This window comes from Paenibacillus sp. Root444D2, from assembly GCF_001426375.1.
In the GTDB taxonomy this organism is placed as follows: Bacteria; Bacillota; Bacilli; order Paenibacillales; family NBRC-103111; genus Paenibacillus_E.
Window position 1 is genome coordinate 57,672 of record NZ_LMEO01000004.1, and the last position, 109,070, is coordinate 166,741.

84 protein-coding genes and 1 riboswitch (1 of these 85 only partly in view) are annotated in these 109,070 nt (G+C 45.1%); of the genes, 15 read left to right on the forward strand and 69 right to left on the reverse strand.

Annotation, left to right across the window (positions count from 1 at the left end; genetic code table 11):
* The 8 genes from ASD40_RS03880 to ASD40_RS03915 all read right to left on the reverse strand — a co-directional run.
* Positions 1–235, reverse strand: the beginning of a protein-coding gene (locus tag ASD40_RS03880) for an alpha-glucosidase/alpha-galactosidase (RefSeq protein ID WP_057302020.1). It extends 1,064 nt beyond the left edge of the window; the window shows 235 of its 1,299 coding nt (coding positions 1–235); it begins with the start codon at positions 233–235; its stop codon lies off the left edge, out of view.
* 85 nt (positions 236–320) lie between these two features.
* Positions 321–1,217 carry a carbohydrate ABC transporter permease gene (locus ASD40_RS03885; RefSeq protein ID WP_057302021.1) on the reverse strand — a complete coding sequence of 299 codons (897 nt, stop codon included), beginning with the start codon at positions 1,215–1,217 and terminating at the stop codon, positions 321–323.
* 12 nt (positions 1,218–1,229) lie between these two features.
* Entirely contained in the window at positions 1,230–2,207 is a 978-nt protein-coding gene (locus ASD40_RS03890) for an ABC transporter permease (RefSeq protein WP_235549156.1), read from the reverse strand.
* Between the two features lie 84 nt (positions 2,208–2,291).
* Positions 2,292–3,971: a hypothetical protein gene (locus ASD40_RS03895; RefSeq protein ID WP_057302022.1), complete on the reverse strand. Its 1,680-nt coding sequence runs from the start codon at positions 3,969–3,971 to the stop codon at positions 2,292–2,294.
* A gap of 337 nt (positions 3,972–4,308) precedes the next feature.
* Positions 4,309–5,346: a LacI family DNA-binding transcriptional regulator gene (locus ASD40_RS03900; RefSeq protein ID WP_057302023.1), complete on the reverse strand. Its 1,038-nt coding sequence runs from the start codon at positions 5,344–5,346 to the stop codon at positions 4,309–4,311.
* A 26-nt stretch (positions 5,347–5,372) separates the two neighbouring features.
* Positions 5,373–7,163, reverse strand: coding sequence for a glycoside hydrolase family 36 protein (locus ASD40_RS03905; protein WP_057302024.1), 1,791 nt, complete (start codon positions 7,161–7,163; stop codon positions 5,373–5,375).
* A gap of 170 nt (positions 7,164–7,333) precedes the next feature.
* Positions 7,334–8,359 carry a LacI family DNA-binding transcriptional regulator gene (locus ASD40_RS03910; protein WP_057302025.1) on the reverse strand — a complete coding sequence of 342 codons (1,026 nt, stop codon included), beginning with the start codon at positions 8,357–8,359 and terminating at the stop codon, positions 7,334–7,336.
* Positions 8,360–8,508: 149 nt separating this feature from the next.
* Positions 8,509–8,886, reverse strand: a complete 378-nt coding sequence (locus tag ASD40_RS03915; RefSeq protein WP_057302026.1) for a winged helix-turn-helix transcriptional regulator — start codon at positions 8,884–8,886, stop codon at positions 8,509–8,511.
* A 128-nt stretch (positions 8,887–9,014) separates the two neighbouring features.
* Here ASD40_RS03915 and ASD40_RS03920 point away from each other — a divergent pair, with 128 nt between their 5' ends.
* Positions 9,015–10,064 (forward strand): zinc-binding alcohol dehydrogenase family protein, encoded by a 1,050-nt coding sequence (locus tag ASD40_RS03920; protein ID WP_057302027.1) that lies wholly within the window; start codon positions 9,015–9,017, stop codon positions 10,062–10,064.
* A gap of 167 nt (positions 10,065–10,231) precedes the next feature.
* On the opposite strand, the gene ASD40_RS03925 is transcribed toward ASD40_RS03920, so the two are convergent.
* The 8 genes from ASD40_RS03925 to ASD40_RS03960 all read right to left on the reverse strand — a co-directional run bounded on the left by ASD40_RS03925 (position 10,232) and on the right by ASD40_RS03960 (position 19,582).
* Positions 10,232–11,200: an ROK family protein gene (locus tag ASD40_RS03925; RefSeq protein ID WP_057302028.1), complete on the reverse strand. Its 969-nt coding sequence runs from the start codon at positions 11,198–11,200 to the stop codon at positions 10,232–10,234.
* A gap of 48 nt (positions 11,201–11,248) precedes the next feature.
* On the reverse strand, positions 11,249–12,019 hold the full coding sequence (locus ASD40_RS03930; RefSeq protein ID WP_235549157.1) for a GNAT family N-acetyltransferase: 771 nt from the start codon (positions 12,017–12,019) through the stop codon (positions 11,249–11,251).
* Between the two features lie 192 nt (positions 12,020–12,211).
* Positions 12,212–14,593: a glycoside hydrolase family 95 protein gene (locus tag ASD40_RS03935; protein ID WP_057302030.1), complete on the reverse strand. Its 2,382-nt coding sequence runs from the start codon at positions 14,591–14,593 to the stop codon at positions 12,212–12,214.
* Positions 14,586–15,275 (reverse strand): SGNH/GDSL hydrolase family protein, encoded by a 690-nt coding sequence (locus ASD40_RS03940; RefSeq protein ID WP_063870714.1) that lies wholly within the window; start codon positions 15,273–15,275, stop codon positions 14,586–14,588. Before ASD40_RS03940 ends, ASD40_RS03935 begins: the two co-directional genes overlap by 8 nt.
* Positions 15,268–16,437: an SGNH/GDSL hydrolase family protein gene (locus ASD40_RS03945; protein WP_057302031.1), complete on the reverse strand. Its 1,170-nt coding sequence runs from the start codon at positions 16,435–16,437 to the stop codon at positions 15,268–15,270. Before ASD40_RS03945 ends, ASD40_RS03940 begins: the two co-directional genes overlap by 8 nt.
* 21 nt (positions 16,438–16,458) lie before the next feature.
* Positions 16,459–17,289 carry a carbohydrate ABC transporter permease gene (locus ASD40_RS03950; RefSeq protein ID WP_057302032.1) on the reverse strand — a complete coding sequence of 277 codons (831 nt, stop codon included), beginning with the start codon at positions 17,287–17,289 and terminating at the stop codon, positions 16,459–16,461.
* Positions 17,289–18,161, reverse strand: a complete 873-nt coding sequence (locus ASD40_RS03955; protein ID WP_057302100.1) for a carbohydrate ABC transporter permease — start codon at positions 18,159–18,161, stop codon at positions 17,289–17,291. The genes ASD40_RS03950 and ASD40_RS03955 overlap by 1 nt, the downstream gene beginning before the upstream one ends.
* 86 nt (positions 18,162–18,247) lie before the next feature.
* A complete protein-coding gene (locus tag ASD40_RS03960; RefSeq protein WP_235549158.1) occupies positions 18,248–19,582 on the reverse strand; it encodes an ABC transporter substrate-binding protein in 1,335 nt (444 codons plus the stop codon).
* A gap of 174 nt (positions 19,583–19,756) precedes the next feature.
* Between ASD40_RS03960 and ASD40_RS03965 the strand changes: the two genes are divergently transcribed.
* Together ASD40_RS03965 and ASD40_RS03970 are read left to right on the forward strand one after the other, a co-directional pair.
* Complete coding sequence (locus ASD40_RS03965) at positions 19,757–21,562, forward strand: sensor histidine kinase (protein ID WP_156389888.1); 1,806 nt, start codon at positions 19,757–19,759, stop codon at positions 21,560–21,562.
* A 21-nt stretch (positions 21,563–21,583) separates the two neighbouring features.
* Positions 21,584–23,104 (forward strand): response regulator, encoded by a 1,521-nt coding sequence (locus ASD40_RS03970; protein ID WP_057302034.1) that lies wholly within the window; start codon positions 21,584–21,586, stop codon positions 23,102–23,104.
* A gap of 79 nt (positions 23,105–23,183) precedes the next feature.
* Here the strand turns inward: ASD40_RS03970 and ASD40_RS03975 are convergent, their stop codons facing one another.
* The 8 genes from ASD40_RS03975 to ASD40_RS04010 all read right to left on the reverse strand — a co-directional run bounded on the left by ASD40_RS03975 (position 23,184) and on the right by ASD40_RS04010 (position 34,776).
* On the reverse strand, positions 23,184–23,789 hold the full coding sequence (locus ASD40_RS03975) for a pentapeptide repeat-containing protein (protein ID WP_057302035.1): 606 nt from the start codon (positions 23,787–23,789) through the stop codon (positions 23,184–23,186).
* A gap of 232 nt (positions 23,790–24,021) precedes the next feature.
* Positions 24,022–27,054 (reverse strand): glycoside hydrolase family 2 TIM barrel-domain containing protein, encoded by a 3,033-nt coding sequence (locus ASD40_RS03980; RefSeq protein ID WP_057302036.1) that lies wholly within the window; start codon positions 27,052–27,054, stop codon positions 24,022–24,024.
* A gap of 76 nt (positions 27,055–27,130) precedes the next feature.
* A complete protein-coding gene (locus tag ASD40_RS03985) occupies positions 27,131–27,955 on the reverse strand; it encodes a carbohydrate ABC transporter permease (RefSeq protein ID WP_057302037.1) in 825 nt (274 codons plus the stop codon).
* A complete protein-coding gene (locus tag ASD40_RS03990) occupies positions 27,948–28,787 on the reverse strand; it encodes a carbohydrate ABC transporter permease (RefSeq protein WP_082562056.1) in 840 nt (279 codons plus the stop codon). The genes ASD40_RS03985 and ASD40_RS03990 overlap by 8 nt, the downstream gene beginning before the upstream one ends.
* 186 nt (positions 28,788–28,973) lie before the next feature.
* Positions 28,974–30,287 (reverse strand): ABC transporter substrate-binding protein, encoded by a 1,314-nt coding sequence (locus tag ASD40_RS03995; RefSeq protein ID WP_057302039.1) that lies wholly within the window; start codon positions 30,285–30,287, stop codon positions 28,974–28,976.
* Positions 30,288–30,475: 188 nt separating this feature from the next.
* Positions 30,476–32,251 carry a cache domain-containing sensor histidine kinase gene (locus tag ASD40_RS04000; protein ID WP_057302040.1) on the reverse strand — a complete coding sequence of 592 codons (1,776 nt, stop codon included), beginning with the start codon at positions 32,249–32,251 and terminating at the stop codon, positions 30,476–30,478.
* Positions 32,252–32,254: 3 nt separating this feature from the next.
* The gene (locus tag ASD40_RS04005; protein WP_057302041.1) at positions 32,255–33,832 is read right to left on the reverse strand and encodes a response regulator transcription factor; all 1,578 of its coding nucleotides are present in this window, start codon (positions 33,830–33,832) and stop codon (positions 32,255–32,257) included.
* A gap of 41 nt (positions 33,833–33,873) precedes the next feature.
* Entirely contained in the window at positions 33,874–34,776 is a 903-nt protein-coding gene (locus tag ASD40_RS04010) for an ArsR/SmtB family transcription factor (protein ID WP_057302042.1), read from the reverse strand.
* Between the two features lie 157 nt (positions 34,777–34,933).
* Between ASD40_RS04010 and arfA the strand changes: the two genes are divergently transcribed.
* Positions 34,934–36,445, forward strand: a complete 1,512-nt coding sequence (gene arfA, locus ASD40_RS04015; RefSeq protein ID WP_057302043.1) for an arabinosylfuranosidase ArfA — start codon at positions 34,934–34,936, stop codon at positions 36,443–36,445.
* A 162-nt stretch (positions 36,446–36,607) separates the two neighbouring features.
* Here arfA and ASD40_RS04020 read toward each other — a convergent pair whose 3' ends face one another.
* The 7 genes from ASD40_RS04020 to ASD40_RS04050 all read right to left on the reverse strand — a co-directional run bounded on the left by ASD40_RS04020 (position 36,608) and on the right by ASD40_RS04050 (position 46,971).
* Positions 36,608–38,236 (reverse strand): cellulase family glycosylhydrolase, encoded by a 1,629-nt coding sequence (locus tag ASD40_RS04020; RefSeq protein WP_057302044.1) that lies wholly within the window; start codon positions 38,234–38,236, stop codon positions 36,608–36,610.
* A gap of 15 nt (positions 38,237–38,251) precedes the next feature.
* Complete coding sequence (locus ASD40_RS04025; RefSeq protein WP_057302045.1) at positions 38,252–39,076, reverse strand: carbohydrate ABC transporter permease; 825 nt, start codon at positions 39,074–39,076, stop codon at positions 38,252–38,254.
* Positions 39,073–39,954 (reverse strand): carbohydrate ABC transporter permease, encoded by an 882-nt coding sequence (locus ASD40_RS04030; RefSeq protein ID WP_057302046.1) that lies wholly within the window; start codon positions 39,952–39,954, stop codon positions 39,073–39,075. Before ASD40_RS04030 ends, ASD40_RS04025 begins: the two co-directional genes overlap by 4 nt.
* Positions 39,955–39,992: 38 nt before the next feature.
* On the reverse strand, positions 39,993–41,312 hold the full coding sequence (locus tag ASD40_RS04035) for an ABC transporter substrate-binding protein (RefSeq protein WP_057302047.1): 1,320 nt from the start codon (positions 41,310–41,312) through the stop codon (positions 39,993–39,995).
* 114 nt (positions 41,313–41,426) lie between these two features.
* Positions 41,427–42,512, reverse strand: a complete 1,086-nt coding sequence (locus ASD40_RS04040) for a response regulator (RefSeq protein WP_057302048.1) — start codon at positions 42,510–42,512, stop codon at positions 41,427–41,429.
* Positions 42,487–44,277, reverse strand: a complete 1,791-nt coding sequence (locus ASD40_RS04045) for a sensor histidine kinase (protein WP_057302049.1) — start codon at positions 44,275–44,277, stop codon at positions 42,487–42,489. The genes ASD40_RS04040 and ASD40_RS04045 overlap by 26 nt, the downstream gene beginning before the upstream one ends.
* A 720-nt stretch (positions 44,278–44,997) precedes the next feature.
* Positions 44,998–46,971, reverse strand: coding sequence for a glycoside hydrolase family 127 protein (locus ASD40_RS04050; RefSeq protein ID WP_057302050.1), 1,974 nt, complete (start codon positions 46,969–46,971; stop codon positions 44,998–45,000).
* Positions 46,972–47,118: 147 nt separating this feature from the next.
* On the opposite strand from ASD40_RS04050, the gene ASD40_RS04055 reads away from it, so the two are divergent.
* On the forward strand, positions 47,119–47,982 hold the full coding sequence (locus ASD40_RS04055; protein WP_057302051.1) for a helix-turn-helix transcriptional regulator: 864 nt from the start codon (positions 47,119–47,121) through the stop codon (positions 47,980–47,982).
* A gap of 33 nt (positions 47,983–48,015) precedes the next feature.
* On the opposite strand, the gene ASD40_RS04060 is transcribed toward ASD40_RS04055, so the two are convergent.
* The gene (locus ASD40_RS04060; RefSeq protein WP_057302052.1) at positions 48,016–48,714 is read right to left on the reverse strand and encodes a Gfo/Idh/MocA family protein; all 699 of its coding nucleotides are present in this window, start codon (positions 48,712–48,714) and stop codon (positions 48,016–48,018) included.
* A gap of 63 nt (positions 48,715–48,777) precedes the next feature.
* Here ASD40_RS04060 and ASD40_RS36995 point away from each other — a divergent pair, with 63 nt between their 5' ends.
* Positions 48,778–48,960, forward strand: a complete 183-nt coding sequence (locus ASD40_RS36995; protein ID WP_156389889.1) for a hypothetical protein — start codon at positions 48,778–48,780, stop codon at positions 48,958–48,960.
* A gap of 15 nt (positions 48,961–48,975) precedes the next feature.
* On the opposite strand, the gene ASD40_RS04065 is transcribed toward ASD40_RS36995, so the two are convergent.
* The 9 genes from ASD40_RS04065 to ASD40_RS37000 all read right to left on the reverse strand — a co-directional run bounded on the left by ASD40_RS04065 (position 48,976) and on the right by ASD40_RS37000 (position 61,355).
* Positions 48,976–50,481: a glycoside hydrolase family 32 protein gene (locus ASD40_RS04065; protein WP_057302053.1), complete on the reverse strand. Its 1,506-nt coding sequence runs from the start codon at positions 50,479–50,481 to the stop codon at positions 48,976–48,978.
* 29 nt (positions 50,482–50,510) lie between these two features.
* Positions 50,511–51,479, reverse strand: a complete 969-nt coding sequence (locus ASD40_RS04070) for a carbohydrate kinase family protein (protein WP_057302054.1) — start codon at positions 51,477–51,479, stop codon at positions 50,511–50,513.
* A 39-nt stretch (positions 51,480–51,518) separates the two neighbouring features.
* A complete protein-coding gene (locus ASD40_RS04075; RefSeq protein WP_057302055.1) occupies positions 51,519–52,355 on the reverse strand; it encodes a carbohydrate ABC transporter permease in 837 nt (278 codons plus the stop codon).
* A 120-nt stretch (positions 52,356–52,475) separates the two neighbouring features.
* Complete coding sequence (locus ASD40_RS04080; protein ID WP_057302056.1) at positions 52,476–53,393, reverse strand: carbohydrate ABC transporter permease; 918 nt, start codon at positions 53,391–53,393, stop codon at positions 52,476–52,478.
* A 25-nt stretch (positions 53,394–53,418) separates the two neighbouring features.
* A complete protein-coding gene (locus ASD40_RS04085; RefSeq protein ID WP_057302057.1) occupies positions 53,419–55,266 on the reverse strand; it encodes a GH32 C-terminal domain-containing protein in 1,848 nt (615 codons plus the stop codon).
* A gap of 673 nt (positions 55,267–55,939) precedes the next feature.
* Positions 55,940–57,559: a response regulator transcription factor gene (locus tag ASD40_RS04095; RefSeq protein WP_057302059.1), complete on the reverse strand. Its 1,620-nt coding sequence runs from the start codon at positions 57,557–57,559 to the stop codon at positions 55,940–55,942.
* A gap of 8 nt (positions 57,560–57,567) precedes the next feature.
* A complete protein-coding gene (locus ASD40_RS04100; RefSeq protein WP_235549159.1) occupies positions 57,568–59,322 on the reverse strand; it encodes a sensor histidine kinase in 1,755 nt (584 codons plus the stop codon).
* A 146-nt stretch (positions 59,323–59,468) separates the two neighbouring features.
* Positions 59,469–60,821 carry an ABC transporter substrate-binding protein gene (locus ASD40_RS04105; protein WP_057302061.1) on the reverse strand — a complete coding sequence of 451 codons (1,353 nt, stop codon included), beginning with the start codon at positions 60,819–60,821 and terminating at the stop codon, positions 59,469–59,471.
* A gap of 360 nt (positions 60,822–61,181) precedes the next feature.
* Complete coding sequence (locus ASD40_RS37000; RefSeq protein ID WP_156389890.1) at positions 61,182–61,355, reverse strand: hypothetical protein; 174 nt, start codon at positions 61,353–61,355, stop codon at positions 61,182–61,184.
* Between ASD40_RS37000 and ASD40_RS04110 the strand changes: the two genes are divergently transcribed.
* The gene (locus ASD40_RS04110; RefSeq protein ID WP_268795867.1) at positions 61,294–62,223 is read left to right on the forward strand and encodes a DUF5667 domain-containing protein; all 930 of its coding nucleotides are present in this window, start codon (positions 61,294–61,296) and stop codon (positions 62,221–62,223) included. The genes ASD40_RS37000 and ASD40_RS04110 overlap by 62 nt on opposite strands.
* An 86-nt stretch (positions 62,224–62,309) precedes the next feature.
* Here ASD40_RS04110 and ASD40_RS04115 read toward each other — a convergent pair whose 3' ends face one another.
* Complete coding sequence (locus ASD40_RS04115) at positions 62,310–62,894, reverse strand: MepB family protein (protein WP_057302063.1); 585 nt, start codon at positions 62,892–62,894, stop codon at positions 62,310–62,312.
* Positions 62,895–63,158: 264 nt separating this feature from the next.
* Entirely contained in the window at positions 63,159–63,935 is a 777-nt protein-coding gene (locus tag ASD40_RS04120; protein ID WP_057302064.1) for a pirin family protein, read from the reverse strand.
* Between the two features lie 256 nt (positions 63,936–64,191).
* Here ASD40_RS04120 and ASD40_RS04125 point away from each other — a divergent pair, with 256 nt between their 5' ends.
* Both ASD40_RS04125 and ASD40_RS04130 read left to right on the forward strand, forming a co-directional pair.
* Positions 64,192–65,322, forward strand: coding sequence for a sensor histidine kinase (locus tag ASD40_RS04125; RefSeq protein WP_057302065.1), 1,131 nt, complete (start codon positions 64,192–64,194; stop codon positions 65,320–65,322).
* A 132-nt stretch (positions 65,323–65,454) separates the two neighbouring features.
* Complete coding sequence (locus ASD40_RS04130; protein ID WP_057302066.1) at positions 65,455–66,933, forward strand: S8 family serine peptidase; 1,479 nt, start codon at positions 65,455–65,457, stop codon at positions 66,931–66,933.
* A gap of 196 nt (positions 66,934–67,129) precedes the next feature.
* On the opposite strand, the gene ASD40_RS04135 is transcribed toward ASD40_RS04130, so the two are convergent.
* The 3 genes from ASD40_RS04135 to ASD40_RS04145 all read right to left on the reverse strand — a co-directional run bounded on the left by ASD40_RS04135 (position 67,130) and on the right by ASD40_RS04145 (position 70,156).
* A complete protein-coding gene (locus ASD40_RS04135; protein WP_057302067.1) occupies positions 67,130–68,350 on the reverse strand; it encodes an ABC transporter permease in 1,221 nt (406 codons plus the stop codon).
* A gap of 14 nt (positions 68,351–68,364) precedes the next feature.
* A complete protein-coding gene (locus ASD40_RS04140) occupies positions 68,365–69,078 on the reverse strand; it encodes an ABC transporter ATP-binding protein (RefSeq protein ID WP_057302068.1) in 714 nt (237 codons plus the stop codon).
* A gap of 85 nt (positions 69,079–69,163) precedes the next feature.
* Positions 69,164–70,156 carry a helix-turn-helix transcriptional regulator gene (locus ASD40_RS04145; protein ID WP_057302069.1) on the reverse strand — a complete coding sequence of 331 codons (993 nt, stop codon included), beginning with the start codon at positions 70,154–70,156 and terminating at the stop codon, positions 69,164–69,166.
* Between the two features lie 183 nt (positions 70,157–70,339).
* Here ASD40_RS04145 and ASD40_RS37005 point away from each other — a divergent pair, with 183 nt between their 5' ends.
* The gene (locus ASD40_RS37005; RefSeq protein ID WP_156389892.1) at positions 70,340–70,486 is read left to right on the forward strand and encodes a hypothetical protein; all 147 of its coding nucleotides are present in this window, start codon (positions 70,340–70,342) and stop codon (positions 70,484–70,486) included.
* Positions 70,486–70,920, forward strand: a complete 435-nt coding sequence (locus ASD40_RS04150; RefSeq protein ID WP_057302070.1) for an EVE domain-containing protein — start codon at positions 70,486–70,488, stop codon at positions 70,918–70,920. The genes ASD40_RS37005 and ASD40_RS04150 overlap by 1 nt, the downstream gene beginning before the upstream one ends.
* A gap of 193 nt (positions 70,921–71,113) precedes the next feature.
* Here the strand turns inward: ASD40_RS04150 and gcvPB are convergent, their stop codons facing one another.
* From gcvPB to ASD40_RS04225, 14 genes are all read right to left on the reverse strand, one after another.
* Positions 71,114–72,673 carry an aminomethyl-transferring glycine dehydrogenase subunit GcvPB gene (gene gcvPB / locus ASD40_RS04155; protein ID WP_057302071.1) on the reverse strand — a complete coding sequence of 520 codons (1,560 nt, stop codon included), beginning with the start codon at positions 72,671–72,673 and terminating at the stop codon, positions 71,114–71,116.
* A 30-nt stretch (positions 72,674–72,703) separates the two neighbouring features.
* On the reverse strand, positions 72,704–74,104 hold the full coding sequence (gene gcvPA, locus ASD40_RS04160) for an aminomethyl-transferring glycine dehydrogenase subunit GcvPA (RefSeq protein WP_164484206.1): 1,401 nt from the start codon (positions 74,102–74,104) through the stop codon (positions 72,704–72,706).
* 74 nt (positions 74,105–74,178) lie between these two features.
* Complete coding sequence (locus ASD40_RS04165; protein WP_057302073.1) at positions 74,179–74,961, reverse strand: SDR family NAD(P)-dependent oxidoreductase; 783 nt, start codon at positions 74,959–74,961, stop codon at positions 74,179–74,181.
* Positions 74,954–78,127: a glycoside hydrolase family 2 TIM barrel-domain containing protein gene (locus tag ASD40_RS04170; protein WP_057302074.1), complete on the reverse strand. Its 3,174-nt coding sequence runs from the start codon at positions 78,125–78,127 to the stop codon at positions 74,954–74,956. The genes ASD40_RS04165 and ASD40_RS04170 overlap by 8 nt, the downstream gene beginning before the upstream one ends.
* A gap of 735 nt (positions 78,128–78,862) precedes the next feature.
* The gene (locus ASD40_RS04180; protein WP_057302076.1) at positions 78,863–79,675 is read right to left on the reverse strand and encodes a carbohydrate ABC transporter permease; all 813 of its coding nucleotides are present in this window, start codon (positions 79,673–79,675) and stop codon (positions 78,863–78,865) included.
* On the reverse strand, positions 79,672–80,625 hold the full coding sequence (locus ASD40_RS04185; protein ID WP_057302102.1) for a carbohydrate ABC transporter permease: 954 nt from the start codon (positions 80,623–80,625) through the stop codon (positions 79,672–79,674). The genes ASD40_RS04180 and ASD40_RS04185 overlap by 4 nt, the downstream gene beginning before the upstream one ends.
* Positions 80,626–80,694: 69 nt before the next feature.
* Entirely contained in the window at positions 80,695–81,975 is a 1,281-nt protein-coding gene (locus ASD40_RS04190; protein ID WP_057302077.1) for an ABC transporter substrate-binding protein, read from the reverse strand.
* A gap of 118 nt (positions 81,976–82,093) precedes the next feature.
* Entirely contained in the window at positions 82,094–83,317 is a 1,224-nt protein-coding gene (locus tag ASD40_RS04195) for a response regulator transcription factor (RefSeq protein WP_057302078.1), read from the reverse strand.
* Positions 83,295–85,085: a sensor histidine kinase gene (locus tag ASD40_RS04200; protein ID WP_082562058.1), complete on the reverse strand. Its 1,791-nt coding sequence runs from the start codon at positions 85,083–85,085 to the stop codon at positions 83,295–83,297. Before ASD40_RS04200 ends, ASD40_RS04195 begins: the two co-directional genes overlap by 23 nt.
* A gap of 163 nt (positions 85,086–85,248) precedes the next feature.
* Positions 85,249–86,952: an amylo-alpha-1,6-glucosidase gene (locus ASD40_RS04205; protein ID WP_057302079.1), complete on the reverse strand. Its 1,704-nt coding sequence runs from the start codon at positions 86,950–86,952 to the stop codon at positions 85,249–85,251.
* 261 nt (positions 86,953–87,213) lie between these two features.
* A complete protein-coding gene (locus ASD40_RS04210) occupies positions 87,214–87,936 on the reverse strand; it encodes a DUF4386 domain-containing protein (RefSeq protein WP_057302080.1) in 723 nt (240 codons plus the stop codon).
* 12 nt (positions 87,937–87,948) lie between these two features.
* The gene (locus ASD40_RS04215) at positions 87,949–88,164 is read right to left on the reverse strand and encodes a helix-turn-helix transcriptional regulator (RefSeq protein ID WP_057302081.1); all 216 of its coding nucleotides are present in this window, start codon (positions 88,162–88,164) and stop codon (positions 87,949–87,951) included.
* 1 nt (position 88,165) lies between these two features.
* Positions 88,166–88,612 carry a hypothetical protein gene (locus ASD40_RS04220; protein WP_057302082.1) on the reverse strand — a complete coding sequence of 149 codons (447 nt, stop codon included), beginning with the start codon at positions 88,610–88,612 and terminating at the stop codon, positions 88,166–88,168.
* Between the two features lie 219 nt (positions 88,613–88,831).
* On the reverse strand, positions 88,832–90,223 hold the full coding sequence (locus tag ASD40_RS04225; protein ID WP_235549162.1) for an amino acid permease: 1,392 nt from the start codon (positions 90,221–90,223) through the stop codon (positions 88,832–88,834).
* 164 nt (positions 90,224–90,387) lie between these two features.
* A riboswitch (Lysine riboswitch) is annotated at positions 90,388–90,576 on the reverse strand.
* Between the two features lie 197 nt (positions 90,577–90,773).
* On the opposite strand from ASD40_RS04225, the gene ASD40_RS04230 reads away from it, so the two are divergent.
* Positions 90,774–91,457 (forward strand): AlkZ-related protein, encoded by a 684-nt coding sequence (locus tag ASD40_RS04230; RefSeq protein ID WP_057302084.1) that lies wholly within the window; start codon positions 90,774–90,776, stop codon positions 91,455–91,457.
* A gap of 27 nt (positions 91,458–91,484) precedes the next feature.
* Here the strand turns inward: ASD40_RS04230 and ASD40_RS04235 are convergent, their stop codons facing one another.
* From ASD40_RS04235 to ASD40_RS04270, 7 genes are all read right to left on the reverse strand, one after another.
* On the reverse strand, positions 91,485–92,252 hold the full coding sequence (locus ASD40_RS04235) for an isocitrate lyase/PEP mutase family protein (protein WP_057302085.1): 768 nt from the start codon (positions 92,250–92,252) through the stop codon (positions 91,485–91,487).
* A gap of 168 nt (positions 92,253–92,420) precedes the next feature.
* Positions 92,421–96,938 (reverse strand): beta-galactosidase, encoded by a 4,518-nt coding sequence (locus tag ASD40_RS04240; RefSeq protein ID WP_057302086.1) that lies wholly within the window; start codon positions 96,936–96,938, stop codon positions 92,421–92,423.
* Positions 96,939–97,030: 92 nt separating this feature from the next.
* Entirely contained in the window at positions 97,031–98,701 is a 1,671-nt protein-coding gene (locus ASD40_RS04245; RefSeq protein ID WP_057302087.1) for an extracellular solute-binding protein, read from the reverse strand.
* 114 nt (positions 98,702–98,815) lie between these two features.
* A complete protein-coding gene (locus ASD40_RS04250) occupies positions 98,816–99,691 on the reverse strand; it encodes a carbohydrate ABC transporter permease (RefSeq protein WP_057302088.1) in 876 nt (291 codons plus the stop codon).
* Between the two features lie 15 nt (positions 99,692–99,706).
* Positions 99,707–100,597 (reverse strand): ABC transporter permease, encoded by an 891-nt coding sequence (locus tag ASD40_RS04255; protein ID WP_082562059.1) that lies wholly within the window; start codon positions 100,595–100,597, stop codon positions 99,707–99,709.
* 236 nt (positions 100,598–100,833) lie between these two features.
* Positions 100,834–103,086: a helix-turn-helix domain-containing protein gene (locus ASD40_RS04265; protein ID WP_057302091.1), complete on the reverse strand. Its 2,253-nt coding sequence runs from the start codon at positions 103,084–103,086 to the stop codon at positions 100,834–100,836.
* Positions 103,087–103,121: 35 nt separating this feature from the next.
* A complete protein-coding gene (locus ASD40_RS04270; protein WP_057302092.1) occupies positions 103,122–105,305 on the reverse strand; it encodes a family 78 glycoside hydrolase catalytic domain in 2,184 nt (727 codons plus the stop codon).
* A 424-nt stretch (positions 105,306–105,729) separates the two neighbouring features.
* Here ASD40_RS04270 and ASD40_RS37010 point away from each other — a divergent pair, with 424 nt between their 5' ends.
* Both ASD40_RS37010 and ASD40_RS04280 read left to right on the forward strand, forming a co-directional pair.
* Positions 105,730–105,897 (forward strand): hypothetical protein, encoded by a 168-nt coding sequence (locus ASD40_RS37010; protein WP_156389894.1) that lies wholly within the window; start codon positions 105,730–105,732, stop codon positions 105,895–105,897.
* A gap of 111 nt (positions 105,898–106,008) precedes the next feature.
* Positions 106,009–106,413, forward strand: coding sequence for a CBS domain-containing protein (locus ASD40_RS04280; protein ID WP_057302094.1), 405 nt, complete (start codon positions 106,009–106,011; stop codon positions 106,411–106,413).
* A gap of 228 nt (positions 106,414–106,641) precedes the next feature.
* Here the strand turns inward: ASD40_RS04280 and ASD40_RS04285 are convergent, their stop codons facing one another.
* Both ASD40_RS04285 and ASD40_RS04290 read right to left on the reverse strand, forming a co-directional pair.
* Positions 106,642–107,649 carry a DUF3231 family protein gene (locus tag ASD40_RS04285; RefSeq protein ID WP_057302095.1) on the reverse strand — a complete coding sequence of 336 codons (1,008 nt, stop codon included), beginning with the start codon at positions 107,647–107,649 and terminating at the stop codon, positions 106,642–106,644.
* 185 nt (positions 107,650–107,834) lie between these two features.
* Positions 107,835–108,560 carry an AAA family ATPase gene (locus ASD40_RS04290; protein ID WP_057302096.1) on the reverse strand — a complete coding sequence of 242 codons (726 nt, stop codon included), beginning with the start codon at positions 108,558–108,560 and terminating at the stop codon, positions 107,835–107,837.
* Positions 108,561–108,701: 141 nt separating this feature from the next.
* Here ASD40_RS04290 and ASD40_RS04295 point away from each other — a divergent pair, with 141 nt between their 5' ends.
* Positions 108,702–108,911, forward strand: a complete 210-nt coding sequence (locus tag ASD40_RS04295; protein ID WP_057302104.1) for a hypothetical protein — start codon at positions 108,702–108,704, stop codon at positions 108,909–108,911.
* The last annotated feature ends 159 nt before the right edge of the window (positions 108,912–109,070 follow it).

The window sequence follows — 109,070 nt, forward strand, 5'->3', positions numbered from 1 at the left end:
CATATGCGGCTCCGCGTAAGGCTTCCTTACGATCGGAATATGCTTTAACGACACACGTGCTCTCCATTGTCTGTTTCAAGTTATTAAGCATATTTTCGGAATCCTTCAATCGCTCCGCATCGATGTCAAACAGCGCCAGTTCAAATCCTTGAAGCGCTGGTGTAAGCATGCAGTCCCCTAAAACATTTTTTGCGAAAATGGTGCTTCCCGCACCTAAGAAAGTAATTTTTGACATGTATGGTTCCTCCAATATATAGGGATCTTTTATATAGGGACCTTTATTCGGAGAATAAAGTCTCTCATTTTTTTAACAAACACAACTAGCCTTTGACTGCGCCAAGCGTAAGCCCGCCGACAAAATATTTTTGCATGATCGGGTAGACAAAAAAGATCGGTAATGTAACAATCATCGTTAATGCGGCACGCAGTGTCGTTGGCGATAAATTTCTCAACTTTTCGCTAAGTGCTAGCGGATTTCTTAACTCTTCGAACGCTTCTACTTCTAGAAGCAGTCTTTTCAAGTAAATAGGCAGCGTATCCCAATTCCCGTTTGAATTGTAGATTACCGTATCCAGCCAATAATTCCAGTGGCTTACCGAACTGAAAATGGCAATTGATGCAAATACAGGTATCGAAACCGGGACCGCAATACGGACAAATATGCCAAGCTCGCTTGCACCATCAATTCTAGCCGATTCAAATAAGGAGTCAGGTATACTTTCCATATAAGAAGCCATATACAGCATCCAAGTCGCATTAAACATGGCCGGAATCCAGTAAACATTGAACGAATCCGTCAATCCGAGGCCAAGAAAAACCAGATAAGTTGGAATTAAGCCGCCGCTGAAATAGATCGTTATTATGAAGATGACTTTCATCATCTTTCTTCCGGAGAAATGCTTGATCGTAACGATATAAGCCAAGAGTCCAGTTGACAGCACACAGGTAAGCGTACCGATAACTACCCGCATAATGGAAATCGATAAACTGGAAAGTAGTCTCTGATCCTGAAACAGAAACTGATAGGCGCTGAATGATAATTTGCGTGGCCATAAATAGATGCCGCCTTTCAATGCATCGGTTCCATCATTGAAAGAGAGTGCAAGCAAGTTTAAAAAGGGATACACCACAAGCAAGCCAAAGATGAGCAGAACGATTACATTTAAGACATCGAATATTTTGCCGCCTAGCGATTGTTTTGAGAATGTAGTGACCATGTAGGCTTCCTCCTAGTAGAGTGACGTATCCATCACTTTTTTCGTAAAGCGATTGGCCCCGAATACTAAACTAATCGCAATGATTGATTTGATTAATTCAATGGCGGTTGCAAATGAATAGTTCCCGAGTTGAAGTCCATATGTGAACACATACGTATCTATGACTTCCGAATAGTCTCTAGTTTGAGAATTTCCGATCAAGAGAGGGGCTTCCAGACCTGCCGTAAAAATACTACCCAAGCTCAGAATCCACAATACGACAATCGTGGGGCGAATAGCAGGCAGCGTAATGTGCCACATGCTTTTGAATCTGCCGAGGCCATCCACTTTTCCCGCATCGTACTGCTCAGGGTCAACACTAGTAATTGCCGACAAGTAAATGATGGAGTTCCATCCAACATTTTTCCACACGCCGAGTCCCGTGATAATCCCCCAGTAATATTTCCCACCGTCACCCAGGAAGGATATAGGTTGATCACTGAATCCGAAACGCAGCAAAAATTCGTTGAAAATCCCTTCATTACCAAATAGGGTAAAAGTAATACTGGCAATGACTACCCATGAAAGAAAATAGGGCAAGTAAGAAGTAGATTGGATAAATTTACGAAAAGGCTTACTGCGAACTTCATTTAGCAGTAATGCCAAAATAATCGGCGCCGGGAATCCAAACAAAATATTCAGCCCACCGATAGCCAGCGTATTCCGCATAAGCATGGGGAAATCCGGCGAAGCAAAGAACGTTTTGAAATGCAGTAAGCCAACCCACTCACTCTTGAAAACAGAAGTTCCGGGAATGTAATTCATGAAGGCTGTAATTACGCCTAACATAGGTAAATACTGCATGATAGCAATAAAGATGAGAATGGGGATGCAAAGCAACCATATTTGACGCTCTCTAACAAATCTTCTCTTAAACAATTGAAACTTTGTTTTCTTTTTCGCCATAGAACTTGTTCCATAGTCATTAAGCTCATGCACAGTGCTCTCCATAAGTACCTCCATATCCGACTGTTTTGATTCACTGAGACAATTCGGACAAAGGAAAGGAAGGAGTGACCCTTCCTTTCGTTATTGTTATTTCCACTCTTTTAATCTTCTTTGGTATTCATCGGTTTTATATTTCTCGATCTTATCCAAGCCTGCTGCATTCAGCTTTTCTTTCAGGGCTGCGTAATTACTACGGCTCTCTTCTTCCGTCTTGCTCATAACCGCTTTAGCCCACTGCGACTCAAGCAAATCTTTCACTTGCTTATCGGTTATTGCCAGCGGGTCATTGGCAGGAATTTTGATATCCCCAACGGTATTGTCATAAATCGTATCTTTCAAATTGTCGTTCATCATCTTTTTCCATTTCGCATTATCGTTGAAGTTTTGATCAAACCAATATGCGCTTTTACCGTCATCCTTTGTAATGCCTTGGCTAGTAACCAGATTATACATATCCATGCCGAGTAGATCACCAGCATCGTAATCAAATTTGGAATCGATAATCGCTTGTTTCTGTGATTCAACAAAACTGGCTTTCCCGTCTTTGAAGTTCCATACGGATTTGTCAGTATTCGGAACTCCCCAACCGATTAATCTTGTACCGGTATCTGTCACAGAGTAGTTTAACCATTTCACAATTTCTTCCGGGTTTTTGGCTTTATTCGTTATCACCGTCATACCTGTACTTCGCGAATTCTTCCCTGACAAGTAGGCTTTATCAGCAGTCGCAGCTTTTGCGCTCACTTGCATAAAACGCTTCTCTTCATTCCAGTTAGGATCGCTCTTCTGCCACACTTCGTGTCCTGCGTTCCAACCAATCCACCATGCGCCAATGAAGCCCATAACACGATCCGTTGACATTTTAGCTTTCATATTCTCGTACTTGTTAATAAATGTATCTGGATCGAGCAAGCCATCGCGATAAATCTTGTTCATGAAAAGCGTAAGCTCAAGACCTTCAGGCGTGTTAATCCAATGCGTAATCTTTCCGTCAGCGCTGATTTTATTCCCGTCTTTCAGTCCCCACATGCCAGCCAGTGTCGGAACGATCTTCTCCGTAACCGGTGCAAAACCAGAGAGCGCGTACGTCTTTTCACCTTTATCATTCTTCGGATGCTTCTCCTGAATTTTCTTCAGTACATCATAGTATTGATCTGGCGTTTCAAACTTCGGAGTTCCAAGTTCTTTCCAATAGTCATAACGAATATGTGCTGAGAAATCCGGGATTGGCAGTGATCCCCAATAACCTGGAAGGGCATACAATTTGCCGTTCGTTAAGTATGTTTTATACAGATCACCCAATTGCGTCTTGACGTTCGGCGCTAACTTGTCGATAGTTAGACCAAGTTCAAGCACTTTACCTTGTGCGACCCACTTGGCTACCGTCGCCTCGTCCATATTGGCAATCACTTCTGGATAATCGCCTGAAGCAAGCATCAAATTCAACTTATCTTCTTTCTTAGCATCAAAAGTAATTTTATTCATGTTGACGTTAAATTTCTCCAATAAGAATTTATGCATCAAATCGCTATTCTTTTTGGTCTTGTCAGGGTTGATCGCATCTGCATAGTAGTAACTAAACTCAATTGGCTTACTAGGCACTTCCCAGCCAAACTCGTTCGTTGCGGCTTTTGCTGTTTCCGCTTTTGTTTCAGTCGTAGCTTTTGGTGTTTCTGTTGCTTTGTTGTCAACCTTCTGTGTGGAGCATCCAGCAACAACACTCATCGTTAGTGCCGCAGACAACATAACTCGCAATGTCTTTTTCAAATCCGACCCCTTCTTTCATTTAAATTAGTTTAAATGATTGCGCTTTCAAAACCGTCCTTTAAGATTTCCTCCTGCATCTCAGCATTCCAATTCTGTGACCATTGACCATACATTCTGTTATAAGCAAGTTGTCTTTGCAAATTTGATTAGTGAATCACTCCACTTTTTTATTTTACTAATTATTTTCTAAAAACACAATAGTTTTTACTAAAATATTTTAATTAAAACCCTAATTAATGATTATATTTACTAAATATATGTGTTGATCAAAAATTAATGTAATGAAAAATGGTAAAGCGACAGATTCACCTATTCGCTTTACCACACCTTATTCGTTCTATTTTGCGTCCGCGGTATGCGCACCACAGCTCTTTCTCACCATAAGCTTCGTTGGAATGGTTACATGCAGCGGCAGTTCTCGACCTCTCAGGCGGTCGACCATCAACTTAACCGCTGTTTCGCCCATTTCTTCCATAAACACTTTGATACTCGTTATCGGAGGAGTTACAAACGAAGCTAGATGAATGTCGTCAATACTAACAATTGCTATATCGTCAGGCACTTTATAATCAGATTCGCTCACTGCCTTAAGCGCAGCAATCGCCATAGGATCGCTGCCAATCACGAAGGCGGTAGGCACATCTTCCGCTTCCAGCGCTTGTTTCATTAGCTCATACCCAACTTCGGCGCGCCAATCACCGACAAACACATAATTAGGATTGAATAAGTCCATTTCTTTCAAAATGACTTCAAACTCTTTTTGCCGAGCATCCTTATTGAACATTTTCCCTTCTGATGTTCGGATATAGCTGATTCCGCCAATATAACCAATCTTTCGATGACCTAGTTGAAGCAAATGATCCAAAGCTTGCCTGGTCGCTTTGGGCAAATCGAACATCACGGAATCAAATTCATCACTAAGCACATAATCGATAGAAACGATGTTTGGCGTACGTGTCGATTGGTTGATGATATCGATATGCACCTTTCCAATAAGGAATAATCCATCCAACTGATCGACATCGATGTTCGTGCTAGATTCATCCATAAATCGGAACACTCTGCTAATGTTAATCCCGTACTTTACGCACTCCTTCTCGATGCCCTGCCGGATAGACAAGTAGAAGGGATCCGAATATTCCATCTGCTCGGAACACCAGATCAGTAAACCAAACTTTAGTTGCTGCATGTCACTTGGTTCCGTTTTCTGCTTTCGCTCATTTCTGCGATAGTTCAACTTACCTGCCGTCTCCATAATTCGATGCTTTGTCTCGTCGGGCACATTGAACGTCGTATCGTTGTTTAACACCCTCGAAACCGTAGCCGAAGAAACTTGAGCGATTTTGGCAATATCTTTAATCGTGGCTATCATCATCACATACTCTCCATACATTTTCGAAGCTATTCGTATACCGATGCCACGCCGCAAGGGGGAATATCCAATCGATGAATGCCAGCTTTCAGTTCCAAACGTTCCTTAGTAATCAATTGCCCCTTACAATCTCGAACCTCCACCCATTTGGCGCCCCAATCCTCTTCCATCTCCACATAAATCCGCGAATTCAACGTTCCGTTCACGAATAGAACATGCTCGGGATGATTGCGTCCTGGTTTGACAGTTACATCGCCATAGGCGCAAACAATCCTTTTATGCCCGTTATCCGCGATGACTAATGGATAGAGAAAGTCTGGATGCTGCGGTTTCAAATGGCCGTCTAACAATACATCGCGATGCTCCCTCCAAAAAGATAACCAATAACGCACCATTTGAAGATGCTCTTCCGGTAGGCGGTCCAGCAGAACTGAAATTTGCGGAACGGAAAATAGCGTGTTTACGATCTGCAGCGCAGAGCTTTCAACCGGTTCTTGCGGATGCCACATTACCATATCGGAATGAACAACCGTATCTCCGCTAATTAACCGGACATCTAGCGTTCTGATTCTATTTTCGATCGCATCATTCGGACAATCCGTTGCCCTAAACATGTTTCCGTATTTTCTCATTAAAGGGCCGATGTAATTTTGACGGAATTCGATCATGACATCAGGCTTTATGAGTCTTAATCTATCGATGATATTGCTCATTAAGCAGTCTACAGCCTCAGGAATTGAGATGTAATCCATCGAGCTATCTTCCTTATAAATCGTCTCTTCAGTTCCAACGAAGCTATCTACAAAATCAAGCTTAAATCCATCAAGATCCCACTCCACCAACGCTGTTTCATACAAGTTAATAATGAATTCCCGTACATCAGGATACCGCGGATCCAGCACGCCTGTTTGCAAGCTGTCAATCGTCTTTAGCAATTTGTCTTTAAAACGATCCCAATTCTTACTCCTGAATCCAACAAAAGGAACCGAATACCATAACAAATATTTCAAACCCATTTGATGTACACCTTCAACATGAGCTTTCATATCGGGAATTTTCTCTTCACATACTTCCCAGTCTCCGCAATAAGCGTAGCCGCGCGTGTTATCAGACGTTTGCCAGCCATCGTCGACAATGACGGCTTCACAGCCTAATTGTTTGGCTAGCTTACATTCTTGCTCGATCCCTTTCGAAGTAAGTTGCTGATGGAAGCTGTACCACGTTGAATACATGGGAAGTTTAGCTGATTCAGGTACAAGTGCAGGCGTATATCCGGGAAGGGAAACCCACCACTTTTGAACATCATCCAGGCATTCATAATACGCTATCTCTCTCGTGTCCAAGCGCAAAGTCGCTTCGTAAACAGACATGGGTGCACTAGGTTCAAAAAACAACTTGACCCCGCAGCGGAAAGTTGCCGTCTCCTCATTGACACCTGCTGACAAGGCTACGGAATTGAGCGCATCAGAAAAAGCGAACGTGAGTCGGTTGCTTCCCTGTATGTTATATAAACTAAAGACTGGCGCAGAATACGTTGATTTGGAAACGACTCCTTCTTCCCAATCCACACGAAGTCTCTTGGAACGATAGGCGCTAGGGTACCAACTGCCCTGAATATCTAGGCCCGGATGATGCCAAATTAACTCGATCGTAGGCGGTTGTTGCGGGTTCTCACCTTCCAACCTGATGTGAATAAGTTCTACACCCTCCTGAACGTTCGCCCGAGTCATCGAGCCGCGAAACTGCTCGTTGCAGCCCGATAATTGAAAATGGTAAGGACCTACCTGTAACGTGCAATTGTTCAAAGCTTCCTCTTTCATGTTGGTTCCTCCATCACAAAATATATATATTTACTAAATGTTTACTTGATTTTAGCATTTAAATGATACTTTCTCAATCGTTTTTATTCATCATTCAGTAAATTTCACTAAATTAAAAAAAGCCATCCCTCAAATCTATACAGATCTGAGTAGATGGCTTCTTCCTATTTTTACGATTCTATTTTTGTCCCACAACTCTCACGAATGATAAGTTTTGTTGGTATGGTCACATGGAGAGGAACATCACGGCCGTTGAAACGGTCAACCAACAGCTTCACAGCCGTAACCCCCATATCTTCCGTAAGCACTCTTACGGTTGTAAGAGGAGGGGAAACGAACGAAGCTAAGGGAATGTCATCGAAGCTTACGATGGCAATCTCGTCCGGTACTTTAATGTCAGATTCCTGCAATGCTTTGAGCGCGGCTATAGCCATTGGGTCACTGCCGATCAAAAAAGCAGTTGGCCGATCATCCAATTCTAAGGCTTGCTTCATCAAAAGGTAGCCCTGCTCTGTGCGCCAGTCGTCCACAAACAGGTGGGCGGGTTCGAACCATCCTTTTTCCCGCATGATCGCTTCGTATTCTTTTTGACGTACATCAATGTTATACACTTTGCCTTCTAGCGTGCGAATATAACTGATTCCGCCAATGTAGCCGATTCTTTCGTGACCAAGCTGAAAAAGGTGATCCATAGCATGTCTAGTCGCTTTGCGCAGGTCGAACATAACGGAGTCGTATTCGTCATCTAACACATAATCGATCGAAACAATATGCGGTATCTGAGTCGATCGTCTCAGCAAATCGATATGCACTTTGCCGATGACGATTAAGCCATCCAGTTCCTCTGCGATATTCATATCGAAGTCATCCATGAACATCACCTTGTCAACGGTAATACCTTGCTTTGCACACTCTTTTCCGATTCCTTGACGAATAAACATGAAATACGGATCTGAGGACTCCAACTGTTCCGAGCCCCAGATAACTAATCCGATGTTTTGCTTTTTTTCAGCTTCTGCCTCAAGGTTCTTATTTGCACGTGATTTCGTTTTTTTATAGTCCAGTTGCTTAGCAACTTCAATAATTCGCTGCCTAGTTTCCTCTGCAACTTGCAAAGTCATGTCGTTATTTAGAACGCGTGAAACAGTAGCACTTGAAACTTGCGCTTTATTGGCTATATCCTTGATCGTTACCATGCTATCACATTCTTTCGCCATTTAAATAAACAGATATTTACTAAACATTCTACAGACTAATGGCAGCATTGGCAATAATTTGACATTCCAAAAAAAACTGTGGGTTTCAGCATGAAAAGTTATAAGAAAACCTTTCCCCTTTTGAACATTCAAGCATCTTCCCCTTGTTGCGTTCTAATTTCGTTAAGTCTAATTTTATAAATCTCCCCCCATTCTTTCATAGATATTATGATCGGTACTAACGTCTTTCCAAAATCAGTAAGTGAGTATTCCACTTTAGGCGGTACTTCTTTATAAACTTCTCTATGAATGATGCCATCACGTTCAAGCTCCCGTAACTGCAATGTAAGCATAAACTGCGTAATACCCGGATTGAGACGTCGAAATTCATTAAATCTTTTCGTTCCGTCAATGAGATGATAGAGTATGATCCCTTTCCATTTACCCCCAATGACATCCAGAGTTGTCTCCACAGGACATCCTGCCATGTTTGGATTAGAGCCGTATTTGTTTCTTCGATCTCCCATTACGCTGTCTCCCTCCGATGGTATGATTTTTAGTACTATATAATAAAATTATGCCTACTTCCTAAAAGTAAGTATACACCATATAATTCAAACGTACGATATACCAACTTGAAAGGAAGAAGAAAAATATGACTAATCACCAAAAAATGAAAGCAGTCGGCGCTTACCGATATCTCCCTATATCCGCTCCGGAGAGCCTTGTTGATCTGTATATTGAAAAACCGGTTCCTACAGGACGCGATCTACTGGTTGAAGTAAAAGCCATCTCTGTCAACCCTGCCGACTTGGGCGTGCGTGAGAAAAATAACTATGAAGAAGAATCACCTAAAATTCTTGGTTGGGATGTAGCTGGGATTGTGGAACAGGTTGGACCTGAATGTCAGTTATTTAAACCTGGAGATGAGATCTATTATGCGGGGAGCGTGGCTCGCCCAGGGGGTAATAGTGAATTTCACTTGGTAAATGAACAAATTGTGGGAAACAAACCTAAGAGTTTGGATTTTGCACAAGCAGCCGCTTTACCCCTTACCTCGATAACTGCCTGGGAGGGTTTATTTGATCGTTTAGGAATCCATCATAGCGTAGACGAAAACAAAGATAAAAGCATACTCATTATCGGTGCAGCAGGAGGAGTAGGGTCGATTGCTACTCAACTTGCCAAATTAGCAGGTCTAACGGTAATAGGTACTGCATCACGCCCAGAGTCAATCCAGTGGACCAAAAATCAAGGGGCAGATTTTACTATCAACCACAATAGCCATTTTGCACCGCAACTCAAGAATATTGGATTAGAGACTGTCGATTATATACTTTGTTTAAATGACACGGTGCAACATTTTGCGAATATGGCAGAGGTCATAACCCCCCAAGGTAAGATATGTTCAATCGTACCTGCAGATAAGACTACTTGGACGGGAAGCTTGGATATGGACCTGCTTTTTTCTAAAAGTGTCACATTTGTATGGGAGCTTATGTTTACCCGATCCATGTTCCATACCAAAGATATCATCAAACAACACGAGCTGCTGAATGAACTGGCTGACTTAATCGATAAAGGTAAGTTAACAACCACCTTAACTGAGCGCCTAGAACCAATTAATGCAAAAAACCTGCGTGCCGTACATGAAAAAATGGAAACAGGTAGATCGATAGGAAAGATTGTGTTAGAAAACTTCTAACACAGCTTCAACGATAAACGTACATTATTGGAAATTTCAAATATCAAAGCAGGCTATTCCTGTAACTACCCATTAGCTCAACAGGCTGCCGATGATTCCGGCAGCCTGTTGTTTTAGTGCTCTCGTTGTTCGTTTTAGCGTAACCTCTTTACAAATTACAGGTTAAATTATGAAGGCATCTTACTGTTCGCATATGCAGCCGCCCCGATCATACCAGCCTGTCCGCCTAATTTCGCTTGTTCTATCTTACAAGCATGGGAAGAAAGCTTTAAAGCATGATTTCGGGCGGTATCGCGTACTGAATTCAGCAAGCGATCACCAGCTGCCGACATTCCGCCACCAACTATAATTACTTCTGGATTTAATAAGTTGATTACATTCGAAAGACCAAAACCAAGAATCTTTCCTGTTTCATGCATCACCTCAATTGCAAGTGAATCTCCCAAATCGTATGCAACTGAAATCATCTGGGCAGTAATTGCCGTCCGATCGTCTCCCACCCATTGCAATACGGTACTTGACCGACCTTCTTCAAGCTTGTCTGTAAAGGTTTTAACCATTCCTATCGCCGACGCGTATCTCCCAAGACAACCTGAGCTTCCACAACGACAAGGGCGACCTTCTCGGTACATATTCATATGCCCAATTTCGCCCGCGCTAGATGTTGTACCGTAGAAAACCTTTCCATCATTTACAATACCAGATCCTAGACCCGTACCTAACGTGATCAATACTAAGTTTTTGTAACCGATGCCTGCACCAAACAGCCATTCACCATACATATTTACCCGCACATCATTGTCGATAAAAACAGGAAAGTCAAAATTGTTTTTCATTTGATTCACAACATGAATGTTTTCCCAATCTGGAAAGTTTGGTGAAAATATGGATAGACCTTCATCTGGATCAAGTAAACCAGGGATTCCCATACCCATACACTTAATAGAAGTTTGATTGATTCCTACGAACGACATCATCTCTTGAACAATTTCTTTAATCTTGTTTAACACATGGCTAGGTCCTTTTGCGGCTTCCGTGGGGTCACTTCTTTCGTGAATGCTTTGAAACTCCATGTTGAAAATTGCGGACTTAATATTGGTTCCGCCAAGATCAATTCCAATAACATATTTACTCATAACTATCTCCGCTCCCATATATTATCCGATCTTATTAATCAGTCATTCTTAAGTTACTTTGATTTTCAATAGTCTGGTTTTCGTGACCATACCCGCACTCTCCAGAGTCCTCTTAGAAGCTTCGTTATAGTACCAACATCCACTTACAGGCTTAATACCCTGTTTATCACACCATTTCCTTAATTGTAAAATGATGACTTTCCCGATTCCTTGCTTTCTATATGCCTCATTAGTAAACATACCTATGCTTGCTAATCCTTTGAACATCTTAGACTTCTCAACTACTCCGATTCCCAGCAACACAGCACCTCTATAGTAGGTGAAGAGTTCTCCACTTGCAATCCGCCGTTCGTATTGGTCAAGAAAATCTCCACAGATTTGTTGTATCTGCTGCAGATCTTCTAAATTAGCAGGACGAAATGATTCATCACCTGATACATTACTCTCTATTATGTCTGCATGATTGTCTTGGAAAAAGTAAGCTTGTTTGTTGATCGTGAAGTCCTTATCTATCGCTAGGCTTACAAATAGTTCATCGCAGGTCGGAACGAAAAGAGAGTTCACTGTATTACTTTCAAGCACTTGGCTAAACATCTTCTGTGCGTACATTTGGTAGGGGCGACTGATGTAGAATTGGGTAAGAAGTTCGTTATTGTGAATAGCATAGTAACCCACTACGTTTGATCCCTCTTGGATCATGTAAAAAGTCGATGCTAGAATATGCTCCTCCAAGAAGGAATCAAAAGGTGAAGATAGAGAGTGGATGTATTCTTCAATAAGAAATTGAATTTCATTGATAAGGCATTCTTTTGTAATCATCCCAAGCCATCCTTTCATGAGAGACTATTATTAATTCCATAGTAAATGATGCATTTCATAAATTAAAGGGAAAGTATTCGTTAAACGAACCTCCCGTTAGCTCTGCCCGACGAACACACTGCGTCCTCCATAACGCCAAAAATAATAAACGTTCACCCAATAGAGTGAACGCCTAATTACTATCTGCCAACGTTAACGCTTCGCCCCAAATGACCGCAAAACGTAGATACCTCCTACCTCCGTATCGAATTCAATCCGATCAGCATCAATCCTACGACAATCAATGATAACGCCCTCCGACACAACGGTATCAACGGGCTGCTTGCTTCTCACTCTGCATAAACCTCCGTGTTGGGATCGCAGGCTCACTTCTGTCCATTCCCCCTGCTCCCACCGGATCTCCACCTCGAATCCACCTCTGGCCAGCAAGCCTTTCACGAACCCGTCAGCCCACGGTGCGGGTAATGCGGGAAGTAGGCTAAGTTCATCGGCATGACTTTGAAGCAGCATCTCGGCAATTCCTGCCGTACCGCCAAAGTTACCGTCAATTTGAAATGGAGGATGCGCGTCGAATAAATTCGGGTAAACGGATGTCTCCAGCAGCTGTCGTACATAGCGATAAGAAGATTCGCCTTCTTCCAGCCTCGCGAACAAATTAATGATCCAGGCACAACTCCAGCCTGTGTGTCCGCCACCCTGCTCCAGTCTTCTCCGAAGCGAGGTCCGCACTGCTTCCACCAACTGAGGATGCTCATGAAACAAAATTTGATTCCCCGGGTAAAATCCATACAAATGAGACATATGCCGATGCCCCGGTTCATTTTCCATGAAATCTTCTATCCACTCCTGGAGTTGTCCGTACTGCCCAACCTGCAGCGGATAAAGTCGCTCCCTTGCCTGGCTCAGCGCAGATTGGAAGTCCTGATCAACCTCCAAAACTTCGCAGGCCTGCATACAATTATTGAATAAATCCCAGATGAGCATGAGATCCATCGTTGCCGCTTTGCTGACAGACGATACATAGCCATTGGGCGAAATAAATTGATTTTCCGGCGAGGTGGACGGATTCGTAACCAGAAATCCTGATGCGTCCTCCACCAGCCAATCAAGCGCAAACATGGCTGCCCCCTTCATCAGCGGATAGGCCTCATTGCGTAAATAGGAAGTATCTTGGCTAAAAACATAATGCTCCCATAGATGCCTGCAAAGCCAAGCTCCCGACATCGGCCAAAAAGCCCAATGGATGCCTCCATCCTGCTCGCCAACCGGGTTGGATAGCTTCCAAATATCCGTATTATGATTAGCAGCCCAACCGCGGCAGCCAAATGTTTCCGATGCAGTAGCTGCTCCTGTAAGGGCTAATTCTCCGATCATCTTCAGCAGAGGCTCATGGCACTCGCTCAAATTACAAATTTCAGCAAGCCAGTAATTCATTTGAACGTTAATATTGGTCGTAAAATTGGAGGACCATGGCGGTCGGAGCTCCCGATTCCAGATGCCTTGCAGATTCGCCGGCTGGGAGCCCGTTCTTGAGGAAGCGATCAATAAATATCTGCCGAATTGAAAGAATAACTCTACCAAACCACGATCATCTGCGCCTGTGCGAAATCTTTTCAATCGCTTGTCTGTCGGTAATTCAGACTGCTCTGGGTCGCCAAGCTTTAGTTCCACTCTATGAAACAAGCGTTGGTAATCTTCTATATGCCGCTCTAGCAGCTGGGCATATCCTCTAGAGCCTGCCGCTTCAATTCTGCTGAGGCAGGTGCCTCTTAGCTTATGCTGCCGGTTCGGGTCCTCAACTGACGGATACGTTGTCGCAGCAGTGATCAGCAGAACTGCCTTCTGCGCCCCCTGCACCGTGAGCTCCCCTTGATGGGTAACCGAAACCTCACCTTCATCGGCAAACACTGCCAGATGCAGCTCGAACTCAATACTTGGCCGTTCGTCGTAGAGAATAGGAGTCTCCACTCCCACACTCCTATAGTTCGGCTCTACGTGACTGGGACATCGTCCCTTGTAAACCAGATGTCTGTCCGTCAGCCTGATCACTTCTCCCTGCAGCATGCCCTGCAGCGAGGCTGTAAAGATCAGCTCCTGCTGCTCCGCTTCGAGACGTACAACCATCACTTGATCTGGGTTACTGCAAAATGCCGTCTGCAACAAGCTCTGCTCACCGCTAGATGTCATAAGTACTTGTGTAACGGCGTTATCCAGTGACAGCTCCCGCTTATACGCCGAAATCTCTCCTGGAAACTCGCGCTGGATGATCAGGTTGCCCAAGGGCAAGTACGACTGTGCATAAGAGCTCAACGCTTCTTGGTGGATCAACTGCTCTGCTTCTTCATAACTGCCTTGTTCAATGAGATTTCTGACTTTAGACAGGCTCGGAAATGGCCGCGGCCGCTGAGCATTATGCGGAGTCCCTGACCATAGCGTATCTTCGTTTAATTCAATCCGCTCCACAGTCTCTCCGCCGAACACCATGCCGCCCAATCGCCCGTTACCGATCGGAAGCGCCTCTTCCCACTGTACCGCCGGTTGCTCATACCAGAGCTTCAATTCTTTTTCACTCATACGCTTGCCCTCCTACTGATATCCCACTATCAGACATGAATCGTTTGCTATAGAAGTCCATCCAACGATTTTTTATTAAGGCATGGCCAGCCGGTGTCGGGTGAATACCGTCCCAAAGCCAATAAGCCGCGGGCGCCAGCTCGCAGGCATCAATAAAGCTTTGCTGCAAATCGATATAGTCCAGGTCGTATTCATCCGCAATCTTACGAATTTGCTCCTGTTTCCGGCTCATTTCGGAATGCCATGCTTGCCAAGCTTGCCCCACCTGACCTGCTGGAAGCAGAAACGGCTCGCAGATCACAATCGCTGTTGAGGGCAGCAGCTCCTGCGTATCCTCAATCAATCTGCGATACGTTCGCACAAACCTGTCCTGAACCAAATCCTGCTTCCCGTTCACGAATGCATGAACATCGTTGACCCCGATTAAAAGACTGATCAGATCAGGATGCAGCGAAAGCGCATCCTCCTCCCAGCGTCCGTACAAATCGGCGATGCGGTTCCCGCTGCAGCCGCGGTTAACCATATGCGGCGCTTGTCCGGCTGCCTGCAAGCCCAGCTCTGCAGCAAGCAGAAACACATACCCGTGACCCAAGATATGATTCAAGTCATCGTTTCTTCCGCGATTACCGTCGGTAATCGAATCACCCTGAAACAATATGGATGAAACCCCAAATTTATTCATAGCTAACCTCCTTTAGATCAGCAATGTTCCCATACCATGACAGGAAAGCATCGGCTATAGCTAAGCCCGCCTCCCCATTAGGATGCGGGTCCGAGCTTGAGGCCATATAGGCTGGATTAAGCAGATTGTCGTTTGGTGCTGCTTGGGAAAGCACCTCTGCCATATCAAACACGTGATCGGCACCAAGGATGGCATGTTGGCGTATTGAGTCATTGACTTGTCTCCAGGCTAACTCCTGCGAATCGGTGAAATTAAATGTAGGAACTGTGCACAGGGTAACCATCTTTGCAGCATTATCCTGCTTAAGCTTGGCGACGATGGTCTGCAGGTCGTCCAGCACTTGAGCCGCAGTTCGGCCGGCAGTACCGATATCGTTAACCCCCAATGCAATGACGACTTCATCGCTTTGCTTGGCCTTGTACAGCCAGGCTCCATCGCTTGCTGCATCATAGGCTCTTGCCCATCCTGAACCGATATTCCAGACGCTTGTTGAATGCCCGAGCCCCTCCGCAATGTGTGCAGCCCAGTATTCATAAGCATCCAAACGGGTCCGCACGCCTTGGGTAATCGAATCCCCCAGAAAAGTAATGTGTTTCGCACACACACGCTCGTAGCCTATGAAATCCGGCAGCACCAGGCAGTTGGCAGATCTGCGGTATAAATCGGATGACGCTTGATCAGCAGCATGTCCCGGCGCATCATAGGCAGACACCAGCAAGCCTTCCGTATTGAAGGGAATGCTGTTCCCCGCATCCATAGTCGTAATCGTCCATGTAAACGCCAAATAGTTTCCTTCCGGGATAGTTAAAGTTATGGCATCACTCCAGAACGTTTCACCCGGTATGACAAGTTTGGAGAACGAAGAATCGTAAGTTAACGGTACTTGAGTGCCCGAAACGACACTTCCATCGGGAAGTCTCCCACCGTCAGCTATGTAAGCCGCCTCAATTCTCCATGAACCCCCTTGCAGATTTGCCCTGGAAACAGACCCGTCCGCCCATGTGGAGTCCACGTTATTGCTGCACCAGAATTTCATCTTCAGCTTTCCGTATTCCCTCGGCTTGATGTAAGTTCTGTAAGAGTGCGTAAAGGTTGAATTGCTAGTCATGATATAATTTTTAGCCGTTGAAAGAACGGTGACTGACCTATAGGAAGCCCACATCGCTGAAATGACATCCTTTCCTTAGCCTTTGACGGCTCCGGCTGTTAAGCCGCTGACGATATATTTCTGCGCCATTAGATATAAGACAAGTACAGGTAATGAGGTCAGCGTCAAGTCAGCGAATACGAGATTCCAATCCCTGCTGAATTTACCGTAAAAGTTATATACGGATAAAGGCATCGTCCAATTGGAGCTATCCGTCAAGAAATAAATCGGGATTGTAATGTCGTTCCAGACGGACATAAATACCATAATTGCCACAGTGGCATTTACCGGAATAATTAACGGGAAAATCACTTTTATAAATACGTCGAACATATTGGCGCCTTCCAGAAAAGCTACCTCATCCAGCGCCCTTGGTATCGACCTCATGAAACCTGTGTATAGAAAAACGCTAAAAGCGCTGTTCATCGCCGCATAAATAAAAATTGCGCTCGTAATGGTGCCGTAAAGGCCCAACCATTGGACAACACGAATCGTCGTAATAATCGAGACTGGAGCAATTAGCCCCATAAAGAAAAACAGGTAGATCAGATTGGAAAGCTTTGTATCCCGGCGCACAATAATAAAAGCAGCCGCAGAAGTCGTGATAATGTTCAACACGGAAGATACACCTGAAATCAGGATGCCATTCCAGAAAGCACGAAGCAGCCCTCCCTGTTCAATCACTTCCTTGTAATTGGAAAACATCCATTTGCGAGGCAGCTTTAAAGAGAAATCCAATACCTCTGAGCTTGTTTTAAAGGAACCTAACAGCATAATGAGCAACGGAGCTATTATGGCGAGCGCAAGGATCAGCATGAGAGCTTCCACAACGAACGCCTTCCAGTCAGTTTTACGCAATGAAATCATTATTCCTGTACCTCCTTGCGGCGCATATACATGAGCAGCGGAATGGAAATGAGCGTTACAGCTATAAACAGTACGGTATTCACGGCCGTTCCAAGCCCCCAGTTGCCTTCTCCGAATGCTTTTAAAATCATGGTCCCAATGACCTGAGAAGAATTCCCGGGACCTCCTCCTGTCAGAACGAACACCTCGGAGAACACCTTCAAGCCTCCGATCAAGGTCAGCATGACATTGATATTAATAGCGGGCCACAGCAGTGGGAGCGTAATGTGAAGGAAGCTCTTCCAGCCTCCCGCTCCATCGATTCGGGCCGCTTCGTAATAATCTTTCGAGATGGATTGCAGCCCAGCCAAATAAATAGCCATTTGAAATCCAGTAAATTGCCAGATCGCTAGTCCGCTAATCGTCAGCATAATAACGGAGGGATCCGTCAGCCAAGCTTGCTTCAGAACACCCAACCCTACGGTATCAAGGATTTGATTAATTAAGCCCTCCGAACGAAGCATAGGAATGAACAAGAGACTGATGACCAGTACGCTTATAATGGAAGGTGTGTAAAATATGGCTCTTAGCCAATTTCTGGTTTTTAAATTCATATTCAGTGCAACTGCAAGAAGGATTGCCAGCACATTTTTGCCAATGACGGTTATAATAGCGAAGATAATCGTATTCTTGATGGCCAGAAGCAGCGTCTCGTCCGTGAAAATACGTTCAAAGTTATACAGCCCGTTGAAGTGGATCTCTTCCGTGTCCAACCGCCAATCCGTAAAGGAATAAAACAAACCAATCACCGTAGGCAGCACATAAAAAACCAAATAGAGAAGCAGAGCCGGCAAAATTAAATAGTAAGAATAAAGACGTTTCGTAATTCTCATGTTATCACGCTCCATAAAAAACTTCGGCAGAATAAAGCCCTGAAGCTTCATTCTGCCTTTTGGCGAAACCTTTTGAAACCTTATACTTAGAAGCCCGGCATCTTCTTGTCTTTCATCAGCTGAGCGAATTTTTTATCCCAGGAAACATAAACATCTTTCGGAGTCTTACCGCCCGCATACATGTCTTGGTAGCCTTTCCATAGCTCTGAGATATCGACTGATAGGTACGCGTCCATTGTCATCGTCGTTTTATTCGTTTTCATATAAGTATCAACGATCGCCTGCTTATATGGAGGCAGTTCCGGCGTTTGGATATCTTTGAAATTGGAAATATATTTGTTCGCTGTTACAATTTTTTGCCCTACGCTTTGGGAGGCAAGGTAATCCAGGAATTTCTTGGTTTCCGCCAGATGCTTAGCTTTTTTAGGGACGAACAATTGGCCGCCTAGCGGGCTTATTCCCAAATCCGCTCCGTCTGCATACGGGATAGCAAAGAGTCCAAGATGAATGTTTGGATCTTTTTGATAGGCGTCATTAATGAGCCAATCCCCCATAGCCATCATAGCGACTTCCTTCTTCAGGAATTTATTGACCGCCATGTCATAGCTATCGCTTAATACGTCTTTGTTCGTATATCCTTTCTTAAATAGGTCCAGCTGCTGCTGCGTAACGGTTTCAAAAGCGGGAACTTCGGTCCATTTGCGCTTATTCGCGTTCAAATCTTCCCACAATTTAGGATCGTTTTTCTTCGCATAATCGGCCAGTGCGGCTGCTGTCCAAATATTAGTCGCCCAGGAATCTTTAAAAGGCATGAAGATCGGAGTGATACCGCTTGCTTTAATTTTGTCGCTAACCGCCAGCAGTTCAGTATAATTCTTTGGAATAGACAATCCCAGTTCCTTGAATATATCCTGGTTGTAAACCATTCCCTGCTGCCCTGCGTCCTGATTCAGGTGAAACGCGTAAATATGCCCGTTAGAAGAAAGCACATCCTTGTTAAGCAATCTGGAAGCCCACGGCTCATTATCCAGCTGTTCAAAATTTTTATCCAAATTTAGTTCTCTTTCAGCACTGACGAGGTTATATAGAATCAGGTCAGGCACTTCTCCCACAGCCAGCTTCGTCTGCATGATCGTGGAGATTTGCTCGGAAGGAAGCATCTGGATGTTGACGTGAATATTCGTCTGCTTTTCAAACTCCGCTAGCATTTCTTTATTCGCATAAGCTGCGTTCTCAGAGCTTTTCCCCAATGCAAATTCAATCGTTACTTTGGCAGACTGCGAGGGAGACGCTTTATCCGTGCTGCTTGGCGTGCTGCTTCCGCCCGAATCTGGATTGCTTTTGGATCCACAGCCTGTCAGGGAGAGCGCTATCATAAGCGTAAGGGAACTAAATAATATTTTTTTATTTATTTGTTTCAAACTGAACCCCTCCATCATGTTGGTTTGATGAAACCCGTTGCAACTGGTTACAACTACGATTATAGGTATCTATTCCTGCAAAGTACATGTTCGTGGTTGACTCTTCCTGTGTAATATTATGAACCAATTTGGGGGTATTAACGATTTCATTCCGGTGTTATAGTAGGGTTATTCATGACACTACAGGAAGGAAGGTGCGCAGAAGTGAATAACTTGATCGGCAAAAAGCCGCTGCAGATCAACCTCCAGACTAAGCTGTTTGCAACCTTTTTCATTCTGCTTATCTTCATTCTCGGCTGCTTTCTGATCTATGTAAATGTGCTAGTCGTCAAGCCGCTCAAAGAAAGAACCATCCAGGACACTCTCTTGACAGCCACCAAAGTTGCTAGTCAACTGGACAGCTACATCGCTATGCAAAACCAGCTTTCGCAGCGCGTATTATCCAATCGGGATATTTTCTCTTTTTTGTATGAGTCCTTGAGCAAAAAGTCAACTTCTTCGATTGATGATTTGAATCAAAAACGTGTGCTTAGCGATATTATGTTTCGTGCCGTCGGCCCAAGCCTAAATATCCATGATATGATCATTTACAGCCTTCAAGGCGATGAGTTGGCTTCCTATATCGGATATACGGACTTGCCTTCGCTTGAGCCCGTATTAAGTGACGAGACGGCAAGAAGGAAATTGGAAAGCAGCAGCTACATTCTCTATGCGCCCAAGGGCCAGCCAATTTCCTTTATACGTTCCATCGTGGATGTGAATGGCACCGTCTTCGGCTATCTGTCCATTCAGATGGATAATCGTGATTTACAATCCTTGGCTGACGCTGGCAACACCGGAAACGTATTCGTAACAGACGGCAACGGTGAGGCGGTTATTAAGTCCTCAGACACGGAGTACAAGACACCTGACGGAAGCAATGACTACCTTTCAAACACGAACGGCATTTATAAAGATACTTCTGAGAACTATGTCGCCTTCCAGAAATCTTCGTTTACAGGATGGACGGTATATGTGATCACACCAAGCAAATCCGTTCTTGGTTCTGTCAATTCCGTTAAAAATATTGCGATAATCATCATTGTCTCACTAACGTTATTCTCGTTCCTGTACATCTATTTCACGTCCAAAAGTCTAGTACTGCCGATCAGGAAGCTTCGCAGTCAAATTCTTCGCATCAACTATAGCAACCTGAGCATGAACATGGATAGCCGGCTGTATAACAATGAACTGCTGCTGCTGAACGAAGCGTTTCGCGAGCTTTTTGATCGGCTGCAAGAATCGATCGAAAGAGAGAAGATGGCGGTTCACAAAGAGGCAATGGCGCGGAATTCGGCGCTGCAAGCACAGATCGCTCCGCATTTTATTCACAATGTGCTTTATTTGATCAGCATTGCAGCTCAAGAGAACAAGGTACAAGTCGTTAGTGAAATGTGCAAGCATTTATCCGAAAATCTGAGATATGTCGTTTCTTCTCCGTATGAGCATGTCACTTTATTGGATGAAATCGAGCATACCAAGCATTACTTATCGTTGATTGGGCAGCAATACGAAGATGATCTCATGTGGGAAATAGACATCGACCATTCCTCTGAATCCATACTGCTGCCACGCCTAGTCATTCAACCATTTGTGGAAAACTGCATCGAACACGCCTTCGATCGATCTGATCCTCCGTGGAAAATCCAGATTAAGGCCAAGCTGTACAACGGGCTGTGGGCTATTGAAATCACGGATAACGGCGGGGGGTTTGCGGAATCCAAGATCAAAGAAATTCTCAGCCATATCGACGACATGAACCCCGACTCCCAGGAGCAGGAGAGTCTTGCGGCGGGAATCGGCAATATGGGGATTGTGAACACCGTAAATCGCCTCAAGCTTATGTACAGGAACCGGTTATTTTTTAATTTGTACAACAATTCCGGCAGCCAGGGCGCTACCATCCAAATTATAGCTTCGTTAACCAAAGACTTTTACTAGATTCATGCGGGAGGGACAACGATGTTTCAAGCTCTCATTGCAGAGGACAGCAAACCGATTCTGCGGAACCTCAAAGCGCTCATTCAAACTTCCGGTCTTCCTATTCAAGTCGCAGCCGCCGCAACGAACGGCGAGGAAGCGCTGGAGTTTTGTCAACATAACGCAATCGACATTCTCATTACGGATATCAGAATGCCTAAGATGGACGGTCTTACACTGATCGATCAAGCCAAAAAAATAAACACCAAGCTGAAGGTCGTTCTCATCAGCGGGTATAATGATTTCGAATATACACGAAAAGCCATTAATTTGCAGGTATGCGACTACTTGTTAAAGCCTGTAGAACGCAGTCAGATGATGGAGGTTATGGAACGAGTCGTCGCCCAGCTCGAAGAGGAACACCATACAGAAAGCTCCGTATTCGATGGAATTCTGGATCCGTCTTCCAGCCGTCTTATGAAACTGGAACCGGCTTTCTTTGAGCACTCCAAGCTGTTATGGGTGGTTCGCAAGCAAATCTTTACGCCACTTTCGGATCACTGGAATTCGGAGATTATTAAGTTGAGACTCACGGAGGCTTTGGAGGGGCATCCCTTCTGGCTTTTTCCAACTCAAGATCCCCTGCAGCTTCTTATCCTGACGAATGCTTCTTTCATTGAGGGCCACAATTACAACATGAATATTATGGAAATAATACACAATTGCTTTGTTACACTGGGCCTCGATGTCTCTATAGCTTGCAGTTCCAGATCGGTAGTGCCTAAGAAGATCCCCGAGTCTTACAGGGAAATTTCACAGACACTCAAGGAACAATTAAACTTCTCCAAGCCGATCCTGCTGGATGTCAGCCTTCCTCTGCACATACAGCAAGCTTCACAAGAGGAAATAGACCGATTAGGCGACAACTATACAGGCATGATACAGAGACTTCAGAAGGACCGCTTTCTCCTGCAGCTCTCCGAGCAGTTGAGTAAATGGCAGCAGGCTGACCTCCCCGTCGCCCAGTTGGAACGCTTTGTATCCCGGCTTGTAGGAGCATTCGAATCCTCTGCAAACCCGCATACCGAATGGAAAAACTGGGCGGTGCTTGAACAAGCCAGGAAACTATTTGAACAATCAAGCTATGCCGATTTTTGCTCTGAACTTCTTGCATTTTCGGGCGAATGCTTCGACTCTTTGCTGACCTCTAACAAAAAAAGCGGCAATGAGTTGTTTATGAAAATCGATGAGCATCTCAGAACGAACCTGTATGCCCAGGTGTCTATGAGCGATCTTTCCACGAAATTTCATGTAAGCTCTTCCTATATAAGCCGGATTGTAAAAAAATACTCTCAAAACACGTTCGTACATCACTATCTGGATTTGAAAATTCGTGAAGCAAGAAGACTAATGGAAACAAATCCCGATATGAAAATCAAAGAATTATCGGATGCGCTCTGCTTTCACGACCAGCATTACTTTTCAAAAGTGTTCAAGGAATATGTCGGGTGCAGTCCATCGGAATACAAAGCAGCAATTCCCTTTAAGCCTCAAGATGTATAAAGAAGCCAAGGCAAGAATTGGACATTTGAAACGAAAAATCCGACTTGCCTTTTGAAAGGAAAAGTCGGATTTCTCAGTCTCAATCTATCTTTGCACCGTATGAACGCAAAAAACTAACAGCTTGTTCTCTGTCCATCCGTGCACCTTTGACAACAAGCGTTTTAAAATCGATTCCATCCATATTAGCGCCACGCAAGTCCGCACCCTGCAGCTTTGCTTTTCCAAAAATTGCACTTGTCAGGTCGCAATCTCTTAGATCAGCCTTCTCCAGATTAGCATCAGAAAGATCTGCTCCATGAAAACGAACTCCTCGCATAACCTGTTTTGCTAATCTAGCTTGTCTCAAATTTGTATAGGACCAATCCCCTCGAACCAAGGTAACACCATCCATTTGAGCGCCTGCAAAGTCTGAGCCTGTCATTTTACAATGGTTAAATTCAGAAACGAAGAGATTAGCTTCAGCAAAATTGCAGTTTTCATAAGCAGATTCTGTGTGAATCGAACCATTCAACAAAGCTCCGCGAAAATTGCATTCTATGAACCGGCATTGATTGATCGTGATTTCCTCCATCGAACTGCTGGTAAATGTACAACGTTTAAAGGTGCAGCGAATGAGTTCACCGTATCTTAAATCCCGCCCGCTAAAATCAACTGCCTCGTAGTGTTGATCTATATACTGAAACATATTGGCCTCCCTCAAACAAACGACAGTATTAACCCTATAGACCCTACTAGTTATTTTTTAATATATCATATGCGTGTCAAGTACCTGTCTAATCTCAACCAAAAGTCAAGAATTATATTTTTGCATTATTTTAAAAATTAGATAGGAATGAAAAATTGGTTGAGAGGGATATTAGTCCCCACTCAACCAATTTTCTTTGTTTTCACCGATCAAAGTACGTCGTATAGAGCCATCATAGCCGGTGAATATTGAATTCAAACGCTAGGTCTTGGTCAGCTTTGATCAGATACTCATCATGTACCGGCGCCCCCCAGCTGTCATCACCGCCAACGCCCATCTGTCTGCCCGCTACCGTGACGACCGTGTAATGAACGTTCGGCAGCTCATAATGATGGTAGGCATTTTCCAGCTCGAATGCCGTAAACGGCGAAATGTTACATTCCACTGGCTGAACAGCTGGTGCGGTTATCCGAATACCGTGGCCATCGTTATTCGTAATGTTCACACGGCGGACGCCTGTGCGGTTCCCCGACTCTTGCGGCACGACATAGCCAGAAACATTATCAGCAGCGTCATTCTTGAACACTCCGAGCCTTGCTCCGAAGGCGCGATCGATATAGTTCTCCTCAGGTCCCATCGCGTACCAATCCAAATGGAAATAATCAGCTGGAACCTTGAACGACAACGCGAATATCGGCAGTTTCGGAAGACCGGTTGCTCCCTCGTAGCGAGATTTGACGTTCAAACTGCCATCGGCATACACCGTGTATGCAACCGTCACTAAAACGTCCGCGCTGATACTAAGCTTGTACTGAAACGTTACTGTTACGCTTCCCGCTTGCTCCGTCAATTCGACACCGATGCATTTGCGCGTTAAGCTCGCCGCGTACCAAGCACCCGAGTCAAAGCCGAGCGAGAATCCTTTATCGTTATCCGTTGTCGCACGCCAGAATAACGGCGCTGGCGGAATAGCGATCATCTCTCGGCCGGCATAGTTCAGTGAAATCAGGCTTCCCGCCTGCTTCGAGAACATGATACTAAAATCTCGTCCATGAACCCCTATGTTTACATCGCCATCCACGACTCTGAATGATCCTTCAGGTTGTGCAGACGAAGCCGGATCATCAACCAGAAATACGTACTGCCCGAACGAAACCTCATGTCCAGCTTCAGCCCATAGAGTACTCTCCTTCAAATTGAGCGACGCATGTACGACATACTCACCTGGCTCATCCACAGACGGCAGCTCAAGCGTCACATAAGCCTCGCTTTGCGCCGGAACGTCGATATTCCTCTTGCCTCGGAATATCTCCTTACCTTCTTTATGCAGGACAACTAGCAGATCATAAGCCTCAGTACCTTCGAACAGGTTCTCGTTCGTCACCTTCACACCTTGGCGATCCGGCACGAGTTTGATGTTCTGGTAGAGGAACTTCACTTCCTGCATCTTTGGCGACACCTTGCGGTCCGCGTAAACAATACCGTTCGTGCAGAAATTATAGTCAGTGGCGCGGTCGCCGAAATCGCCGCCGAATGCGAGAAACTCTTTACCGTAACGGTCTTTCTTGACGATCACCTGATCGATATAATCCCAGATAAAGCCACCTTGATACATAGCATATTTCTGTTCAAGCTCGGTATATTTATGCATGCCGCCTACCGAATTGCCCATCGCGTGCATATATTCGCAGCTTATATACGGCTTCTGCGGGTTATCGTTTAAATAGGCCTCGATGTCCAACGGCTTCGCATACATACGGCTCTCCATATCGCTCGTATCGTTATACTTACGGTTATGAAAAACCCCTTCATAGTGAACAAGTCGACTAGGATCCTTCTCCCGGAAATAGTTCGACACGTTTAGCAGGACTTCGCCCGCATAGGCTTCGTTACCGACCGACCAGATCAGAATAGAAGGATGGTTCTTGTCGCGCTCGACCATCGAAATTGCCCGGTCCATCACGATATCCTGCCATTCTGGCTTATTCGCCGGAATATTCCAAGATGGCTCTACTGCGCCCATCTTCTGCCATGAACCATGTGTTTCCAAATTCATCTCATCAATGACGTAGATGCCATAGATGTCACACAATTCGTACCATAAAGACTGATTCGGATAATGTGATGTCCGGACGGCATTTAAGTTATTGCGTTTTAGCGTAGCAATATCCCACAACATATCTTCCTTCGTAATGGCCCGTCCCCTGCGGCTGTTGAATTCATGACGGTTGACACCCTTGAAGACGATTCGTTTGCCGTTAAGGTGCATGATTTTATTTATCATTTCAAACTTACGGAAGCCGACCCTCTGCGAAATAACCTCAACAAGCTTGCCTGCTTGATCATAAACGCTGACATATAGAACATACAAATATGGCTTCTCTGCACTCCACGGTGTAACTTGTCCAGCATCCATAGACAACGATATAGCTTCGATGGTTGACACTTCGGAGCGAGCCGTCCCAACAGTATGCCCCGCCGCATCCTTTAATTCCAGGTAAACAGCAGCTTCTTGCCGATCAGCCAGCTTAATATCCGCACGAAGGCTGCCATTCTCATATGCAGCATCAAGATCAGCATGTACAAAAAGATCGCGAACGTGAATGCTCGGAACGGTGTATAAATAAACGTCACGGAAAATGCCTGAGAAACGCCAGAAATCTTGATCTTCCAGCCAGCTGCCTGTACTTCTTTGATACACTTCTACAGCAAGCTTATTCTCACCCTCCTGCAGGAACGGCGTCAGGTCGAATTCCGCCGGAGTAAAGCTGTCTTCGCTATATCCGATAAATTCTCCGTTTAACCACAAGTAAAAGGCTGACTCCACACCTTGAAACGATATGTAGACGGGCCTGCCCTTCATATGATCAGGCAGTGTGAAGTACTTCACATAACTGCCGACCGGATTATCATGTTCCGGAATAGCTGGCGGACGAATATCGTGATGCCCATCCCATGGATACATCGTATTTACATATTGAGGTTTTCCATAACCCTGCAATTGAATGTGTCCTGGCACTTCAATATTGCTCCAACTGCCGCACTCGTAATCGAGCTGATGGAACAGCTCAGGACGATCAGCAGGCTTCCCGGAATAGTTGAATTTCCAACTGCCGTTAAGGTCGTGCCTTAGCGCCATAGGTGCTATTGCTTCTGCTTCCTCTAATGTTTCGTAATAACGGTGATCTGAGTGCGCCGGCAGACGGTTCTCCGCAAATACGCCTACATCTGTAAGCCAGCTTAGGTTAGGCTTCGTCAATTTCATTACATTTTCCCCCATAAAGTTATTTAAAAGCCAGGTGATATGCGCTGTGTGCGTAATCACCTGACTTTCTTTTTTTCTATTTCACCGAGCCTGTCATACCTGCTACAAAATGCTTCTGCATGAGGAAGAAGACAAGTGCAGTCGGAATCGTCGAAATCACGATTGCCATCATAATAATGCCATAATCAGGTGAATAGCTTGATCCCAAATTCGATATCAGCATGGGTATTGTTTTTTTCTCCGGTGATTGCAGAACGATGAGCGGCCATAAATAATTGTTCCAGCTCGACATGAACGTAATAATACCCGCTGCGGCGTATGTCGTCTTCATCGTTGGCATGAAAATACGGAAGAATAGACTTAATTCGTTCAGCCCGTCAATTCGGCCAGCCTCCAAGAGCTCTCTTGGAAACATCTTCGTATTTTGACGGAAGAAGAAAATAAGAAATGCCGTGGTGAATGTCGGCAGCACAACGCCGGATACGGTATCCAGCCCGATAAATGGAATAACGCGTGAGATACCACCGAACATTTGAAACAGCGGTACCATGATAGCCGCGAACGGAATCATCATCGACAGTAACAGAATGTTAAATACGACGTCCTTCGCCTTACTTCTATAAATTTCAAAGCCGTACCCGGCTAAAGAGCCGATTAACATGGCCAATACGGTCGTTGTAATCGATATTTTAGCGGAACTCAGTAAAGCAGGTACAAAGTCTACCTTACTAAATAAATTTGTAATATTATCCACAAGGTGGCTTCCGGGAAGTAATCTTCCCTTCGTCACATCGGCCGACTTATTGGTGGCGCTGATAATCATCCATAGAAACGGAAATATGGAAATAAACGCAGCGACACTCAGAAATATATAAATAAAGATACGTTTCCATTTATCCATTTTTATCACCTGCTGCTTTAAACTGAACAAACGCCAATATAATGATCATGATCACGATGGAATACGACACCGTTGCGGCATATCCGAAATCCGCTGAATATTTAAAGGACAAATTGTAAATATACTGGGAAATAGACATCGATGCGTTCCCCGGTCCGCCCTTCGTAATGTTAACAACTTCATCAAATAACTGCAGCGTACCAATTGTCGATGTAATGGAAGTAAATAAAATAATGGGCTTGAGCAGAGGCATCGTGATTCCAAAAAACTGTCTCGTTGATGAAGCTCCATCAATTTTTGCAGCCTCGTAAATCGATTGATCGATATTTTGAAGCGCGGACAAGTAGAAGATCATATTATAGCCTGTCCAGCGCCATGTGATTGCAATAATAACCGTCACTTTCGCCCAGAACGGATCCGTGATCCATTGAATCGGGCCTGCAATAAGATGAATCTTGATCAGAAGTTTATTAACCAAGCCCTCCGTGGCAAACAAATATTTAAAAATAACGGAATACGCTACAAGCGAGGTAACAGCCGGCAAGAAAATCGCCGTACGGAAAAAGCCTTTCAATTTCAACTTACTGTCGTTCAATAACACAGAGATAAACATAGCTAGAACAATCATTACTGGAACTTGGATAATCAAATAAATAAACGTGTTCTTAACCGCGGTTATAAACGTTTTATCGCTAAACAGACGAGCGTAGTTATCTAAGCCGACGAAGGATAAATTCATTCCCTTACCCGATTTAAATGATAAAATAAGCGCTTGAATCATGGGATAGAAATAGAACACTGCAATCATGATGACCGCCAGGATAATAAACATCCAACCAGTCAAGTTAGCTCTTGTGCGAATATTTACGCCAGGCCTCGCTGCTTTCACGTTAGCCTAACCCCTTTCTTTACGGAAATAAAACCATGGAACTTCCTCCAACACCTGCAGCCGGAAAGTTGACTTAGGAATCAGGAGAAGGCGAAGCCCCAGGTTTTATTAATTACCGTATGATCTAAATTATTTGACTTGTGTTTCTGCTTGAGCTTGAGCGTCGCTTAACACTTTGTCGATATCCGCACCCTTTAAATAATTTTGCATTTGGACGACAAGAATATCTTCAATCGCATACGTATGCATACCATAGTTCACTTTTGGAATTTGCTCTGTCCATTTGGCGAAATCGGCAATTACTTTTTGACCGCCGAAGAATTCGTCAGCTTGTGTGTACGCAGGTCCGGATGCCGCGGCTTTTAACGTACCGATTGCACCAATCTCCGTAACAAGCTTCTGATACAAATCAACGTCAGATCCAAATGTCTGTTTCAAGAACTCAGCCGCAGCTTCTTTTCCATCGACGTTCATGACGTACCACGAGCTTCCGCCAAGGTTCGATGCATGAACAGATTTTGGGTTGTTTGTCAGTTTAGGAAACGGTACAACAGCCCATTTGCCGGACTGCGATGCTTCTTTTTTAACCGAAGCCGTAATCCAGTTACCGGTTGGAATCGTAGCTACATCGCCACTGTTGAATGCGCCAACGAATTGGCTCCAATCCGATGTGGCTTTCACAATGTCCGCTTTCATTATTTCTTTATAGGTTTCAGCCGCTTCCTTCAAGGCCGCGTTGCCTGCCAAGTTAGGCGTCGTTCCATCTTCTTTTAAATACCACGAGCCTGCGGACTGAATCATCATGCGAATAAGCCCAAGATCGTTCGGATCTTGTGTTAGCAGTTGTTTGCCTGTTTTGGCTTTCACTGCTTTACCGATCTCAATCAGCTTCTTCCAGTCGATATCCTGCAGATCCTCAACCTTATAACCCGCTTGCTCTAAGTAATCTCTTCTTACAAACAATCCAGCAACGCCGGAATCGAATGGAACCCCGTATTGTTTGCCATTTACACTTGTAGGTCCGATTTTGTAATCGGCGAAATCAGTCGGTTTAATCACATTTGTTAATTCAAAGAACGAATCTGGATAAGCTTGCAGGAAGCTTTGTGCACGATAATCTTCAATCAATACGATTGTCGGCAAGCTTTTTGTCGTGCCAGCATTCAAGCCTGCGTTCAATTTCTGAATGATATCGGCTTGCGCGTTTTCCACAATGTTGATCTTCAAACCGGAATTGGGATTTTTCGCCTCGTAAGCTGCTTTTGCACGTTCCATAGCACCAATATTAAATACTTTATCCCACGCCCATACTGTAATTTCCTTCGCAGCTGCAGGCGTAGCTTCAGCGGTTTTTCCACCCGTATTCGGCACATTATTCCCTTTGCTTGAGCATGCCGTCAGTAGTACTAAGCTGGCCAATAAGATGGCGAGTACCTTTTTCACAAAAATTCAGCCCCTTTTAAATTACTATAAGTTAGTTTTGAAAGCGTTTGCTCCGCTAACAATTGTCATTATAACAATTCGTTAAAATGACCCGTTAGTAATATATTTGTGTGGATTTGTCATTCTATTGTTAGCTTTCCATTGGATCTTTATGTAAATAGCAATTAATTTGTTTTTTGGTATTTTTTTTAGGTATGAAGGAGTGGAAGCTTTATTTTCACTCTCGTTCCTTCACCGATGTTACTCACAATAGTAACGCCGTATTCCTCTCCGTAAAGCAGTGCTACACGGTCATGCACATTTCGAATTCCAATACCGGAGAAAAATCGACTGCTGCTAAAGGAGCTCTGCGAATTATTCCCATTATCAAAGCCTTTCATTCCAATACCATTATCGATGACCTCGCAGACCAGTGCATTTGCCTCGCGCGACACCAGTACATAAATGTACCCTTCGTTCCTTTCATGAAAGGCATGAAAAAAAGCATTTTCGATAAAAGGCTGGATGATGAGCTTGGGAACATGATAGGACATACAATCTTCGGCTACAAAATAATCGACTTTGATCAGCTCACCGTAACGCACATGATTAATAAATACATAATTTTTCAAATTATCAAGTTCTTGCTCCACGGTTATCGTTTCACTAATGTTGCTGACGGTATTCTGGAGAAGGGAGATAAGGGAGTTGATGGTAGCGGCGGCTTTCTCCTTATTCCCCTGCTGAACCAAAATTTTCACGGATGCCAGCGTATTGTATAGAAAATGCGGGTTAATCTGCATTTGTAGAGCGGATAGCTCCGCGTTGCGCTGGTCCTTCTGTGTCTGAATCAGCTTCTTTATATAATCGTTAAGCTCGTCCAGCATGTAATTGTACGCATGTCCGAGCTCCTTGATTTCGTAGCTGCCAGTAACTGTTATATAATTATCGAAATTATTTTCCGTAATGCCCGACATTTGTCTGGCTAGCAGGGTCAATGACTTTGTCAAGCGTCTTGAAATAAGAAATACTATAAGCAGAGCTGCGAACACGATAGCCATACAAATAAGCGCAACCCTTTTGACATCGACCACCTGGCTAAGCACCATTTGTTTATCAATGAGATTGACTAGATAAAAATCATACGTAGGAAGGTACTCCGAAAGCACTAGACTGTTTTTACCCATTACATTTACATCTTTAACATTTATTTTTTTTTGTTCCATTTCTTTGGCATAGCCAAGTAAATCATGCGCCTCTTCGCCAATTAACTCATGACGGTTACTTGATACGACGTTGCCCGAACGATCCAATATGATAACGTCGTTGCCATCACTTGTGAAATTCGTGAAGAATCGCTTAAAGTCACTTTCTCGTATGGCAAAATAAAGAACACCATATGGATTGCCGCTCGTTCTCTCCATAAGTGCCCTAGAAGCGACAATCACCGGGTCAGCTTCAGACGTATTGGTTATGCTTTCTTTATCCAATTGATAGATAAGCCTCTTTGGCGTGGCTAGGGTATTGACGGTTAACCTGCTGTTTCTCAGCTTTTCCAATGAGCTCGGCCAATAATAGCTATCCGTCGAGTGGCTTTTCTTATTCATTCCACTGATCGTAATTGTAACTGGGTAGGCGGCTACATTAGACTGAATCCGTTTCATCTGTTGGCTAGCCTCATACTGACTTCGCACCGTAGAAAGTGTGTCCATATCCGGACTCGTCAGAAACTCTTTTATCGTGCCGTTCTGCAGCACATTATTTGATGCCGTAACGATAGAATAATTGAACGATTCGAAATTCGCTTGAATCTGGCTAATGATTTTGGAGTTCGTAATACTGAACGTATTCATGAAGAGTCGTTCCGACATTTGAATCGTGACAACTGAAGTGAATAGCGACACGGAAATAATACTAACCACCGTGACGATAAACATTTTAATAAAAAGACCGTGATATTTAAATTTGTCCAGAAGTCTCCTCATAACCTAGTTCCTTTTCTTGTTGAGATGAATTTTTTTGTATTGGCTCGGTGATATGCCCGTTAATTTCTTGAATACTTTTGTAAAATAACTATGGTCTGAATAGCCTACTTTTCCGCTAATTTCGGATATAGATGCGAAATCCTGCTTCAGAAGATCCGCTGCCTTCTCGACTCTGATCTTGTTCAAATATTCGCTGAAGCCTTCTTTATTATGCGATGTGAAATAACTCGACAAATAAGAAGGATTAAAATGAAAATGCTTAGCTATTTCCGTTAGGCTGAGCGGCTCAGCGTAATGCTCGTGGATATAATCAAGAAGCATCGTCATATTCGGATTTCCGCCCGTTGACCGCTTCGTTTTTATAACAGCGTTTGTTTCCTGTATAAATGTCTCAAGAAGCCTGATCGCTTCGCTGACATGTGACGCTTCGCCTATCGATTTGAAATAAGCATATTTCGCTTCTTCCAAATTCTTCATATCCAATTCCAAACGGCCAAGCACAATGGTTATATTAAAAATGATGTTTCCCAAAAAGGACTTGAACTCAAACACATCCGTTTGATAATGGTTTGACGCGGCCTGCACGTACCCCAATAACTCTTGGAATGCCTCTTCGAACTGTTGCCGATTCATTTGTTCGGTAAAGCGCGTCATATTAAATTTCGCAACCTCTTCAGAACGCTTCGGCAGTTCCCCATAGACAATTAAATTGTTGGAGGTAGGTAAATAAAAGCGATAAGCGTTTATTTTCAGGAACCCATCCCTAAAGTTCGTGCCGAGCTGTCTCAAATCGCTAAATGCCTCACCGACCGTCCAACCAATCTCCGGCTGCTGATTCCTTGTCCAAGCGGCAAGCTTCCGAACGATAAATGTGAAACGATCCCACTCGCTCTTGTCCATGTTTACCAGCACAAGAACCATGTTAGGATCAGTGGGAACGGGATAATAAACCGCATGATCTAAGCCGCTATCCAACTCAGCAGCAATTTTCGCCATCCATTGTGAAGCGGTATGTTGATCCTTGCTCTTGCTCGGCAATTGCTTGAGATCAGCCCCCAGCAGGATGTAACTAGGATATGGAAAAGCAGCGGTGGTATCTTTAAAATCGTCATCGACCTCATAACCGGAAATAAGCTTATCGATGACAAGCTTAATGGACAAGCTGCCATCGTCATTGGACTCTTCCAGCTTTAAAGAGGGAATCTTACGCGCGGTGCGCTTTAATATGTCGAGCAGCTGCTCAGCTTCAAGCTTTGGCTTTAATATATAATCAGCAACCCCGCTTTGAAAGGTGGACCTCACATAATCAAACTCACCAAAACTGCTTAAAATGATCACTTCAATTTCCGGGAACTTCGACTTTATCACACGAGTAAGCTCCGCTCCTCCCATAACAGGCATCACGATATCGGTAATAACGATATGCGGCTGTGTGCGCTCTATTTGTTCAAGAGCATCTTTGCCGTTGGAAGCCTCTCCTACGATCTCAAACCCCTCTTGTTCCCAGTGCAACAAGTGCTTGATACCCTGTCTGACTAAAATTTCATCATCTACAATAAGTACACGACAAGAACGAGCCATCCCTTTACCTCCGCAATGAATTTCTATGGCCTTCTTTTAAATCATTCGTAATAACTTCGAATCACGATGTCTTGATCGTAGTTGCCGAATCCCCTTCCGAATAAGGTTAATCCACCTCGACCTCGAGCGGTATCTTCAGCACTTATTCGCAATGTCCACTGTGTGTTATCCCATTGTACATCCTTGATCGTGACATCAGAAATTTGCTGACCATCTATGAATGTACCGTTTGCATTTATTCGAAGTACTTTCATTAATCCGTATTGATTGACGTCAGAATGCCACCAATCCGGTGAGAATCTGCCTCTCATTCGACCGAAATCTCCGGGACTCGTCCACATTCCCAGTAATTTATCATTGATTGTAAATTGGATGTCCGAAGGCCAGTTTTCATTAATATGGGGAGCTTCGGAACCGATTTCCATGGAGATTTCAATTTCTTGTACGATTTGATCTTTGAAGAGATAGTTTGGTAATTTATATTCGACAAACCCTCTAGCAAACCACAAAATGCCTGCATGAACGCGTTCAGGATCCAAAAAATAGGTCGGATTATCGTAATAACCGATCATCTTTTCTGTTGTTGCAATTCCACACGTAGGGGAAACCGCGAAATCCGTGTATTGGCCAACAGGCACAGCAACCTCAACGAATTTTCTTTTCAACTTAGAAGAACGGGATAATTTTATTTGCAGGTACTCCGTTGACAACGAACAATACTTATAGGTCCCGCCGTTAACCCTTTTCATTTTATAGCTTACAAGCCCTGCTCTCTGCAGTTTGGTAACATGCGTACTGACAATAGCACTGCTTAGGTAAAGTTCAGAAGCCAATTCTTTAATATGCATCTCTTTTGTATATAATAAATCAATAATCTGCAGCCGTACCTCGCTCGCCAATGCCTCGTAGACCCGAAGCGATTCCGAATCCGTTGATAAATACATGATTACACACCCACTCTTGAATTAGTAATTTAGTTAATTCTATGTTTTTTCACATCCAACGTATTGAAAGTATTTATCTATTATGATAAATATTATATACAATATCAACATTTATGACTTAATCATTTCATTAATTCATCTAGGGGGATTATCTGCTATGTCCATGAAATCGACTATGCTTATTGATAAGAATTTCACCATTTCTGAAGTAGATCCGCGTCTCTATGGGTCATTTATCGAACACCTAGGACGTGCCGTATATGGCGGAATTTATGAGCCAAACCATCCAACTGCAGATGAGAACGGCTTCCGACGCGACGCTCTGGAGGCAATTCGTTCACTGAATGTTCCTATCATTCGCTATCCAGGGGGAAATTTTGTATCCGGCTATAACTGGGAGGACGGTGTTGGTCCAAAGGCCGAGCGTAAGCGTCTATTGGATCTAGCGTGGTGGACAACAGAAACCAATGAGATGGGAACAAATGAATTCGCAGATTGGGCTAAATTAGTCGGTTCAGAAGTCATGATGGCCGTTAATCTGGGTACCCGCGGCGTTGACGCGGCTAGAAATCTCGTCGAATATTGTAATCATCCTTCAGGTTCTTACTGGAGTGATCTGCGAATATCACATGGTTATAAAGATCCGCATAATTTCAAAACGTGGTGCCTTGGGAATGAAATGGATGGCCCTTGGCAAATCGGAGCAAAAACGGCTGTCGAATATGGCAGATTAGCGAATGAAACGGCCAAAGCTATGCGGTGGGTCGACCCATCCCTAGAGCTTGTGGCATGCGGCAGCTCGTCAAGTGGAATGAGTACATTCGCTGATTGGGAGGCTACCGTGCTCGATCTTACCTACGATCAAGTGGATTATTTATCCTTGCACACCTATTACAATAATAACGAGAATGATTCTTCTAATTTCTTGGCAAAATCGCTTGATATGGATCAATTCATTTACAGTGTAACAGCGATTTGCGATTACATGAAAGCGAAGAAACGGAGCAAGAAAAAGCTCATGCTTTCATTAGATGAATGGAATGTTTGGAATTCCATCGGAACAAGCCGTGCAACTGAACGCTGGCAGGTGGCACCGCCGGAATTCGAAGATGTTTATACGTTGGAAGACGCTCTTGCAGTAGGCTGCTTCCTGATTACACTGCTGAAACATGCGGATCGTGTTAAAATGGCGTGCATAGCCCAATTGATTAATGTGATTGCGCCGATTATGACTGAAAATGGGGGCCCTCTTTGGCTGCAAACCACATATTATCCATACCTTCATGCTTCCATGTACGGTAGAGGAACGGTGCTTCACCCGATTACTTCATCACCTAAATACGATTCAAAGGATTTCACCGATGTCCCTTATCTAGAAGCAATCAGTGTTTTCAATGAAGAGCAAGGTGAAGTTACGATCTTCGCTGTAAATCGTCATTTATCAGAGGGACTCGAACTTAACGTTGACGTCCGCAGCTTCGGCGAAGTCAGCATTATCGAGCATCTAGTGTTGGAGAATGAAGATTTAAAAGCGGCCAATACAAAAACGAAGCCCGACAATGTCGTCCCACATAAAGGCGGTAACGCCAAGGCCGACGGCGGATATGTAAAGGCTGATCTTAGCAAAGCTTCATGGAACGTGCTTCGACTGCAAATAAAAAACACCTAGAATAAATAATAGTAACTGATCCAAGATAATCCGCGTGGGCATACCCAGATTCAATCAAAAAGAGTCTGTCACCATATAAAAAAACGCAGCCGAGTTGACTGCGTTTCTTTGTATAGTGGAGCCTAGGGATTTTCTGCAAGTGATTTAAGCAGTATGACGACCTCAGCTCGCGTCATGGATCTGTCCGGCTGAAACGTGCCCTGACGGAATAATTTCTAACCATTCAAGCCGAACTAGAGCATCTTTAGCTTGAACTACAATACGATGTGTCCCAGGCTCTAGTGTGAACGGATCTCTGATATCTTTGCTTTCGCCATCTATCGAGATTGCCAGACTTCCGTTTTCATCAAGCTCGTTAAGATGTACATTGATCTCATAAAGCGTAAAATCCGTAAACTTAGGCACATAAATTTCATAGGCTAGCCAATCGCCTTCGGCTAAGAGTACTTCTAGGCGCTCGTCCTCCTGCCATGCCTCTCCTTTGCCATGTTCGAAGTTTGCTGTCTCCCTTGCACTTGCGACAAACCGAATGTCCGTGCGGTCATGAATGCGAAAGCCAACATTCTGATTCGACGGCTGCTGGATGCCATAACTGATACCTTTTCCCCGATACCCGTAGAAAATAGCAGGTATGCGAACGGGAGGCCTGCTTAACAAGGCGTTAACAACATCGCTGTAATACACACATTGGTCGAAAGCTAAATTAGTTAGATATTCCCATAAAATCCGTTGTGCTGTTATCTCGTCCGGCTTCATACCGCCCTCTAAGTAATCAACCAGTATCTGCCAATCGTAGGGCACCTTAACGCTGCAAGGTGAATTATCCTTGCCCATCTTCTTCCAAGTCCAGAAATTCCATGAGATATTGTGATCTTCAAAAAGGCGGAAAGCACCCGCGTACCATGCTTTGTTATTCTCGCCACCTTCCCCCATGTAAATGGGCACGTTCCACTCTTCACGCTTATCTAAGTAGACTCTGATGCTCTCCGTATCTGGATTATTCCAATATTTATGAAACTGCAGCATCAGATTATCATCGATTTTCTCCGTAAAAATCGACCAATCGGTTGCCCAATGGGCACCTTCTAGAATAATCAGGTGGCGATCGTCCACTTCCCGGATCGCCTTGACAATGTCCCGGTAAAGAGGCATGACCGCACCGTTATAAGCAGAGAACCAGTTGGGCAGCGGCTCATTAAGCAGATCATAACCAGCAACAATCCACTCATCCTTGTAGTGCTCAGCGAGAAATCGCCATAACTGAACCGTAAGACGCCTATTATGCTCTTCTGTAAACAACTCCGGCAAATCGCGTTCAGAGTCGTCTATATTCGTACCCGTCTGCCCCCCAGGCGCCCCGTGCAGATCTAGAATCACATAAAGGCTGATCTTACGACACCATCCAATCAGGCGATCAATGAGTTCCAGTCGATGTTCTTTTACCCTAAGGGGCTCGCCATCCTCAATTAAAAATCTTGCGTTTATTGGCACCCTAACGGAATTAAATCCTTCAGCGGCAATCTGCTGAATATCAGCTTCCGACGTGTGAACATCATAGTAAATGTCCCAAAATCTTTCGGCCTCCCTTTCTCCGATTAGCTCTTGAATCATCTTTTCAATACGCCGCGGACGATCTCCTTGCTCTGGAAACATCCACATGTAGCCCTCTGGGAGCAGCCAACTTCCAAAGCCGACGCCTCTCAGCAGCACCTCGCGACCTTCTCCGTTAACGAGTCTCTTTCCGTCAGCTCTAAGAAAACCAACAACTTCGTTCTCACGCTCTGAATTCATTCTTATTCGTCACTCCTATCCCTTTATCGCACCGTCTGCAATACCCTTCATAATGTATTTTTGCAGTAATAAGTAGAAGAGAACGACCGGCAGCATGGCCAAAATTAATGAAGACAAGATGGCAGACCAGTCATTATTCCCGTATTGACCGAACAGCATGTTGGTGGATAATAGCAAGGTATACGTCTTATAGTTTGTTAACATTAGTAACGGCAGAAGAAAATCGTTCCATATCCATAGCAGGTTTAAAATCGCAATCGTAGCCGTAATCGGCAGTAATAACGGAAATATGACGACAAAAAATAATCGAAACTCACCACATCCATCGATGACAGCCGCTTCATCCAGATCGCGGGGGATCGATTTCACAAAACCATGGTACAAAAAGATCGCAAAGGCGACACCCGTGCCTATATATATCAACCCTAAACCCGTCGTTGAGCCTTGCACCGATAGCGCTTTAGAAATTTTAGTCAGCGTTATCATAATAGAGTGAAATGGAATCAACGTGGACATGACGAACAGCAGAAATATAAATGCGCTTAACTTCCCGGGTGTCCTAGATAGTTTATACCCAGCCATCGACGCGCAAATGATAATGCCTAACAAGCCAACCGATGCGATATATATCGTATTTCCTAAGCTTCTAACAAAATTAGTCTTATGGAATGCGCCAAGATAATTTCCAACTTCCAAATGGGTAGGCAGCGACAACATATTATTCATCATGGCGCCTTCCGTCTTAAAGGAGTTCAACAGCCCCATGTAAATCGGAAATAACGTAAATATGGCAGCAGCAATAAGGATGAGCAGAATCATAAAGGAACCGATTCGCTTCATGATTCCACCTCTCTTCTCTTCATCAACCACAGCTGAATCAAGGTGATCAAGAATACGACTAGAAACAAGATCATCGCCTTAGCATTGGCGTATCCGTATCGATTGCTTGATTTAAATGCTTCTTCGAAAATGTTCAGCGCGATGACCTGCGTTGATCTGCCTGGACCGCCGCCGGTTAAGGAGTAGACGGCATCGAATGCTTTAAACGAGCCATTAAGCGTAAGAAAGATACCAATCGTCAGGGCCGGATAAATCATCGGAAGCGTCACATAACGAAACGTTTTAAAAGCATTCGCTCCATCCATAGCAGCCGCTTCTTTTAGATGCTGGGGCACACCCTGCAAGGAGGCAATATAGATCACCATCAGGTAACCGACACCTCCCCAAAGGGACACGATGACGATGGCGAAGAACGAATAAGCTGGATCACCGATCCAGGATTTATCCAAAAAGGCGAATACCGAATGTTCGGCTATATACGGGAGTACTTTGGTGAAAATAAATAACCACATAAAGCCGCCTATGATTAAACTGATCATATTGGGCATGAAAAAAATCGTTCGGAACCATACCTTGCTGCGCCGTCTGGATTCCACGAGAACCGCCAAAAGCAGAGCGATCGCGTTCTGAAGCACAACCATGAACACGACATATTTAAGGGTGAAGCCTACCGACTTTAGGAAGAACGGGTCCGCCGTCAAGGCCTCGATGTAATTCGCCAATCCCACCATCCGATACGTGCGATTCAGTCCGTTCCAATTCGTAAGGCTGTACCATGCGCCCCCGAAAGCGGGGGCGAGTACGAATACAGCGTAGAATAATAGAGCGGGAAACACGAAGGCTAATAGGATGACCGTCTTTTTTCGTTTCGTTGTCATTAGCCTATTCTCACTCCCGGTCACCATATATCGCCATGCTATTGCTGAGCCTTAATCGCGTCTGCCCATTTCTTATCCAGCGATTTGATAATCTCGTCTTTCGTTACTTGCTTCGCGTAGTAGCTTTGCAGCAGCTTCGCTTGTTCATCCGTGACGCCATTAGGAAGAGACAGATCCTGATAAGCCTTCCCTTGAGAAACGTAGCTCATCGCTTCATCGATCCAAGGGAACGATTTATACGTGTGTACCTTAGATACGGGATTGAACTTCAATTCTTGGAACAAGGCTGACGAATCCTTCGGATCAAGGATATAGTTTAGAAGATCCATAGCAACCTCTTTGTTCTTGCTTGTTGGAGATACCGCTAGAGACGTGGACGTTGATAGGTTGATCATCGTACCTTTCGGGTTATTGCTCACCGGAAGCGGTGCTACGCCGAATTCAATTTTCGGGTTAACCTTTTGAATCGCTTCTGCTTGCCACGGACCTTGAACCCACATTGCCGCTTTTCCGTTAGCGAAATCGGTAGAGCCCTGGGCGCTGCCTACTTCGAATGGCTTATCTGTCCCATTTTGCATAACAATATCAATAATATTGAATACGTCCTGTATGTCTTTATAGGAGGCTTCACTCTTGTTCATCTTTTGGATCCAATCCGGATGCTCCGAATTCACAATCCCTCCGAGCGACAGCGCCATAATCAGCTGCGGAATCCATGCCTCTTGGAAAGACAACTCGAAGGGTGCCACTTTGTTTGCTTTCAGCTTCTCTACAACCGCTTTCATTTCATCTATTGTTTGAGGAGCTTTCAGACCTAAATCATTGAACACTTTCTTATTGTACAAATAACCCCATTCCAAGCTTTCAAGCGGTAATGCGACTATTTTTCCGTCAAAGGTTACCGTCTTTTTAACGTTATCGAACAAGCCTGCCGTAAATGGCTGATTGGATAGGTCACTCAAGTAACCGGCTTTGTAATAACTGGGTACGTCTGCTACAGCGTGCAGGGTGAATAAATCCGGCGCATCATTGGAAGAAAGGCGAGTCTGCAGGATCTGCTTGGCTTGATCAGGATTCGGCATTTCAAGATTGATGGTGACATCAATATTTTTTTCCGCTTTTTCCTTTGCCTTAAATTGCTCAAAGTATTTATCAAATTGATCCTTAAACCGCGGAAAGCCCATAAAAACTTTCAATTCCACTTTCTTAGCTGGAGCAGGAGCAGACGCAGCCGGTTTCGAATCTGCTGGAGCTGGCGTTGTCTCTTTTCCGCCATTACTAGAGTTGGTGTTCGTGCCACAACCGACCATTGCGCCCAATATGGTAACACTTAGCATGAAGTGAAGCGCTTTCTTCATTTTTCATTTCCCCCTAAAGAAGATTAGTAACTACACTTTCAGTATAGAGGAGAAGGCTTTTATGAATCATTTGATGTTATTAGCATTCGTTATTGTACTTTATTGATCTCCGAGCTAATCCTTACGCATTTCTCCTGGTGTGAGCCCAAAATGTTTCTTAAACACCCGATAAAAGTAAGCAATATCGATATAGCCAGTTAGCTCTGCTACTCGTTTGATGGCAAGTCGTTGATCCATGATTAATTCCTTAGCTTTCTCCATCCTCTTACGAACGATATAGTCGGATATATTTTCCCCGATGGAAGCCTTAAATGATCGACTTAGATGCTCCTTGCTCACAAAAAAGTGATGAGCGACCGTCTCAAGGGAAATCGTTTCTTGGTAGTGGCGGTCAATGTAAGCCTGTACGCCCTCGGGGGCCAATCGATTTTTATTTTTGCGGTACGCCTCTATAGCATCTATGGCATCAATTAACCACTCACGCAGGATGGTATGAATTTCCTCTAAAGAGTACCGACTTAACAAGGCAGCACGTTCACGTCGCTCTTCGATCCAAGCTGGATCCAAACCATAATCCGTACCAGCCGTAAATTCTTCCAGCAAGTGCAGAAAATCATGCGCAATTCTAGCCGGTAATCTCCCGTCCTGTGTCCCTGTATATCCTTCGGATAAGAGGTTCTCTATCTTTTCCAGTGTGTGGAGCACTGCGGGGCGATTAAGTTCCAAGAGATATTCATAAACCTGCTGCCGGTAATTCAAGTAGGTGTCCAGCATCTTTTTATCCGTAAAAACGTGCGTATCCCATGATGCTGGTATTTGTAGGGAAGCTTGCAGCTCCTCCACGCACCGAGAAAGGGCAGCGTTCAATTCAACTGGATTAATTGGCTTCAAAAGGTATTCAATGGCACGGGAACGTATCGCCTGCTTCAAATACACGAAATCGTCAAAGCCGCTCATCACGATAATTTTAACTTCGGGGTATCGTTCATTTAATAACTTCAGGAGCTCCACACCGTCCTGTCCCGGCATTCGCATATCGGTGATCACAATGCTCGGATGCAGCGTCTCAATCAGAAAGATTCCTTCCCGCCCGCCATCTGCTTCCCCAATGATATTCAGTCCAAGTTTGTTCCAAGCTCCCAATGATCTAACGACTTGTCTGGCCCATAACTCATCATCGATGATCAATACGTTCAGCATCCGTTTTGCCCCCTTCCTCTTGCGTAACAGCAGCCATTACTAATACAACCAAAGTCCCTACCCCTGTCTTGCTAAATATTCGAACACCGCAGCCCATGCCGAATTGTAGCTTGAGCCGTGCATGCACATTCCTTAATCCGATTCCCCTTTTCTTCCGTACATCGTTGTTCCTTGCTCGAGGCGCCAGTCGTCCATCTCTCAAATCCGATTGCAAATCGCTTAGACGCTGGTCGTCAACGCCTATCCCATCATCCTTAATGAAGATATAGACTCGTTTACCAATCAGCCTTATCCGAATCTCGATATTCCACTTGCCTTCCTTACGTTGTAGTCCATGTTCAAACGCATTCTCGAGAATCGGTTGGAGTGTAAATTTAGGAAGCCTTGCAGTAAGTGCCCTCTCATCTGTAGATACATGCATAAAGCAACGATCTGCGAAGCGTTGTTCCTGAATATATAGGTAGTTCCGCATATGCTTGATTTCGTCTTCGAGAGGTACCAAATCACCGTCTGCACTGATGGAATAACGTAAAAGCTCTCCCATTACCCGGGTAATTTCATAAATTTCAGGCGCATCCTTCACCAATGCCATCCCCCCCATCAAATTCAGGGTATTATTGAGAAAATGCGGGTTGATTTGGGCCTGCAGAGCCATTAATTGCGCATTCTTCAGATCGATTTCCTGTTGATATTCAACCTCGATCAATTCCTTAATACGCTTCATCATGGAATTATAGCCGTTTTCCAGCAATCCGATTTCGTCCCTGCTTTGGACCGGAGACATTTTAAAATTATGAATATGGGTCATCTTCATCGTTTTGGCAAGCTTGACAATCGGCCTGCTAATCCGAAGCGATACGAAAATGGAAAGCAAAATAGAGGCAATAGCAAATAGAGTTCCTGTTAAAATCCCTGCTTGGATCGTCGGCTGTGCGCTTTGGTTGACCGTACGAAGCGGAATGACCTTCACGACTGTTAATTGACCGTCTCCGACTCGTTTCAAGAAATAGAAATCCGTCTTGGTTCTACGAAACGCCAATTCAAAATCATTCTGGTCGAGGCTTTGAATTTGGGAGTGAAGCTCTGCGGCATCCATTGTCTCCGTTGAACCCGACAAAAGCTCCCCTTGATCATTAATCAGGTACACTGAGCTTTCTGATTCTGATTTTAAAATATCGCTGACTTCCCTCCACACTTGCTTGTTTATACGGACGGAAATACCGCCTAACAACATACGATCCTCAAATCGGTTCATACTGTGATATGCATAGATGGCACTGCCGGATTGTTTAAAATACATATTGATGGGTGTTTGAAGCATACGTCCCCAGTTGCCTTCCTGAATGTTTAAGGAATAAATAGTTCCGCTGTTTGCATAACTGACTGAAAATGCCTTCTGGATCGGATGAATATATAAGTTCAACTCGTCTATCTTTCTGGAGTTTGCATGGAAGGCAGACGTTAGTGTGTTTTTGATATAGTTTTGCGTGTTGAATTGGACTCCGATATCAGGATTATTCATATCATTTAGTCCTGCCATGAGCGTCTGGTTAATTTGTAAGGAATAAAACAGAATATCTATTTGCTGATGGAGCTCCTCCAAATATTGATCGGCCCATAACATCCTCGAGTTGTTCGCATTAATGATTTCCTTCTCTACGGAACTCCGTGTATTATTCGTGGCAATCCATGTGACGGTTACAACCGGCAGCGTGGTTAAGCAAATCATGAGTACCATCAATCGAAGACGTAGGCTTGTTCGCATCGTAGTAGAGTTCCTTTCTGAACGAAGATAGCGCTTACCTTCATGTTACTTTATCTTTTGAGGAATAGCATTCCTAATTTACAACATAAGAAAGTATAAGTTTTCGGTTCCCGAAAACCGCTTTCTTATTGGCGATAAAACCGTAGACCAAAGTCTCTCCTCGCTAAACGCGGTCGCTCAACCTTGAATGGCCTCGATAGAGGTTTTCTCATAATCTTCAGGCAAAATGGAATAAGCGCAAGTATCTCTTGCGCTTAGAATTGAAAGCTCTGAATTAAAGGCCTTTCACAAAAAAAGCTTTCACAATTTAATTTTAGAGTTGCTGCAGGCAGTTGTCATTGTAATTTATTGATTAACACGATTAGAATATATTGATTTCGTGAAAATAATAAGAGCTGTCCCAAAGTAGTTAATCTACTTGAGGACAGCCCTTTTAGGTATTTTGACCATATAGAACATTCGAATCGGTATTCAACTCGAAATTATAATTCCATTGGATTTTTCCAATGGAATCGACTCTTAGACCTCGAAATTCGTGTTTCTATTGGAAATAATCCAATGGAATTGACTTTTATGCCGCCAAATCCCTACTTCCATTGGATTAATCCAATGGAAGTAGCATTCTGGCTTTGAAATTCACAAAGCAGGAGCTCAATATACCAAATATGACTTTTGGGACAGCCCTTAGCCTATAACGAAACGAGACGTTTCGAAGATCATTCAAACACGAATCCAGACCGTCATTTCGCCCGGCTGCCGGTTACCCCACAAATAATACGGTACGGCTTTAAGCTTTACCGGCTCAGACACTTGAAGCTGCGCAAGCGGACGGTACGCCGTATTTTCTGGCCAAGAAGCTCGTTCATCAGCGTGGCCCTTCGCTTCAACAACGACCGCTCCACCGAGCAGTTCGGAATCGTAATACGATTGCAGCTCCGTTTCACGATCTAGAGACAAATTCGGAAGCATGCTGCCATTGTCAGCTTCCTCCAGACAATAAACTAGCGGACCGCGTTCAATAGCAGCTTTGCCTGCATTGGCCCTGATCTCCGGATGCGAGGAAATCAACTGAGCCTTAAGCACGGGCTCCCATTCCACGATGTCTCCCTTTGCCCATTGCCTATTTACGGCTGCATATCCATTCTCAACTTCGTATTCCGAAATCATGCCGTTAATTCTCATAACAGCTTGCCCATAGCACCAAGACGGAATGCGCAGCGCAAGCGTGAACCCGGCATCCGGAACAGCAGTTAATTCAAATCGTACATAACCTTCCCATGGAAGACGCGATTGCTGCTTTAGCGCCACTTGACCGACAGCTAGTTCGAACTGCGCTTCACTGCCTATGAACAGATGTGTATAAACTTTGTTATCCTCTACAGAAGTTGTATAAATATAGTCGTTCAAAGAGGTGAGAAGCCTTGCCACATTCGGTGGGCAGCAGGAGCAACCGAACCATTTCTGCCGCACCGACTTCACGTGCCTACGTTCCGGATTATTTAAAGAAGCCTTCGGCCACACTTCCAGCGGATTAACATAAAAATAATGCTTACCATCCCTCGACATACTGCCTAAAACATTGTTATACAACGCTCGCTCAAGGACATCAGCGTACTCGCTTTTCGCCTCCAATAACAGCATGCGGCGGGCGAAAAAGATTAGACCGATGGAAGCACACGTCTCTGCATATACGGTATCGTTGGGCAAGTCGTGGTCGAAGGTAAACGCCTCACCGTGATGCGTCGAGCCGATGCCTCCTGTAATGTACATCTGTCGCTTCGTCGTATTATCCCACAAACGACGGCACGCCTCGAGCAGCTCCCGGTCATCTGTCAGGCTTGCAAGGTCGGCCATCGCCGAATACATATAGACCGCCCGTACAGAATGGCCTATTGCTACGTCCTGTTCACGAACTGGCACATGCGCCTGATTATAGGCTATTTGTTCAATGGTCGGAATCGGCAGCTCCTTCTTTGCCCAATGACTGTACCCGCCTCTTTGCTTGCATTCCTCAATCAGAAAGTTGGGTGATTGACCGCGCTCATCGATAAAAAATTGCGCCAGCTTCAAATATCGCTCCTCTCCCGTCGCATGGTACAGCTTCACTAGCGCCAGCTCTATCTCCTGGTGGCCGTCATAGCCTCTCATTTTGCCCGGCTCACGACCAAATATGTTGTCGATATAGTCGGCAAATTTGCACACGACATCAAGCAGCCTCCGTTTTCCCGTGGCCTCGTAATACGCAACCGCTGCCTCTATCATATGGCCCGCGCAGTAGAGCTCGTGCGCTTCATGAAGATTCGTCCACTCATTGCCCGGTTCTTTGATCGAGTAATACGTGTTCAGATAACCGTTGCCGTGTTGGGCCTTGGCAATTAGCTCGATCAACTCGTCCGCAGTTCGCTCCAGCTCGGGGTCGGGTTGGCTCGCAAGCGAGTATCCTACTGCTTCAATCCACTTCGCCACATCGCTGTCCTGGAAAACCATCCCTCCGAATTCGCCTTCTTCCATCCCGGCCGCAATCCGGAAATTACGAATCGCATAACTCGGCTCAGCTTCTGGAATACGGTCGTTAAGCGCCTCCCATTGATAAGGAATAACCGTTCCCCGCACCAGCTCTGTAAATTGATTCCAAAACCCGTCCTGTATGCGTACATGCCTGCTGCTCTGCCGCTCGCTCATTGATATCCCCATCTGCATATCCTCCTAGAACTGTACATGATTTATATGACATTTGATTATCACTCTCATCCAGTTTATCCTTGTAAATATGGATGAACTACGAATAAATCAAACCTATTTCTTATAAAATTTCACACAACACTTCGGAGGGTATCGGGAATGAGCAAATCGGGAATCATTTGGATGGAGCTGCCGCCAGTGCCCTATTACATTACGACCGGCTTATCGACCTTAAGTCCGGGAGAGCAGCACCCGAGCCGGCGGAATATCGGCATCTTCGATCTGCTTTGGGTTGTCAAAGGGACGTTATTCATCGGAGAAGAGGATAGTCAGTGGGAGATAACGGAAGGACAGACACTGCTGCTACTGCCCAACCGTTATCACTATGCGGTGAAGCCCTGCGAGACGGAGACCGTTTTCTATTGGAATCACTTCGACTTTAAAGGGAGTTGGCTCCGGGCGGCGGACAATGCTGTAAACCCAGCCTACCCAGTCCAGCATGTATGGGCAAACCCCTATACAATTCGGATTCGGCAATATGCCTCACCGCCGGAGTTTAGCCTTGCCGAGTGCCACCTTCGCAAAATGCTCGCATCGTCAGACCAACATCGCTCGGCGACCTTTTGGAACGAGCAGCAGCTGTTCATGGAGCTGCTGCGTCTACTAGAGGAAGGATATAGTGGAAGCGACTCTTCCCCAGCCTTAAAGCTCGCAGAGAAAGCAGAAGCTTACCTTCGGCAGCACTATCAGGCTGATGTGACGAATGAATCACTTGCGGAGGCTCTTCATTATCACCCGAACTACGTTGTTAGGTGCATGAAAGAGATCTACCACTGTACTCCGATGGAATATCTGTATGAGTATCGGCTGGAACAAGCAAAACTGCTGCTGATCAAAACAGATTGGCCGGTCGGGCAAATCGCCGAACGCGTCGGTTTTGGGTACGCCCCATACTTCTCCAACTGCTTCAAACAGTATGCCGGCATCTCACCTCTGCGTTTTCGCAAGCAGTTTTCACATTAATTTTACTAATTGTGGACCTCATCGCAGTTTAATTCAAAAACGAGCTGTTTTCATTTCTGCTAGAACTGTATCTTCATAGCCATGCTTTTCACCTCGAATGATGTCTTGGACACTTACTGGCTGACCCGTATGTCCGGACTCCAAGGCAGCGAACACGACTCCCAATGCTTCGAGACCACGTTCAGCGCTGGAAATAGGCTGCTTTTGCTCAGCTATCGCTTCCCACAATTCAATGTAAGAGTGGGCAAAAGGGTTTTCTACAACATCAGGCGCGTAACGTTGGATGATTTCGGAATGGGTAACAATTGATTTGTCTTCAAGTGTTACGTGTTGACCAGGACGCAAACATCCTTTGCCCCCATAGATCCATACCCCATCAGTCTTCTCGCCGTGGGCTGCTGTGCTGCACATCCAATGACCCAGACCCCCATTCTCGAAACGGAATACAGTGACAGATGTATCTTCTCCGGTAGGGTGAATGGTTGTTTCACCGTCATTTAATTCCTTTTCAAAAATTCGCGTATAGGAGAACACTTCTTGGATAGGCCCATTCACTTCCGTGAAGAAATGAGTGCGGTGAACCCCGTGATCGATAATCCAGCCTGCGCCCGCGCGGCCTTTCATATGACGCCAAGCAGTTCCAGCAAAAAACGAGCGTCCCAGTGTGACCGTTGCGTAATCCATGATCATATATACATCGCCGATTAAGCCAGCTTTTACTGCGCGCGCCATCGCAACATTACCAGCGCCCAGCACACTCGGCTCGGAAAGCGTCTCTATGCGATAGGCGGCAATGTGACAGTAGTTTCTATGAGTGTGTATCCGTTAGCTAATACATGGCGCGACGAATCGACTAGCGGAACCATTCCGCAAAAAGTTGTAATGGATAAACCCAAGCTGGAGATCTATTTTTATTTCACAAAACATGTAAGCGCTTACTATTCAGGAATGAGAAAAGCGCTTTTCGCGCTAATCTAACAATCGATGACCTACTTACCCTTCCGTTGTTAACTTCCATGTGTCCAAGGTTTCCAGAAATGCTTCTCCATTCCTGGCGAACAACTTGATTCCCAGGCTGTCAGGTTTAGGGTAAATGCGGTTCGTTACGGTTTTCAGCCCGTTATTAGCAAACAGCTCAACAGAAGAGCGATCAATGAATATCTGCAGCTTAATGCGGCCATCCTCCAGTGGATTCAGATCCACTTCACATACACCGGCTTCGCCCGCACCAGAGTGATTACGATCCACTCTAAGCTTCCGGTCAGCAGCCGAATAGCTCACTTCCGTGTACTCGGAACCATCCTCTGAACAGCGAAGAAGCAGACCGAACTCAGCATCGCCAGCTAATTGATTCATGTTAAAAACGGCGATAAGTTCAAGCGCATCCCCATGAATTTCTAGCAAAGGTACTTCCGTACCCGCATAAATGGACAGATTGTTCACACGTTGATGAGTCCCGCGCATGGCTTTCAATTCCTCCACAGGCTCTATCCGCAGCGTTCCGTCCTCTGATAGTGTCAGTTCGCGAGGCAGGGTAAAAGCCCCCATCCAGCCATGATCCTGCTCCGGCATTTGAGCGCCCCAAATATTCATCCAGCCTATGAGAATACGCCTTCCTTGTCCGTCCGTGAACGTTTGCGGAGCATAGAAATCAAAGCCATAGTCCAGCCGTTCCGCGTAACGGTAGTCGAAAATCCCGGTTTCATAGCTAAACTTACCGGTTAGATACATCGTCTTGGTCGTTCCCATATTCATAGGGGAAATCACCAGCACGTGGTCATCTCCGTTCCCTAGCGGAAACAAATCTGGGCACTCCCACATATCCCCCATCGTGCCATCGCTTTCAGCTACGACTTCGATATAGCTCCAATCCCGCAGATCAGAAGACTTATACAGCAGCGCCTTGCCCAAGCCGTCTTTCCCGTATCCAATAACCATGTACCATACACCATCATGCTGCCAAACCTTCGGATCCCGAAATCCGAAGCCACCTTCCTCTGGCGCGCCAGCAATAACTGGGTTATACGCTGCTTTGTTGAAAGTAACCCCATCTGTGCTTGTCGCAATGCACTGAACCTCAGTGGGAGTGCGCCCATCAACATGCCCCGTGTAGATCAAAGTCAGCACACCGTTATCGTCTACAGCGCTGCCCGACCAGCAGCCGTATCCACCGCTTTCTCCCATATCGTAAATTTCTGATGGAGCCAACGCTACGGGCAGATGCACCCAGTTCACCAAGTCTTTACTTTTGGCATGCCCCCAGTGCATCGGTCCATTCTTCGGCTCATAAGGATTGTGCTGATAAAATGCATGATATTCATGATTAAAATAAATCAGGCCATTCGGATCATTCATCCAGCCCGCTGGAGGCATCAAATGATAGTAAAGCCTGTAGTTCCCCTCTGTCGCTGCTGCAGAAACTTGCTCCAATGCCTTATTGGCTAAATCGACTCTTTCCTTATGAACTCTGTTCCGTTCCATATCTACTTGATGACTCATCCTATCTCACCCTCGTTCCTAATCTCTTATTACACATTTCCTACTTTGATTAACGTATCAATTTCTTCTATTGTACCAAGGGAAGGAATGGCACCTTTCCGAGTCGTCGCTAAAGCACCCGCTGCATTCGCAAATCTCAAAGCGTTACATAATTCTGTTTCGCTCCAAGCCTGCAAAGGTTTTCCCAGCTTTAACACTTCATGTAGAAAAGCTCCGAGAAAGCCATCCCCTGCACCCGTTGTATCAACGGTATGAACAGAATAACTGTCCACCTTCCCCCACCAATCGTTCATTCGATAAAATGAGCCTTTGGGTCCCGCTGTTACTAATAGCAGCCCTATGGAATACCGCTCCATTAACTGTTTGGACGCAATTTCTATCTCCTGCTGCCCTGTCAAGAAAATGATCTCTTCTTCGGATACTTTCACGAGGTCAGCCAGTCTCAAGCCCGCATGAATAGCCTCCCTAGCATGATGTTCGTCCTCCCACAAAGAAGGACGCCAATTGGGATCATAAGAAATAAGCGCACCTTTCTCCTTGGCCCTCTGAGCGGACTTAATCGTAGCTGAATAGGAAGGCTCCGCCGTCATCGAGATGGATCCAAAGTGAAAAATCCGCGTTCCCTCCAGCATGGCCAGATTCACTTCATCCTCTCTCAATAGCTGGTCAGCACCAGGCTTTCGTGAGAAATGAAAGGATCTCTCGCCTTGCGAATCCAAATGTATGAAGGCCATTGTCGTATGGGCTTCGTCAGATGCGATAAGCCCGCTATCTGACACACCCTGCTGCAGCAAGGCTTGCCGCAAATACCTACCAAAGGGATCATTGCCCACCTTCCCAATGAACCCGGTCTTCAGGCCGAGCTTAGCCATAGCGGCCACAACGTTCACAGGAGCTCCTCCCGGATTGCGCTCAAACATAGGCTGTCCGGCGTCTGATAGACCTTGAGGTGTAAAATCAATTAAGTACTCCCCTAGTGCAACTGCATCATAATTCATCTTAAGTTTCCCTTCTCCTCATTATGCATGATCCTTGGATCAACCCTTAATACCTGACATCGTGATCCCCTGAATATAGTAGCGCTGCAAGAATAAAAACAGCAGCAGAATCGGCACTGTCGATAACGTGTTCGCCGCTAGTACCTTGGACCAATCCGTCCCTTCGTTAGAGGAAAACGTGGAAATGCCTACTTGGATCATTTGCATCTTCTGATCATTGATCACAATAAGCGGCCAAAGATAGGAATCCCAATTGCCTAGGAATGTCATTAGGCCGAGTGTAATTAATGCGGGAACCGCCGCCGGAAGCACAATAGATACGAATGTGCGCGGTAAGCTAGCTCCATCTATGCGTGCCGCTTCCATCATTTCATCCGGGACCTCTGCGAAAAATTGCCGCAGCATAAAAATGCCAAACACGGACAACATCGAAGGTACGATCAGCGCTTTATAAGAATTAAGCCAGCCCAGATCATGCATGAGCAAGTAGTTCGGTACGAGAGTAACTTCACCTGGTATAATCATCGCGGACATAAATAAGGCAAACGCCACTGTTTTAAAGCGAAACCTGAGTTTCGCAAAAGCAAAAGCTGCCATCGAATTAATGATTAGCACTAGCGCAGTTACGATCGAAGCCACGAACAGAGTATTCCAGATATAACGAAGAAACGGATTTCGCGCATTAAAAATGACATTATGAAAATTACGTCCCGTCCATTCCACGGGGATCAGCAGATGAATATTCAGAGACGTATATTTAAAAAGCTCCTGGTACGGACGAAATGAGCCGGCGACCATCCATAGGATCGGAGCGACAGATATCAGAGCGATCACAATCATGATGATCATTCTTACGATGTTGGTTATCCTCTTCATAGCGATTCACTCCTAATATAGGGATCTTTGAGCGTAGCTCAAAGTCTCTCCGCTTTGGGATCTTTGAGCGTAGCTCAAAGTCTCTCCGCTTTGGGATCTTTGAGCGTAAGTCTCTCCGCTTTAATCAGTATCTTTGTTAAAAAGCTTCATTTGGATAAGTGAAATGGTCAACACAATCGCAAAGAGCACAAAAGCCGCCGCTGTTGCATACCCCATCCTCATTTGCGTAAAAGCTTGCTTATAAATATAGAAAACAACCGTCTCCGTCGAGCTGTTAGGTCCTCCATTCGTCAACACGAATACGAGCCCTGATAGCTTGATTGCATCTATCGTGGTCATAATGACAACGAAGGCCATGGTCCGATTCAACAACGGAAGCGTAATCTTGAAAAATTGTTGAATCCTAGATGCGCCATCCACCCTAGCAGCTTCGTATAGATCAGGGGAAATATTGTTCAGACCTGCCAGGAAGATGATCATAAAAAATCCGGCGCCTTTCCAGATCCCGAGCACAATAATGCCATTCATCGCCGTGTCTGGATCGGATAGAAAGCTCGTAACCGGCAGGTGCAGAGCCTTGAGAATACTGTTCAAGAGCCCAAACTCTTTGTTGTAAATCAGCTTAAATACCGTTGCAGCCACCCCTGTCGAAATAATAACCGGGATAAAATAAAGCGTCCGGAACAGTCCTGCCGCCGCTGTTTTCTTCTGGATCAATAATGCTAACCCCAGAGCGATGCTCGTTTGAATCGGAATCACGATAATTGCAAAATAAAACGAATGCTTCAGACTGTTAAAGAAGGCGCGGTCCTTCATCAGATGAGCATAATTATCCATTCCGACAAATACATCGCCTGCGCCTACTAACGAATAGTTTTTAAAGCTGATGATGAAGGCTTGCAGCATTGGGTAGAACACGAAGACAAGCAATAAGGCTATCGCAGGTAAAATAAACCAGAATGCAGTAGCTTGCTCATGTCTTCGGAAGCTTTGCGATTTTTTTGTGGTTTCTACCACTGTTTGTATCGCAGTATCCATGGTACATCCCTCCATTCCACTTCTATCAATTTGTATCGTAAACAAAAACCTTGAAGCTCGAAACCACACCGCCATCTGGACTTATCGCTTTGATCTCCGCCTGTCCGGCCTGAACGCCCTTTACCATAACTCCTCCGTCAACAGCTGAAACTGTAGCTATCGCATCGCTGCTAGACTGCCATTTCAACAGCTGCGGAGCGCTTAAAGGAATGACCGAGGCTTCGACCAGCTGACTGCCATTCACTGGCATATCGAGTGTACTCTTACTTAGTACAATCCGCTGCGGCTTCACGGCATTCACATCTTCATTGCGCCATACCGTTTGTATCGGATAATACTGCGCACTCTCCAGCGTGACGCTGCCTTCCAAAGCTGTTAGTTCCAGTCGATTACTCGTCGGATCCGGGAATATCAGGCTGGAGACGACAGCCTCGCCATCGTTCGCAAATACCTCAAGACTAGATTCATCTACGAAAAATCGAAGCATGAGCTTGCCGTCCTTCAGCTTCAGCGGTGCCGAAACTTTCTCAGCGAAACCCTTCTCGAACGAGGAGATGCCGGAGTGTGTTCGATCTACCGTCAACTGCTCCGTCTTGGCATCATAGCTGACGCCCGTTTCTTGGTCGCTTCCTTTTCTTAGCTTGAATGCCAATTTCGCATTCGGCTGAACGGATAGCTCCGTAACCAGCTCATAGGACGTTCCTTTGATGGCTTCGAAAGGATTACGTCCTGCAGTCAGTTCCTGCTTGGACAGGACAGCTTCTTTACCACGCAAAGTCTGGAGCTCTTTCACAGGCTCCTGAATTAGCCGCAAACCTTGATCAGGGATATTCCTCAGCCTGAGCTCGCGGGGGATGGACATGTTCCCCTTCCAGCTGCCTGTCGGCATCGCGAACGGATAACGCCAATTGGACATCCAGCCTAGCCAGATGCGGCGTCCATCTTTGGCCGGGATATCTGAGTAGGACACAGCCGCATAGAAATCTTTACCGTAATCTGTCCAAAGCACATCCGATGGCTTATTATCATTCTTGAACGTTAGCCCATCGAACGTACCGACGAAATATTGCGCAGTGGAACCCTTCGTCGTATTGTTACTGCCGATACTTACAGCGAGTACCCACTTCTTTGCTTTGGAGTTCTCCACCGGCAGTTCGAACAAGTCCGGGCATTCCCATACGGCCGCGTGCGAGCCCTGATCGCTTCCGAACTCGCTTGTCATTTTCCACGATTTCAGGTCCTTCGATGCATAGAAACGAACACGGTTATCGACAGACACAACCATCACCCAAGAATGGGTAGGCGCATGCCAGATGACCTTCGGATCTCGAAAATCCTTCAAGCCCAGATTCGGAATCACTGGGTTTCCTTCATATTTGGTCCATGTCCGGCCTTTATCTGCGCTATAGGCAATGCTTTGCGACTGAACGCCGCCTTTGAAATGGGTAAAAATCGCGACCAATCCCGCCTTGCCTCCAAAAAATCCGCTCGTATCCTTGCTATCTACCACAGCGCTCCCAGACCAAATCTCTCCCAAGGCATCCCGAGCCAGAGCTACCGGGAGATGCTCCCAGTGGGTCAGATCCTTACTTACCGCATGTCCCCATTGGCCATTGTTTTGATAAAACTGGTGATACTCACCTTCGAAATAGACCATCCCATTCGGATCACTCATATTCCCGGATTCCGGCGATAAGTGATACTGCGGACGGAACTTTTCTGTATAATAATTCGGATCACTCGCAAACGTAAAAGCTGAGCTTTCTACAGCATCCGACGACCTACCATCCCCTTTAACCAGAACAGCCACCCCCAATCCTAGAAGTACGACCGCGGCAGCACCAACTGCCCATAATCCTAATTTCTTCCGCATACTTCCTCCTTGTGCATGTCGCCATCATTTTCTGTATGGCTATTGTACCGAGTCCGAACGAAGAAAGATTTCAAAATCATCGGGAGTTTCCTTTCAATTTTATTTGCAGTTGTTAAACTCTTTCAAATAGCTAGCTTTTCACCATTTCAACGACAAATAAGAGCCTCTAAAGGCTCTTATTCCGCTCTTTTTGCCACTTTCTTCGCAGATAGAAGCTCCTAATGACTCTTATTTCTCCAAGTAGCTAGCTTTCCCACCATTTCAACGACAAATAAGAGCCTCTAAAGCCTTTTATACCGCTCCTTTTGCCAGTTTCCGCGCAAGTAGAAGCTCCCAAAGACTCTTATTTCTCCAAGTAGCTTGCTTTTCACCCTATTAGCGACAAATAAGAGCCTGTAGAGGCTCTTATTTCGCACCTTTAGCCACTTTCCGCGCAAGTAGAAGCTCCCAAAGACTCTTATTTCTCCAAGTAGCTTGCTTTTCACCCTATCAGCGACAAATAAGAGCCTGTAGAGGCTCTTATTTCGCACCTTAGGCCACTTTCCGCGCAAATAGAAGCTCCCAAAGGCTCTTATTTCTGTAAGTAGCTAGCTTTCCCAGACAAATGGGCTGCCCTCAAGGTCTAATTTTGTCCTTTTGGAACAGTCCTATTTCAAATCTGCATCTGTTGCTACTACACTTTCTTACTTAGTAGCTCTTCCCGATACTCCTTTGGTCCTTTGCCATAATACTTCTTAAAAGCGGTGCTAAAGTAACTCGAGCTAGAATAGCCAACCAGCGTAGCAATATCCGTAAGCTTCAGTTCATTTTCTTCCAGCAGCACCGTGGCCTTACTTAGACGCAATTTCGTGACATAATCACTAAAAGTAATGCCCACGCTCGTCTTAAACAAGCCGGACAAGTAGGTCTCGTTAAGATGAAACATGTCCGCAAGAGAAGCCAACGTGAGCTCATAGGAAAAGTTCTCATCCACATAATTACGAATCGCTTCGATCATCTGCTGACCACTGGAGAACCTCGTTTTCCTCACTTCGTTCATCACCAATTGCGCCATTTCATGAAGCTGCTCCAACACTTGCTCCCTTGATGAATAGTCTCTTACCGTCATCTGACAGTTCCATAGATAGCTTTGCAGCGATGCGTCACCGAGTTCGAACTTCTTCGCTATCGCATTAAACAGCAAAATAATCCGAAGCGTCAAAAAGGTAAATACAAACATCGGCGTGTCTCGTTCAGCGGAGAAAATGGTATGCAGCTGCTTAGTAAATGCAGGCATATCCAGACTTTCAATGGTTTGCATCAGCTTTCTCTCTACTTCCGGTGAAAACGCATGTGTCATGGCCAGCATATTTCGGTTCGGCTCAGCCTTGTCTGATTGGATCGTGCCTTGGCTCCATGCCAGCATGCTCGATGCATAACCATCCTTTAACTGCCTCAGCCCAGTGATGGACTCGCCTATGCCGACTACACTCTCGACTCTCAGGTAGCTTTTGATGTTCCGCTTGAGCATGCGCACGAAGTCATCCATAAAACGACTATGCTGCACAGGATCTTGAATAAGAATCAGAAAATGCATCATGGCTGGATGACTAATGGGATAAAAGGGATGCACCTGCTCCCAATTTTCAGCAGACTCCCGGCAAAGCATCTGGAATGCCAGATAGAGTAAATCTTTCCGCTCACTCCAATCGTCCAAACGTCCGTGTGGAATTCTCATTTCCACTGTCACAAACTGCGCATGTACATCATCTATGGTCAAAGAAGACAGCTGTAACTGCTGCATCCGTTCTTTCACGGTTGATACACTAAACCATTCATCCTTCACCAGCTGCCAAATTAATTGCTCCTGCATCAGCTGAAGCTGTTGATGATTCTTCATTTCCTCTTGGTCCTGTTCGCGTATTCGATTGCGGTCATCTTCCAATTCACCGGACAGCTTGGCAAGGAGTGCCGTTAATTCGCTGCGCACCACAGGCTTTAGCAAATAATCTTTCACACCCAACTGGATGGCCGCCTTCATATATTCAAAATCCGAGTAGCCCGAAAGCACAATGATACGAAGTTGGGGGAACTTCTCCTTACTAGCTTTGATGAACGCTATACCGTCCATTTGCGGCATTCGGACATCCGTAATCACAACATCGGGCAGCGGCTGCTCACTAAGAATCTGCATGGCCTCCAGACCATTAGCTGCTTCGAATTCAATTTGGAATCCGGCGGATTTCCAATCGATTTTGGCTTTAATACTGTTTCGTACGCCGACTTCGTCATCAATCAGCAAGATTCTATACATCTATGTTGTCAGCTCCTTAACAGAGGAAGGTACAAGGTCATTTCCGTCCCCTCGCCCAACCTGGAATGTAAGCCTAAGTGAAATTGCTCCCCATAATTCAATCGACATCGTGATAAAACATTGCGGAGTCCGATACTTTGCCCCTCGCTGTTAAGAATGGCAACGGAATCACCCATCTTAATCTCTGTCAGTAAATCTTGTACCAACTCGGGGGACATGCCAATTCCGTTATCTTTGACGCAGATTAGCAATCTTTCGTCTTGTACCAGAGTCCGCAATGTAACCTGTGCGACGCCGGCCTTCTCCAGACTATACTTCACTGCATTTTCCACCAGGGGCTGAATAATGAACTTGGCAATCATGCCATCATCTGCCGCGGGATCATCCTCGATTACGACTTGCAATCGCTCTTCATGTCTCAAATGGAGAATGAACAGATAATCACGAATATAGTTCATTTCCTCGGCTACTCGGACCAGATCGCTGTTCAGGTTCAGCGAATACCTCATCATTTTGCCTAATGCCTCGGTAGCGTCCATCACTAGATCTTCCCGCTTCATGGCAGCGAGACCGCTAATAATTTCAAGCGTATTATTATAGAAATGCGGATTAATTTGCAGAAGCAGCGCCTTATATTCGGCATTCTTTCTACGTAAATTTGTTTCGAATTCAGTTTCAATCAAAAATTTCAGCCTGTGCGTCATTTGCTCGAAAACGCCCGTCACATAGCCTACTTCACTATGTCCTTCCCTCACTTTCGGCATCACATGCAGAGCCTGATTAAATTCGCCGCGCTGCACATGCTTCATCGCTTTGCCCATCACACTTAGCGGTTTGGTAATACCTGCGGACAACCAGAAGGCTGTCAGCATAGCAAGAATAAGCAAAAGGGCGGTAACCAAAAGCATCGTTTGCCTGATATGAGTGATCTTCTCATACAATTCTCCTTCGGGAACGGTGCCTACAATAGTCCAATTTTGAGCAGGCAATTTGCGGAAAAAGAGTAAATTCGTACTCCCTTTATTCTCTATTGGGAAAATCCCGCTAGTCTCCTCCTCGAATCGTTTATCGATTTGCTCAAGACCGCTCCTTAGAATGTCCCGATGCTCTGAAATATTTTGATCCAACACACTATTGCCTTCACTCGTTAGCAAAATCACTTTCCCAGTCTTTCCAACCCGAATCTTCTCAATCGCATTTCGAAGCAAAGTTGTGGGGTAATTGACTTTAATGAACCCGACATTCTTTAACGATTGCAGCTGCACCAGTGGAAAAAGAAAGCTGTTAATCGATCTTGCTCTCATGAATTCGTCCGATTGATCGATATCTTTATGCGCTGTCGTCCAGCGCTTGCCCTCTGTCATAAATGCCTTAAACCACTCGCTATTTTTATAGGTTGTATCCTGCGTCCACAATCCCCCGGCATCCTCGGCAAAAGCGCTAATCGATATGCCGTTAGAATTGTTAACTGCATATGAAGAGAAATACTCCCGCATTCTCTGCTTCGTAAGAACTCGCTCCTGAATCGTATTATCCGGATTCAAATGAACAGTAAGCCATTCCTGCGTCGTTCGGCTGCTTACAACCTGATTGCCCGTATCTTCAACCTGAGTAAGCAAAGTCACAACATGCGATGCAAATTGTTCGATGGTTTGAGCGGTGGAAGATTCAATCGATGCTTTAATCGTTTTCGTCGCTTCCTCACTAAGAATATAAGCGAGTGCGGCAAAAGGGAGGATTAGCAGAATAGAGAAAACAGCCATCAGACGGCTCCTCAATGAAAAAAACATGAAATCCCCCGTTTCTTATCCTGTCATCACACTCTATTTATCATACACGTCAACCTTCATAGGAAACAACGACAAAGAGACGATCATCGAAATGATTCGTCTCTTTGATCTTCACAACCCTACTTTTTCTGCTGCGCCTGCACATCCGCATAAGCCTTATCGATCGTCGTGATGGCTTCTGCAATGGATGCATCAATATTCCGTTTGCCGATGGTGACATCTTCAAACATTTTATTCACAGCATCAGACATTTGCGGGAAGATCGGCGTAATCGGACGCGGTCTGCCGTACTTTTGATTTTGGATGACGAAGATGTTCTTCGGATACTCATTCAATTCCGGGAAAGTCTTCGCTGAAGAGTAACGGGATGGAATATCTTTGGTCATGCCGGCATACGACTTTTGTCCTTCCTCACCAGTTACCCAGTTGACGAACTTCCAAGCTTCATCCGGATGCTTGCTCTTTGATGATATACCCAGCGCCCAGCTGCCGTTTGCTACCGCTTGTGCAGTCCCCTTAGGCAGAGGAGCAATGTCATAGTCCTCGCCCAGCTTGAAATTCGGGAATTTCTCTTTCAGATTAGCCAGAGACCAGGAGCCATCAATCGTAATGCCCAATTTACCGTTCGGGAATGGATCCGGCGGATACTCCAGAGCAGATACTTTATCTTTGTTATACAGATCCGAGAAGAATTGAACGGCTTTCTTCGTTTGCGGTGAATCCAAGTAACCTTTCGACGTTTTACCGTCAGGACTCATAATTTCCCCGCCAAGCTGCCAGATGATCGGATACTTGAAGTAGGCTGTACCTCCCGCGTTCCCGAAGCCCTGTGCAGGATCTATACCAAAGATGCCACTCGCTGGATCATTGATTTTCTTCGCAGCATCGAGCACCTGATCCCATGTCCACGGCTCATCCGGATTTTTGGAAGGAAGTGGGATACCCTTCGCTTGAAACATCTTTTTGTTATAAAACATGGCAATCGAAGATTCCGTTAATGGCGCCATGTAGATTTCATTTTGATACGTGTAAGTCGCAAGCGTTGACTTAGGAACATCATCAATATTCCCGTCCGTCTTGAAGTATGTGGTCAACGGCTTCAGAGCACCGGCATTTGCATAGGAACCAACGGTAGGCGCATCTAATGCCATAATATCCGGCGGGCTGCCCGAAGCGATGGATACTCGTAATTTCGTGTCATAATCCGAATATGGAATCGGTGTCATTTCGACAGAAATGTTCGGATACTTTTGCATGAAGGAAGCAACAAGCTTGTCATAGGCTGCGTTCTCCGTATCGTTCCCCGAGTTTCTCCAGAACGTAAGCTTTACTTTCTCTTCTTTTTTAACAGCATTATCCGTTTGTTTGGGTACGGCTGACGACGTATTTCCACCATCACTTTGCGTTGAACATCCCGCCAATAAACCACCGACTACGAGAGCGCTTACTACTGTTTGGCTTAGCTTTTTCAAAATGTGAATGCCCCTTTCATTTATCTGTTGTTGTTGTTCTTGTCATCATCATATCAAAGGGGCTGGGATATTAAATTCAATATTCTCTGCTTAGAACTTATAAAATTATCATGATCCTGGTTATTGTACAAGAGCGTAACAAGCCTCATCGCAACATATTATCAACGTCAAAGCTATATTGTACACCAACAAAAAGTGTTCATTGAGCTTCAAAGAAAAACGTTGATCCCACGTTCGTAATCCTACCTGCCCCCAGAAAATACGTTTGGGTCTCGTATAACTTAGTATCAGCTGCAGCTAGAACATTTCAAAGGTGGTCATAACCATGATAGCAAAGTTAACAAAAGAACCCAAACGCTCCTACCTTCTTGCCAAAAGCTTCATGATCAGCATACTCGTTTTTAGCGTGGGTACCGGTAGCGTATTAGCTTCGGAGATTACAACAACAACACCGTCGTCCAGTCCCGCATCCGTGAGCGTCACCCAGAATACGACTTCCTCCTCACAAGTAGCCGCGACTTTGAACGAATCCAAAACGGAGACTCCAGATCTTTTGCCAGGAGACTTCTTCTACTTTGTAAAAACAATGTACGAAAACATTCGATTGGCCCTAACTGTCAATGACGTGAAAGAGGCGCGACTACTTACCGCATTTGCCCAAGATCGACTTCAGGAAGCGAATGCCTTATTGGCTCAAGGAAAAACGAAAGAGGCAAATCTATCTCTCCAGAAGTCGCTGGAAACTCAGCAAAGTGCTGTTCAAAAAACAGATCAAGCTTCTGGAATATCGACAACTGTTAAGACTACACAAGTAGAGACTATTGCACAAGCGGCTGCTAAAGATGAGGATTCAACACAAAAAGAAACTGCAACAACAGCCGCAGAGCAAACGGAAGCCGAAGATGTGATCAATCCTGTAAAAGAAGTGAAAAATCCGGAGCAGGTATTGAAGGTAAAGGCCGATTTACAACATAATATTGTAGCCTTGTCCTCCGCATTGGAAAAGGTGGGAAATCCGAACGCCCAACTGGCTTTAATGAAAAATATAGAAAAGGCGTTTGCTCATCTGGATAAAAAACTGTCCAAAATCGAGAAAAAAGAGAAGCTGGGGCAGATGAATGAGAACGTAACAGCTAAGGAAGAGCAGCCCCCAGTTGCCTCACCGGTTCCATCTCAAGTTCCCACACCAGCTTCAACACCAGCTTCAAACGAGTCTGTCTCGGACCAAGAGAAACAGGAAAGCATAGTAACAAAATCAGATCAAACGAAGAAGGACGAAGACAACCAGCATATGAATAAATCTGATAAAGCAAAAGAGAAAAAAAACGATAGCCCACACAAAGGTGGCGAAAAAGGGAACGGCAACGGACACGATAAAAATAAAGGTAGTAAACAAGAATAAAACCGCTACTCGCTCCCTTTTCGATATATAAATACTTAAGACTCGCAACCTATGTTGTGGGTCTCTTTAATTATTCCGCTGTTGGCTTACATGAATGATTCGAGGCAGTAAAGCATTCGAGCACGATCACAGTTTATTCGTTCATTTATAGGTATCTCTAGGAAATAGTCCAACTGCCATTTCTGTGTTTTTTGAGCCTGTCGGCTTATAGTCTTGTCCCACGGTGGGTACACTCGTATTGCCCGTTTACCGCCTTCACCTTGATTTGATACTATATTTTGATTGAATAGAACCTGCTTTGGAAATACAAATTGGCCAAAGTTATTCCCATTGCGGGTACTAATTACGAAGAAATCGACTGGATCTGATAGGTCATACGGTTGGATCGTTCCATCTCCAATTCTATGCCATAGTGTCACAAACTGCCCCACCTTTGTAGGCGTGATTTTAGCGACACGAAATCTAATGGAGAGAGAATCTAAATGAAATAAATAGGCTCCATATTCAGCATTTTGAGCTTCTAAAAGCGGTTGAGAGCAATCAAACCCGCACACGTTATAGACGAGATTCTTGGTAGCTAGCAGGTCACTATGAATTGTGTCTGAGGAAGAAATCCAGGAATTTTGATCATTAGGGCATGCTTCTGTTAAATTATTATTTTTCTTATCCATCTGTTCTAATCTCCTATGCCCATTATTAGGCTTATTTCATAATCCTTCAACGTAAGCATACCGCTTTGAACACCTTGGGAAATAATCGCTTTGATGTTGTGCAGCGTGCCCTTTCGGCTTCAACATCGAAAGCCTCTGCCTAAAGTAATAGGACAGAGGCTTTTGCCTTGAATTTAGAGCTCATCAACGGGCGGTTAAATCATCTCCTATTAGTTTTTCAATAAGCTTTGATTATAGACATTTGACGTAAACCGAAAGCCACAATTATCTTTTACGATAAAGTGGATAAGGCACCGTTGTAGGAACCTTGATGAGAATCAACCGCATGATCTCTTCATCCAAGTTCGTAATTGTTACCTCTGTCTCTGACTCAGCAGCTGCAAGGACGAAATCTTTATGATGAAACTGTACAGGTTGCTTCGACGCACCTGACTCGCCCCATGTTCCCTGCCCGCGTATGGCTAAAGCCGTTAATGTATAACCAGCATCAATCTTATGTTGATAATGGGCGCCGCTATTTACTTCAACATCCCACATTTCAATATCAGCAACCAACTGTACGGGAGCATCTGTACCAATTACCGTTTTCACTTTATACCCTGCTGCATGGCTTACTTGTGGAAATTCTTCGTGCTCATACTGGCGATAGGTTGGCTTTCTCCGAACCGCTTCCGTCAATTCAGGTTCAAACCAAATTTGAAAAAGCTCCGCATCGGCACTTAGCTTTTCTTGATGACTAACGCCAGAACCTGTTTGCATGACCTGCGCCCCGCCTGCTCCCACTGTGCTGTCATTACCCAAGGTATCCCCGTGAAAGGCACTGCCTTTTACCACATAAGTCATAATCTCAAATCCTTCATGTGGATGCAGACCGATCATGGCTTCGGTACTTGAAGTGGCCCATGCCCAATAAAATAAAGGACCCACTCGCTTAATAACCGATCCTTCACCTGGAAAGCCGATCGGCTTTTGTTCTTTGATTTTCCCACCGTCAAATTCACCAATTCCCTGCATGGCAGGCGTGTACACTCGTGCTTGCATTCTTGAACAACCTCCTAAATTTTGATTATTCTATCTCATTCGGCCAGCCTATCCCTCCAGCACTCCATGAGCATCATCTAGTTGAATGGGAATTAAAATCAAACTTCATATATATCTTTGATTTAAGTATCTTTAATTTAAGATAAATGTACACCTTAAACCAATTCATGTCAACATATTTGTGAAAAAAGAACAGGAACTGTTCTTTTTTCGTCGAACCCCTATTAAAGAATATCCTCTATAGGGAGCAAATGAGATGAATGATGAGAAGCACCTGATGATACTAAAAAAATATAAAAAGCAAATTATTGCGAAGTGGATTCGTGAGTTCATTCATAGTTATCCTGAGTATGACAGAAACGTTCTGGAAAAAGATGCAGATGTCTTCTATACATTTATGTTAGACCTTCATATTCCCGCGGCAGAGCATTCTCTCTTCATAACGATCCCTGAGTCCCAAAAGCTGTTTTTGATGAGAAATGTTTCTATTAGCCATGTTGTGCATAGCAGTCAACTGTGGATTGACGCGATTTTATGGTTCATTCAAGAAAGCCCTAAAGGAAAGGCGATTCCTATGAGTCTGACTAGGGAAATAATTGCTCGGGTCAGCTTATATGAAAGGTATTTTCTCCATCAATATAACACCATTACGAATGAACTGCTGTCTGGTCAAGAAAAGACGATTACGGAGCTGCATGATGCCCGCCTGACGATTATTGGCAAGATGGCGGCCAGCATGGCGCATGAAATCAGAAATCCACTGACAGCCATACTTGGTTTTTTAAAAATCTTACGTAACCAACTATCGATTCAAAATTACCAAAAAATTAACTCCTATCTGGATACGATTGAAAGTGAACTTCTGAGCATTCAAATGCAGATCGCAGGATTCCTCAGTTTTTCAAAAAAGGATACCATCGAGGAAAGTTTTGAAGAGGTATCTTCTAAATCTATCATCGACAACGTCCTAGCCTTGATTACACCTAGATTGGTAAACGATAATATTGAGTTAATTTTTCAAGAAGGGGAAGACATTAAGCTCAAGGTTCAAAAAATAGCCATTCAACAGGTTCTTTCAAATATTCTGAACAACAGCTTGGACGCTTTGTCTGAAAAGGAAGGCGAGAAAAGTTTAATGATCGCATCCAGGCTGGAAGAAGATGAATTCTTAATTATCATTTCCAACAACGGACCTGAAATCCTCCCAGAGATAAAGGACTCACTGTTCATTCCCTTTGTAACAAACAAAAAAGATGGTACTGGTCTTGGACTAGCCATTTGCAAGCAAATTATGACTAAAAATAATGGAGACGTCACGTTTGATTCCAATCCGAATGAAACGTCATTTCGCTTAAGTTTCAAACAAAGGTGGGCTCAAACAAATTAAATTGACCATTCGTCAAAAAAAGAATGGAATCGACATCACATTTGGTTCGTCCAACCCATGTTATTAATGTATTCTGTCCCTTACAATTTATTAGAACAGCAATTTTTCTTATTTTGAAGGAGGAGGGCTACTATGAAGCGTAAGTGGACAACCCTGGTGGTATCCAGTATTTTGGCTGTCTCCACAGTAATGGGCGGCGGTATATCTGCAATGGCAGCATCGAAGAGCAGCTCAGGTGGAACAACAGTTCCAGGCAAAACCTATGTAATTGCATTCTCGAACCAGCTTCCGACGGGTTATGCAGCAATGATTCAAGCGGCAGGCGGGCAAGTTGTTCGGGCTATTCCTGAGATTGGCGGATTGGAGGTACGTTCGTCCAGCACCGAATTTATGACAAAACTGCAGTCATTCAAGGATATTGCAGCTGCCAACGTTCAGATGGTACATAAACTAAGCGATGGTACAGTAGATCCTTCCGCAGCTGACGGTCAGCCAGTTACAGATATTCCCCAACCGGAAGCAACGAGCAGCTACTGGGATTATCAATGGGACATTAAGAAAGTGACGAATAATGGAGCTTCGTTTGCGCTTGAAACCGGCGGCAAAGGCGGCACGCATAAAGCCGTTGTAGGTATTATCGACAGCGGTATTGATGCCAATCATCCCGACTTAAAAGCTAACTTCCTCGGTGGAATGAACTTTGTACCCGCAGGAATAGATACCAGTGAGACCGGTGATCCTAACGATCTACTGGACCGCGAAGGACATGGAACGCATGTGGCAGGATCGATTGCCGGGAACGGCAAAGTCAGAGGGGTCGGCCCGAATCTTGGCATCCGCTCCTACCGCGTATTTCCCGGCGGACAAGGTGCGCCTACGGCCTGGATTGTAGCTGCAATCATTCAGGCGGCGAACGATAAGGTTGATGTCATTAACATGTCGATCGGCGGCTTTGACTCCCAGAAGTATTATGTCGATGGAACCAAATATTCAGATGTTGCTGATATTTTGCTTTGGAAACGTGCCATTCAATACGCTGTGAACCATAATGTAACGGTGGTAACTGCAGCTGGTAATGAAGGTCTCAACCTACGTGATAACAAGGCAATGACCGATTATCTAAACGCTACATACGGTTCCCCAGGCGTTGTATTTAAAGGGAAAACAACAGAAACACCTGGACAAATCAATGGTGTCATCAATGTTTCATCTTCGAACAAGTGGTCGACGAACAGTATCGCATTTTACTCCAATTATGGGTTAAATCAAATCGACGTAGCAGCACCAGGCGGCGATAATGGGCCTGTATATGCTTCAACTCTGGATTTGAACCAGCGAGATTTCCACTATCGCGCGTTAAGCACATGGCCTACTTATTTGCCATCGTATTTCACTTCTAACCTGCATAGCTACGCGCTGCTCCACGGTACATCCATGGCGGCTCCGAAAGTGGCTGGTATTGCAGGTGTCATTAAAGCGGCTCATCCGGAGTTGAACCCTGCACAAGTAGCCGCGTTAATCGAAAAAACGGCGATCGATTACGGCCCAACCGGTAATGATGCTTTATACGGCGCTGGTGAAGCGAATGTGTACAATGCTCTAGTCAAATAAGTTCATGATGAGAAAACCTCTATCGAGGCCATTCAAGGATGAGCGACCGCGTTTAGAGGTAGGTTTTATCGCCAATAAAAAAGCGGTTTTCGGGAACCGAAAACTTATACTTTCTTATGTGGTCAAACAAGCCCAGTGCCGTTTTGGCACTGGGCTTGTTTGATTTCTTACGTACCTTAAAGTAAAATTCGCCTGCTCAATACCAACTTGTAAAAACAGAGGAAGTCCCATAGGCTAACGGAATTGCAGCTCCGATCATCAGTACTGGCCCCCACCAGGTGAAGAAGGAGATCCCCACACATAGACTGATTAAGATCAGCGCCGGCAGTACAAGGATTGGAATTGCAGATTGGAGAGCCTGATGTTTAGTTGTGTCTTGTATAGGAAAAAGAGTCAGAAACGGAGCTGTTAATTCATCTTTACAGAATGATTTCCTCCAAAATGCCAATAGGCATGCAGCAAGGATCCAGATCGTAATTTTAAGGGCACCCGGCAAAATAAACATAGCTCCACTGATCACAACGACGAACTGTATCGTTTGCTTCCACTGTGTGCCATTTCTAAAAAAGGATTTCGTCAATAAATCAGCGATTCCGTTGCTGGCACCTTTCCCTTTGAACAAGCGCTGCGATTTCCCGAATAAAAGGGGATACTTCCGTGTCGGTTTTCTTTTCCGCTCGACAACACGAATTAACATCAGAGAGACAATTCGCATCCGTGCATCTCTTTCTCTGGCGATATCAGCGAAGAAAGCCCCTTTCTCCTGCAGCCGTATTCTGCTTAAGAAAACAACCAGCACTAGAAAAAGAAGAATAGCCGTCCAACTATAATAAGTGTTATGACTAAGCTCCGTAACTAACACTTGATACAAGAAGAACAGACCTACAAAAACCACAATCCGCAACAACCAAAGCACAATTCCATTGAAACGAAGTGTAAGCAGTTGACGAAGCAAGCCTATGTTAATTTTCAACAAATAAGTAAGCAACCATAAGCAAATAACTTGCAACAAGCCATAGGAATACGTTTGAACTAATAAAGGAAGAAATACGAGTATCAATACTAACGTCGTGACTCCCTGCAGCACAAGAGAGTATCTATAGCCGAGTTGCATGAGATGCCGAAACCATTTCTGGTTCTGTCGGAGGAAAAGCTGGTCCCCCTCCTCAACAAAGAATCGAATGGTTCCGAGCCAAATGAATACATAGAAGGCCGCTGTAATCATAAACATCGATATCCAATTAAACCAAGAAGGCTGAGTCGCCCACCAAGAGTAATATTGATATCCTGCTACAATCATCAGTGGAATGACAAAATAAATTGCAATAACCCAATCCACAGCCATTCGCAAAGCCCGATACTGGAAATGCCAATCCGAACGCACTCTTCGAGTGAAAACCTGAAAGCTGCTCTTCAATCCATTGTCCCCCTTCATAGTAACGAATGGAAGCAATCGAACAATGGCGCGTCAGGCATGCCGCATTGCTGCTGAATGTCCTGCAGTGTTCCATTTGCTACCAATCTGCCACCTGAAAGAAGTACAAACGAACTGCAAATCCGTTCCGCTGTATCTAACACATGGGTACTCATCAAAATACCTGCACCGCGCTTGCGTTCCTCATCCAACATCCCTAAGAAATCTTTAATCGCTTTCGGATCCAAGCCAATGAAAGGCTCGTCTACAATATACACATCTGGTTTATTCAAAAAGCCGAGGATGAGCATAATTTTCTGCTGCATACCTTTGGAAAATTTCCCGGGCAGTTGATGTTTTTCATCCATCAATCGGAACCGATGCAAAAGATCATCTGCACGCTCTAGGAATACCGTTCGATCTAAATCGTAGACGGAAGCAGCAAATTCCATATGCTCCCATAACGTCAACTCATCATACAGAATCGGATGCTCCGGAATGTAAGCATAGCTTTTTCGCTCACCCATAAAAGAGATTTTACCCTTGAAATCCTTCAATAAACCAAGGATGCTCTTAATTGTCGTGCTCTTGCCAGCTCCATTTGGACCTAACAGGCCTACCAGTTCACCTTGCCGAACATCAAAATGAATATTTTTGACAATATTTGGAACTTCATCATATCCAGCTTGTTCGATATGTACTTCTAAAACAGCTAATCGTTCTTCTGACATTCTCGGTCACGATCCCTTCTACCCTCATCATATATCAGGCATCTGCAGATTTCCAACATCGCATCATGAAATGATGGCAGATCCCCTAATTGCTTCTAGAAGGTTCCGGTTCCCGATAAGCATCGACAAGAAACGCTGCGTGAACTTTGATGCTCTCGCGCAACGATTGTGGTTGTAACACCCGTGCGTACCGCCCCCAACTGAGTACCCATTGCAGAATATCTTGTTCATTTCGACAATGCAGCGTCGCAAGGACATCGTCCTCTCGTTCTTCCAAATTTGTTAAATAAAAAGAGGGGTTTTCTCGAATCCAAGGAAGTGCCTCCTTCGCAAACGATACGGTCACTTCTTGTTGAAAGTTTTGTTCTGGCTCATATTCGCGCATCCGAAATTCAGAGGGACGCTCAAAAGTGTCTGACAACAGATTAACAGACTCCATACGCTCCAAACGAAATTGACGCAGTTCATTGCGCTTGGTGCAATGACCCACGAAGTACCAAATTCCTCTGAGATGAATGAGTCCGTAGGGATGAACGCTACGAATGCCCGAGGGTTCTTCGGATGCATAAGGGGAAGATTTACGGCTTCTATACGTAAAGGAAAGCACACGTTGTTCCAAAACGGCTCTTCGCACAAGCCCCAATATTTCTTGGGCGGATTCTGTTGCGTTTGGGGCATGAAAAGCATCGTCCAAGTTCAGGAGATGAATACTGTCACGAAGCTGTTGAACCTGTTTCCGCTGCTGCTCAGGCATAATTGCCTCTATTTTCTCCTGTGCGGCATGCGCTGCTTCACAATATGTGCTATCAAAAGTATTAGCTACATAGTCGCTCCCGAGTAACAACATGGACGCCTCTAGAGCTGTAAATTGAATCGGCGGTAGAAAGAACCCTTCCATGAGCTCATACCCAATACCTGGTGTAGATCGCAGTGGTATGCCTGATATTGAGAGGGCCTCCATATCCCGGTACACTGTACGGACGCTCATTTCGAAGCGGCTTGCCAAATCTTCGGCACGCACTACCCCTTTTCTCTGTAGTTCCAGAAGAATTGCAAGCATACGATCAGAACGTTTCATGAAAAAGCCTCCGTCTTACTCCTGACAATACGTTGTCAACAGCAGGTTGTTATAGTGAATATATTCTCACTTCAAGTAGTAGAATCCTACATCAGAATAGGAGAAATTTCTTATAACAATCAAAATGGGTGCCGCCAGCCGAGAATTTACAGCTGACTAACCATAAAAAGAGGAGCAATAAAAATGTGGAAATTTGAACACAGCGTTATAACCGATGCGAAGGCGGAAACCAATTGGGGTCTTTACAGCGACATCGACACATGGAAAGAATGGGATGAATTTGTTCATGTTGAGTATTTGGCTAGAAAAATTGAACTCGAGGCTGTGTGATGGATATGGAAAATAATCATCGTTATTGGATCGGAGTCGTCTCTAAATCGCATGTCATGAGAGGAGTAGAAGGCGGGTTTGCCCAATTATGTCACGGAAAGGCCGCTCCCTTAAAGCGAATGAGACAGGGAGACTGGCTAATCTATTATTCCCCAAAAACGGATTTAAACGGCGGTGATCCTTTACAAGCATTTACAGCAATTGGACAAGTGAGAGATGACGAAGTGTACGAGTATCCTATGAGTGAATCCTTCATTCCCTATCGACGCAACATAGATTATTATAAGTGTACGGAGGCTCCCGTACATTCCCTCTTGGACAGAATGAGTTTCACCAAGGGAAACCGAAATTGGGGTTATCGCTTTCGCATGGGACACTTTGAGATTGATCTATCGGATTTCACAGTTATTTCAGAAGCTATGAGAAAGCAATGAGTTTTCTACAATTGAATTCGCAAATGAATAAAGTGGGATCCCTTATTAAATAAAGGATTCCACTTTTGTGTTTTTTTACGAAATCCTCTGTTACCCATAACAAAAATGACTTGAAAACAGAAAAGACCCCTAGCGGGGCCTTTCTGAAAACAACAATTATTAGATGATAGCAACATAAAAACGATAGATTGATTTATACCGGTTGAGTCTTTTTCAAATACGCCCGCCAAGTAATGCACCACTGCTTCGGATCATCTAAAGACGATTCATCGTTTCGATGAACAGTACTGTTATGCGGAGCTGACTTCACTATATCCGGCTGTGTGTAGGCTTCATTCGAGATATGCTCAAGCGCATGGATGTATTCGTCCAGATCCTCTTTGGAATACGACTCTGTCGGCTCCAAGGTAAACGGCTGCTTCACGATATACGGATGATGGGACGTCCAGTAATGCAGGCCGAAATCACACATGCGGCGAGTAATGTCCTCTGTCTTGACACCTGTCTCATCTGTAAGCTCCTTCCAGCTGTAGCGAACCTGCTCGAGGCGGCGTCCTTTGATATAAGGTGCACTCGCTCCGCGGATTTGCAAGATTTTGTGATAAAGATAATTGTTGTTCAGAACCGCAATTTGGGCGACATCCTTCAGCCCATCTGGACCGAGGCTCATAATCCAAGCGTAGGAACGCAGTACAGTCTGTGCAACCCCGTGGAAACTGCGGACTTTGCCGATGCTGTCTGCTGTCTGATTCTTCAAGACATAACAGCTTCCGTCATAATCCACAAGCGGTCCAGGTAAGAAACGTTTCAGTTCCTCGCTTACACCAAGTGCACCCGTAGCCGGACCGCCGCACATATGAGGAGCCGCAAACGTCTTGTGCAGATTGAAGAAGCACATGTCGAAGCCCGCTTCCTTCGCTCTAGTGATGCCAAGCAAGCCGTTTGCGTTGGCCTGATCGTAGAAGCAGACTCCGCCCGCCTCATGAACAATGTCGGTAAACTCGCGGATTCGATGGTTATAGATGCCAGTGTCCTCCGGATTCGCAACGACAAAACCAGCTGTTCGCTCGGAGATGACACTCTTCAGCTTCTCTATGTCTGGGAAGCCGTCTTCGTCTGGGTGCAGCGTAATAATTTTGTAGCCCTTGACCGCAGCTGTCGCAGCTTGGGAGGGGTGGGAGAAAATCGTCGTAATGATCTCATCCCGCTGATCTCCCTCCCCCCGCGAATCATGATAAGCACGAACGATCGATGCCATCGCAAGCAAGGCCTGCGTACCGCTGCTCGGTTGGAACGAGAAGGCATCCATCCCGCTGATCTCACGCATCGCAAGGTCCAGCTTATAGAAAATCTCCAGCATACCCTGAACGGAATCGGCATCCTGTAAGGGATGCAGCTCCATCATATGGGGCGTACGGATAAGCATTTCGTTGATGCGCGGAATATACTTCATCGTACAGGTGCCTTGTCCGATCTCAACATTCATATCGGAGCCAAGAGTCTCCTGGGACAGGCGCAAATAATGCCGAAGTACTTTGGCTTGACCGATCTCGGGTAAAGCCGGCGCTGACTTTCGTTTCATAGAAGAAGGTATACGCCCAATGCCGTCTCCCACCTCAGCTGCAATGGCAGCCTCCGTTCTTGGCGGAATTACCCCTCGCTCTCCCTGACGGTGAAGCTCAAATATGACCGGCTCATCCCATTTGGCTTGATGAAAATTACGGACTTTATGATCTCTGCGAATTCGTTTCATGGCGTTCCGTCCTTTCTTTATATAAATCGATCACGGTTTGCGAACGATGGTTTGAATGGTGTCTGCTAGACGATCTAGATCAGCCTGCGAATGAATTTCAGTAACGCAGTAGAGGGCACATTGTCCCCATGCCGGGAAAGAAGCGGACAAATCTTTGCCTCCGAATATTCCCGCTTCGGATAGTTGCGCATTTATTTCAGCGACGGTCAAGCCTGTATCGTTGAAATCAACAACAAACTCCTTGAAGAAAGCTGTTTCTGCGAACCGAAGGGAAATGCTTGGAATGGCGGAGATTTTCTTGGCCGCGTATTGCGACTTCTGCATGATGGTCTCGCCGACCTCCTGCATACCGGTTGGCCCAAGCAAGGATAGGTAGACACCTGCGGTTATGCCCCATAATGCGGTCTGGGTACCAACGGACTCCTTCCCTTTCTCACGAAGCGCGAAGGATGTGCGCTCATAGGCTACATCGCCAAAGCCATATTCGCCTTCAACCTCCGTTGGCACGATGCCGAACAACCGGGAAGGATATTCCATGACGTAGGTCTCTTCATCGCGCGTCGCGATAAACCCGGCTTGCCCGCCGCCGTAATTCATATGCATCCCCAGTGGCTGCAAATCTCCACAGACGATATCTGCGCCATATTGGCTCGGAGGCTGAAGAACGCCAAGTGAGATAGGGTCCACGCCAACGATGGAGATGGCATTCACAGAATGGGCAAGCTCCGAAATTTCTTGTCCTTGGTCTTCGATGATACCGAGGTAGCCCGGATTCTCGAAGTATACCGCAGCTATTTCACTGGATAGCTTGCTGCGCAAATCATTCAAGTCCATTTTGCCGGTTGCCTCATTGATTTCAACAAAACGCAGTTCCATCACGGGTGTGCAGTAGTTGTTGATAATCATGACTTTGTCGGGATCGACTGACTTTGGAAGCAGTGCAACACTGCGGCCTGTGATGCGGCCCGCCATCCGAATCGCTGTTGAAGCCGCTTGTGCCCAGTCGAAGGTAGGGACATTAACGACGTCCATATCAACCAACTCAGCCATTAGACTTTGATACTCGAACAAGGTTTGGAATCGTCCGTGATCTTCATAGGGTTCACCGGCATAAGCGGTAACGAACTCGGAACGCTGATTGATTTCGTCACAGACAGCCGGAATAAAATGCTGCCAGCAGCCCGCTCCAAGGAAATTCAAATAAGCGGCACCGTGCTTGTTCTTGGCAAGCAGACCGTCTATATGACGACGCAGCTCGTATTCCGTCATAGCTGGCGGGAGTTTCATCTCCCGGTTCAGCTTCAAGCTGTCTGGAATGGCGTCATGAAGCTGATCCATCGAGGTCAGGCCGATTTCCTTCAGCATCGCATCACGAACCTCAGGCACGGTATTCGGTATATAAGGATGGGCATATGTTCTGTTATTAGGCAAAGGTAACGCCTCCATTCATCGTTGTATAACTCATAGATTCTTAACTACCAAGCGGAGATAGACACGAATTGCCCTTAGGCAATGCCCCCGCCATCTACAACAAGCACGCTTCCCGTTACCCAAGAAGACATGTCACTCGCTAGAAACAGGACCGCATTCGCGATATCTCGCGGTGTTCCGAGCCTCTCTAGCGGGCGGCCACCGGCCGAGGCGACTAGGAATTCAGCCTCGTTTCGCTGAAGCTGCTTCGCTTCATCACGCAGCAGCGGCGTGTCCGTATCGCCTGGCGATACGCAGTTCACGCGAATGTTAGCGACACCATGATCGATAGCCATAGCCCGCGTTAAATTCACAACGCCTGCTTTGGCAGCGCAGTAGGCAGCAGCGCGGTCTCCGCCTTTTAGGCCCCAACCGGAGCCTGAGTTAATGATGCTGCCTCCACCCTCTCGCTCCATGATCGGAATGATAGATTTGGACAGGAGATAAACACCCTTTAAGGAAACATCTATAACCAAATCCCAATCACGTTCTTCCAGCTCAACGACCGTTTTACGACGAATAATCCCAGCATTGTTGAACAAAATATCAATTCGTCCGTGTGCAGCATCAATTTCTGCTGCAACACGCTGGCAATCGGCAGAGGAAGACACATCACAGCGGTAGAAACTCGCTTGGCCTCCCTGCTGTCTAATTCCAGCTACCGCCTGTTCTCCTTGATCTTCGTTAATATCTAGAAGGATGGAATAAGCTCCAAAGCTGGCAAGCAGTTCAGCCGTCGCAAGGCCGATCCCTGAGGCTCCGCCGGTTACAACTGCTATTTTTCCCGTTAAGTTCAATACGTCTTGTGCGTTAAGCATGGTTTGTAGCCTCCTGTAGATGTTTCTCTTTCGCTTCTAGTCTCATTTGATGGCTCAACCGCTCAGGCAGGGTATCTTCGGATAGATAGGGCTTAAGCAGCATCTGGAAATGGAATGCTTCTGATGTGACTGTGTTTTCCGGGGATTGAGCTGGTCCACAGCTGTTGCTGCCTAAACCATTCTGCCTGTAATCCAGGTTGAGTGTAATGAAATCCCGTGGAACAAGATCACTTGTATGTTTGGCTGCTTCTAAGTCAGCATCGGTATAGCGTCGTGCGCTGAATTCAAGTGTTGGTGCTCCTACCGCGAGTAGACCGATTCCGGCACCATCTGTAATGGATACCCACCTTACATCTGTGCGGTTGCCGTTTTCCTGCGGATAAATATATGGCGTGAATAGTTCATCTACAGACTTCCGATACACACCGAACCGTCCTGCTTCCTTACTGTCGGAGTAGTTCTCCCCCGGACCACGTCCGTACCATTTCACAGCGTCCATGTCTCCCGGTATCTCCAGTTGGAGTCCAATCTTAGGAAGCATAGCAGGCGGCTTGCCTTCTGGAACGCCTTGAACGTCAATGACGATAAGACCTGAGCCTGTTATGGTATAAGTCGTTTCACATCGGAAGCCCCAGTCGAATACCGGGGGTGCAATGCGAGACGACCAAGTTATACGAATCGTTCCCTCATCCAGCCGCTCCCAGCGACAACTATCTATTCGTTCGCTTAGCCTATTGAGATGAGCCTTGTACCAGTCAGGCAGGACATACATATCGTTATCAATCGGTGCACGCCAGAAGTTAAGACGCGGCCCCGTGTTCACTAGCTCTTGGCCGTTCATTCGCAGTGAGCTGATTCCTGCCCGCCGGGTGTCGAATGCGATTCGGAATGAATCGTTCGCGAGGATGAGCTGACGCCCTTCCTCTGTGCAGGATAAACTCCGCATTGGCAAACTAACTGCTTCATAAGCAGACGAATTGGCGCTATCCCCGGCATTTCTAGTTTGCTCGCTGTTCCCAACTGCTTCGAGAGCAAGCTGTGCCCAAGCTACCTCATGTCCTTGCTCACCCCAGATGCAATCTGCCGCAAGCGTGAAGCCTACATTCAACCAGCGCTCCGCATTCGGATCTAATAAGGCTAGCTGCAGATCTGCTCTAACGGGAACATAAACCTCTGCACTTTCGCCAGGACCAATTCGCGGCAGAACAAGCACACCGCTTTGGACAGTCCGCCCATCTACCGTCACACTCCAATCTGCATAGAGGTGATCAAGCGTTACAAAATCGTAGCGATTCATGATGCGTATGCGATCATCTTTTATATACTCGACCCTAACAGGTTCAATAATTTTCTTGTATTCAATCAGACCTGGGGAAGGTGTCCGATCCGGACGAACAAGACCATCAATGACGAAATTGCTGTTGTTCGGCACATCACCATAGTCTCCGCCATAAGTGTAGTCGTCTTTACCTTCCGCTGTCTTCCTGCGGATACCATGATCGATCCATTCCCAGACGAAGCCGCCCTGCAGCCTTCTATAAGCATCGAAGGTATCAAAATACGGCTTGAGTCCGCCTGGACCATTCCCCATGGCATGAGCGAATTCGCACAGGATATGCGGTTTAGGATGATCAACCAGCTGACCGAAGCCTGCCATCTTCTCTACGGAGGAGTACATGGTGCTTACAATATCGCACACTTCCGCCTCGCGATCTTCTTCATAGTGAATGAGCCGCGTTGGATCTGCTTGTTTGCACCATGCCGACATCGCTCGGAAGTTGCAGCCGAAGCCGGATTCATTACCAAGTGACCAGAACAAGACGGAAGGATGATTCTTATCACGCTCTACCATGCGGCGTACGCGGTCGACATATGCTTCCTGCCAAGCAGGATCATCGCTTAGCCGTGAAATATTGCCCAGAGGCTCAAAGCCGTGAGTTTCCAAATCCGTTTCTTCCATGACATATAAACCATATTCGTCGCAAATATCGTAGAACCGCGGATCATTCGGATAATGAGCGGTTCTGACCGCATTAATATTATGCTGTTTCATCATCTTCACATCTTGAATCATGGTCGACAGCGTCACTGTGCGTCCTGTATCCGGATGGTGATCGTGACGGTTTACGCCTTTCAGCATGATCGCCCTGCCGTTCACCAGAAACTGGCCGTCAATCACTTCGATCTTGCGGAAGCCAACTCGCTGAGCAACCGTCTCCACTACTTTATCGTTCAGATCCACTACGCCTATCGTCAAATGATATAGTGCTGGAGCTTCAGTGCTCCAAAGCGAAGGTTTTGTGACTGGCATTGAAAACGACAGAATCGTCTGATCAGCACCGCCGACAATGATTTTTTCTACAGCTGAAACAACATGTGCACCTTCATGATCCAGAAGCTGCAGTTGGAGTTTCCCTTGCAATACATTTCCATGCAGTTCAACTTGAACGGATAAAGTCGCATCGCTATAGTCAGCGTCCAGCTCGGTAACGATTCGATAATCCACGATCCGTATGGAGGACGGCTCCGAAACCAGATACACATCCCGGAAAATACCGCTCATATACCACATGTCTTGGTCTTCCAGATAGCTGCCGTCTGACCATTGATAGACGCGCACCGCCATACGATTGATTCCCTGCTTCACAAACGGTGTCAGATCAAATTCTGACGTCAATCGGCTTCCTTGGCTGTAACCAACGAATGTCCCATTGACCCATACATGGAATGCACTATCCACGCCATCGAATTTCACAGCCAGCTTTCTGCCGTCCCAATGCTGTGGAAGCTCAAACTCTCGCACATAGCTGCCTGTCGGATTATCATTAGGCACATGCGGAGGATCAACCGGGAACGGATAATATAAGTCCGTATAATGCGGATGGCCATAACCCTTCAGCTGCCAATGGCTCGGAACTTGGATCTCATCCCAGCCAGACAGGTCATAATTCTCTTTGTAAAAATCATCCGGCGCCCATTCTGGCCCCTTCGCATAATGAAACTTCCAACTGCCATTCAAAGATTTGAACCAAGGCGAACTCCCTCGGTCATAGCTCAATGCTCCGGCCTGATCGGAATGTGGGATGAAATATGCCCGGCCCTTCGCACGATTGCGCTCTAACACCGCTAGATTATCCCAATCACGTGCCACTTTCTCGTTACGCATAGCTGCCTCTCCTCTCGAATCTCTATCTATATGTCTCTATTAACCTTCTGCTCAAAAAAACCTAATCTGGTCCACACGACGCGTATCCATTGGAATAAAGAGACCGTCGATTCATTCATCTAATCTTGCTCTGCAATGGAGGTGTCTTAGATCGGGTTCAATATTCAACTATGCTCAATTGAGGTTGCTAAATGAATGAATCCGTGTGCGCGGTTGAATGATGTTGTAGAAAGTGCAACAATTGCTGCCGTTATCGCGCTTTTTCCGTACATTGTTGCATCATGTACAACAATTTGCTCCTATTGTAGAAAGTGCAACAATTGCTGCCGTTATCGCGCTTTTTCCGTACATTGTTGCATCATGTACAACAATTTGCTCCTATACAGGCCATTTCGCAACAAACGGGCTAAAAATGTTGTACAAACTGCAACTTCAAGTTGCAAAATAGCCTTTTGGCGTGTGAATTGTTGTATGAAATACAACATTAGTAATCACTAAGCCCATTTGCCTTCACGAAAGGTGAATGACTCTAAAATCGGATTTTGGAGTTTTGAATACCAGTTGTGAGAGACATAATGAATCAATCGACAGTCTCATAAGTACAATTGTTTTGCCCAATCTAGCTGAGAATCCATGTAACTCATTGGAAGATTGCAATAGAATGATAATATTCACTGCAGGAAATGGGATATGATTGTATAAATTCCAATGACTTTTATCCTAGAAAGGACCTATCTACCCCTTAATCCCCGTACCCGCAATTCCACCGACAATATAGCGCTGTGCGAAGAAGAACACAGCCAGCGGCGGAATGGAGATCAGACAGGTAATGGCCATAATGGACTGCATGTCGACGCCAAACATCCCTTTGAACTGCGACAATCCAAGCGTCAGTGTATATTTTGACTGATCATTAAGGAAAATTAGCGGTCCCAGATAATCGTTCCAACAACTCATAATCTGAAACACGCCGACTAAAATGAGCGATGGTCCCATGAGCGGGACAATGATCCGCACAAGAATGGCAAATTTGTTAGCCCCATCGATCGTTGCCGCCTCATCTAACTCGCGAGGAAGCGTCAGAATGAACTGTCTCAGCAAGAAGATATAATAAGCCGAACCGAACCACGACGGAACAATAAGCGGTTTGAGCGTATTAATCCAGCCGAGGTAGTTAAACTCCATATACTGCGGGATCATGGTGACTTCCCAAGGGATCATCATCGTAGCAAGCACAATCAGAAACAGCAGATCGCGCCCTTTGAATTGGAATCTCGCAAACCCGTAGGCTACAAGCGTACAGGATATTAATTGGCCGAGCGTTGACATCAACGTCACGATGACGGTATTTTTCAGGAATAAGTTAAAAGGCTGAATCGTCCATGCTTCGGCGAAATTACTGAATTTCCAAACCGAAGGAATCCATTTTGGCGGGAAAAGGTACAGCTCCGCTGGCGATTTCACCGCCGTCGTCACCGCCCAGAACAGCGGAGCGACGAACAGCAGCGAGCAGATAATCAGCATCGTATAGACGATTATCCGTTTCATGCTGACCTCCTCCTTCCGCCGGATTTCACTTTCTTCTGTGACTTTTGCTTCATTTCGCCTTCATAGAACACCCAAGCCTCTGACGACTTGAATACAAGGAATGTCAGACTGAGCACAATAAGGAACATGAACCATGCGTTTGCTGCGGAATAACCCATTTTAAAAAACTTAAAGGCATTCTCGTACATATACATCGCGTAAAAATACGTTGATTTCATCGGACCGCCTCCTGTGAGCAGGAGCGCAAGGGTTAACTGTTGGAACGCCGCGATAATGGACGTAATCAGATTGAATATAATTGTCGGGCTGAGCATCGGTATCGTAACGCTAAAGAATTGTCTGAGCTTACCCGCACCATCTATGGAAGCAGATTCGTATAGATCCTTTGGTATCCCCTTAAGCCCTGCAAGAAAAACGAGCATCATCGAGCCTTGTCCCCATAAGCTGGCAACGACCATCGCTACAAGAGACCATTGTTTACTATTCAACCAGTCAGGACCCTGAACACCGATAATCGACAGAAAATAATTCAGAATACCGTAATCTCCGCTGTACACCCAAGACCAAATCATAGCTAGCGCCACGCCCGAGATCACAGAGGGTAGGTAAAACGCGGTTCGAAAAATCGCGCTGCCGCGAATTTTCTGATTAAGCAGAATCGCTAGTCCAAGCGCAACCGCTATATTGAGTGGAACAAACAGCGCTGCGAACTTGATTGTCACGCCGAACGACTTCCAGAACAGCGGGTCTTTCGTAAACATATCCACATAATTGTCTAATCCGATAAAGCGCACTTTACCTACAATTGGCCAATCGAAAAATGAAATAATAAGCGAGAATAACAACGGCCCTAAAGTGAACACTAGGAATCCGAAGATCCATGGAAAAATGAAGAGGTAGGGAGTTACCCCACCCCAACTGAGTTTCCTTCTAGGCTTGAGGCTGGCCATTGGTTTCCCTGCGTTTGCTTGCTGCGGGTAGGTCTGAGCCATCTCCCTAACCTTCTTTCTGTAGAAATCTTATTTCAAATAACGCTCGCTGTCTTTGACGGCTTGATCCAGCGCATCCTGCGCATTACTGCCAAGCACGGTAGCTTCTACGGCCGAAGATAGCTGACGGTTCACTTCATTCCACTTGGCACTCAGCAGGAATGCCGGCGAATTGTCGGAGCGCTGCAGCATTGTGTAAAACGGCTTATACAGAGGATCCTGATCCTTCTTAAGCTCGTTGACGACACTTACTCTGACAGGCAAATCCGCTACGCGCATCTTGATCGCTTCGCTCCCAACATAATACTTGATAAACTCCCAAGCCAGATCCTTCTGTTTCGAATCCTTCGCAATAGATAGAGCAGATTCAGCAATCACACCTTTGACTGGTTTGCCTGGAAAAGCAGGCATCTCCACTGTCCCTACATCAATCCCTGCTTCCTTGAACGATTCCAGCGGCCAGATACCGCTTTCCCACATGGCGATTTTGCCGCCTTTGAAGATATCTTCACCGCTTTGCTGTCCTTTGCCTCCGGCCAGCATGGCCGAACCGTTCTTGACCATATCCCCGAACATTTGAATAGCTCCGGCTGTTGCTTTACTGTTCATGAAGCCGTTTATCGTTTTGCCGTCATTAGAGATATAAGAGCCGCCGTTACTCCATACAAATCCTTGCAAATCGTACGTATCGTTATCCGCTCGAACACCGAAACCATACTGTTTCTTAGCTTTATCCGTCAGCTTCTTGGAAATATCCTGGAAATCATCCCATGTCCAACCGTCCTTCGGATAAGGAATCTTAGCATCATCAAACATCTTCTTGTTGTAATACACAACACGAGTCGTGAAGCCTGCTGGAATGCCATAGAGCTTGTTCTCGATCGTCGCGTAATTGAACAACCCTTTGTAGAAATCATCCTTGTTCAAGTCCTTATCACCGTCAGCGTAGCTGCCCAGCGGCTCAAGCGATTGATGATACGTTGGAAAATCCCACATGTACATCACATCCGGAGGATTCGTAGCGCCGAAACCCGCAGCTAGCTTCTGGTCGAAACCGTCGGCGTACGCTTCTACCTGGATCTTCGTTCCTGGATGGTTCGCTTCGAACTTCTTCGCGATATCCTGCTCGATCTTCAGAGCATCTCCGGTATCCCATGTAGCGAATCGAAGCGTCTTCTCTTTGGCAGCATTGTTACCGTTCGCCGGTTGTGTCGCCTTGCTAGTCGTACCTTCGTTATTACTGGTGCATGCTGTAAGCGCAGTCATCGCCATTGCAGTCGTAAGAACAATGAGTGAAAGTTTCTTGATCATTCTGTCAGCTCCCCTATCCGTGAATGAGTATATAATAATTGAACCGCTTTCATCATAACTAAAATGAAAGCGGTTCAAAACCGATAACTATTCGAATGTTTGTGCGTTTTTGTTCGATTCACCGAGGCGGGTGTCCATATGTTCGGAGGGTACCGTCTTTATGTTCGGCTCGGTACTGACTTGGCGTTAGGCCAGTACAGCGCTTGAACCATTTGCTGAAATATTTGCTGTCTCCAAGCCCTGTACGCTCAGCAATATCCTGCATCGTGAGCTGCGTATCCTTTAATAAACCGTAGGCCAGCTTGAGCTTACGTTTGTATTGAAAAGCAACGAAGCTGTCTCCCAGCGTTTTCTTGAATATGATAGAGAAGTGGCTTCGGCTGAGCCCAACCTGTCCAGCTACATCGCTGACAGACCATTCAGCCGCCGGGTTGTCATGCAGAAGCTTAACCGCTTTCCAGATCGGCTCAGGCCAATCTGCGGCTGTTACGCCATAGGCTTTCTCCAATTCCGCTGCTTTATGCAGGGCTAACAACGCTTCAAGACGTTCCTCTGTGCTTGTGAGCGGCCCTCTTCTGGCCCACTGCAGCTTCGCATTCTCGCTCTTTCTCTCCACAAGCAAGCTCTCCGCAGCATTCAGAAGCGACTCGGGCACAATATAGTAGCAGCGCTCATCCCCATATGGAATGACTGCCCCTTTACACAGCTGGCGATCCTCCTCAAGCGCTTCCTTCAACAAATCGAGCCAAGACGCCTCACACCCGGAAGTCTTGATCAAAAAGACATAAACCGGTTCACCATGGAAAGACCACACCTCACGGGTACGTTTCTCCATCTCCCCAACAAGCTTGTCATTATGGCCATTCAGCCAAGCATAGAGCAGAGTACCCAGCCGCTCATCTTCGTCTTCGCTGCTAACTGTCGGGGCGACTGTTGGTGCCGAAGGAGTTATCGCAAGCTCATGTTGAAACTTCGCCAGCATGCCTTCAAGCTCCTCATCCTCAAAGGCGGTTTTGAGCAGATATCCAGCTGCTCCCAGCTTCATACCCTGCTGAGCGTACTCGAAATCCCTGTGGCAGCTGAGCAGAATGATTTTCGTATCGGGATCTGTTTCCTTGACTCGGCGTGACAATTCAATGCCATCCATTTCGGGCATAACAATGTCGGTAATGACGACTTGAGGCCGATGCTCAAGGAAAGCTTCCCAGGCTTTGCGGCCATTCGGGGCGTCCGCCACCACTTCCATCCCGTATTTATCCCAAGGAACCGTGGAACGAAGTCCTTTACGGACGATGCTCTCGTCATCTGCGATAATCACCTTAATGCTCTTGATAGTTTCCATGCGGACTCTCCTCCTTCTTAGGCCATTCTATGATGATCGTTGTCCCTTCACCCTGGTTGGATTCCACCGTTAACCCATACTGCAGGCCAAAATGCAATTTGAATTTCTGATCGGCATTTTGCACACCCAGACCTCCCCTGCCCTTACGACTCGTATCGCTTGGCCGAAGCAGCCGCTTCAGTTTATCCGCTGGAATACCCGCTCCATTATCGGAAAGTGTGAGCAGCAAATGATTGCCTTCATCCCGAATGGATAAGCGGATTACGCCCTTGCCGTCCTCGAAGGCGTGGAAGAAAATATTCTCGAACAAAGGCTGCAGTGTCATGCGGGGAATCAGATAACGCTTGAGCAGTTCATCGCATGCCAGTTCATACTTGAAAACGGGGCCATATCGGACCTCTTGGATTTTCAGAAAATGCTCAATCATCCGCAGCTCTCGACCAAGAGGTATCAGCTCCTGCGAGATATCCAGATTGCCTTCGAGTACCATCGTGAGATGGTACAGCATTTGGCGGATATCCTCCGCTCCTTGAAGCCTAGCTTTCCATTGGATGGAGTTAAGTGTATTGAAGAGCAGATGCGGGTTGATCTGATAATGAAAGGCCTTCAGCTCCGCTTCCTTCTTGAGCCGCTCGCTCCGTTCAACCTCGCCAATCAAAGTCTGAATGCCGCCCACCATATTGTTAAAACTTGTATCCAAAATGCCCAGCTCATCCTTGGCTTCGACCTGAGTCCTCGTATGCAGCTTACCGAAGCTGACCTTCTGCATCGCGTCCTTAAGACGGCGAATCCGTGCGGTGAATCGGGAGGAGAAGAGGTACGCAAGCCCAAAAGCTAGGAGACATGAAGCTACAGCAACCATAATCGTATTCGATCTTATAATGCTGGAGGAGCGATAAAACGACTGGGAAGGCAGCCTCGCCTCAATCGTCCAATGATTAGCTGCAAGTGTTTTGTTCCAAACGATATCACTGGTTTGCGAAGTGAAGGCAGCTGCTGTCTCATATATAATTCGTCCCTGCGGATCTGCTATTCTGAGATGAGCCTTGGTATCGTTCTCGAACAACTTGAACATATGAAGCAGATCTTCCGCATTCTCCTCGATAAGAATCTTGCTGCCCCGCAGCGCACCGTATGGATTGTTAATCGGGACAGCTAAGCCCAGCACGGGCATCCCGGAATCTTCGGTTTCTTTCATCCCATGATTCTGAGTATAGAAACCCAGCCAGTACTTCCCTTCATTAGCATCCGACATGGATTGCCAAGCCGGAATACGGCTGAGCTTCGACACATCGAGATTATTTTCTCCATAATAGTAACCGGAACTGGTAATAATGTAGATGCCTGTCGTTCGGTCGGTTTTAAGCGCTTTCAGAAGAACTTCAAAATCATCCTTATCCATAATCTCTTTATAAGTCGTCGGAACCTGGTTCCCTAGATCAACCCTTGCAGGATCAAGTAAATAGGAATAAACCGTCTCCGTCGTCTGGTTCATCCGATTCAAATAAGAACTCATCTGCTGCTCCAACTGTGCCACAGCGTTCTCCCCATATTTGCCAAACTGAGAATTAATGACCTTCGCGGACTGGTAATAAGACAAGGCCCCAAGCGAGAGCAGCGGAATTATCGTTACAATGAGAAAACAGAAGAGCAGCTTCGTGCGAATGCTCCTATAAGAGCCAGACAAAAGGCGGATATTGAGTCGCTTAAGCAAATAATCTTTGATGATCGCACCCTCCCCTTGAGCTTTCTCTATAAAATCATACATTTGAAGTGTAGCATGGAACACTTTCAGCGAACAATGTATCTTCCATCCATGAGAGAGTCCCTGACGGCATTGGCTTCACCATTCCATTATGAGATCCGATCCCCGAAACGGGAAAAGCACCACCCCTCTGCTAATTTATAGCAGGGAGAAGTGCAGATTTTATTTAGGTTGTGTATTCATTACCTAGCATCAAGAACACACTCGATGTCCATGTAAAGGCACGATCACGCAAGCCTTGTCCCGTAATCGCGTCAAAATTCTCGGCCATTCCGCTGTGATCCAACATGGTGCAGAATCGGCGCGCTACCTCTTCTGCCAACTCACGGTCACCAGCCGCGGTTACTCCTTCCACGAGAAGCATGGTCGAAGGAGCCCAGATCGGACCTCGCCAATAGCCGTCCGGATTGTAGAAAGGACTTTTCACGCTCTCTGTCGCCCAACCATTAGTGGTTAAGAAACGCTCTTCATCCCTTAGCCCCTTCAGCAAAGCTGTGCGGATCGGCTCTGGAAGACGTTTGCCCAGAAGGATTGGAACGAACAAAAGGAGACTGTCCCCTTCGGATAACTCATGCGTGCCGGAGCGGCAGGCTGTGAAGCGGCCATCTTTCCAGAAATGACTGATCATCTTCTCAAGTGTGCCCTCAGCAAGCCGCCGCCATTCTTTGGCATCTGCCGAATGCCCGAGCAGTCCCGCAATCTCAGCGAGCAGTTCTGCTTGAAGAATGAGAAAGGCCGCTAAATCTGGGCTTTCTACTGGAATGCCATTATTGAAGGCTGTGCTGTTATCCCAGCCAGAGTCATTGCCGTGATTGTATTGCGGAATCCCGTCTCCATCGCCGTCGCGATATCGGAACCACCATTTCGTCCATTTGGAGAGTGGTCCGTAGACCTCCCGAAGCTGCGCATCCTTAATATAGTCCGTTCTGGCCATCATCCAAGAAAGCGTCCAACCATGTATCGGCGGCTTGTTGCAGTTCCAGAGCTCATACTTATTATTGATGAAATCAGGAATCAAACCGCTCTCATCCTGGCGGTCAAAGAAAATCATAAATTGATCCCACGCCAGTTTCGGATCATGGCGAATAAGCGCCATCGCATTGAAACAGTGATCCCAGCTCCAAATATTCGTCATCCAGTTCTTCGACATATACATCGCCGGTCTGGTCAGGCACCCCTCATCTGGAACGAGGCAGGACCACGTAATATAAGCCGCAAGTTCCCGACTTTCCTGCCAGCGTTCTGGCAGAGGCAGAGTGCGATCAAGCCATAGGTTAAACTCTTCCTTGACTTGTTTCACAGCATCATCGAAGGATTCCCAAGCAGCGCGCGGCTCCCACACAGTGTGGAATTCTTCTACAGCAAACTCGGATATACCCGATTTGCGATCAGGTAAGAAATCTGCGATTACATAGGAGCTTTTGATTTTGTCCCATGGCACTTCCATCTTCAAGTCGCCAACCAGCGCGGTCAGCATGAACCTGCATTCATGGGTAAAGCTGTTTACTTCCCAGCTGCTGGAGGCTGCTTGATAAGCGTAATCGTAAGCAGCCGTGCGGAAGGTTAAGCGGATTCCACAACCTTTCGTGCGAATTCGAAATGTTCGGCGATCGGAGATACAAATTTCAGCCGTTAAGCCTGCCGTCGATTCAAGCCGGATCAGCTCCGGGCAAGCTATTGCCTGGAATGACACGGATTGACCGTTTTCATCCAACATATCCATATGAAACGCCTCGCCAAATTTATCGTCGCCGCCACGAACGGTACGCAGATACAAGCCTTGTTGTCTATCTTGAGCTTCAGGCAGAATCGAGATCGCTAGAAAGGATTCTCTCCGGCTGAAAGGAACAACGTTCAGGTCAAAGTTCATGATTCATTCTCCTTTACGAAAACAGTATGCGCTTTCATTGTACCGAAAGGAGGTCTGGGGAAGAACCGACAGTTGTTTGTGATGGGTAGGTAATTTGTTGCGTGTTGATGGTTGCGATGGGGCGAGGGGGAATTTTGTTCGACGTGATTAGTCTTAATGTTCGACAATTAAAAAACCTCCCATCGTGGGAGGTTGATTTTGTGAATATCGCTTTAAGATTATGACCATAACCAATAGGTATCCTTCTTGTTTGGATGGCTATTACTTCTGTTGAACCTTTACACCTTTAATCAGAAGCCAGAAAGCTAATGACAGCTCTCCAATCACACCAGGTACGGCTACAATCAGTTGGAATATCGTTTTGTAGTCGGCGTAGTTGGGTAGAAGAAAATGTGCAATACTATCTATAACATATCCGGCAGATGCAAGGATCAAGAAGATCCCAATTATTCTTGGTATATAGCCTCCTGACTTGATGATTAAATAACCAATGACCAACAAATGAAATCCAAAGAATACCAATCCAATCAGCCATCCATTTTTAAATGCATCGATCAGCAGCATCACCTGAGCGTATAACTTTAACTGATCTGTTGTGAATACCGTGAAGTAATTAGCACCACTTAGAAGTGGTAAAACATTCAACAAATTAGACAAGGCGACTCCAAAAATGGCGGTATATACCAACCTAAACCATGCCGCGAGCATGGCAAGATTCTTATTAACGGGTTTGAGCAGAGCATACAATGCCCAAGCTACCAGCACATCAAGAATAAGCACGATGACAAAGCTGATAAATCCACTCCGAAATAACATCTCATTGGCTATGATATTATTAGCAGTAGCTGCTGCATCATCCGGTATAATAAGACCCTCAAGAACAGAAAAATTTGAAAACATAGCAAGTATAGCCATAAGTAGAAGCCCGAACCCAGCGACTCTAGCATAAAAAAGCGGTGAAGCTTCGGTGTTACGGTTTGTCATTTCTAACCCCTCCTAATTTTCCTCAAAAGAGAACACTTCTTCCAACGTTAAGCTGAAGACGCGGGCAATACGAAAAGCCAATTCTAGGGAAGGGGAGTAATTCCCTTTCTCAATTGCAACAATCGTCTGTCGTGTCACCCCTGCTTTATCCGCTAATTGTTGTTGGGTCATTTCATCATGATTAAAGCGTAAAGTTCGAATCTTGTTGCTAATATGTGCTTTGCCCATCTTAGACTCCTCTCCGATAGAGATACAACTGTGTGATGATTCCAATCACCTCTGACAATAACCCTGAACTAATCAGTATGATGAACATAAAATAAGGTGGTTGATCCATGACCAACGGTATCATGGATAGAAGAAAACCTATGATAAATACATAATGAGAATTTCTTGTGGATTTCAATTCAATTAATTTGTCCAACTCATCTGTAACTCGAGGTTCTTTCTCATTCGTTGCTATGGTATTGATCATACTGAAAACGATATGAATGATGATTTTTGCTATAATCGACACCGGGATTAAGATTAAGATGAAGGCTCCCCAGAAGCTAAATGCATTCGAGGTATGGAAGCTCCCTTCTTGGTACTTTTGATACACATACATGCTATAAATAGAAAAAATGAGTAAGGTGGTAAACAAAGATACGATGTTTTTCTTTTCTTGAAAGGACATATTCACCTCTCCTATTTTGTTAATATTTATAAAAAAGTAAAGTATTATTTACACATCATATTATCAACCATACATTATGTCAAGTATTCTTTACATTAATGGAAGAGAGGCTGTGCAAAAAGTAGTCGAAGATAACTGAGAGATATACTGTGCGACAATTTGGGACAGTCTCTACGCAAAAAGAGCAAAGGCAGTTTATAGCCCTTGCTCTTTTTGCAATTAATCTACTGTAGAATCCAAATTGCATTCTTCCAGTTTTAACACTTTTGTTTTGTATTTCCACTTGTAGCCCAACCACAACACCAAGAAAAATGGAATTCCAATATAGGAAGCGAGTAAGAACATCCAGTCCACCTGACCGTCTGAAAACGCGCTAATGCTTTGGCCAATGATGACAATCATACACATTACACCTGCCAAAATCGGCCCGAATGGGAACCACATGGAGCGGTATGGAAGATCAGCTACTTTGTGCCCTTGTGCAACGTAAGCTTTACGGAAACGATAATGGCTAATTGCAATACCAAGCCATGCGATGAATCCAGACATACCTGATGCATTCAATAGCCAAATGTACACTTTACCATCACCAAAGAAAGAGGCCAGGAACGCGAGCATTCCGATTGCAGCTGTCGCGAGCAGGGCGTAAACTGGAATCCCGCTTTTATTTAATTTCGTGAACAATTTAGGCGCTTTACCTTCTTTCGCCAATACCCACAGCATGCGTGTGGAAGCGTACATCCCTGAATTACCCGCGGATAAAACCGAGCTTAGAATAACGGCATTCATCACAGAAGCTGCTATGCTTAAGCCTGCTTTTTCGAAAATAATCGTAAACGGACTTGCGGCTACGCTGTCGCTAGAGAGTGTATCTGTGGAATACGGAATCAGCATGCCAACGACGAAAATCGCCAAGATGTAAAACAATAGAATTCTCCAGAACACACTGCGGATCGCGCGAGGTACGCTCTTCCGAGGATTCTCGGACTCTCCTGCTGCAACACCGACGAGTTCTGTTCCTTGAAAGGAGAAGCCGGCAGCCATACAAACCCCAAGTACGGCAAGCAAGCCGCCCGAAATCGGCGCGTCACCCGCTGTAAAATTACTGAATCCAATCGCTTCTCCGCCCCAGATGCCGACGATCATTAGCAAGCCGATACCGATAAACACAGTAATTGTTACAATTTTTATCATTGCGAACCAATATTCCGACTCGCCATAGCTTTTAACAGACAATAAATTAAGACCAACCATCAAGGCAAGGAATAAAGTACTCCATAAGAACGAGGGGCTGTCAGGCAGCCAGAACTTAATAATTAATGTCGCTGCGGACAATTCTGCCGCGATTGTAATTGCCCAGTTGTACCAATAATTCCACCCTAGCGCGAAGCCAAAGGATGGATCTACGAATTTCGTTGCGTAGGTACTGAAGGTTCCAGATACCGGCATATAGGTCGCCATTTCTCCCAAGCTTGTTACCAAAAAGTAAACCATTATTCCAATGATGAAGTATGCTAACAGCGCGCCGCCTGGTCCTGCCGTATGTATCGCCCCGCCGCTGGCTAGGAACAACCCTGTTCCAATCGATCCACCGAGTGAAATCATCGTCATGTGGCGCGACTTTAGACCTCTACGTAACTTGTTCTCTTTCAATTTCTGTACGCTCCCTTTTACATGTTTCCATTAGTTTTCATTAAATAGAAGGCTAACAACGCAAAAAAGCCGCCTCTCTTCATAAATAAAGTTAGGCCGCTTCTACTCCCTCGTTTATCCTGTTTCAAGATAGCACAACACACTGTTTTGGATTCAACAGTATGACAGTTCCGCTCCTTTCGGAAACGGCCCCAGCCGAGCGCGGTCAGTATACCGTGCGGCTTCGGCAATGTTGCCTTTTCATCGGAATCAACAGTCTTTACTGGACTTCCTCCGACGTACTCTTCAACATCGCGACCTCTACCTCATCTAGGTTGATGAGGGTTCATATTTAGTTTTCATAACTTTTACTATTTTAATTAGCTTCAGGTTATTAATCAATAGATATTTATTCCAATTTGAATGGGATAGCTCTTGACATTTATATTGTGTTTTACTGTCACGTGCTTCATATTTATATGGATAAGCCTTTATTTCAAATTAAATCGACTGGTTGAGGTGAACTGCTATGAAAGAGCAAAAAATACATACGTATGAAGAGGCCGTTCAACTAATTCATGAAGTCGGTATTCTACCTTTAGCTCCCTTAATTCCAGATCACCCGTCACTCTATCAGGTCACTCACGGTGAGCCGTGGTTAACTGGCACTGATTTAGTTCCTTGGGTGTGGCGGGCACGGTTTCCGAGCGACGGTACGGCTGCCTATGGCAAATTCCTAAAAAAAAAATCAGTTTTCATTTCACGTGAACTGTTTCCATGGATCAAAGCCATATTAGGAAGCCCTCAACCCATTGAAGATCGATATAAGCACGGCCTTGTCTCAAAAACTTCTGTAGAGCTTCTCCAGCAAATCAAAGAAGACGAAGGGATTGAAACAAGGTCGTTAAGATTTAAATCGGGCATGAACGCCAAAGAAATGAAAAAAACCTTTGGACAAGGTTTATTGGATTTACAAGGCACCTTGGATATCGTCATTTCCGGTGTCAAAGAAAGCAGAATTTCGTTAGATGAGAAAAGCGCATGGCAAAGCACTTCATTCGAAACAGCGGATCATTGGATGGAGAGCGTTGGATTGCACGAATTCGATGTTGACTTGAAAATTGCCAAAGAAGAATTGAACGCTCGGTTAAAAAGCAGTAGTAGTCCCGATGCAATGAAATTTTTCTCTAAACTGTTTCAGTTCGAAGCCTGACCTTACGTTAACCTGTTAAATGATAAATCAATTAAATAATATCGATGTATCCTGAGACTCATAAATTTGAGCCGCGCAATGATCCAATAAGTTATTAACCTTTCGATATAGCGCACCTCCAATACTTAACCGTTTGACTCCAAGCTCCTTGAGCTTATTGCAATTAGTAAGTCCCGGCAAAGACATAATATTTAGTGGGGCACTTATTTGTGATAGGATTGCTCTAATTTCATCATCTTCTTTCAATCCAGGAACAAAAATACCGCTTGCCCCGCTTTCGATATAGGCTTTTGCTCTGTAAATCGTTTCATTTAGAGGATCTTGATTTTGTAAATAAGTATCCGTCCTCGCGTTTATATAAAAACCTTGATACCCATTCTTCTCTAATGCGGTTCTAATTTTCGATAAAAGATTGCATTGTTGGTCCAATGGTTTGAGACCCGCTTGGTTCTTGAGCGAATCCTCTATATTGATTCCTGAAGCACCTAAATCTGCAAGTTTCATCACATTATCGACGATCGTTTGATCATCTTCTCCATAACCTGACTCAATATCTGCAGTAACAGGTATTTTCACATGATCTACGATCATTCTCACAACGTTAAGCTGAATGGCAAATTCAATCATTTCGCCGTCTGAATATCCTAAGCTTTGCGCTACTCCCCAACTCGTAGTACCGATGGCTTTAAATCCGGCTTTCTCAAGTGACAGAGCGGATACCAAGTCCCAGGCGTTCCCCAGCAATAAAACTTCATTGGATACATGCAGCGCGTTAAACTCCTGAATTTTATTCATGTTAGCTCATCCCCCTTACTTATGATTCTCTACTAATAGTGCAGTGAACATTTATAAAATGGAAGCTAGGAATTGATTTTAATTAAAATATCCCGTTCTATTATATGGGAGAGGAGAGGCACCCCAACTCATCTCGTAGATGAGTTGGGGTGCCCCTTCAAAACTTAACTATTTAGTTACTTTTACAATCATCTTATCGCTGGATGTGGCTCCAGCATAGTTAACGAGCTCAGCTCGATACTCATAGTTGCCTTTGGCTCTATTCGCTATAGTCGTTACGGATGATTGGGCATTCGGTGTATGATTGATCAGTGCTTCTGTATAGATTAGAATACCGTTCTCATATAAATTGTACGTCCCGCCATTCGTACCCCACCACATGTTCATGCTGACTTTAAAGTTGCCGTCGCCATCCCAGTTATCGCCCGACAGAGCCGGTTTTTCCGGTGCTGCTTTCGTTACGGTTACCACATGTGCAGCGCTCGTTGTTGTGCCGAACGCATTAATAAGCTCTGCATAGTAACGATAAATCCCATTCTGCTTGTAGGTAATGGATGTTACGGTGGATTGAGCTGTTGGTGAATTGTCAGTGAGAATTTGTGTATCCATTAATACATCATTCTCGTAAAGTTTATAAATTCTACCGTTTTCTCCATACCACATGTTCATCGTAACATTATATGTACCGTCCAGAAATCCGGTATCATACCCATTGTCATCGGATAGTACTACTGTACCCGGTTTAGCTTTACTTTTTGCTGCAATATTGTTCACAGTTGCCGTTGCCGTTCCGTAGTTTCCTGCCGCGTCGACGAATTCGAAGGTAAAGCTGCCGTTAAAGATGAATGTGTAGCTGTTTGAACCCCCATTATTCGTAATCGTTACCGATTCGCTCGGTATGATTGTGGCAATTACACTTTGTGCGTTTAGCACGCTATAGACCACTGTTGCAGTTGGCACCGTATTATCTACCGTTATCTCAATGCTGCCGACGAAGGGACCGTACGATGCTTGAATGATCGCTCTGCCTTCCCCAATTGCCTTCAATACGCCATAAGTATCCACAGTTACGGTTGATGGATCGGATGAATGCCACGCAGCTTTGCCAGATAAATCTACAAACCCGCTTGCCGTCAGTCCGTGGGCACCCAGAGTCTGTGTTTGTCCCTCCGTCATATTCGTTTGAGCCGCTTCAACAACTAGCCCATTCAACATCCACACTTTTCCATATTTCGCCGGATTTTTATCACTGCCAATCCCGCTGCTCCACTCAAGCCATCCAAGTCGACCGCTGCCGTTATTATCGTTGACCAGCACAGACAGTCGGAGCGGATTTTTCGGATCATGTACATAAGGATACAATTCAGAAGAATTCACATGAATATAATAAGTCGTTTCATTTGGGACCGTTTGATCTACCTTTAGGGACGCGTACTGTGCTACGCTGTTACCCGGTGTCCAATTGGTTGGCAAATTGCCGCCAACATAAGGCACCGATTGTTTATAAAGCACTGGGCCTTGCGGTGTCAGTGCCGCCTGGAACTCCACCTGATCTCCCGTAAATCCCTGTCCGAATGTGTCAATCGCGAACTGTACGCTGTCCCCTTTCCAGAAGCTTCCGAGTGGATTATCCTGAACAAATGTCCCATCCTTCACACGAACGATCAGGTCTAGCCCGCTATCCGAATACCCCGCCGCAAAGGAAGCTTCAAAATCCACCGGTTTCGTCGACTGGGCAGCTGCTTTATACGCCCAATTATCGGTAGTCCATACAGCATGGTCAGCGACTTCTAATGTGGCAGGATTGAACAGTTCTCCGCTGGTTCCCTTTGACTCAGGGACAATAATATTACTTGTATTACGGTCGAAATCCGAGATCAAAAACGGCTCTGAGATCGGTAGTAGCGCTATTGCTACGCTATCCGCATTACTTATCCAATATACCTTGCCAGGATGTATGCTAAGTAGGTTATTGGCACTTTGCGTTTTGCCCTCCCAGTCCGTAACGAGGGTCTCTCCCGTGAAAGCAGCCGCTAGACGCGCATCGATCGGAGCTTCGGAGGATGCGTCAGTCCACAAACCTATGAGCCGGGTTCCGTCGTTGTCAATTACAACTGCTTTTTGTCCGTCCTGGAGAACGTACTCCCCTTTATAAACGAGCGATTGGCCAGCAAGATCGAGAAAATGGTGAGCTACTGACGCTGCGAGTCGCGGCTCCACTCGCGGCTTAGAGCGGAATAAACCCGATGCGTGCGTTACAGTTCCTGTGCTCTTGGCATAAGATAAAGTTTCCATCTCCGATAAATTCAACATATGAAATAAGGCAATTTTTTGCGTTCCCCATTTGAGCTGCGACAGGAAGTCAACGATCATCCGCTTAGCGATCTCAGATTCCGTAGGTACTGTGCCTGTTACTGAATTCGAATTGACCAGAATCGCATGACTCTCCGAATCAGCCCACTGCTTGGATGCGATTCCAAAAGCCTGATCTATACGCTGGAATTCGCGCGGATCTGGCAGGTAACCATGCAGCGAGAGCTTATCAAAATAGGACGCTCCGCCCAAGCTGAGCAGTTCTTTATAAAATGATAAATAGTTGCGTCCTGCAAGTCCGCCAATCCATACATCTGAATCCGGCTGCTCCTCTTTAATTGTCTGATACGCCGTTTTCAACAGCTCCACGAAACGTTCCGTCGAATCCAACCAAAACACGCTCAACCCCGGCAAGTTTGGCTCATTCCATACTTCCCACGTCTTAATTCGAGTATTGTACCGGGTAACGACGGCACGAACAAAATCTTCCCAGTCCTTCATATCCACCGGAGCATAAGCGGAATAGGCCGGCACACTAATATTCGCCTGCGTTTGCTCCGGATGCGGTGATGCCCACTGCGGCGTGTATAACAGATTTCCAATCATATCAAAGCCGTAACTTGACAGCTTGTTGATTTGGTCATCGAATCTCGACCACTCATAAACACCGCGTGACGGTTCAATCGCCCAGCTCGTATCGCGGAACTGCGATCCCCATGGCACTGCATGAATCCGAGCAAAGCGAAATCCCACTAGATCAGCCAGTTTCATGGCATTCTCGCCTTCCGAAAGCTGGTAGCTGAAGCCCATGGTCGGCCATCTTTGCGATACTGGTTTAGTTGGACCCTGACTCACTACCAAAGAATACCGCTCACGAGTAAACGTAGTAAGATCCGTCTGTGAATACGTATATTTGACGGGCAGATCCGTTAAATCCGTCGAACCGTTCTGTTGATACACAAAAGCAATTTCGTAGTACCCCGGCTCTAGAGGCGTCCAGCTCCAGCCTTGATCGAGGAATGTCTGTCTCGATACAGGCACTTGTGCGATCAATTCATTATCAGAATTGTAAACGCTACCAATTATGGCATTAACTGAACTCGCTACTGCTCCGGCGTTCAATTGATACACGACAGGGTCTCCCAGATTCCACCAGCTAGCAAATTTACTTCCTTTCAACGTAAAAACAACTGGTCCCAGCGATTGATTCGACGCTTCCGCCTTCACATCATCAAAGTAAAGTTTGCCGCTGGCCGGTGTCGTAGCATTTATGCTGGTGGTCGTCAAATTCAGTACAAGCGTGTTGGTGCCGGCTGGAAATTGGCTTCGATCCACGGTAAACGACACCTCCGTCCAATCCGCAAGCGACAACCCCTCCGTCTTATCAGTCGTGTAGGACCCTAGGAACGTCCCGTTGTTCTGGAAGGAAACCCATAAACGCGGTTTATTGCCCGAATAGTCTGGAGACGCCTTGAGCTTGGCTGTCATTCGAAACGATGTCATATTCGAAGGGAGCGTTATGGGACTCGATACCCACCCCGCGTATCCGCTGCTGACACTGTTGATAAACACCGAGCGCAGACCGCCACTTTTTTCATCCTCTGTATAATTCGCCGCAGAAACAGGCGGATTGTTTGCGGTTCCGTTCCACCACCACGTTTTCCAATCTTTTGGACTGTTAACGCCATTCGTTACGGTCAATATCTCGAAGCCCGGATTCGAAACCGGCAGCTGCTGAACAACCGGAATCGGTTCATCCGACGCCTCCACCATCACATCATCGTAGTAAAGTTTGCCGCTTGCTGGTGTCGCCGTATTTATGCTGGTTGTCGACAGGTTCAGCACAAGTGTGTTGGTGCCAGCCGGAAATTGGCTTCGATCGACGGTAAACGACACTTCTGTCCAATCCGCAAATGACACTCCCTCCGTCTGATCCGTCGTGTAGGACCCTAAAAAAGTCCCGTTGTTCTGGAAGGAAACCCATAAACGCGGCTTGTTTCCCGCATAATCTTGCGATGTCTTCAGTTTGGCAGAAATTCGAAACGACATCATATCCGAAGGAAGCGTTATGGGATTTGATACCCACCCCGCGTATCCCGTGCTAACACTGCCAATAAATACGGAGCGCTGGCCGCCGCTTTTTTCATTCTCCGTATAATTCGCGGCCGAAATTGACGGATTGTTGACGGGTCCGCTCCACCACCACGTCTTCCAATCTTTCGGACTGTAAACACCGTTCGTTACAGTCAGTGTTTCAAATCCTGGGTTCGAGACCGGCAGCTGCTGTATAACCGCCGCAGTAGCAGCACGTGCTCCAATTACCATAAAAAATAATAGCCCCAAAACACAAATAAATTTCTTAAACTTCCTCATAATCCCCCTCCTCGTATTCATGCATGGATAAAATAAAGCTGAGGACCGCAGATTCGGATAACGGCCCCCATCGTGTATTACAAGCGCGTTGCTTATTTCTTCATTTGTGCTTGTTTGGCAACGGTCTCCCATAAATCTTTCATCATGAAACTGCTGTCCTTATTGGTTCTATACCACTCGATTATGAAGTCATCCATTTGTTTGCCGCCCGCTTTATCCCATGAAGTCTGAACGTCCTTGTAGGCTTGTTCCACAGAGTATTTATCCCCGCTCAAGACTGATTTCAACCACGTATCGGTAATTTGCTTTTTGACAGTGTTAAATGACGTTTGCATATCTTTGGGGAAAGACGGTATCAGCTCTTGCAAGGTGACGAAACGGTATTTTTTAGTCGAATCGAGATATAAGGACTCGGCTTTGTTGAACATATCCAGTCCTGCTTTTTGTTCTGGAATGTCAGGATTGAATTGATTTTGGAAGAACGAACACTTCCCTAGCAGCAAACGGGAATAGGATTGAGCGTAGTCGCCCGCCCAGCTAACTTCAGACTTGCTTTTATTGGGGTCGATGTTTTGCGGACATCCGTTTGCATCCTTCTTATAATGCGTACCTTCCACACCGAAAAGCAGGCTGGTACCCGTCGAGACACGATTGATGAAGTCGATGTATTTGATCGCTGCAACCGGGTCTTTCGTCTTTGCATTAATCGCAGTTGTCATTTGCACTGGACTTTGTACATCCGGAATAAATTCGCCTACTGGACTTTTTGGCAGTGCGATAGGGATCACATCGGCATCTGGAACAGCCTTTTTCAAGGTTTGTATATCGGTTACTGTCGAATCGAACCAACTTCCTACAAACGTCGGGAAAATGCCCAGCTTGCCATTCAAATAGTCTTGTTTGGCCTTTGCCCCATTTTTGTCATTCACGAAGTCTTTATCGATTATCCCCTCATCAAACAAGCGTTTTTTGAATTCCGTCGCCAATTTTGCATGTTCAAATGCCCGGCTCGGTTGATCGTTTACAAGACCATACAGCTCAACAGGGTTCCCGAACATCATATCGATCGCAAACTCCGAACGAAAACTCAAAGCCATTCCGTATGTGTCCTTCTTTCCGTTGCCGTCAGGATCTTGCTCCGCAAACGCTTTTGCTACTTTATACAGATCCTCGGTCGTTTTCGGTACGTCCAGATTCAATTTTTTCAACCAATCTGCACGGACAAAGACCGCATAACTTGGAAATGATTCTAGCACCCGTCCAATTTTGTACATCTTCCCGTCGGGATTGGTTGCTACTTTCTTCAATGCGGGATAATCCTGAAGCACCTTCTTATATTCAACACTGTTCTTGTCGATCAGGTCGTTTAGCGGCATAAGCTGCTTCTGATCAATGAGCGGGTTTAGTATATTCGGATCAAACTCGTTAATAATGTCAGGCGCCGATCCCGAAGCAAACAGTACATTGAATTTTTGTGCCGCATCGTTGCGTGGAATTGGCACATATTTGACATTCGCAGGGCCGTTTTCATTAATAAATTTTGTCCAACGATTATCTTCTAATGTTCCTTCTGCAGCAGGAATACTTCCACGGTCATAAACCGATACGGAGATATCCCCTTTCTTGGCTGGAGTTGTTGCTGCTGTTGGAGTTGTTGAATTAGCAGATGGACTCGGTTGTACGGTAGATTTCGTACTGCATGCCGTTAGAACCATTGAAGTCGATAATGCCATCGTTAGTGATGTCGCAAACCATTTTTTCATGTTTGATAAACCCCTTTTGAATTCGTTATTTGCTTGCTTAAGCTTACCTCATCGAATCTTTGGGAACCATATTTCTCTTTGTAACACCACCTCCTTATCGCCCTCATGCTTCCCTTAGCCTTTCACGGAACCAAGCATAACGCCTTTGACAAAGTATTTTTGCAAAAATGGATAAACCACCAACATCGGGGTAATCATGACGATCACGCCTGCAGCTTTAATTCCTTCCTCCACCACATGAACCTGATCGTCAGGCTGCACCGCCATGCTTTGCTGCAGCACGCTCTGGCTTTGAATCATTTGCTGTACGAGTACGGTTAAGTTGTGCTTATCGGTATCGTTGATGTAAATCAGCATACTCATAAAGATATTCCAGTACGCAACACCATAAAAAAGCGTTAATGTCGCGAGAACAGGCATAGAAATGGGCAATACAACTTGAAGTAGAAGACGTACTTCACTGCAGCCATCCATACGCGCCGCATCGTCAATTTCAGACGGGATGTTCTCGAAGTACGTGCGTAAAAGCAACATGTTATACGTACTTACTAAACCCGGTAACCATAGCGCCCAATAGGAGTTAACCAGTCCCAGACTTTGGATGACCAGGAAAGTAGGGATAATGCCACCCGTAAAGATCATCGTAAAGATCATCGAAAGCGTAAAGAAGCGTCGTGCATAAAAGTTGGGACGTGATAAGGGATATGCGGCCATAATCGTGGTGAGCATACATAACGTAACACCTACCAACGTGATCAAAGCACTGTTGCTGAATGATCGGATAAGCGGTGTTCCCTTGATCAAAACATTAAATGTTTCCCAGGTGAAGCCGATAGGCCAAAGATTTACTTTCCCGGTTTCAATGGCGGATGAACTACTAATGGAAAGCGCAATCAAATGAAGAAGTGGAAACAAGCTAGAGCAGGCAATTAAGGCTAATACGATATAGTTCATGATGTAAAAGATTTTATCTCCATTGGATGCACGCATCACGATTCCTCCTCTCTAAAATAGACCCTTCTGAAAACGACGTGCAATCCAGTTGACAGAAAGCAGCAAAATTAATGCAACGATAGATTCAAACATACCCATTGCTGTAGTTAAGCTGAATTGCGCGCCTTGCAGTCCAACGCGATAAATATACGTGCTAATGACATCCGAAACGTCGTTCACCGCAGCATTTTGCAAGACGTAAATGGGGTCGAATCCGACTTCCATCACACGCCCCATGGAAAGTATAAAGAGCAAAATCATGGTCGGTGCAATTCCGGGAATCGTAATATGAATAATCTGTTTCCATTTATTAGCGCCATCCATACTTGCTGACTCGTAAAGTGAGGGATCGATTGTCGTCATTGCCGCCAAATAGATAATGGCATTAAAACCCATATCCTTCCATATTCCTGCACCAACAAAGATGGTAATCCATGATTTGATATTGTATAAGAATGGAAATGGTTCAACATTAAAGAAGGTCATCCACTGACTTAACCAGCTTCCTTCGATTCCGAAAATACTAAAGACGATCCCACCGACAATAATCCATGAATAAAAGTAAGGTAAATAAACAAGTGTTTGAACGATCTTCTTGAACCACATTTTTCGCACTTCGTTCAAAAGAATAGCTAATAGAATCGGAAACGGAAACCCCACGAATATATTTAGACTGCTAAGTAGAAGCGTGTTTCGGATAATTTTTAACGAATTTGGGTTACTGAACAGCTTTTGAAAATGTTCAAATCCAACCCAAGGACTGCGAAACACCCCATCAAAAAAGTTATAATCTTTAAAAGCAATGATCAGCCCAGCCATCGGCGCGTATTTGAAAATTAAGTAAAATAAAATGACGGGTATGAACATAAGGAGAAGTGGCATATTCTCCCTTAATCTCTTCATGTCGATTCCCCTTCGGTCTATTGCTTTCATATCGTTCCCTCTTTCTTTGTTGTAGCCTGCGATCCAACTGTACAACTGAAAAGTGAGGTAGAACAATCGTTCATTTTCCCTCGATCAACAATATTCTCAAATAAAAAAAGAACCGTTCTCCCTGGCTTTTTCACCAGTGAATCCGATTCTATCGCAATCCAAATCCTATTAATCAACAAAAAAACACCAATCAACAAAGTTCATCTTTATGATTTCACTTGAGCAGTCTTCCGAAAGTCTCCTGGGGTTTGACCAACCAGCTTTTTAAATGATCGAATGAACGTGTTCGGATGCAGATATCCGATTCTGACCGTAATCTCTTGTATGGAATGTTCGGTTTGAACCAAAAGCTCTTTCGCGTGTTCCGTACGAATTCGCGTCAAATAATCAATAAAATTCTCGCCAATTTCTTCTTTAAACGTACGACTGATGCTTTTCATATGCACATGGAACACATCGCTTAAATGAAGCAATGATAGATCCGGATTCTGGTAATGCTCCTCCATATACAACTTAATTTTGCGGATAAGCATATAATTGCTGCTCATCTCACGCAGCGTCGCGATTGCTTCAGTTGTTTCCGTAAGAACACTTCTCAACATTTGCTGTAGTTCGTCCACGGTGTCCCAGTCGTCTACCGCTTTTTGCAGTTTATCCTGCACGCCGTTTGCCCATATTTTTTGCACATCCACTGGTAGGTCCGTAAACTCCTTATCAAGAAAAAATATCATGTAGCTCATTAAGTTGTCCAATTCCTTACGCGCATACAGACCGGCTCGAATGCCATCGAAAAGTTGTGCGAAGCTGCCCTGCCAATCGCCTTCCCCCGTTCGTAATGAAAAGGCAATCTCACGGATATATTCGAGCAGATCGAGCGACTGTTGCTTGCCCTCGAGCTTAATCTGCCAATAACAGATCACACTATCCTCACCTAGTGAAGGTTTGTATTGAAGTGCTTCCAAGGCTTCGACGTACGCGTAATGTACAAGCTCTATCCGATCGACGCCTGAACCTATGCCCATTGTAATATTGAAATCAAGGTTGGTCTTCACCCATTGCATCAGGTCATTCGCTATATCACTCGCTATCTGCTCGGGCTTACTTTCCGACGAAACGTTCTGGACCAAATGCAGCAAAGTCAATTGATCCTTGGACGTCCACTCGGTCCATATGGTTACATTTCGGCCAATTGCAATTTCCTTTACTACGCTACACAAAACGAATTTAAGTAAATTTTGATCATGATCGGAATAAAGACTAGCGAATTTACTGTATTTATTAATTTCGAGCACACTAACACATAGCGAGTCAAAAGCGCAAGGCATTCCGAGGCTCTCCATCTCCTGCTGCCACTCTTCATCCTTCAAGGGCCGATTCCCTTCCATCCATTCGAAAAAGAAATGCTTTCGCTTAAAAACCAAATCTTCCTCATGCTGCTTCTGATAGGCATTTGACTGCTCCATCAAATTCACCAAGGCGGTATCGATAAACTTAAATTCATCTTGATTGCCTTTACGGAACAGTTCGGCGCTTTTTTGCTGGGAGAATAATTGGATACGCTGTATGATCGTTTCTACAGGCTTATAGTTTCGTCGGGTAACCACAACAATCCATACAACGCCGATAAAAAAGAAAACTGCACAAACGAATATCCAATATTTAGATATCGCGGAGACAAGACGAAACAAATTACCATTCGCCACACTGCTGGAAATGGCCCATTCGGAATAATCGGAGCGCATCTCCGTCATTAGGGAATCGTTCCCATGACTATCACCATAAATAGGCGTACCCTTGCGGTCATAAAGGCTGAGATGATTGGAATTTTCTGTTGTCAGTGTTTGAACAAAATGGGCAATCGCTTGAAGCTGCACATTGACAACGATTAGACCGTCATTACCGGAATTCAATGGGACATATCGCACTAACGATACGAATTCGGAAGGTTCGCCTTGCTCCGTGTAACCTTTCCGCACATTTGTCCATTGATAATTTAGCCCGGATTGTTTTAATGCTTCCACAATCAATTGTTTATCGTTAAATGCAGCTAGCTTGGAAACGGAGTATGGTGTCTGCACCGTATCGTCCGATAGCCTGTATAAATAGATCGAATCGATGAGAGGCATCGTTGCCATGAGACTTTTCACTTTTACAGACGACATATAGCCCGAATAATATCGATCGCTGCGCAAGGCAGGATTAAAAAAACCCAATAGCGTATCATCGCTGGCAATCTCATTCGTGATCGTGTTATCGATCAACTTCATCTGATTGTCTACGGATTGGAGCACTTGCTTGGTGAAAATTTTATTCGATTCGACTGCGGTTTTTCGCGACAATTCACTGAATGCCATCAATAGGATAAACATGAGGAGAGGCACGATAAAAAGGAAAATCGTTACATAGGAAAATAGGAGACGACGAAACCATGTCTTATTCAGCGAGATATTCTTTATCATCGTTTATTCTCCTTTTCCACAAATATTTTTTATGGTCAGTCTCGGATCACCTGTACCTGTTGCGGAAAATCGTGGGCCCACTGTCCATGGTTGTATGCAAGACGAATCATTCCAGAAGGGACGCGGACTTCCAGCGTAAAATGCTCCCATTGTGCCGGAATTTTTGGTGAAAATGAAATTTCCTTCCACCCCGGTTTGGAAGGTTTCAGTCCGATGATTTCCTCGATCAGCAACGGTACCGGAGCACTTGCCCAAGGGTGACAGAGACTGGTATTCCATTTCTGTTCTTTCCCCCAGGCCTCAAAACAAGTCGTAGCGCCTTCTTTCAGCATATTTCCCCATGAATGTTCTTCTTCTGAGCTCATAAGCTCATATATCAACGAATGTTCTCCAACCCTCGCCAAAGCTTTTAAGACAAAATAGGAAAAGTACACGCCGCACGAAAATCTTTTCTCGCGAATTTGATCTACGATAGATGGAATGGATTCCTCCGGAGCCAGATTAAAGAGCAATGGCAGCACATTGGCATGCAGCGCATGATGACTGCTTCCCTCTGCATCTGTAAATAAACGGTGGGTCGGATCATAAAAAACTTCGATGAAGCGTTTTTTTAGCCGTGAAAGATCATCCTCGTAAGAAATCCCAAGCAAATCACGTATCTCATTCACTGCTTGGATGCAGCCAAGATAAAACGCATTAACCACGTTATGGCAACCGGGACCTATCGGCTTCGTTAGTTCAAAATCGTATTCATCGCGCAGTTCCTTCGGCCAATCAACCAAATTCCATTTATCAGTGATTTCATGTAACAATCCATCGCCACGATCGTAGGCTTGAAAATGACGGAGCAGTTCCTCGGCATAAGGATACATGTCCCGCAAAAAGGTGAGATCCCCGCTGTATCGATAATATTCCAGTAATTGCAGCGGCCACTGAAGTGAAAAGTCAGCAATCTCTTGCATAAAGTTTCCTGGAACTACTGACATGAGACCAGGGCACGTAGAGGAACTAAGAGCAAATTGCTCAATTGCCTTCTTATACAATCGTAGATCGCCGCTGAGGAGCATGTGAGCATGCCCAATTACCGTATTATCGCCCAAGTATTGTCCTTTCTCACGGGTCGGACAGTCAACAAAGTTTTCTTGGGAACCGTATTTGACTCCGTTTTTACATATTTGAAAAATTTGGTTCATCAAGTCATCCGAGCTTTCAAAACGACAGCTTTCTTCATTAAAAGGATAGTGTCTGACGATCGCTTGGAACGAATCCGGACGAATCGCTTGTTCAGGGCCGAACACTTCCACGTATCGAAAGCCTTTGTAATCGTAAAGGTCCAATTTATCTTTATCCCCGGATAGCGTCCAGCGATCTTGATAAGTACAGTTGCAGCGCATGTTAAATCTGACCGCTTGTCCATCTTCTTCCAGTTCTTCACCGCAGCGGATTTCGATTTCTGCGCCTGCTTCCCCTTCCGCCTCCATGGTAAACTGGCCAGTGATTTCCTCGCCAAAATCAATCCAGTAATGACCGGGAGCCCTTCTTACCACGCTATGCGGCTGCTTCTCATAAACCGATAATATCGGTGTCGGCTGCTCTACAAGCGTATAGTCCGCTTGATCGTTCGTCTGGACGGGAAGCCAAGCGGAGTCATCAAAGGAAAGATCCTTCCAGCCTTTTTCCGACTTTCTGGCATCGATATGCTCGGCAAATTGCGTCAAATAGCCAAAAGTCTCCCCTTTCAGGAATTCTTCTGCCCGTTTAGCTCGCCAAGTCTCATCGGTTTTAACGAGAACACGGTCACCCGTTGTCAGCTCTGCGATAAGCCCCTGCCTGTAATCGCCGCTGTTATATGCCCGATTAACTAGTCCTTGGTAATATACATGGACAGCGATGACATTGTTCCCCTCTTGAAGAAAGGGACTAACATCCATCCGATTATAATAATAATGGCCAGCATCGTTTTGAGCCGGGCCCTGAGCAACAAACCGGCCGTTCAGGTATAGCTTGTAGTAATCGTCCGCTGTAATGTCCATATATAAGGAAACAAGATCAATAGACTCCAGATTAAATGTGGTCCTTACAAGCCAATGATGATGCTGCAAATCCTCACGATGCGTCTCTGATTCAGCAGCATCCATTTCTTTATGAAATAGATCCAATGGTTCCATCGATCTAAACGGGGTATCCGTTATCCAACGTGCTTGCCAATGCTTAGACAATCTTATCTCTCCCCTAAAATTGAATTCGAATATTTGTAGTTGAACAGAAGAACTAAAATTCTCCTGCGATCCAACTGTACAACTGAAAAGTGAGGAGAACAATCGTTCATTTTCCCTCGATCAACAATATTCTCAAATAAAAAAGAACCGTCATGATGCTGCAAATCCTCGCGATGCGTCTCTGATTCAGCTACATCCATCTCTTTATGCTTCCGATTCCACAATATGGGTTTCAGAAGCCAAAGTCAACATTTCAGGAGCTCGATGGTACACCGGCATGAACTCCAATATTTCTTGACATGCAATCACAATTTGTCCGTTTAGCTGCCGTTCATAATTGGACTGTCTTCTACACCCTCATTCGTGAACTGCATAACGAAACTTATACTATTGAAACAATTAACATGATTAAAGGAGCATCGAAATGCTGACCAATATGGAGGAAAGAAAAATCACTAATGGAGATATTGACCTGATGATTGCCGAGATTGAGGAAGGCTGGAGAGAGTTGAATATGATCAGTAGGTCTTGTCGGGATATTAGGGAGGATCTGGTTAGGCTAACGCAGGTTTTGGATGAAATCTTTTATTAAATACTGGTGTTACTTGTTAAAATGGTAACATCTTTCAATGCCTTTGTAAGACATTTATGTTTTAATGAACATATAGTTAATTGAAATTTGAGAGAAAAGGAGTTAATAACTATGAAAATAGCCTCTTTTCTATTACCCAAAGAGAAGGTTGCCTTTATCACATCGTCTGCTTCCATGCAGGAAGCCTTAGAAGAATTAGAAAATCACTATTACACAGCACTTCCCCTAGTTGATAGTGACGGGAAATATGTAGGCACATTGTCGGAAGGTGACCTATTGTGGACGTTAAAGAATACACCTGGGATTCATTTTGATAATATCCATCAAGTGCCCGTGAGCGAAATCGAGAAGCATATTCATAATGAGTCCGTTTCAATTCATGCACACATGGAAGATATGCTGGCGTTAGCAGCAGATCAAAATTTTGTTCCGGTTGTTGATGATGACAATATTTTCATAGGCATTATTCGTCGAAAAGATATTATTGAATACTATATGAGAAATATTACCGATTGATGAACCCAGTGCCCCTGATTCAAGTTCCATGAGGATTGACTTGGCCAAGCAATAACCTTTCCCCTTTTATAGCCTCCATAAATTTCCTAATTAACAATCAATCCCAAATAAACGTTTATTGTGTTAAATTGTCTGTTAACAGAACAAGCTGCCCAATTAAATTGCGGCAGCCTAGATGTGTTATTGAGCATTGCTCTTCGTTAGTAAAGAACGCATAACATTTTTCTATCATGATTTAGTTAGTTGTTTTCTATCTTCTACTTGTGGTGGTTCCTCCATCCAACCGTGTTTGATCATTAGTTCTCCACCGTCTTTGACAAAGGGTACAATTTTCTGAGTAAGTCGAGCCATCGTTAACAGCAAATCACTTCGTAAGCTAAAAGCTCCACCAAGCGCATTGCTCCCAATACTAAATGATCCTAACAAGTTAGTGATATACATCATTAACTTATCCGAAAATGGAGCAACAGTAGAATTCGTCGCTTTCCCTCCGGGAGTAGCCGGCGGCTCTATGTAATCTTGACGTAAAAATTCACCTAGAGTGGTTTCAATGTCCTTTGACAATTTCATTCCTTCAACAAAATATTCTTTGACATGTTTATCATTTGCCACTTGAGCGAATCCAATCATTAATTGCATGCCTACAAGGTTTGTTTCAATAGCATGATGTATAAGGGATATTTCAATTGCATTTAATGATCTTGTTTCCCTTAACAAATTAAACCCTGATAAATAATTATTATCTTTAACAAAGGTAACTTCTTTGGGCATTGTCATAAAAGGCGGGCGGGCAAGAACCCCTTTATCTAAAAGAAACTCTGTACATTGGTCAAACATCTCTTGTGCGTTTGCTGTTAATTGCTTAAATAATTGTCTTATATCTTTACGATAGGACATCGTCGAGTGCATTGCAAAAAGGCTAGCCTCAATCTTACTTATCATATGTAAAAACATAGGTTCATATAGATAATCAAATAACTTAGGAACTCCTTTATTAACGTCGTTCGCTGTAAAGCCAAGTGGAATAACGGCTCCTTCTTGTTGGAAAATAGTTATTATGGATTCTACAATTTGTTCCGATGAATCGTAAGTTGACTTTAAGATTTGTTGAATTTCTTCATTCTCAACGTGTTCAAGGAAATACTCTAAGAATCTCAATAACATTGTTTTTTCTTGATAAGTCATCCACAAGTTCCCTATTTCTGATGACGTCAATGGTACATGGTTTGAATTCATTGGCTATACTCCCTTGTTTTAATGATTATTCTTTTCCATTAACTCAATTTAAATTCCCAAGTCCCCCACAATTTGTTGTGGCTATTATTCCCTCCAACTTCGTGATTTAGTATTAAAGTGCCGTTTCTTTAGCGAGAAAAAAAGAAGCCGCGTCATAGCAGCTTCTGTTAAAGTAAAGTTTTTCGTTAATTGTTATCATCGGAATCGGAAAATAGCTCCTGCAAGACCGTCTTTCTGTTTTCAAGAAACCGTCTTGTGATGATGTAATGTAACGTGTCCTCATATCTAATTTCCTCTATGGGATGAACATCAAAGTTAATAATCTGTGCATCTGGAAATCCGAGAAGTATCGGAGAATGCGTTGCAATGATGAACTGAGCTTCTTTCTCTAAATCCTTGATAACACGCATTAATGCCAATTGCCTTGCAGGGGATAAAGCCGCCTCAGGTTCGTCGAGAAGGTAAATCGCCTTTTTTCCAAAACGATGTTTAAAAAGAGAAAGAAACGCTTCACCATGCGATTGCTCATGTAAAGAACGACCACCGTAATACTGCAGGCTTTCGGGCAACGTATCCAAATGGGAAGCAAAGTGATAAAAAGTCTCTGCTCTTAGGAAAAAGCCATTCATGATTTTAGGCATCCATGAAAGACGAAGATGATCCCCCAGAATGGAATGCGAAGCCTCTACATCATAATAGTTGTTCTTCCCTCCACCAGCCGTATTAAACCCGCTTTGATAAGCAATTGCTTCAAGGAGCGTTGATTTACCCGAACCATTCTCCCCAACAAGAAAGGTGACATTCGTTCGAAAAGAAAGTGACTTTAAAGATTTCACAGCAGGTATAGAAAATGGATAAGTTTTCGGATCCGTATGATCATTCCTCAGAATCTCAAGGCTTCGTAAGTACATTAATTTCAACTCCAAACAAAACATTCATGAGCCTAGTCTATGTTGTTATTTTAACATAACCGCCGTTATTACATGATAAGCTATTACATATACTCTGGTCGCAATTGACCTTCCGAAGGTGAGGTCGAGCTAGTGCCTAAGATGCTGGAATCCGATGCAGATCTATTTACCGCAGCATTATCACAAACTCCGGTTTCCGTGTGGCAAACGGACGCTGACGGTGTTTACTGCGAAGTAGATCGCGGAATCATCGAAAAGTTCACTAATAAATCAGTGAGACTGAGCACGAGAACGGATGATATCGCCTATTACTTCCGTGATGATGGAACCCTATTTCGTGCTGAAACGTAAAAAAGAAAAGACCGGGATAAACAAGCCAATGATATTTCACGCAAGCTCCCAATACTTGAACTAGAGTAAAGGGCTGAATATTCAGCCCCTCCTCATCAAACCGTACATGAAGTTTTCCCTCATACGGCTTTCCGATGTTCTTCAATCATGAGCATGCGG

Excerpts from the sequence above, each read along its gene's own strand:
- ASD40_RS03885 (WP_057302021.1), bottom strand. The coding sequence starts at position 1,217 with ATGGTCACTACATTCTCAAAACAATCGCTAGGCGGCAAAATATTCGAT.
- ASD40_RS03890 (WP_235549156.1), bottom strand. The coding sequence starts at position 2,207 with ATGGAGAGCACTGTGCATGAGCTTAATGACTATGGAACAAGTTCTATG.
- ASD40_RS03900 (WP_057302023.1), bottom strand. The coding sequence starts at position 5,346 with ATGATGATAGCCACGATTAAAGATATTGCCAAAATCGCTCAAGTTTCT.
- ASD40_RS03905 (WP_057302024.1), bottom strand. The coding sequence starts at position 7,163 with ATGAAAGAGGAAGCTTTGAACAATTGCACGTTACAGGTAGGTCCTTAC.
- ASD40_RS03910 (WP_057302025.1), bottom strand. The coding sequence starts at position 8,359 with ATGGTAACGATCAAGGATATAGCCAATAAAGCGCAAGTTTCAAGTGCT.
- ASD40_RS03915 (WP_057302026.1), bottom strand. The coding sequence starts at position 8,886 with ATGGGAGATCGAAGAAACAAATACGGCTCTAATCCAAACATGGCAGGA.
- ASD40_RS03920 (WP_057302027.1), top strand. The coding sequence starts at position 9,015 with ATGACTAATCACCAAAAAATGAAAGCAGTCGGCGCTTACCGATATCTC.
- ASD40_RS03925 (WP_057302028.1), bottom strand. The coding sequence starts at position 11,200 with ATGAGTAAATATGTTATTGGAATTGATCTTGGCGGAACCAATATTAAG.
- ASD40_RS03930 (WP_235549157.1), bottom strand. The coding sequence starts at position 12,019 with ATGATTACAAAAGAATGCCTTATCAATGAAATTCAATTTCTTATTGAA.
- ASD40_RS03935 (WP_057302030.1), bottom strand. The coding sequence starts at position 14,593 with ATGAGTGAAAAAGAATTGAAGCTCTGGTATGAGCAACCGGCGGTACAG.
- ASD40_RS03940 (WP_063870714.1), bottom strand. The coding sequence starts at position 15,275 with ATGAATAAATTTGGGGTTTCATCCATATTGTTTCAGGGTGATTCGATT.
- ASD40_RS03945 (WP_057302031.1), bottom strand. The coding sequence starts at position 16,437 with ATGTGGGCTTCCTATAGGTCAGTCACCGTTCTTTCAACGGCTAAAAAT.
- ASD40_RS03950 (WP_057302032.1), bottom strand. The coding sequence starts at position 17,289 with ATGATTTCATTGCGTAAAACTGACTGGAAGGCGTTCGTTGTGGAAGCT.
- ASD40_RS03955 (WP_057302100.1), bottom strand. The coding sequence starts at position 18,161 with ATGAGAATTACGAAACGTCTTTATTCTTACTATTTAATTTTGCCGGCT.
- ASD40_RS03965 (WP_156389888.1), top strand. The coding sequence starts at position 19,757 with ATGACACTACAGGAAGGAAGGTGCGCAGAAGTGAATAACTTGATCGGC.
- ASD40_RS03970 (WP_057302034.1), top strand. The coding sequence starts at position 21,584 with ATGTTTCAAGCTCTCATTGCAGAGGACAGCAAACCGATTCTGCGGAAC.
- ASD40_RS03975 (WP_057302035.1), bottom strand. The coding sequence starts at position 23,789 with ATGTTTCAGTATATAGATCAACACTACGAGGCAGTTGATTTTAGCGGG.
- ASD40_RS03980 (WP_057302036.1), bottom strand. The coding sequence starts at position 27,054 with ATGAAATTGACGAAGCCTAACCTAAGCTGGCTTACAGATGTAGGCGTA.
- ASD40_RS03985 (WP_057302037.1), bottom strand. The coding sequence starts at position 27,955 with ATGGATAAATGGAAACGTATCTTTATTTATATATTTCTGAGTGTCGCT.
- ASD40_RS03990 (WP_082562056.1), bottom strand. The coding sequence starts at position 28,787 with ATGTTTATTATCCTGGCGGTCATCATGATTGCAGTGTTCTATTTCTAT.
- ASD40_RS04000 (WP_057302040.1), bottom strand. The coding sequence starts at position 32,251 with ATGAGGAGACTTCTGGACAAATTTAAATATCACGGTCTTTTTATTAAA.
- ASD40_RS04005 (WP_057302041.1), bottom strand. The coding sequence starts at position 33,832 with ATGGCTCGTTCTTGTCGTGTACTTATTGTAGATGATGAAATTTTAGTC.
- ASD40_RS04010 (WP_057302042.1), bottom strand. The coding sequence starts at position 34,776 with ATGTATTTATCAACGGATTCGGAATCGCTTCGGGTCTACGAGGCATTG.
- arfA (WP_057302043.1), top strand. The coding sequence starts at position 34,934 with ATGTCCATGAAATCGACTATGCTTATTGATAAGAATTTCACCATTTCT.
- ASD40_RS04020 (WP_057302044.1), bottom strand. The coding sequence starts at position 38,236 with ATGAATTCAGAGCGTGAGAACGAAGTTGTTGGTTTTCTTAGAGCTGAC.
- ASD40_RS04025 (WP_057302045.1), bottom strand. The coding sequence starts at position 39,076 with ATGAAGCGAATCGGTTCCTTTATGATTCTGCTCATCCTTATTGCTGCT.
- ASD40_RS04030 (WP_057302046.1), bottom strand. The coding sequence starts at position 39,954 with ATGACAACGAAACGAAAAAAGACGGTCATCCTATTAGCCTTCGTGTTT.
- ASD40_RS04035 (WP_057302047.1), bottom strand. The coding sequence starts at position 41,312 with ATGAAGAAAGCGCTTCACTTCATGCTAAGTGTTACCATATTGGGCGCA.
- ASD40_RS04040 (WP_057302048.1), bottom strand. The coding sequence starts at position 42,512 with ATGCTGAACGTATTGATCATCGATGATGAGTTATGGGCCAGACAAGTC.
- ASD40_RS04045 (WP_057302049.1), bottom strand. The coding sequence starts at position 44,277 with ATGCGAACAAGCCTACGTCTTCGATTGATGGTACTCATGATTTGCTTA.
- ASD40_RS04050 (WP_057302050.1), bottom strand. The coding sequence starts at position 46,971 with ATGGGGATATCAATGAGCGAGCGGCAGAGCAGCAGGCATGTACGCATA.
- ASD40_RS04055 (WP_057302051.1), top strand. The coding sequence starts at position 47,119 with ATGAGCAAATCGGGAATCATTTGGATGGAGCTGCCGCCAGTGCCCTAT.
- ASD40_RS04060 (WP_057302052.1), bottom strand. The coding sequence starts at position 48,714 with ATGGCGCGCGCAGTAAAAGCTGGCTTAATCGGCGATGTATATATGATC.
- ASD40_RS04065 (WP_057302053.1), bottom strand. The coding sequence starts at position 50,481 with ATGAGTCATCAAGTAGATATGGAACGGAACAGAGTTCATAAGGAAAGA.
- ASD40_RS04070 (WP_057302054.1), bottom strand. The coding sequence starts at position 51,479 with ATGAATTATGATGCAGTTGCACTAGGGGAGTACTTAATTGATTTTACA.
- ASD40_RS04075 (WP_057302055.1), bottom strand. The coding sequence starts at position 52,355 with ATGAAGAGGATAACCAACATCGTAAGAATGATCATCATGATTGTGATC.
- ASD40_RS04080 (WP_057302056.1), bottom strand. The coding sequence starts at position 53,393 with ATGGATACTGCGATACAAACAGTGGTAGAAACCACAAAAAAATCGCAA.
- ASD40_RS04085 (WP_057302057.1), bottom strand. The coding sequence starts at position 55,266 with ATGCGGAAGAAATTAGGATTATGGGCAGTTGGTGCTGCCGCGGTCGTA.
- ASD40_RS04095 (WP_057302059.1), bottom strand. The coding sequence starts at position 57,559 with ATGTATAGAATCTTGCTGATTGATGACGAAGTCGGCGTACGAAACAGT.
- ASD40_RS04100 (WP_235549159.1), bottom strand. The coding sequence starts at position 59,322 with ATGGCTGTTTTCTCTATTCTGCTAATCCTCCCTTTTGCCGCACTCGCT.
- ASD40_RS04115 (WP_057302063.1), bottom strand. The coding sequence starts at position 62,894 with ATGGATAAGAAAAATAATAATTTAACAGAAGCATGCCCTAATGATCAA.
- ASD40_RS04120 (WP_057302064.1), bottom strand. The coding sequence starts at position 63,935 with ATGCAAGCACGAGTGTACACGCCTGCCATGCAGGGAATTGGTGAATTT.
- ASD40_RS04125 (WP_057302065.1), top strand. The coding sequence starts at position 64,192 with ATGAATGATGAGAAGCACCTGATGATACTAAAAAAATATAAAAAGCAA.
- ASD40_RS04130 (WP_057302066.1), top strand. The coding sequence starts at position 65,455 with ATGAAGCGTAAGTGGACAACCCTGGTGGTATCCAGTATTTTGGCTGTC.
- ASD40_RS04140 (WP_057302068.1), bottom strand. The coding sequence starts at position 69,078 with ATGTCAGAAGAACGATTAGCTGTTTTAGAAGTACATATCGAACAAGCT.
- ASD40_RS04145 (WP_057302069.1), bottom strand. The coding sequence starts at position 70,156 with ATGAAACGTTCTGATCGTATGCTTGCAATTCTTCTGGAACTACAGAGA.
- ASD40_RS37005 (WP_156389892.1), top strand. The coding sequence starts at position 70,340 with ATGTGGAAATTTGAACACAGCGTTATAACCGATGCGAAGGCGGAAACC.
- ASD40_RS04150 (WP_057302070.1), top strand. The coding sequence starts at position 70,486 with ATGGATATGGAAAATAATCATCGTTATTGGATCGGAGTCGTCTCTAAA.
- gcvPB (WP_057302071.1), bottom strand. The coding sequence starts at position 72,673 with ATGAAACGAATTCGCAGAGATCATAAAGTCCGTAATTTTCATCAAGCC.
- ASD40_RS04165 (WP_057302073.1), bottom strand. The coding sequence starts at position 74,961 with ATGCTTAACGCACAAGACGTATTGAACTTAACGGGAAAAATAGCAGTT.
- ASD40_RS04170 (WP_057302074.1), bottom strand. The coding sequence starts at position 78,127 with ATGCGTAACGAGAAAGTGGCACGTGATTGGGATAATCTAGCGGTGTTA.
- ASD40_RS04180 (WP_057302076.1), bottom strand. The coding sequence starts at position 79,675 with ATGAAACGGATAATCGTCTATACGATGCTGATTATCTGCTCGCTGCTG.
- ASD40_RS04185 (WP_057302102.1), bottom strand. The coding sequence starts at position 80,625 with ATGGCCAGCCTCAAGCCTAGAAGGAAACTCAGTTGGGGTGGGGTAACT.
- ASD40_RS04190 (WP_057302077.1), bottom strand. The coding sequence starts at position 81,975 with ATGATCAAGAAACTTTCACTCATTGTTCTTACGACTGCAATGGCGATG.
- ASD40_RS04195 (WP_057302078.1), bottom strand. The coding sequence starts at position 83,317 with ATGGAAACTATCAAGAGCATTAAGGTGATTATCGCAGATGACGAGAGC.
- ASD40_RS04200 (WP_082562058.1), bottom strand. The coding sequence starts at position 85,085 with ATGTATGATTTTATAGAGAAAGCTCAAGGGGAGGGTGCGATCATCAAA.
- ASD40_RS04205 (WP_057302079.1), bottom strand. The coding sequence starts at position 86,952 with ATGAACTTTGACCTGAACGTTGTTCCTTTCAGCCGGAGAGAATCCTTT.
- ASD40_RS04210 (WP_057302080.1), bottom strand. The coding sequence starts at position 87,936 with ATGACAAACCGTAACACCGAAGCTTCACCGCTTTTTTATGCTAGAGTC.
- ASD40_RS04215 (WP_057302081.1), bottom strand. The coding sequence starts at position 88,164 with ATGGGCAAAGCACATATTAGCAACAAGATTCGAACTTTACGCTTTAAT.
- ASD40_RS04220 (WP_057302082.1), bottom strand. The coding sequence starts at position 88,612 with ATGTCCTTTCAAGAAAAGAAAAACATCGTATCTTTGTTTACCACCTTA.
- ASD40_RS04225 (WP_235549162.1), bottom strand. The coding sequence starts at position 90,223 with ATGACGATGATTTCACTCGGTGGATCGATTGGAACAGGGTTGTTCCTA.
- ASD40_RS04230 (WP_057302084.1), top strand. The coding sequence starts at position 90,774 with ATGAAAGAGCAAAAAATACATACGTATGAAGAGGCCGTTCAACTAATT.
- ASD40_RS04235 (WP_057302085.1), bottom strand. The coding sequence starts at position 92,252 with ATGAATAAAATTCAGGAGTTTAACGCGCTGCATGTATCCAATGAAGTT.
- ASD40_RS04240 (WP_057302086.1), bottom strand. The coding sequence starts at position 96,938 with ATGAGGAAGTTTAAGAAATTTATTTGTGTTTTGGGGCTATTATTTTTT.
- ASD40_RS04245 (WP_057302087.1), bottom strand. The coding sequence starts at position 98,701 with ATGAAAAAATGGTTTGCGACATCACTAACGATGGCATTATCGACTTCA.
- ASD40_RS04250 (WP_057302088.1), bottom strand. The coding sequence starts at position 99,691 with ATGCGTGCATCCAATGGAGATAAAATCTTTTACATCATGAACTATATC.
- ASD40_RS04255 (WP_082562059.1), bottom strand. The coding sequence starts at position 100,597 with ATGAAGAGATTAAGGGAGAATATGCCACTTCTCCTTATGTTCATACCC.
- ASD40_RS04265 (WP_057302091.1), bottom strand. The coding sequence starts at position 103,086 with ATGATAAAGAATATCTCGCTGAATAAGACATGGTTTCGTCGTCTCCTA.
- ASD40_RS37010 (WP_156389894.1), top strand. The coding sequence starts at position 105,730 with ATGCTGACCAATATGGAGGAAAGAAAAATCACTAATGGAGATATTGAC.
- ASD40_RS04280 (WP_057302094.1), top strand. The coding sequence starts at position 106,009 with ATGAAAATAGCCTCTTTTCTATTACCCAAAGAGAAGGTTGCCTTTATC.
- ASD40_RS04285 (WP_057302095.1), bottom strand. The coding sequence starts at position 107,649 with ATGAATTCAAACCATGTACCATTGACGTCATCAGAAATAGGGAACTTG.
- ASD40_RS04290 (WP_057302096.1), bottom strand. The coding sequence starts at position 108,560 with ATGTACTTACGAAGCCTTGAGATTCTGAGGAATGATCATACGGATCCG.
- ASD40_RS04295 (WP_057302104.1), top strand. The coding sequence starts at position 108,702 with ATGCTGGAATCCGATGCAGATCTATTTACCGCAGCATTATCACAAACT.